Annotated in this window: 94 protein-coding genes and 1 pseudogene (1 of these 95 cut by a window edge); 43 read left to right on the forward strand and 52 right to left on the reverse strand. The window is 73.5% G+C overall.

Annotated features, from left to right (window positions below):
* Positions 1-1,362: mannitol dehydrogenase family protein (locus tag ACTWPW_RS12680; RefSeq protein WP_443168813.1), on the forward strand; the 1,362-nt coding region annotated here is incomplete at its 5' end.
* A 14-nt stretch (positions 1,363-1,376) separates the two neighbouring features.
* Here the strand turns inward: ACTWPW_RS12680 and arsM are convergent.
* Entirely contained in the window at positions 1,377-2,129 is a 753-nt protein-coding gene (gene arsM, locus ACTWPW_RS12685) for an arsenite methyltransferase (protein ID WP_443168814.1), read from the reverse strand.
* 139 nt (positions 2,130-2,268) lie between these two features.
* On the opposite strand from arsM, the gene ACTWPW_RS12690 reads away from it, so the two are divergent.
* The 6 genes from ACTWPW_RS12690 (at position 2,269) to ACTWPW_RS12715 (ending at position 7,475) form a co-directional block, all read left to right on the forward strand.
* The gene (locus tag ACTWPW_RS12690; protein WP_443168815.1) at positions 2,269-3,354 is read left to right on the forward strand and encodes a hypothetical protein; all 1,086 of its coding nucleotides are present in this window, start codon (positions 2,269-2,271) and stop codon (positions 3,352-3,354) included.
* On the forward strand, positions 3,351-4,625 hold the full coding sequence (locus tag ACTWPW_RS12695; protein WP_443168816.1) for a hypothetical protein: 1,275 nt from the start codon (positions 3,351-3,353) through the stop codon (positions 4,623-4,625). The genes ACTWPW_RS12690 and ACTWPW_RS12695 overlap by 4 nt, the downstream gene beginning before the upstream one ends.
* Positions 4,622-5,017 carry a hypothetical protein gene (locus ACTWPW_RS12700; RefSeq protein WP_443168817.1) on the forward strand — a complete coding sequence of 132 codons (396 nt, stop codon included), beginning with the start codon at positions 4,622-4,624 and terminating at the stop codon, positions 5,015-5,017. The genes ACTWPW_RS12695 and ACTWPW_RS12700 overlap by 4 nt, the downstream gene beginning before the upstream one ends.
* A gap of 140 nt (positions 5,018-5,157) precedes the next feature.
* Positions 5,158-6,099, forward strand: coding sequence for a sulfite exporter TauE/SafE family protein (locus tag ACTWPW_RS12705; protein WP_375108710.1), 942 nt, complete (start codon positions 5,158-5,160; stop codon positions 6,097-6,099).
* Between the two features lie 8 nt (positions 6,100-6,107).
* A complete protein-coding gene (locus tag ACTWPW_RS12710; protein WP_375108709.1) occupies positions 6,108-6,521 on the forward strand; it encodes an RrF2 family transcriptional regulator in 414 nt (137 codons plus the stop codon).
* A gap of 414 nt (positions 6,522-6,935) precedes the next feature.
* On the forward strand, positions 6,936-7,475 hold the full coding sequence (locus ACTWPW_RS12715) for a hypothetical protein (RefSeq protein ID WP_375108708.1): 540 nt from the start codon (positions 6,936-6,938) through the stop codon (positions 7,473-7,475).
* 10 nt (positions 7,476-7,485) lie between these two features.
* Here the strand turns inward: ACTWPW_RS12715 and ACTWPW_RS12720 are convergent, their stop codons facing one another.
* The 5 genes from ACTWPW_RS12720 to ACTWPW_RS12740 all read right to left on the reverse strand — a co-directional run bounded on the left by ACTWPW_RS12720 (position 7,486) and on the right by ACTWPW_RS12740 (position 12,042).
* Entirely contained in the window at positions 7,486-8,526 is a 1,041-nt protein-coding gene (locus ACTWPW_RS12720; RefSeq protein WP_375108707.1) for an endo-1,4-beta-xylanase, read from the reverse strand.
* 104 nt (positions 8,527-8,630) lie between these two features.
* Complete coding sequence (locus ACTWPW_RS12725; protein ID WP_443168818.1) at positions 8,631-9,068, reverse strand: hypothetical protein; 438 nt, start codon at positions 9,066-9,068, stop codon at positions 8,631-8,633.
* Positions 9,065-10,192 (reverse strand): molybdopterin-dependent oxidoreductase, encoded by a 1,128-nt coding sequence (locus ACTWPW_RS12730; protein WP_443168819.1) that lies wholly within the window; start codon positions 10,190-10,192, stop codon positions 9,065-9,067. The genes ACTWPW_RS12725 and ACTWPW_RS12730 overlap by 4 nt, the downstream gene beginning before the upstream one ends.
* A 77-nt stretch (positions 10,193-10,269) precedes the next feature.
* On the reverse strand, positions 10,270-10,851 hold the full coding sequence (locus ACTWPW_RS12735) for a hypothetical protein (RefSeq protein ID WP_443168820.1): 582 nt from the start codon (positions 10,849-10,851) through the stop codon (positions 10,270-10,272).
* Between the two features lie 120 nt (positions 10,852-10,971).
* Positions 10,972-12,042 carry a hypothetical protein gene (locus ACTWPW_RS12740; RefSeq protein WP_443168821.1) on the reverse strand — a complete coding sequence of 357 codons (1,071 nt, stop codon included), beginning with the start codon at positions 12,040-12,042 and terminating at the stop codon, positions 10,972-10,974.
* A gap of 109 nt (positions 12,043-12,151) precedes the next feature.
* Here ACTWPW_RS12740 and ACTWPW_RS12745 point away from each other — a divergent pair, with 109 nt between their 5' ends.
* The 4 genes from ACTWPW_RS12745 to ACTWPW_RS12760 all read left to right on the forward strand — a co-directional run bounded on the left by ACTWPW_RS12745 (position 12,152) and on the right by ACTWPW_RS12760 (position 15,651).
* Positions 12,152-12,850: a hypothetical protein gene (locus ACTWPW_RS12745; protein ID WP_443168822.1), complete on the forward strand. Its 699-nt coding sequence runs from the start codon at positions 12,152-12,154 to the stop codon at positions 12,848-12,850.
* Between the two features lie 131 nt (positions 12,851-12,981).
* On the forward strand, positions 12,982-13,803 hold the full coding sequence (locus ACTWPW_RS12750) for an ABC transporter ATP-binding protein (RefSeq protein ID WP_443168823.1): 822 nt from the start codon (positions 12,982-12,984) through the stop codon (positions 13,801-13,803).
* Positions 13,804-14,188: 385 nt separating this feature from the next.
* Entirely contained in the window at positions 14,189-14,791 is a 603-nt protein-coding gene (locus tag ACTWPW_RS12755; protein ID WP_443168824.1) for an ABC transporter substrate-binding protein, read from the forward strand.
* The gene (locus ACTWPW_RS12760; RefSeq protein ID WP_443168825.1) at positions 14,788-15,651 is read left to right on the forward strand and encodes an ABC transporter permease; all 864 of its coding nucleotides are present in this window, start codon (positions 14,788-14,790) and stop codon (positions 15,649-15,651) included. Before ACTWPW_RS12755 ends, ACTWPW_RS12760 begins: the two co-directional genes overlap by 4 nt.
* Before the next feature lie 103 nt (positions 15,652-15,754).
* Here ACTWPW_RS12760 and ACTWPW_RS12765 read toward each other — a convergent pair whose 3' ends face one another.
* From ACTWPW_RS12765 to ACTWPW_RS12780, 4 genes are all read right to left on the reverse strand, one after another.
* Positions 15,755-15,898 (reverse strand): hypothetical protein, encoded by a 144-nt coding sequence (locus tag ACTWPW_RS12765; protein WP_375108698.1) that lies wholly within the window; start codon positions 15,896-15,898, stop codon positions 15,755-15,757.
* Positions 15,895-17,049, reverse strand: a complete 1,155-nt coding sequence (locus ACTWPW_RS12770) for an LLM class flavin-dependent oxidoreductase (protein ID WP_375108697.1) — start codon at positions 17,047-17,049, stop codon at positions 15,895-15,897. Before ACTWPW_RS12770 ends, ACTWPW_RS12765 begins: the two co-directional genes overlap by 4 nt.
* 8 nt (positions 17,050-17,057) lie before the next feature.
* Positions 17,058-18,251 (reverse strand): SfnB family sulfur acquisition oxidoreductase, encoded by a 1,194-nt coding sequence (locus tag ACTWPW_RS12775; protein ID WP_443168826.1) that lies wholly within the window; start codon positions 18,249-18,251, stop codon positions 17,058-17,060.
* Between the two features lie 102 nt (positions 18,252-18,353).
* Positions 18,354-19,469 (reverse strand): DUF418 domain-containing protein, encoded by a 1,116-nt coding sequence (locus tag ACTWPW_RS12780; protein WP_443168827.1) that lies wholly within the window; start codon positions 19,467-19,469, stop codon positions 18,354-18,356.
* A 170-nt stretch (positions 19,470-19,639) separates the two neighbouring features.
* Here ACTWPW_RS12780 and ACTWPW_RS12785 point away from each other — a divergent pair, with 170 nt between their 5' ends.
* Complete coding sequence (locus ACTWPW_RS12785) at positions 19,640-20,107, forward strand: nucleoside 2-deoxyribosyltransferase domain-containing protein (RefSeq protein WP_375108694.1); 468 nt, start codon at positions 19,640-19,642, stop codon at positions 20,105-20,107.
* A gap of 131 nt (positions 20,108-20,238) precedes the next feature.
* Here the strand turns inward: ACTWPW_RS12785 and ACTWPW_RS12790 are convergent, their stop codons facing one another.
* On the reverse strand, positions 20,239-21,213 hold the full coding sequence (locus ACTWPW_RS12790; protein WP_375108693.1) for an aldo/keto reductase: 975 nt from the start codon (positions 21,211-21,213) through the stop codon (positions 20,239-20,241).
* A gap of 34 nt (positions 21,214-21,247) precedes the next feature.
* Entirely contained in the window at positions 21,248-22,426 is a 1,179-nt protein-coding gene (locus tag ACTWPW_RS12795; RefSeq protein WP_443168828.1) for a macrolide family glycosyltransferase, read from the reverse strand.
* 41 nt (positions 22,427-22,467) lie between these two features.
* On the opposite strand from ACTWPW_RS12795, the gene ACTWPW_RS12800 reads away from it, so the two are divergent.
* The 3 genes from ACTWPW_RS12800 to ACTWPW_RS12810 all read left to right on the forward strand — a co-directional run bounded on the left by ACTWPW_RS12800 (position 22,468) and on the right by ACTWPW_RS12810 (position 25,039).
* A complete protein-coding gene (locus ACTWPW_RS12800; protein WP_443168829.1) occupies positions 22,468-23,064 on the forward strand; it encodes a TetR/AcrR family transcriptional regulator in 597 nt (198 codons plus the stop codon).
* A 39-nt stretch (positions 23,065-23,103) separates the two neighbouring features.
* Positions 23,104-23,682: a TetR/AcrR family transcriptional regulator gene (locus tag ACTWPW_RS12805; RefSeq protein ID WP_375108690.1), complete on the forward strand. Its 579-nt coding sequence runs from the start codon at positions 23,104-23,106 to the stop codon at positions 23,680-23,682.
* A 73-nt stretch (positions 23,683-23,755) separates the two neighbouring features.
* Complete coding sequence (locus ACTWPW_RS12810) at positions 23,756-25,039, forward strand: MFS transporter (protein ID WP_443168830.1); 1,284 nt, start codon at positions 23,756-23,758, stop codon at positions 25,037-25,039.
* Between the two features lie 87 nt (positions 25,040-25,126).
* Here the strand turns inward: ACTWPW_RS12810 and ACTWPW_RS12815 are convergent, their stop codons facing one another.
* Entirely contained in the window at positions 25,127-25,501 is a 375-nt protein-coding gene (locus ACTWPW_RS12815) for a VOC family protein (RefSeq protein WP_443168831.1), read from the reverse strand.
* A 166-nt stretch (positions 25,502-25,667) separates the two neighbouring features.
* Between ACTWPW_RS12815 and ACTWPW_RS12820 the strand changes: the two genes are divergently transcribed.
* The 6 genes from ACTWPW_RS12820 (at position 25,668) to ACTWPW_RS12845 (ending at position 32,840) form a co-directional block, all read left to right on the forward strand.
* Positions 25,668-26,408, forward strand: a complete 741-nt coding sequence (locus ACTWPW_RS12820) for a phytanoyl-CoA dioxygenase family protein (RefSeq protein ID WP_443168832.1) — start codon at positions 25,668-25,670, stop codon at positions 26,406-26,408.
* Entirely contained in the window at positions 26,405-27,337 is a 933-nt protein-coding gene (locus tag ACTWPW_RS12825; protein ID WP_443168833.1) for an alpha/beta hydrolase, read from the forward strand. Before ACTWPW_RS12820 ends, ACTWPW_RS12825 begins: the two co-directional genes overlap by 4 nt.
* 219 nt (positions 27,338-27,556) lie before the next feature.
* Positions 27,557-29,152, forward strand: a complete 1,596-nt coding sequence (locus ACTWPW_RS12830) for a S8 family peptidase (RefSeq protein WP_443168834.1) — start codon at positions 27,557-27,559, stop codon at positions 29,150-29,152.
* Positions 29,152-29,757 (forward strand): RNA polymerase sigma factor, encoded by a 606-nt coding sequence (locus ACTWPW_RS12835; RefSeq protein WP_364134530.1) that lies wholly within the window; start codon positions 29,152-29,154, stop codon positions 29,755-29,757. The genes ACTWPW_RS12830 and ACTWPW_RS12835 overlap by 1 nt, the downstream gene beginning before the upstream one ends.
* A complete protein-coding gene (locus ACTWPW_RS12840; RefSeq protein ID WP_375108685.1) occupies positions 29,757-30,254 on the forward strand; it encodes a hypothetical protein in 498 nt (165 codons plus the stop codon). The genes ACTWPW_RS12835 and ACTWPW_RS12840 overlap by 1 nt, the downstream gene beginning before the upstream one ends.
* Positions 30,255-30,269: 15 nt before the next feature.
* Positions 30,270-32,840 (forward strand): CHAT domain-containing protein, encoded by a 2,571-nt coding sequence (locus ACTWPW_RS12845; RefSeq protein ID WP_443168835.1) that lies wholly within the window; start codon positions 30,270-30,272, stop codon positions 32,838-32,840.
* 17 nt (positions 32,841-32,857) lie between these two features.
* Here the strand turns inward: ACTWPW_RS12845 and ACTWPW_RS12850 are convergent, their stop codons facing one another.
* The 6 genes from ACTWPW_RS12850 to ACTWPW_RS12875 form a co-directional block, all read right to left on the reverse strand.
* On the reverse strand, positions 32,858-34,963 hold the full coding sequence (locus ACTWPW_RS12850; protein WP_443168836.1) for a DEAD/DEAH box helicase: 2,106 nt from the start codon (positions 34,961-34,963) through the stop codon (positions 32,858-32,860).
* Positions 34,964-35,058: 95 nt separating this feature from the next.
* Positions 35,059-37,329 (reverse strand): SpoIIE family protein phosphatase, encoded by a 2,271-nt coding sequence (locus tag ACTWPW_RS12855; RefSeq protein WP_443168837.1) that lies wholly within the window; start codon positions 37,327-37,329, stop codon positions 35,059-35,061.
* Positions 37,329-41,300 carry a HAMP domain-containing protein gene (locus ACTWPW_RS12860; RefSeq protein WP_443168838.1) on the reverse strand — a complete coding sequence of 1,324 codons (3,972 nt, stop codon included), beginning with the start codon at positions 41,298-41,300 and terminating at the stop codon, positions 37,329-37,331. Before ACTWPW_RS12860 ends, ACTWPW_RS12855 begins: the two co-directional genes overlap by 1 nt.
* A gap of 156 nt (positions 41,301-41,456) precedes the next feature.
* Entirely contained in the window at positions 41,457-41,819 is a 363-nt protein-coding gene (locus ACTWPW_RS12865) for an STAS domain-containing protein (protein ID WP_375108680.1), read from the reverse strand.
* Between the two features lie 191 nt (positions 41,820-42,010).
* The gene (locus ACTWPW_RS12870; RefSeq protein ID WP_443168839.1) at positions 42,011-43,432 is read right to left on the reverse strand and encodes an MFS transporter; all 1,422 of its coding nucleotides are present in this window, start codon (positions 43,430-43,432) and stop codon (positions 42,011-42,013) included.
* A 226-nt stretch (positions 43,433-43,658) separates the two neighbouring features.
* A complete protein-coding gene (locus ACTWPW_RS12875; RefSeq protein WP_375108678.1) occupies positions 43,659-44,270 on the reverse strand; it encodes a TetR/AcrR family transcriptional regulator in 612 nt (203 codons plus the stop codon).
* A 293-nt stretch (positions 44,271-44,563) separates the two neighbouring features.
* Between ACTWPW_RS12875 and ACTWPW_RS12880 the strand changes: the two genes are divergently transcribed.
* Positions 44,564-45,160 (forward strand): AAA family ATPase, encoded by a 597-nt coding sequence (locus tag ACTWPW_RS12880; protein ID WP_443168840.1) that lies wholly within the window; start codon positions 44,564-44,566, stop codon positions 45,158-45,160.
* An 87-nt stretch (positions 45,161-45,247) separates the two neighbouring features.
* Here the strand turns inward: ACTWPW_RS12880 and ACTWPW_RS12885 are convergent, their stop codons facing one another.
* The 6 genes from ACTWPW_RS12885 to ACTWPW_RS12910 form a co-directional block, all read right to left on the reverse strand.
* Positions 45,248-46,135, reverse strand: coding sequence for a GntR family transcriptional regulator (locus ACTWPW_RS12885; protein ID WP_443168841.1), 888 nt, complete (start codon positions 46,133-46,135; stop codon positions 45,248-45,250).
* 20 nt (positions 46,136-46,155) lie between these two features.
* A complete protein-coding gene (locus ACTWPW_RS12890; protein WP_375108675.1) occupies positions 46,156-47,418 on the reverse strand; it encodes a carotenoid oxygenase family protein in 1,263 nt (420 codons plus the stop codon).
* A gap of 96 nt (positions 47,419-47,514) precedes the next feature.
* Positions 47,515-47,958 (reverse strand): CBS domain-containing protein, encoded by a 444-nt coding sequence (locus ACTWPW_RS12895; RefSeq protein ID WP_375108674.1) that lies wholly within the window; start codon positions 47,956-47,958, stop codon positions 47,515-47,517.
* 69 nt (positions 47,959-48,027) lie between these two features.
* Positions 48,028-48,690 carry a potassium channel family protein gene (locus ACTWPW_RS12900; RefSeq protein ID WP_375108673.1) on the reverse strand — a complete coding sequence of 221 codons (663 nt, stop codon included), beginning with the start codon at positions 48,688-48,690 and terminating at the stop codon, positions 48,028-48,030.
* Positions 48,683-50,026 carry a TrkH family potassium uptake protein gene (locus tag ACTWPW_RS12905; RefSeq protein ID WP_443168842.1) on the reverse strand — a complete coding sequence of 448 codons (1,344 nt, stop codon included), beginning with the start codon at positions 50,024-50,026 and terminating at the stop codon, positions 48,683-48,685. Before ACTWPW_RS12905 ends, ACTWPW_RS12900 begins: the two co-directional genes overlap by 8 nt.
* A gap of 238 nt (positions 50,027-50,264) precedes the next feature.
* Positions 50,265-51,431: an epoxide hydrolase family protein gene (locus ACTWPW_RS12910; protein WP_443168843.1), complete on the reverse strand. Its 1,167-nt coding sequence runs from the start codon at positions 51,429-51,431 to the stop codon at positions 50,265-50,267.
* 63 nt (positions 51,432-51,494) lie between these two features.
* Between ACTWPW_RS12910 and ACTWPW_RS12915 the strand changes: the two genes are divergently transcribed.
* Entirely contained in the window at positions 51,495-52,463 is a 969-nt protein-coding gene (locus ACTWPW_RS12915; RefSeq protein WP_375108670.1) for a helix-turn-helix transcriptional regulator, read from the forward strand.
* Between the two features lie 4 nt (positions 52,464-52,467).
* Positions 52,468-53,031, forward strand: coding sequence for an NADAR family protein (locus ACTWPW_RS12920; RefSeq protein ID WP_443168844.1), 564 nt, complete (start codon positions 52,468-52,470; stop codon positions 53,029-53,031).
* Here the strand turns inward: ACTWPW_RS12920 and ACTWPW_RS12925 are convergent.
* From ACTWPW_RS12925 to ACTWPW_RS12935, 3 genes are all read right to left on the reverse strand, one after another.
* A complete protein-coding gene (locus tag ACTWPW_RS12925; RefSeq protein WP_375108668.1) occupies positions 53,021-54,010 on the reverse strand; it encodes a hypothetical protein in 990 nt (329 codons plus the stop codon). The genes ACTWPW_RS12920 and ACTWPW_RS12925 overlap by 11 nt on opposite strands.
* Positions 54,011-54,032: 22 nt before the next feature.
* The gene (locus ACTWPW_RS12930; RefSeq protein WP_443168845.1) at positions 54,033-57,518 is read right to left on the reverse strand and encodes a protein kinase domain-containing protein; all 3,486 of its coding nucleotides are present in this window, start codon (positions 57,516-57,518) and stop codon (positions 54,033-54,035) included.
* Between the two features lie 134 nt (positions 57,519-57,652).
* Positions 57,653-58,195: an RNA 2'-phosphotransferase gene (locus ACTWPW_RS12935; protein ID WP_443168846.1), complete on the reverse strand. Its 543-nt coding sequence runs from the start codon at positions 58,193-58,195 to the stop codon at positions 57,653-57,655.
* A gap of 253 nt (positions 58,196-58,448) precedes the next feature.
* Between ACTWPW_RS12935 and ACTWPW_RS12940 the strand changes: the two genes are divergently transcribed.
* Positions 58,449-61,373, forward strand: a complete 2,925-nt coding sequence (locus ACTWPW_RS12940; RefSeq protein WP_443168847.1) for an FAD-binding and (Fe-S)-binding domain-containing protein — start codon at positions 58,449-58,451, stop codon at positions 61,371-61,373.
* Between the two features lie 180 nt (positions 61,374-61,553).
* On the opposite strand, the gene recD2 is transcribed toward ACTWPW_RS12940, so the two are convergent.
* The 3 genes from recD2 to ACTWPW_RS12955 are packed head-to-tail and all read right to left on the reverse strand — an operon-like array spanning position 61,554 to position 66,193.
* Positions 61,554-63,698 carry an SF1B family DNA helicase RecD2 gene (recD2, locus tag ACTWPW_RS12945; protein WP_375108664.1) on the reverse strand — a complete coding sequence of 715 codons (2,145 nt, stop codon included), beginning with the start codon at positions 63,696-63,698 and terminating at the stop codon, positions 61,554-61,556.
* A 34-nt stretch (positions 63,699-63,732) separates the two neighbouring features.
* A complete protein-coding gene (locus tag ACTWPW_RS12950; protein ID WP_375108663.1) occupies positions 63,733-64,998 on the reverse strand; it encodes an erythromycin esterase family protein in 1,266 nt (421 codons plus the stop codon).
* 49 nt (positions 64,999-65,047) lie between these two features.
* Positions 65,048-66,193 carry an acetate/propionate family kinase gene (locus ACTWPW_RS12955; RefSeq protein WP_375108662.1) on the reverse strand — a complete coding sequence of 382 codons (1,146 nt, stop codon included), beginning with the start codon at positions 66,191-66,193 and terminating at the stop codon, positions 65,048-65,050.
* Positions 66,194-66,297: 104 nt separating this feature from the next.
* Here ACTWPW_RS12955 and ACTWPW_RS12960 point away from each other — a divergent pair, with 104 nt between their 5' ends.
* The 6 genes and pseudogenes from ACTWPW_RS12960 to ACTWPW_RS12985 all read left to right on the forward strand — a co-directional run bounded on the left by ACTWPW_RS12960 (position 66,298) and on the right by ACTWPW_RS12985 (position 70,323).
* Positions 66,298-66,786 (forward strand): (2Fe-2S)-binding protein, encoded by a 489-nt coding sequence (locus ACTWPW_RS12960; protein WP_375108661.1) that lies wholly within the window; start codon positions 66,298-66,300, stop codon positions 66,784-66,786.
* Positions 66,783-67,754, forward strand: a complete 972-nt coding sequence (locus ACTWPW_RS12965) for an FAD binding domain-containing protein (protein ID WP_375108660.1) — start codon at positions 66,783-66,785, stop codon at positions 67,752-67,754. The genes ACTWPW_RS12960 and ACTWPW_RS12965 overlap by 4 nt, the downstream gene beginning before the upstream one ends.
* Entirely contained in the window at positions 67,751-68,143 is a 393-nt protein-coding gene (locus ACTWPW_RS12970; RefSeq protein ID WP_443168848.1) for a hypothetical protein, read from the forward strand. The genes ACTWPW_RS12965 and ACTWPW_RS12970 overlap by 4 nt, the downstream gene beginning before the upstream one ends.
* Positions 68,144-68,236: 93 nt before the next feature.
* Positions 68,237-69,238, forward strand: a pseudogene (locus ACTWPW_RS12975) (xanthine dehydrogenase family protein molybdopterin-binding subunit); the annotation flags it as partial.
* Complete coding sequence (locus ACTWPW_RS12980) at positions 69,221-69,781, forward strand: xanthine dehydrogenase family protein molybdopterin-binding subunit (protein ID WP_443168938.1); 561 nt, start codon at positions 69,221-69,223, stop codon at positions 69,779-69,781. The pseudogene ACTWPW_RS12975 and the gene ACTWPW_RS12980, both read left to right, overlap by 18 nt.
* Before the next feature lie 50 nt (positions 69,782-69,831).
* A complete protein-coding gene (locus ACTWPW_RS12985; RefSeq protein ID WP_364124896.1) occupies positions 69,832-70,323 on the forward strand; it encodes a DUF6328 family protein in 492 nt (163 codons plus the stop codon).
* On the opposite strand, the gene mnhG is transcribed toward ACTWPW_RS12985, so the two are convergent.
* The 8 genes from mnhG to ACTWPW_RS13025 form a co-directional block, all read right to left on the reverse strand.
* Complete coding sequence (mnhG, locus tag ACTWPW_RS12990; RefSeq protein WP_375108658.1) at positions 70,278-70,598, reverse strand: monovalent cation/H(+) antiporter subunit G; 321 nt, start codon at positions 70,596-70,598, stop codon at positions 70,278-70,280. The genes ACTWPW_RS12985 and mnhG overlap by 46 nt on opposite strands.
* Positions 70,595-70,867, reverse strand: a complete 273-nt coding sequence (locus ACTWPW_RS12995; RefSeq protein ID WP_375108657.1) for a monovalent cation/H+ antiporter complex subunit F — start codon at positions 70,865-70,867, stop codon at positions 70,595-70,597. The genes mnhG and ACTWPW_RS12995 overlap by 4 nt, the downstream gene beginning before the upstream one ends.
* A complete protein-coding gene (locus ACTWPW_RS13000) occupies positions 70,864-71,427 on the reverse strand; it encodes a Na+/H+ antiporter subunit E (protein ID WP_443168849.1) in 564 nt (187 codons plus the stop codon). Before ACTWPW_RS13000 ends, ACTWPW_RS12995 begins: the two co-directional genes overlap by 4 nt.
* Positions 71,424-72,992 carry a Na+/H+ antiporter subunit D gene (locus ACTWPW_RS13005; protein ID WP_443168850.1) on the reverse strand — a complete coding sequence of 523 codons (1,569 nt, stop codon included), beginning with the start codon at positions 72,990-72,992 and terminating at the stop codon, positions 71,424-71,426. The genes ACTWPW_RS13000 and ACTWPW_RS13005 overlap by 4 nt, the downstream gene beginning before the upstream one ends.
* Positions 72,993-72,995: 3 nt before the next feature.
* Positions 72,996-73,805, reverse strand: coding sequence for a Na(+)/H(+) antiporter subunit C (locus tag ACTWPW_RS13010; RefSeq protein WP_443168851.1), 810 nt, complete (start codon positions 73,803-73,805; stop codon positions 72,996-72,998).
* A complete protein-coding gene (locus ACTWPW_RS13015; RefSeq protein ID WP_443168852.1) occupies positions 73,802-76,567 on the reverse strand; it encodes a Na+/H+ antiporter subunit A in 2,766 nt (921 codons plus the stop codon). The genes ACTWPW_RS13010 and ACTWPW_RS13015 overlap by 4 nt, the downstream gene beginning before the upstream one ends.
* 139 nt (positions 76,568-76,706) lie before the next feature.
* A complete protein-coding gene (locus tag ACTWPW_RS13020) occupies positions 76,707-77,897 on the reverse strand; it encodes an alpha/beta hydrolase (RefSeq protein ID WP_375108652.1) in 1,191 nt (396 codons plus the stop codon).
* A 411-nt stretch (positions 77,898-78,308) separates the two neighbouring features.
* Positions 78,309-78,728 (reverse strand): SRPBCC family protein, encoded by a 420-nt coding sequence (locus ACTWPW_RS13025; RefSeq protein WP_375108651.1) that lies wholly within the window; start codon positions 78,726-78,728, stop codon positions 78,309-78,311.
* 126 nt (positions 78,729-78,854) lie between these two features.
* Between ACTWPW_RS13025 and ACTWPW_RS13030 the strand changes: the two genes are divergently transcribed.
* Genes ACTWPW_RS13030 through ACTWPW_RS13045 form a run of 4 tightly spaced genes read left to right on the forward strand, consistent with a single transcriptional unit; the run spans position 78,855 to position 87,125 of the window.
* The gene (locus ACTWPW_RS13030; protein ID WP_443168853.1) at positions 78,855-80,504 is read left to right on the forward strand and encodes a TIGR02677 family protein; all 1,650 of its coding nucleotides are present in this window, start codon (positions 78,855-78,857) and stop codon (positions 80,502-80,504) included.
* Positions 80,501-81,763, forward strand: coding sequence for a TIGR02678 family protein (locus ACTWPW_RS13035; RefSeq protein ID WP_443168854.1), 1,263 nt, complete (start codon positions 80,501-80,503; stop codon positions 81,761-81,763). The genes ACTWPW_RS13030 and ACTWPW_RS13035 overlap by 4 nt, the downstream gene beginning before the upstream one ends.
* The gene (locus ACTWPW_RS13040; protein WP_443168855.1) at positions 81,760-85,950 is read left to right on the forward strand and encodes a TIGR02680 family protein; all 4,191 of its coding nucleotides are present in this window, start codon (positions 81,760-81,762) and stop codon (positions 85,948-85,950) included. Before ACTWPW_RS13035 ends, ACTWPW_RS13040 begins: the two co-directional genes overlap by 4 nt.
* The gene (locus tag ACTWPW_RS13045) at positions 85,947-87,125 is read left to right on the forward strand and encodes a TIGR02679 family protein (RefSeq protein WP_443168856.1); all 1,179 of its coding nucleotides are present in this window, start codon (positions 85,947-85,949) and stop codon (positions 87,123-87,125) included. Before ACTWPW_RS13040 ends, ACTWPW_RS13045 begins: the two co-directional genes overlap by 4 nt.
* 87 nt (positions 87,126-87,212) lie before the next feature.
* On the opposite strand, the gene ACTWPW_RS13050 is transcribed toward ACTWPW_RS13045, so the two are convergent.
* On the reverse strand, positions 87,213-88,157 hold the full coding sequence (locus ACTWPW_RS13050) for a carbohydrate kinase family protein (RefSeq protein ID WP_443168857.1): 945 nt from the start codon (positions 88,155-88,157) through the stop codon (positions 87,213-87,215).
* A 150-nt stretch (positions 88,158-88,307) separates the two neighbouring features.
* On the opposite strand from ACTWPW_RS13050, the gene ACTWPW_RS13055 reads away from it, so the two are divergent.
* From ACTWPW_RS13055 to ACTWPW_RS13070, 4 genes are read left to right on the forward strand one after another with little or no spacing between them, the layout of a single operon-like run.
* Positions 88,308-89,318 (forward strand): sugar ABC transporter substrate-binding protein, encoded by a 1,011-nt coding sequence (locus tag ACTWPW_RS13055; protein ID WP_443168858.1) that lies wholly within the window; start codon positions 88,308-88,310, stop codon positions 89,316-89,318.
* An 11-nt stretch (positions 89,319-89,329) separates the two neighbouring features.
* Entirely contained in the window at positions 89,330-90,292 is a 963-nt protein-coding gene (locus tag ACTWPW_RS13060) for an ABC transporter permease (RefSeq protein ID WP_443168859.1), read from the forward strand.
* The gene (locus tag ACTWPW_RS13065; RefSeq protein ID WP_364124973.1) at positions 90,289-91,101 is read left to right on the forward strand and encodes an ATP-binding cassette domain-containing protein; all 813 of its coding nucleotides are present in this window, start codon (positions 90,289-90,291) and stop codon (positions 91,099-91,101) included. The genes ACTWPW_RS13060 and ACTWPW_RS13065 overlap by 4 nt, the downstream gene beginning before the upstream one ends.
* A 24-nt stretch (positions 91,102-91,125) precedes the next feature.
* Complete coding sequence (locus ACTWPW_RS13070; RefSeq protein WP_443168860.1) at positions 91,126-92,130, forward strand: LacI family DNA-binding transcriptional regulator; 1,005 nt, start codon at positions 91,126-91,128, stop codon at positions 92,128-92,130.
* A 35-nt stretch (positions 92,131-92,165) separates the two neighbouring features.
* Here the strand turns inward: ACTWPW_RS13070 and ACTWPW_RS13075 are convergent, their stop codons facing one another.
* The gene (locus ACTWPW_RS13075; RefSeq protein WP_443168861.1) at positions 92,166-95,504 is read right to left on the reverse strand and encodes a S8 family serine peptidase; all 3,339 of its coding nucleotides are present in this window, start codon (positions 95,502-95,504) and stop codon (positions 92,166-92,168) included.
* 229 nt (positions 95,505-95,733) lie between these two features.
* Between ACTWPW_RS13075 and ACTWPW_RS13080 the strand changes: the two genes are divergently transcribed.
* Positions 95,734-96,696 (forward strand): helix-turn-helix transcriptional regulator, encoded by a 963-nt coding sequence (locus ACTWPW_RS13080; protein ID WP_364124981.1) that lies wholly within the window; start codon positions 95,734-95,736, stop codon positions 96,694-96,696.
* 66 nt (positions 96,697-96,762) lie between these two features.
* On the opposite strand, the gene ACTWPW_RS13085 is transcribed toward ACTWPW_RS13080, so the two are convergent.
* From ACTWPW_RS13085 to ACTWPW_RS13100, 4 genes are all read right to left on the reverse strand, one after another.
* Positions 96,763-98,460, reverse strand: a complete 1,698-nt coding sequence (locus ACTWPW_RS13085; RefSeq protein ID WP_443168862.1) for a PQQ-dependent sugar dehydrogenase — start codon at positions 98,458-98,460, stop codon at positions 96,763-96,765.
* 205 nt (positions 98,461-98,665) lie between these two features.
* Positions 98,666-99,667 carry a glycoside hydrolase family 11 protein gene (locus ACTWPW_RS13090; RefSeq protein WP_375108641.1) on the reverse strand — a complete coding sequence of 334 codons (1,002 nt, stop codon included), beginning with the start codon at positions 99,665-99,667 and terminating at the stop codon, positions 98,666-98,668.
* Between the two features lie 182 nt (positions 99,668-99,849).
* Complete coding sequence (locus tag ACTWPW_RS13095; protein ID WP_364124990.1) at positions 99,850-100,671, reverse strand: PIG-L family deacetylase; 822 nt, start codon at positions 100,669-100,671, stop codon at positions 99,850-99,852.
* An 11-nt stretch (positions 100,672-100,682) separates the two neighbouring features.
* Entirely contained in the window at positions 100,683-102,176 is a 1,494-nt protein-coding gene (locus ACTWPW_RS13100) for a tetratricopeptide repeat protein (RefSeq protein WP_443168863.1), read from the reverse strand.
* A 105-nt stretch (positions 102,177-102,281) separates the two neighbouring features.
* On the opposite strand from ACTWPW_RS13100, the gene ACTWPW_RS13105 reads away from it, so the two are divergent.
* Positions 102,282-103,103 (forward strand): DUF1206 domain-containing protein, encoded by an 822-nt coding sequence (locus ACTWPW_RS13105; RefSeq protein WP_443168864.1) that lies wholly within the window; start codon positions 102,282-102,284, stop codon positions 103,101-103,103.
* Between the two features lie 2 nt (positions 103,104-103,105).
* On the opposite strand, the gene ACTWPW_RS13110 is transcribed toward ACTWPW_RS13105, so the two are convergent.
* The 5 genes from ACTWPW_RS13110 to ACTWPW_RS13130 all read right to left on the reverse strand — a co-directional run bounded on the left by ACTWPW_RS13110 (position 103,106) and on the right by ACTWPW_RS13130 (position 108,616).
* Complete coding sequence (locus ACTWPW_RS13110; RefSeq protein WP_375108638.1) at positions 103,106-104,203, reverse strand: glycerophosphodiester phosphodiesterase; 1,098 nt, start codon at positions 104,201-104,203, stop codon at positions 103,106-103,108.
* Between the two features lie 113 nt (positions 104,204-104,316).
* Positions 104,317-105,294, reverse strand: a complete 978-nt coding sequence (locus ACTWPW_RS13115) for an ABC transporter substrate-binding protein (RefSeq protein WP_443168865.1) — start codon at positions 105,292-105,294, stop codon at positions 104,317-104,319.
* A 108-nt stretch (positions 105,295-105,402) separates the two neighbouring features.
* On the reverse strand, positions 105,403-107,025 hold the full coding sequence (locus ACTWPW_RS13120; protein ID WP_375108636.1) for a GMC oxidoreductase: 1,623 nt from the start codon (positions 107,023-107,025) through the stop codon (positions 105,403-105,405).
* The gene (locus ACTWPW_RS13125) at positions 107,022-107,540 is read right to left on the reverse strand and encodes a carboxymuconolactone decarboxylase family protein (protein WP_364125006.1); all 519 of its coding nucleotides are present in this window, start codon (positions 107,538-107,540) and stop codon (positions 107,022-107,024) included. The genes ACTWPW_RS13120 and ACTWPW_RS13125 overlap by 4 nt, the downstream gene beginning before the upstream one ends.
* Positions 107,537-108,616, reverse strand: coding sequence for an NAD(P)H-dependent amine dehydrogenase family protein (locus ACTWPW_RS13130; RefSeq protein ID WP_375108635.1), 1,080 nt, complete (start codon positions 108,614-108,616; stop codon positions 107,537-107,539). The genes ACTWPW_RS13125 and ACTWPW_RS13130 overlap by 4 nt, the downstream gene beginning before the upstream one ends.
* Before the next feature lie 207 nt (positions 108,617-108,823).
* Between ACTWPW_RS13130 and ACTWPW_RS13135 the strand changes: the two genes are divergently transcribed.
* Complete coding sequence (locus tag ACTWPW_RS13135) at positions 108,824-110,890, forward strand: ATP-binding protein (protein ID WP_443168866.1); 2,067 nt, start codon at positions 108,824-108,826, stop codon at positions 110,888-110,890.
* A 5-nt stretch (positions 110,891-110,895) separates the two neighbouring features.
* Here the strand turns inward: ACTWPW_RS13135 and ACTWPW_RS13140 are convergent, their stop codons facing one another.
* On the reverse strand, positions 110,896-112,254 hold the full coding sequence (locus tag ACTWPW_RS13140; protein WP_443168867.1) for an amidase: 1,359 nt from the start codon (positions 112,252-112,254) through the stop codon (positions 110,896-110,898).
* Between the two features lie 27 nt (positions 112,255-112,281).
* Between ACTWPW_RS13140 and ACTWPW_RS13145 the strand changes: the two genes are divergently transcribed.
* Positions 112,282-112,536: a hypothetical protein gene (locus ACTWPW_RS13145; protein ID WP_443168868.1), complete on the forward strand. Its 255-nt coding sequence runs from the start codon at positions 112,282-112,284 to the stop codon at positions 112,534-112,536.
* Between the two features lie 909 nt (positions 112,537-113,445).
* Here the strand turns inward: ACTWPW_RS13145 and ACTWPW_RS13150 are convergent.
* Positions 113,446-113,674, reverse strand: the end of a protein-coding gene (locus ACTWPW_RS13150; protein ID WP_443168869.1) for an amino acid ABC transporter permease. Its footprint extends 647 nt past the window's final position; only the last 229 of its 876 coding nucleotides appear in the window; its start codon lies off the right edge, out of view — the gene reads right to left on this strand; the stop codon is at positions 113,446-113,448.

Consider the following 113,674-nt stretch of genomic DNA (forward strand, 5'->3'; position numbering starts at 1 on the left):
CCCATGACCCCGCCCATGACCCCGCCCACGACCCCGCCCATGACTCTGCCCATGATCCCGCCCCTGACCCGCGCCGCCGACGGCCGCCCGGCCGCCCCCGTCCGCATGCTGCACCTCGGGCTGGGCGGGTTCTTCCGCGCCCACCAGGCCTGGTACACCGAGCACGCCCCCGACGCCGCCCGCTGGGGCATCGCCGCCTTCACCGGCCGCAGCACGGACCTCGTCGCCCGCCTGGCCGCCCAGGACGGCGTGTACACGCTGGTCACCCGGGGCGGGGACGGCGACGCCTTCGAGGTGATCAGCTCGGTCACGGCGGCGCACCCCGGGAGCGACCACGGGGCCTGGCTGGCGTACTGGCGGCGGCCCGAACTGGCCGTGGTCACCCTGACGGTCACCGAGGCGGCCTACAGCACGGGGGACGACGTGCGCGCCGACCTCCTCGCGCTGCGCGCGGACCCGGAGGCGCCGGTGGGCACCGTGGCGGGGCGGTTGACAGCCGGTCTGGCGGCGCGGCGGCGGGCCGGGGGAGGGCCGGTGGCGATCGTGCCGTGCGACAACCTGCCGGGCAACGGCGAGGTGACCGCGCGGCTGGTCGAGGAACTGGCCGACGCGGCCGGCCTGCGGACCTCCGCCTCCTACGTCACCACCATGGTGGACCGGATCACGCCGTACCCAGCAGGGGAGGACGCCGGCGTGGTGGCCGCCGCCACCGGCCGGGCCGACGCCGCGCCGGTGGTCGCCGAGCCGTTCGCCGAGTGGGTGCTGTGCGGGGACTTCCCGGCGGGCAGGCCACGCTGGGAGGACGCGGGCGTCCGCTTCGTCCCCGACGCGACCCCGTACGAGGAACGCAAGCTGTGGCTGCTGAACGGCGGCCATTCCCTCCTGGCCTACGCCGGGCCCCCGCGCGGGCACGCCACGGTCGCCGAGGCCGTCGCCGATCCGGCCTGCCGGGCCTGGCTGGAGCAGTGGTGGGCCGAGGCCGCCCGCCACCTCGACCTCCCCGGACCCGAGCTGGCCGCCTACCGGGCCGCGCTGCTGGACCGGTTCGCCAACCCGCGCATCCGCCACACTCTCGCCAAGATCGCCGAGGACGGGTCGCGAAAGCTGCCCGTACGCGTCCTGCCCGTCCTGCGCGCCGAGCGGCGGCGCGGGGCGCTGCCCGCCGGGGCCGTCCGCATGATCACGGCCTGGCTGCGCCACCTGCGCGGCGGCGGCGCCCCGGTACGCGACGCCGCCGCCCCGTCCGTCGCCGGGCCCTTGCGGGAGGCCGCCAGGACCGTCCTGGCCTGCCTCGATCCGGCGCTGGCCCACGACGCCGAGCTGATCGACGCCGTCACGGCGCGGGCCGCCGAGCTCGAGTGACGTGTGAGCGCGCCTCAGGCGGCCGGTGGCTTGGTGGCGCGGATGACGGCCGAGTGCAGGCCGTCCGCCACCCGGTGGGTGGGCGTGATGGTGACGCCGGTGAAGCCCGCCGCGGCCAGGCCGTCGCGGTATTCGGCCATGGACAGCGCCCCGGCCACGCACGCGGCGTGGTCGCCGCGCCCGGCCCGGTCCGCCGGGGTGAGGTGATCCTCGGCCACCACGTCCGAGACGCCCAACCGGCCGCCGGGCCTGAGTACCCGGTACGTCTCCGCGAACACCGACGGCTTGTCCACGGACAGGTTGATCACGCAGTTGGAGATCACCACGTCCACCGCCGCGTCGGGCAGCGGGACGGCCTCGATCGTGCCCTTGAGGAAGCTCACGTTCGGCGCCCCGGCCGCCGCCGCGTTCGCCCGGGCCAGGCGGAGCATCTCGTCGGTCATGTCCAGCCCGTACGCCATGCCGCCGGGCCCGACGCGCCGCGCCGACAGCAGCACGTCGATGCCGCCCCCGGAGCCGAGGTCGAGCACGGTCTCCCCCTCGCGCAGCTCGGCGACGGCGACCGGGTTGCCGCAGCCCAGACTGGCGGTCACGGCATCGGCGGGCAGCGCCGCCCGCTCCTCGGCGTCGTACAGGCCCCCGCCGAACACCTGCTCGCCGGCGGGGCCGCCGCAGCAGCCCGAGGCGGGGCCGGCCTCGATGACGGACAGGGCCGCGGCGGCGTACCGGGCTCTGACTTCTTCCCGCAGGTCGCTGGGCCGGCTCATGACGACCTCCTCCTATTGATGAGACTTCCATCTAAATAGACAAGTCTCTAATCAGTCAAGGGCGCCGGCCCGGTCAACTGTCCTTACGTGCATCTCACTCGATCTGGATAGATTCGAGCCGACAGGAAGGAGTCATGGAATGGCCTTGGCTAATGTCGGCATGCGGCGATTACTGGCGGACTCGGGGGAGGCCCGCGAGTGGGTGTCGCCGAGAACGGACCTGGTGACGGCCCTGTTCGGCGTCTGGTTCGGCGTCGGCCTGATGATCGACGCGTGGGCGCACAGCAACCTGGCGGAGCTGGAGACGTTCTTCACGCCCTGGCACGCGGTGTTCTACTCCGGGTTCGCCGTGGTCTCGGGCTGGATCATGTGGCAGGTGTGGCGTAACGTCCGCGCCGGGCGGCAGGGGCTGGCCGCCGTGCCGCCGGGATACCTGGCCGGGCTGGTGGCGGTGCCGGCGTTCGCCGCCTTCGGGTTCGCCGACATGATCTGGCACACCGTCCTCGGCATCGAGACCAGCCTCGACATCCTGTTCAGCCCCTCGCATCTCGGGCTCGTCGTGACGATGCTCCTCATCATCACCACGCCGCTCCGCTCCGCGTGGAACGCCCCCGACGTGGGCGCGAGCCCGTCCCTGGGCCGCCTGCTCCCGGCGCTGATCGGGCTGGCGTTCGCCACCACGCTGGTGTCCCTCTTCCTCTCGTACGGCGACGCGATGCAGTACCGTTCCCTGCGCATCGTCGAGGCGTTCTCCTCGGCGGACGGCCAGGGCGCCAGCCGGCTCGCCCTCGCCATGGTCGTCACCAACGTCATCGTGCTCGCCCCCGTGCTCTTCCTGGCGCGCCGCTGGGCCCTGCCGTTCGGCTCGGTGACCGTCATGTACGCGATCGGCATCCTCATGCCGGGCGCGCAGACGCAGTTCGAGAACCTGCCGATGCTGCTGTCGTTCGTGGCCGCCGGATTCGTGAGCGACCTGCTGATCCGCTGGCTCCGCCCGTCCGGCGCGCGGCGGGGCGCCTACTGGACCTTCGCCGGGCTGTCGGCCTTCGCCACCTGGTCGCTCTACATCGGGGTCGCCTCGGCCACGGGTGGCGGTCTGCCCGGCGTGCCGGAGCTGTGGACCGGCGCCCCGATCATCGCCGGGCTCATCGGGCTGGCGCTCGGGGCGCTGATGCTGCCCAACGCGGTCGACATGCCTGGACCGGGACGAGCAGAGCGGGCATGATCCGAGCCCTGTGCCTCGCCGCCGTCCTGGTGCTGGCGCTGGCCGCTCCCGCCGCGGCGCACAACGTCACGGCGGGGGCGGACCTGCGGATCGCCCAGAGCATCGCCGGCGCGGAGGTCACGGTGGTGATCAAGGGGACGTCCCGGGTGCCGGGGCCGCTGCGGATCGGGGTCATCGCGTACCAGCCGGTCGCCGGGCTGCCCGTCGGCCTGGAGGTCCGCTCCGTCGAGGACGGCCGCACCGTGACGGGCACGGCCGGGGCGGCGGCGCGGGACCCGCAGTACGCGCAGCTCAGAGTGGAGCGGACCGGGCCGCACGAGCTGAAGCTGAGCGCGGGGGACGAGGTCGCCGTCGTCCCGTTCCGCGTCCTCGTCGAACGCGGCTCGGCCGGGGACCTCCTGATCTACGGCGGCCTGTTCGTGGCCGGGCTGCTGCTGGTCGGCGGCCTGCTCACCGGGGGGCTGGCCCGGCGGGCCACGGCGATGCTGCTGTCCGCGGGCGCCGCGGCCGGGGTGACGGTCGCCGCCATGGTCATCGTGTTCGAACCGCAGCTGCCCCCCACTGTGCCCGACGGCGCCGCGCCGGTGGCCGGGACGCCGGCGGGCGGGCGGCCGTACGCGCAGGCCCGGGTGGCCACGGTGCCGGCCCGGCCGGCGGCGGGGCAGGACTTCACGCTGCGGGTCGACCTCGTCGACGGCTCCACCGGGCGGCCCGTGGACGACCTCGCCGTGCACCACGAGGCGCTCGCCCACGTGGTCGTCACGAGCGCGGACGGCCGGTACTTCCGCCACCTCCACCCCCTCCGCACGGCTCCCGGCCGCCTGGAGGTCAGGCTGCGCGCCGACCGGCCCGGCCGGTACCTGGCGCACGCCGAGCTGGAACGCGAGGACTCGGGCGGCCAGCTCGTCACCGCCGGCTTCGAGATCGGCGGCGAAGCGGCCCCGGGCACCTCCGTGCCGGCCGGCGAGGCGGTCTCGCCGCTGCTGCGTCCCGCCGTCCCGGTGGCCGGCCGTCCGGCGACGATCGAGCTGCCCGCCCCCGCCGGCGTGCGGCCCTGGCTGGGCATGACCGGCCACCTGCTCGTACGCAGCCAGGACGGCACCTTCTTCGGCCACGTGCACGAGATGGGCACCCCCGGCTCCCGGCTGCGCTTCACCTTCAGCTTCCCCGAGCCGGGCCGCTACCTCGCCTGGGCCCAGTACGCCACCGCCGACCGCATCGTCACCGCCCCCTTCACCGTCGACGTGACGGCCTCGGGGACCCTGCGATGAACGGCAGGCGCGCGCTGGCCGTCGCCGCCGCCCTCGTCGTGGCCGCCGTGGCGCTGTTCGTCGTGGGCAGGAGTGTGGCGGCCGAGCCGCTCAGCCTGAGCACCACGGGATCCCGCTACGCCGCCACCGTCCTGATCGAGGACCCCGCCCCCGGGCCCGGCACCGTGGAGGTCGTGGTGAACGCCGGCGACGCCGACACCGTGACCCTCTCGGCGGTGATGGCCGACATGGGGCACTCCACGCCCGAGCTCGCCGCCGCCGAGCGGGAGCCGGGCCGCTTCGTGGCCACCGGCGAGCTGTTCTCCATGAGCGGCGTCTGGGAGCTGTCGATCCGGCTCGACGGCCCGGCGGGCGAGGAACAGCTTGCCGTCAAGGCACTGATCACCGACTAGACCGGCCGTCCCGCCCCTGGCCGGAGGGCGGGACGGTCGCGCTCGTGGAAGCTTTCTGCGGTCCAGGGGTTGACAGAACGCCCGGCTCCTTAAATTATTATTCCTACTTGTATAGTAGGAATGGTAGGGAAGGGGAGATCGTGCGAGCGCTCATCCTGCTCGGGCTGGTCGGTCTCGCGGCCCAGCTCGTCGACGGCAGCCTCGGCATGGCCTATGGCGTCACGTCGACGACGCTGCTGCTGGCCATCGGCACCAACGCGGCGGCGGCCTCCGCCACCGTCCACCTCGCTGAGATCGGCACCACGCTGGCCTCCGGCATCTCCCACTGGCGCTTCGGCAACGTGGACTGGAAGGTCGTCGCCAAGATCGGCGTCCCCGGCGCCATCGGCGCGTTCGCCGGTGCGACGTTCCTGTCCAGCCTGTCCACCGAGATCGCCGCCCCGGTCATGTCGCTCATCCTGCTGTCGCTGGGCGTCTACATTCTTATCCGCTTCACCGCCTTCGGCCTGCCGCGCGGCAACCTGGGCAAGCCGCTGCGCAGGCGGTTCCTGGCCCCGCTCGGCCTGCTGGCCGGCTTCGTCGACGCCACCGGCGGTGGCGGCTGGGGCCCGGTCGGCACGCCCGCCATCCTGGCCAGTGGCCGCCTGGCCCCGCGCAAGGTGATCGGCTCCGTCGACGCCAGCGAGTTCCTCGTCGCCATCGCCGCCAGCGTGGGCTTCTTCGTCGGCATCGGCTCGGAGAACATCAACTTCGCGTGGGTGGGGGTGCTGCTGCTCGGCGGCGTCATCGCCGCACCGATCGCGGCCTGGCTGGTCCGTCACATCCCGCCGCGCATCCTGGGCTCCGCCGTGGGCGGCGTCATCGTGCTGACCAACGTACGGACGCTGCTGCGCAGTGACTGGGTCGACGCCTCGGGCGGCGTCCAGGCGGTCGCCTACATCGCCATCGCCGTCATCTGGGCGGCCGCCATCGCCTACTCGGTCCGCGAATACCGCCGCGACAAGGCCAACGAGTCGGTCGAGGCCGTGGAGAGCGAGCTGCGGCAGCGTACGTCGGCCGAGGAGGAGACGGCCCCCGCCTGAGATCGCCCATGAGAATCTCAGCCCGCACCCAGTACGCCCTCGGTGCCATGCTCGCCCTGGCCGGGGCCGACCGCCCGGTGCACGCGGAGTGGATCGCCGACTCGCAGGAGATCCCGCGCCGCTTCTGCGACAACATTCTGCTCCAGCTCCGCCGGGCCGGGCTCATCCGCAGCCAGCGCGGCCCGGACGGGGGCTACTGGCTGGCCCGCCCGGCCGGGGAGATCGCCCTCGCCGACGTCATCCGCGTCACCGAGGGCGTCGAACCGGCCGCCCGGCCCTTCCCGGCGGCGGCCGCGCCGCTGGCCGAGATCTGGGACCGGCTGCGCAGCCACGAGGACGCCCTGCTCAGCGAGATCACCCTCGCCGACGTCGTCGCCTCCAGCACCCACCCGACCGCCCTGGCCCAACAAGAAACCCACTGACCGCCCCGGTCCCAGGACCCTAGCCCAAAGGCCGGCGACCGCCCCGCCCCCGCCCCCTGCCCGGGACCCTCGACCGAAGACCCGGCGACCGCCCCGCCCCCTACGCGGGGCCGTCGGCGCGGAGGCACGGTGACCGCCCGCCTCGTGCCGCCCGCCTCGTGCCGCCCGCCTCGCGTTGGCCGCGCCGCGCCTGCTGGGTCGCGTCCGTCGGGTCGCGCCGCCTGCCTCGCGCAGCCCGCCACGCCGCGCCCGCCACGCCGCGCCGCCCGCCAATGCCGTGTCCGTCATGCCGCGTCCGCCGGTTACCTCGCGTCTGCCGGGTCGCGCTGGCCGCGCCGCGCCCGCCGCTTCGAGCCGATGGGCGGATCCCGGTTGCGGTCGGAGGTGGGGTAGGGGGCTGGCAAGCTGGAGGGCATGGCGTTCGGGGTGCGGGAGTTCGAGCTGGCGCTGATGCACCGCATGCGGGACCTCAACCCCGCCAGGGTGGAGGAGGCGCTGCGTGACATGGGCGCCTCCCGGGCCGAGTTGCGGGAGGCGCACGCCCACTGGACGCGGCTGGCCCACGCCCCGAGGGCGCCGAAGGGGGCGGCCGCGCTGCGGATGGCCCTGGGCCCGGCCCCCTACCGGGGCAGGCGGCCGGCCGGAAGTCTCACCTGCGACGTCCTGCGCTGGCCGCTGCCGTCCTGGCCGGGGCTGGAGTTCGAGGCCCTGGTCGGCCCCGGCGGCGAGGTGTGGAACCAGTGGTTCGTCCGCCCCGCCGGCGCCGCCGCCCTGACCTTCGCCGACCTCACCCCGTGGACGTGCGTGGTGGCCGACCTCGGCGCGAGTTTCCCCGGCGCCGTACAGATCGAGGGCCCGGCACCGCACCACTGGACCGTCGACTTTCCCCACGACGGTGTGACGTACCGGGCCCGTTTCGTCTACGGCCTGCACCAGGTCCTCACGAAGCCGTGAGGAGCCGGCCCTAGCGGGGGCTCTTCACCGCCAGCAACGCCTGGTACGCGGGCTTGGGCGCCAGGTTCTCGTCGAACAGGCACGCCGAGCCCTGTCCCTCGAACCAGCCCGGCACCCACGAGTGCCGGTCGGTGAAGCCCCAGACGGTGAGCTCGCGGCAGGCCCGGACGCTGAGGCAGTCGGTGAGCGCCCGGCTGTAGTACGTGGCCTGCGTGGCCAGCTTCTCCGGGGTCACGGGCAGCTCCATGCGCACGTCCAGCTCGGTGACCGCGATCTCCAGGCCCAGGTCGGCGAAGCGGCGCATGACGTTCGCCCAGTCGCCGGGGTAGTCGTACTGGATCCCGAGGTGGCCCTGGAAGCCGGCGCCGTGGATCGGCACGCCCTGCGCCTGGAGGTCCTTGACCAGGGACAGCGTGGTCTCGATCTTGGGGGCGTTCCATTCCAGGTTGTAGTCGTTGATGAAGAGCTTGGCGTGCGGGTCGGCGCGGTGCGCCCAGCGGAAGGCGTCGGCGATGTAGCCGGGGCCGAGGTGGGTGAGCCAGAGGCTCTGCCGCAGGGTGCCGTCCTCCTCCACGACCTCGTTGACCACGTCCCAGGCCCGGATCTTGCCCTTGTAGCGGCGTACCTGGGCGGTGATGTGGTCGCGCAGGATCGACCTGAGCTCGGCCGCGTCGATCGAGCCGTCCTCGACGCCGGTGGTCAGCCAGGCGGGGAGCTGGTTGTGCCAGACGAGGGTGTGGCCGCGTACCTGCTGGCGGTTGCGGCGGGCGCTCTCGACGAGGGCGTCGGCGTCGGCCCAGGTGAACACCCCCCGCTCCGGCTCCACGGACTCCCACTTCATCGCGTTCTCGGCGGTGACGTGGCTGAACTCGCGGTTGAGCACCTTGCGGTAGTCGGGCTCGGCGCGCAGGGCGGCGATGTCGACGGCGGAGCCGATCTTGATGCCGTGCTGCTGGGCCAGGGCCCGCAGGTCCCGGGGCGGTCGCGGGTGGGCGGACGCGGGCAGGGGGGCGGCGAGGACGAGTGCGAGGGCGATGATCAGTGGCTTCACCGAAAGACCTCCGATGCCGAAGCCGGGGGGTGCCAGAGGCGACACGCTCCCGAAAGTTTCGGGAGCATGACGATAATTTCACCGGTCGCCGGAACCGTATGGGCTCAGCGACGCTTCGTCAACCTCTGGCGTAGGCGGGAGACGGCCGATCTCGGCCGGGCCGCCATCCGGGAGGCCCAGGCCCGGCCCGCGAGCCGGGAGACCAGCGCGGTGAGCCCGATCGCGGCCAGGACGAGCAGCAGGTTGCGGAAGTAGTCGAGCGGCAGGATCGACGGGTTGTCGGCCCGCCGCCCCAGGGCCAGCACCGTCGGCAGGGTCGCCAGCGTCACCGCGCCTGCCACGATCAGGGCCGCCCTCGGCACCGGGCCCAGACGGCCCGCGACCAGCCCGACCAGCAGGATCGCGGGCATCAGCACCGCGTCGTGCGCCACCAGGAGGAGGCCGAACCACAACGCCCAGCCCACCGGATCGGTCTCCATCACCAGCCCGGCCAGGCCGAGCACCACGAGCCCGCCGCCGGCCGCGTGACCGAGCCACCTCATGAGACCCTCACCCTCGCGACCCACTTGGTCTGCATGACACCCGGCCGGTTGGGCGCGATGAGCCGGGCCGGGTAGCCGTGGTCGGGGTCGAGCGGGCGGCCGTTGAGCGTGAGCGCGAGCAGGGTGAGGGGGTCGTTCCAGTGCGGGGGCCGTACCTCGCTGGTGCGGTAGTAGCCGGACCGCTCCAGGGACTCGACCGTCAGGTACGCCTCCGGCGACCCGCCGGCCCGGCCGATCAGGTCGCGCAGGCGTACGCCCGACCACTCGCACTCCACGCTCCAGCCCTCCACGCACGCGATCGGCAACCTGACCGTGTGCTGCGGCAACCGCTGGAGGTCGGCGTAGCTGAGAGACAGCTCGGTGCGTACGGCTCCCGTCACGACCAGCCGGTACGCCGGGTCGCGCAGCACCTCCGTCACCCCCGCCGCGGCGGCCGACCGGTTCACCGGCACACCCTGCGGCCCCACGTCCGGATCGCGCGGCGCCAGCACGGCCAGCCGCTCCAGGGGCGTGAGCGCCTCCCCGGCGGTGACCAGCGCCACCAGGCCCGACGCCGCGGCGACGGTGTACAGGAACCGGCGCCGCCCCGGTTCCTCGACGCGGGTGAACAGGTGCCGCCGGATCTTGGCCCACTCGTTGACGACGTGGATGACGAGCGCGCCGTACACGATGTAGGCGGTCCAGTAGTGCGCCTGGAGGAAGCCGAACGGCCACGGGTACAGGTAGGCGATGTTGAACAGCCCCGTGACCAGCTGGAACAGCGCGCCCGCCACGAGCAGCAGCACGAACAGCCGCTCGACGGCGTGTCCGGCGGAGCGCAGCGGCGGCCACTGCCACAGCTTGGGGTAGACCGTCCAGAGCTTGGCCAGCAGCAGCGGGACCGTGGCGATGCCGCTGATGACGTGCAGGCCCTGGGTGACCCGATAGAGGTTGACCGGCCGGGACGGCCACAGCAGCCAGGCGGGCGGGTGCTGGGTGAAGTGGCTGAACAGACCGGTCGCGAAGGCGACGGTGAAGCTGATCCCCAGCCACGTGCCCAGCCTGGCCGCGACCCGCTCCGAACGCAGCGGGCTGGTGAACCGGCCGGACAGCGACCGGCCCATGCGTGTCAGGTGCCTGCTCATGTCTCGGAGCCTGACATCCCGGTGCCCGGGAAGGGCCGCCGCGGCCCGTACCGTCCGCGTTCCGTAAGAAAGCGGCGTCAGATCAGCACCAGGATGGCCACACCGAGCGTGAGATCGAGGACGGCGCAGAACTCCGCCAGCGACCGCGCCACGACCTTGTTCGCCCGCCAGACGACGATGTCCAGCGTTCCGTGGGCGATCAGGGCGGCGGCGACGAGGTAGCCGCCGACGGCGGGGGAGAGGGACATCGCGATCAGGGCGGCGCCGCCGAAGACCAGCATGGCGGGGAACTGCGCGGCGGTGAGCCGGGGTCGCCGCAGCAGGCCGTCCATCAGCCCGATCACGGCGATCGACACCGCACCGCCCACCAGCGCGGGCCACGGGTCGGCGTCGAGCAGCCGCAGCAGCGTCACCGCCACCACGGACGCGCCGAACAGCGGCCACACCACGCCCGGCCGGCCGACCACGGCGGTGCCGAGGTAGATGAGCGCGGCGAGGAACACGACGAGCGCCTGCCCGCGGCCGTCCCCCAGATCCAGGGCGCTCAAGGCGGCGGCGGCCAGCCCGCACCACGTGGGCCAGCGGCGCGCGACGCCGATCAGCGCACGGCGCGCCGCCCCGGCCGCCGGGACGGTGGACTCGGAAGAGATGTCACTCATACCCGAGACCCTCGCCCGCCGGCCCGCCCACCACCGAGTCCCTCCGGCGGGTAGGTCCAGAATCCTGGGCCACCTGTCCGATCGATCCACCCCCCACGGCCCGCCGCGCTCAGGTGGGGCTCAGGCCGCAGCAGCCCGGAGACCGGCCTTGCGCCAGACCTTGAGCAGGCGCCTCGCCGAGCCGCCCACCGGCCCGACCGCCTCGTAGAGCACCTTCCGCGAGACCGGCTCGGCCGACTCCACGGCGGTGACGGCGTCGTCGGCGGAGGTGATCGTGTGCGTGCAGACGCTCAGCAGGTAACCGGGGATCTGCAGGCGCGGGTCCGTGCACCCCACCAGCGGGACGCCCACCGCGGCGACGACCGGGAAGACGGTCCCGGGGATCCCGATCGCGGCCTCCGCCCGGGCCGACGCCTGGACCGAGGCGACGGTGCTGATCTCGTACCGCTCCCACAGGGAACGGTCCTCGCGCGGGTGCAGCCCGACCAGGATGTGCTTGCCGGCCGCCGCGAGCCGGTCCGCCGCGGCGAGCAGCAGCTCGGTGCCGGGCGCCGAGCCGCCCGTCTCGCTGGAGCGGGTCACGCTGGTCAGCACCAGTACGGTCCCCGCCTCCGGAGCGTGCCTGGGCAGGTCGTCGGTCTGCGGCGTGCCCACGACCTCGATCGGGCGGCGCGTGCCCAGGTAGTCGTCGAACACCTTCGCCTCGGCCGGCGACGACGCGGTGATCGCCCGCAGCCGCCCCCTGAACTCCTTCGCCCGGGGCGCCTCGACCGGCAGCTGGTAGGCCAGCGAGCTCGCGACCATGGGCAGGCGGGGGAACGTCGCGGCGCAGTCCGCCGGCCAGTCCCCGGCGCCCGTCACCACGAGCAGGTCGGCCTCCGTGACCTCGCCGGGGAGCGCGACCGGCACCGGATCGCCGGGCTTGATCCCCGACCGGTCGGGCACGAGCTGGACCAGGTCCCACCCCAGGCGCCGGGCCTCGGGCAGCAGCGGCGCGGAGTGGTAGGTGCCCCACGGCTCGTTCGTGGCGATCAGGACGCGCGGCGCCTTCCCGCCGCCCGGCCGTGCCTGTGCCTGCGCCGGGACACCTGCGCCCAGCACGGTGGCCCCGGCCCCGCCCACCAGGCCGGCGAGCAGGGACCGCCGGGAGAGGCCACGGTCTATCACGGGGGACATGTCGTTAAATGCCATGAAGTTGGAATCTATGGGCTGGTTTGGGCTTGTTTGTGAACATGGATCATCATTCAGGCGAACGGGAAGAGGGATGAACTGTTCACCCGGCCCGGGACGTCGTACGGGCATGGTCCTTCGTTCGCTCGCTCTCCTCGCCCTCGTCGCCTCCTTCCTGGTGGGCACGTCCACCGCCGCGTACGCGTGTTCCTGCGCGGACCTGACGCCCGCCGAGTCGGTCGGGCACGCGGACACCGTGTTCACCGGCACCGTGACGGGGGTCCGGGAGAGCGAGGGCGACCCGCTCGGCCCGCGCCCGCCGATCGTCTACACCTTCCGGGCCGACAACGTCTACAAGGGTGCTCCCGCCGCCGAGCTCACGCTCGCGACCAGCGCCGACTCCGCCTCGTGCGGCTACCCTTTCGAGCGGTGCACGCGTTACCTGGTGTTCGCGACCTCGTGCCCGTCGGGCCTCTTCGACCCGGTCCCGGGCGTCGACCTGACGTCCAACCTGTGCTCGGGCAACGTACCGGTCGACCCGGGCACGGGCCCCCTGCGACCCGGCGACGAACGGACCACGAACCACGAAAGCCTGGCAGGCCCCGTCAACACCGCCCTCCTCGCCGCCCTGGGCACCCCTTCCCCGGTCACCCCTTCCCCGGTGGCCTCGACGCCCGCCACGTCGGGGGCGGCTTCGCCAACAGTGGCAGCCGGCGGCGACCCAGCCCTCGGCCCGGCCCTGACAGCCGGCGGCGTGGCCGCCGCCCTCCTGCTCCTGGCCGGCGCGCTCATCCTGCTCATCCGCCGCCGTCCCACGCGGAAAGGCTAGACAGCTCCTCCTTCCGGCCTTCCGCGCCAAGAACCCGTCGCCGAAAGTATGTGCGCAAGGGGCGGCCGTCCGGCGTTGACATTATTAACCTATTTTTCCTACTGTTTGACTAGGTATACCGGAGGAGGCGCATGACGACCGTCCAGGCCACCGTTCCCGTCCGGGCGGCGGGCGTCGGGCTGCGCGCCGTCGGCCACACGTACGGCAACGGCCACACCGTGCTGCGCGACGTCGAGCTGGACGTCGCCCCCGGCGAGATCGCAGCCATCCTGGGACCGTCGGGGTGCGGCAAGTCCACCCTGCTCAGACTGGTCGCCGGCCTCGACGCGCCGACGGCGGGGACGATCACGGTGGACGGGCGCGCCGTCACCGGGATCGACGAGCGGTGCGCGGTGGTCTTCCAGGAGCCCAGGCTGCTGCCCTGGCGCGACCTGGCCGGGAACGTCGCCCTCGGCCTGCCCAAGGGGACCTCCCGGTCGGGCGGCGCGCGGACCGTACGGCACTGGCTCGACGTCGTCGGCCTCGACGGCTTCCACCGGCACCGGCCCCGGCAGGTCTCCGGCGGCATGGCGCAGCGCGCGGCCCTGGCCAGGGCGCTGGTCAGGGAGCCCGGCGTGCTGCTGCTGGACGAGCCGTTCGCCGCTCTGGACGCCCTCACCCGCCTGCGCATGCAGGACCTGCTGGCCGAGGTGCAACGTGCGGCCGGCACCACCGTCCTGCTCGTCACCCACGACGTGGACGAGGCCCTGCACCTGGCCGACCGGGTGGTCCTGCTCGGCGCCGCACCGGGACACGCGGACGGGCGGGCCGGGGCCACCGTGGCGGTCGTGTACGACGTTCCCTACCCCAGGCCCCGTGACCGCGCCCGTCCCGAGCTCGCCGCGCTCCGAGCCGGCCTGCTGGAGCGACTCGGCGTACCCCGACCCACCCCCGCCGAGGAGCACTCTCCATGATCCACCGCCGTCCCCTGCTGGCCGCCGTCCTGCTCGTCACGCTGGCCACCGCCTGCGTGCCGGGGGAGGGCGCAAGCAGCGGCGCCACCCCCGAGCCGGGGCAGCTCCGGCTCGACTACGCCTACTACAACCCCCTCAGCCTCGTCGTACGGCAGCAGCGCTGGCTGGAGAGCGAGCTCAAGGGCACCGAGGTGACCTGGGTGCTGTCGGCCGGCAGCAACAAGGCCAACGAGAACCTGCGCGGCGAGACCATCGACGTCGGCTCCACGGCCGGGGCCGCCGCGCTGCAGGCCCGGGCGAACGGCACGCCGATCAGGACGATCGGCATCTACACCCAGCCCGAGTGGACGGCGCTCGTCGTCGGCGAGGACTCGACCGTCTCGAAGTGGCCCAGCTCAAGGGCAAGAAGGTCGCCGCCACCAAGGGCACGGACCCGTACTTCTTCCTCCTGCAGTCCCTGGAGGCGGCCGGGCTGGACGGCACGGACGTCGAGGTCGTCAACCTCCAGCACGCCGACGGGAAGACCGCCCTCGAACGCGGCGACGTCGACGCCTGGGCGGGGCTGGACCCGCTGATGGCGCAGAGCCAGGTCGACTCGGGCACGAAGCTGCTCTACCGGAACCCGGCCTTCAACTCCTACGGCTTCCTCAACGCCAGGGAAGGGTTCCTCACGGAGCATCCGGACCTCGCGCAGAAGGTGCTGGACGCCTATGAGAGGGCGCGCGCCTGGATCGGCGCCCATCCGGACGAGGCGGTGCGACTGCTGGCGTCCGAGGCCAAGCTCGCCCCCGAGGTCGCCACCGTGGTGCTGAAGGAGCGGACGAAAATCGAGGTCAGCCCGGTCCCGGGCGACGAGCAGCGCGCTGTGCTGGAGCGCATCCTGCCGACCCTGGTACGTGAGGGGCAGGTGCGCTCGGAACAGGAGGCGAAGGCCGCGCTCGACTCGCTGTTCGCGCCGGATTTCGCGAAGAAGGCCCAGGCCTCGTGACGACCGCCCGGCCACGCTCGAAGGCCGCGCCGTCTCCGGCGCTTTCGCCGCACGGCGGCGCTCCACCGTCGCGGCGGCGGTCGAAGGGCCGTCGGAGGCGTCTTGGGACGCTCGCCGCCGGGCTGGTCGTGCCGCTGATCGCCCTGGCCGCCTGGCAACTGGCCACCGGCGCCGGGCTGTTCACCCCGAGCCAGCTCCCCTCCCCGTCAGCCGTGCTGGCTGCGGTGACCGAGCTGATCCGGCGCGGGGAGCTGTGGCGGCACGTGGCGATCAGCGGGCAGCGCGTGCTGCTGGGATTCGCCGCCGGCGCGTCGGCGGGGCTGGCGCTGGGGGCGGCCGTCGGGTTGTACCGCCCGGTGCGGGCCCTGCTCGCGCCCACCGTCGCCGCCCTGCGCGCGGTGCCCTCGCTGGCGTGGGTGCCGCTGCTGGTGCTCTGGCTCGGCATCGCCGAGGGCCCGAAGATCGTCCTGGTGGCGATCGGGGCCTTCTTCCCCGTCTACACCACCGTGTCGGCCGCGCTGGCCCACGTGGATCCGCACCTCGTCGAGGCCGGCCGCGCGTACGGACTGCGCGGGGTCGGCCTGCTCACCCGCATCCAGCTCCCGTACGCCGCCCCCGCCGTCTTCGCCGGGCTCCGGCTCGGCCTGGCCCAGGGCTGGCTGTTCCTGGTGGCCGCCGAGCTGATCGCCTCCTCGATGGGGCTCGGGTTCCTGCTGATCGACAGCCAGAACACCGGCCGCACCGACATCCTGCTGCTGTCGATCCTGCTGCTCGCCCTGCTGGGCAAGGCCGCCGACGCGCTGCTGGGCCTGGTGGCCAGGGGCCTGACCGGTTCCCTCGCCCTCGACGACCCGAAGTGAGCGCCCCTGCAATGACGCGCGCCCTGACGCCCGCCCGGAGCGAGCGGGCCTCGAAAGGGCGCGCCCGAGGTGGGCGCGCCCATGAAGGAGCCGGATCGGCCGGTCAGGCGACCGCGCGGAACGTGCGGAGTCCTTCGGCGGTCATGGCGCAGGGCTGCGCCCGCGTGAGCTCCCGCTCCGCGGCCCCGGCCGCCAGTTCGGGGCGGAACGCGGCGGCGCATCGCCGCAGCTCCGGGAGGGTGGTCACCGGGCGCCCGCCGAGGCGAACGGGATCGAGGCGGGCTCGTCCTGGGCGGGCCGCGCGGGGTGCCGCCACAGGCCCCGCTCGCGCAGGATGGGCAGGACGCCCTCGCCGAACCAGTACGCCTCCTCCAGGTGCGGATACCCGGACAGGACGAACTCGGTGAGCCCCAGGCGGTGATACTCCTCGATCCGGTCGGCCACCTCGGCGTGGCTGCCGACCAGCGCCGTGCCGGCCCCGCCGCGCACCAGGCCGACGCCCGCCCACAGGTTGGGGTAGATCTCCAGGTCGTCGCGCCGGCCGCCGTGCAGGGCGAGCATGCGCTTCTGCCCCTCCGACTCGCTGCGCCCCAGCCCGGCCTGCACCTTCGCGACGGTGGCCGGGTCGATGCCGTCGAGCAGCCTGGCGGCCTGCGCCCACGCCTGCTCGCTGGTGTCGCGGCTGATGACGTGCAGCCGGATGCCGTGCCTGAGCGTACGCCCCTCGGCCGCGGCCAGCCCGTTCACCCAGGCGATCTTCTCGGCCACGGCGGAGGGCACCTCACCCCAGGTGAGGTACGCGTCCGCGTGCCGCGCCGCCACCCGCCCCGCCGCGGGCGAGGAGCCGCCGAAGTACACGTCGGGCACCGGGTCGGGCAGCCGGTTGAGCCGGGCGCCCTCCACCTGGAGGTGCTCGCCGGCGAAGGTCACCGTCTCGCCCCGCCACAGCGAGCGCACGATGTGCAGGAACTCGCCGGTACGCGCGTAGCGGGCGTCCTTGTCCAGGAAGTCGCCGTACGCGCGCTGCTCGTGGCTCTCCCCGCCGGTCACCACGTTCAGCAGCAGCCGCTCGCGCGAGTGCCACTGGAACGTGGCCGCCATCTGCGCGGCCAGCGTGGGGGAGACCAGGCCGGGGCGGAAGGCCACCAGGAACTTCAGCCGCTCGGTCGTGTCGGCGAGCAGGGCGGTGGTCAGCCAGGCGTCCTCGCACCACGCGCCGGTGGGCGTCAGGGCGGCGACGAAGCCGACCTGCTCGGCCGCCTGCACGATCTGCCGCAGGTAGGACAGCGTGGCCGGGCGGGCACCGCCGGCCGACCCGGCGGGCAGTCCGTGGCCGCCGCCCACCACGTCGCGGCTGTCTCCGTACGTGGGCAGGAACCAGTGGAACGTGAGGGTCATCGTCTCTCCTAGAGCAGGCCGTGCCGGGGCGGGAACCGGCCGTCGAGTACGTACCGGCCGATGTGCTGGATCTTCCAGCGGGCCGGGTCGTGCAGGGTGTGCGTGCGCGCGTTGCGCCAGTGGCGGTGCAGGTTGAGCCCGTCGAGGCTGGACCGGGTGCCGCCGAGCTCGAAGATCGCGTTGCCCAGCTCCACCGCCACCGGGTCGGCGAACGCCTTGGCGGTGGCCACCGCGATCGAGACGGCGGCGGCCGACGCGTCGGTCAGGTCCCCCCGGGCGGGGTCCCCAGCGGCGTCCAGCGCCTCGCCGGCCGCGACGAGCAGCGCCTCGGCGGCGCGTACCTTGACGGCCAGCTCGCCGGCCCGCTGGATGACGAGCGGGTCGTCGGCCGCCCGCTCCTGCCCGCTCTCGAACCACGGCCTGGCCGTGGTCCGCATGAACGCCACGGCCTCCGCGAGCGCGCCCCCGGCGATGCCCACGTCGATCGCGGCGTGCAGGAGCTGCGCGAACGCGCCGTGCAGCTGCGGCCCGGTGAAGGTCAGGTGATGGGGGACCACCCGGTCCTCGGGGACGGCCACGTCCTCCAGGCGCACGGTGCCGCTCGCGGTGGTGCGCTGGCCCATGCCGTCCCAGTCGTCGACGACGGTCAGGCCGGGAGCGTCGCGCGGCACGTACGCCACGTGCAGCGTCCGGTCCTCGCGCCGGGCCAGGACGGGGATCCAGTGCGCGAACAGCGCGCCCGTGCTGTAGTGCTTGGTGCCGTTCAGCAGGAAGCCGCCGCCGGGCGCGGCCACCAGCGCGGTCCGGTGGTCCTGGACGTGCTTGGTGCCCGCCTCCGACTGGGCGTTGCCGAACCGCCTGCCGTCCAGGACCTCGCCGAAGAAGAACTTGCGCTGCACGTCCGTGCCCTGCTGCCTCAGCACGTTGACGTAGACGAAGTGGCTCTGCGGGATCTGTGCGATGTTGGGATCGGCGGCGGCCAGCAGCCGGAACACCTCGGTGATCGTGCGCGCGCTCACGTCGGCGCCGCCGTACGCGCGCGGCACGGTGATCGCGAGCAGGCCGGAGGCCGACAGCCGGTCCAGTTCGGGGCCGGGCAGCCGCCGCTCGGCGTCGCGGGCCCCGGCCTCCGCCGCGAACTCCCCGGCGAGTCCGCGGGCCGTCGCCAGCGCCTCGGCGTCGTCGGCGATCACGTGGGTCATGTTGTTTCGTCCGTTCTGCGTATGACGTTAGGGCTCACCGTAATTCCTGCAATGCAGGTAGGCAATACCTGTTAACGACATCACGTGCTTCCCGGGTGCCGCCTACCGGCGCGCCTGATCGCGCGCCCGCCACGGCGCCTGGTAGGCCCACTGCCAGGCCAGCTCGAGGGGCCCGCGCTCGAACCGGCGCAGCCACAACGACGACAGCACCATGAACGACCCGCAGATCGCCGCCCACGCCACCGGCACCCACCAGGGCCGCAGCCCGTCGAAGCGGGCGGCCGGCCCCAGGCCCCAGCCGTAGCAGAGCCCGCTCGCCGCCAGGTTCTGGAAGACGTAGCAGGACAGCGCCGTCCGGCCGACGCTCGTGAGCCCCCGGCGCAGCACGCCGGGGGAGCCCCGCATGCCGAGCACGATCGAGGTGATGAGCGCGAGCAGCCCCAGGGCGACCAGCGGCGCCAGGAGGTAGCGGTCCACCATGAACCAGGCCGGCCCGGCGAAGGAGGTGGCCAGGTTCAGCGGCACGCCGAGGCCCAGCCCGACGGCCATCAGCCGGCCGCGCAGGCGCGCGCCGCGCTCCTCGAACACCCCGGCGCGCAGCAGGCGGGCGCCGAGCAGGAACAGGACGATGCCCAGGGGCACGATGAAGACCAGCTCGGCGCGGAAGAGCACGGCGTTCTGCAGGCGGAGGTGCACCTGGTCGAGCCAGCCCGCGGGGTGCGCGGGCAGCGGGCCGCCCGCCGGGGCCGCCATCAGCGCCATGGTGACCAGGCCCACCACGGCCAGGTGCAGCGTCCCGGCCGCGACCATCCAGGCCGTGACCACGCGGTCGCTCCGGCCGATCAGGTACGCGACGATCATGGAGGTGAGCGCGTAACCCATCAGCACGTCGAACTCGAAGACCAGGACGTAGTGCAGGGCCCCCTCGACGAGGAGCAGCGCCGCCCGCCACAGGTAGCGCCCCGGCCAGGACATGCCCCGGCGCACCGCGCCGCGGTACTGCAGTTCGAGCCCGACCCCGAACAGCAGCGTCAGCAGCCCGAGGAACTTGCCGTTGGACAGGAACCGCAGGAACGTCTCCACCGCCCCGGCGTCCCCGCCGGAACTCAGGAACGCCGTGGGTCCGGCGGGATCGGTGAAGATCCAGATGTTGGTGCCCAGCGTGCCGATGATGGCCACGCCGCGCAGCACGTCGAGTGCGCCGATGCGTCTGTCCACACCGTCAACTCTGCTGGCGCGCGAGCCCGCCCCGATCATCCCGTGGAGCGAAATATCCGGTACATCGATCGATGTACGGCCTCAATACTTTGGTTGCGCGGGTGAAGGCCGCGGGGCGCTCTCACCGGCATCAGACCAGGCCGAACCGTAACGAGAGAAGAGGAGCCGCCGTGAGCGCGTACTTCGAGGCGCCCGACCCCTACGAGCCCGCGCCCGGCGACCCGCCCGCGGTCTTCCTGGCGGGTGGCATCACCGGGGTGGCGGACTGGCAGAGCGGGGCGGCCCGGGAGCTCGGCCGGCTCGGCGTGATCGTGCTCAACCCGCGCCGCCGCGACTTCCCCATGGGGGATCCGCGGCAGACGCCGGTCCAGATCGCCTGGGAGCACCGTCACCTGCACCTGCCGGGGGTGCTGACGATGTTCTGGTTCCCGCCGGGGGACAGCACGCAGCCGATCGCGCTGCTGGAGCTGGGGGCGGCGCTGGACAACCCGGCCCGGCGGATGGTGGTCGGGGCCGATCCGGGCTATCCGAGAGCGGCGGACGTGCGCTGGCAGACGCGGCTGGCCCGGCCCGGCGAGGTCGTGCACGCCACGCTCGGCGACACCCTGGCCGCCGTACGGGCCCGGCTCGCCGGGTGACCGGACGGGCGCCCCCCGACCCCCGCGAGGACGCCCGCCCGGGAGGACGCCCGCGAGGACGCCCGCCCGGGAGGACGCCCGCGAGGACGCCAGCCCGGGAGGACGCCCGGGAGGGGCGTTCTCCCGCTACGTCATGCCGGGACGCCGGCCTCCTTGGCGGCCCGCTCGATGGCCGACAGCTCGTCCTCGGTGAAGTCCAGGCGGTCCACCGCCGCCACGTTCGCCTCGAGCTGCTCCGGGCTGGAGGCGCCCACGAGCACCGAGGTGATCCGGGAGTCGCGCAGCGCCCAGGCCAGCGCGAGCTGGGCCACCGTCTGGCCGCGCGCGCCGGCCAGCTCCGCCAGCGCCCGTACGAACGCCAGCACCTGCGGCGTCACCCGGTCCGGCGTCAGGAAGCGCCCCTCGGCCGCCCGCGAGTCGGCCGGGATGCCGTTCAGGTACCGGTCGGTCAGCAGGCCCTGGGCCAGCGGCGAGTACACGACGCAGCCCACGCCCTCCTCCTCCAGCACGCCCAGCAGGGACGCCTCGATGCCGCGGTTGAGGAGGGAGTAGGACGGCTGGTGCACCAGGAGCGGGGTGCCGAGGCCGCGCAGGAGGCGGGCGGCCTCGGCGGTGCGCTCGGGGGAGAAGTTGGACACGCCGACGTAGAGGACGCGGCCGGTGCGGACCATGTGGTCGAGCGTGGCGACCTGCTCCTCCAGCGGCGTCTCGTCGTCGTCGCGGTGCAGGTAGAAGATGTCCACGTAGTCGAGGCCGAGCCGGGCCAGCGAGCGGTCGAGGGTGGCCAGCAGGTGCTTGCGCGAGTTGCCCTTGCCGTACGGGCCGTCCCACATGGGGTTGCTGCCCTTGGTGGTGACCACGGCCTCGTCGCGCAGCGACCGCGGGAAGATCCGCCCGAACGCGGACTCGGCGGCCCCGATCGGCGGGCCGTAGCGGTCGGCGATATCGAAATGGGTGATGCCGAGGTCGAGCGCCTTGTGCAGGATCGCGCGCTGGCTGTCGAGCGGCTTGCCCTCGCCGAAGTTGTGCCACAGGCCCAGCGAGACGGCGGGCAGGAGGAGTCCGCTGCGGCCGCACCTTCTGTACGGCTGGCGTTCGTAGTCCAAGGGGGACCTTCCGCAGAGATCGTAATGAAACGTTTTACGAACCCCAGTTAAGCACCTTCTCCACCTCGTCCGCCGCCGCCCTGGCCCCGCCGGCCGCCGCCAGCTCGCCGCGCATCCAGCCGAGCCGCTCGCGTACGCCCTCGTCGGCCGCCACCTGCTCCACCGCCTCCCACAGCGCGGCGCCGGTGAGCCCGTCGGGCGGCAGCGTACGGCCCAGGCCCAGCTCGGCGATGCGGTCGGCGTTGGCCCGCTGCTCGGCCATCTGCGGCACCGCCACCATCGGCACGCCGAAGTGCAGGCTCTCCATCGTGCTGCCCATCCCGGCGTGGGTGACGAACACCCGCGCGTGGCGCAGCACGGCGAGCTGTGGCGCGTGCCGGTGCACCGCCACGTTGGGCGGGATGGGGCCGAGCGCGCCGGGGTCCACGCCGCCGACCGCCAGCACGACGTGCCACGGCCGGCCCTCCGCGGCGCGCAGCACCGTACGGTAGAAGTCGGGCCGGTTGTTGTAGCCGGTGCCCAGCGAGACCAGCACCACCGGGAGGCCGTCGCCGGGTGGCTCCCACCCGCCCTGGAAGGCGCGCTCGGTCAGGGCCGGCCCGACGAACGCGTAGCCGTCGCCGAACGTCTCGCCCGCGTACTGGAAGGCGCGCGGCAGCAGCACCAGCCTGACCGCGGCCCGGTCGCCCCGCATGAACCCCTGCATGTCGCCCAGCCCCTCCGCGCGCAGGAGGCGGCGGAGCCGCAGCGCCATGCGCAGGAAGCCGAGGCTCAGCGGATTGAACGTCGTGTACTTCCGGTGCATCGACCAGTGGTCGTTGCCGACCAGGTTCGGCCAGGTCTCGACCGAGGGGACCCGCCAGCGCTCGGCCAGGATCCGACCCCACCAGCACAGCGGGCCGTCGTGCACCACCAGGTCGGGAGGCTCTCCGTCGCCGAGCTGGGCCAGCGCCGCCCTGGTCTCCTCCAGCAGCAGCCCCATCGCCCTGATCAGCTCCTTGCCGTGCATCTGCGGCACGTCGTCCACGTCCAGCGCGTCCCAGGTCGAGATCCAGGGGACGATCTCGGCGCCGGTCTCGGCCACGCGCTCCGCGTTGGCCTCGGTGGTGGCGTACGTGACCCGGTGACCGCGCCGGACGAGCTCCGCGGCCAGACCGAGGGTGGGGTTGACGTGTCCGGCCCCGATGGGGGCGAAGAACGCGATGGTTGCCATACCGCTGTATTATAATACGCCGGTATGAAAAAAGGAGGCCCATGCCGAAGAAGGTCGACCACGACGAGCGGCGCCGCCACATCGCCGAGGCCGTGCTGCGCATCGCCGGTCGCGACGGGCTCGACCAGGCCAGGCTGCGTGACGTCGCGGCCGAGGCGGGCATGTCGCTCGGCTCCGTGCAGCACTACTTCGCAGGCAAGGACGAGATGCTCCGCTACGTGGTCGGCTACCTGGGCGAGCGCGTCACCGAGCGGATCGTGGCAGGGATGTGCTCGGTCTCCGAGGCGTCCCCGGTGCGGGCGTTCCTGCTGTCGATGGCGGCCGAGATGCTGCCGCTGGACGATCGCCGCCGGGCCGAGCGCCGCGCGGGGCAGGCGTTCGCCGCCCGGGCCGTCGGCCTGCCCGAGCTGATCGGGGACCTGCGGGAGGGCAACCGCTGGCTGCACGACCGGGTCGCCGAGCTGATCGCCCAGGGGCAGCGGGACGGTGAGCTGCGGCCCGGGCTGGACGCCGGGCTCGAGTCCGTGGCGCTGCTCGCCATGATCGAGGGGCTGGCCGGCGACCTGCTGCTCGGCGTACGCGACCCCGGGCGGGCCCTCGAAGCCGTCCGCTATCACCTGGACCGGCTGGCCTCCTGACTTCTTTACTGTTCTGTACAGAATGCGGTAGCGTCCCCCATGGGCAGGCCACGAGAGTTCAGCGACCAGGCGGTCCTCGACGCCGCGATGGAGGTGTTCTGGGAGAAGGGCTACGAGGCCACCACCACCCAGGACCTGTGCGCCCGCACCGGGCTCGGCCGGGGCAGCCTCTACAACGCCTTCGGCAGCAAGCACCACCTGTACGAGGAGGCGATCCGCCGCTACGCCGCCACCAAGGCCGAGGCCCAGCTCGAACAGCTGGCCGGGTCCGGGTCCGTCAGGGACCGGCTGCGTGACCTGATGCTGGGCGTCATCGACGCCGACATGAACGACCCCGGCCGCCGGGGCTGCCTGGCCCTGAACGCCGCCACCGAGGCCGGCGGGCGCACCGGCGCCGTCGCGGGGCTGGTGCGGCGGCAGTTCGACGACCTGGAGCAGGCGATCCACCGGATGGTGCGGGTCGGCCAGGCCACGGGCGAGCTGTCGTCCGACCGGCCGGCGCTCCAGGTGGCGCGGGCGTTCCAGAGCGCCTACTACGGGCTGCGCGTGCTCGCCAAGGTCACCGACGACCGCGCTGTGCTGCTCGACGTCGTCGAGGGAGCCGTCGCCGCCCTCTGACCGGGTCCCCGCCGGGGCCCGGTTCTACTTCGCCCGCATTCTGTACCAACCTGTAAAGAAGGAATAGACGCTCATGAGACCGCTTGCCAAGGCCGGCGTGCCGTCGCTGATGGTGTGCGTGTTCGGCATCACGACGGGCGAGTTCGTCATCGCCGGGATCCTGCCGGACGTCGCCCACGACCTGGCCGTCTCCGTCCCGGCCGCCGGGTTGCTGGTGACGGCGTACGCCATCGGCATGATCGTCGGCGGGCCCGTGCTGACGGCGCTCACCGCCCGCTTCCCGCGCAAGCCGCTCATCATGATCCTGCTCGGGATCACGATCGCCGGGAACCTGGCCTCCGCGCTCGCCCCCTCCTACCCCGTGCTCTTCGCGGCCCGGGTCGTCACCGCCCTGGTCACCTCCACGTTCTTCGCCAACGCGATCGTCATCGCCGTCTCCACCGCCGCGCCGGGCAAGCAGGCGTCCACCGTCTCCAAGCTCGTCTTCGGCATGAACCTGGCGATGATCCTCGGAGCGCCGATCGGCACGTTCATCGGCAACGGGCACGGCTGGCGGGCCACGTTCCTGGCCGTCGCCGCGTGCTGCGCGGCCGGGTTCCTGCTCGTGCTGCGGCTGGTGCCGGACGTACGCGACGCCACGCCCGCCACCTCCGCCGTCGCCGAGCTGCGTGTCTTCCGCCGCCGCGACGTGCAGCTCGCCATCGCGGTCACCGCCGTGGCCAACGCGGGGCTGCTCATGGTGTTCACGTTCTTCGCGCCCCTGGTCACCGACGTCACCGGGTTCGCCGGCGGGGCGGTCGCCGTCCTGCTGCTGGTGTACGGGGTGGGCGCGGCGGTGGGCAACTTCCTGGGTGGCTGGCTGTCGGACCGCTCGCCGATGCGCTCGCAACTCGGGCTGCTGGCCGTGCTCGCCGTGGCGCTCGTGGGCATGTGGGCGGGCAGCGGGAGCATGGCGGTCACGGCGGTGATGGTGTTCGTGGTCGGGGCGCTCGGGTTCTCGGTCATCCCCGGCATGCAGGCCCGCGTGCTGGCCACGGCCGCGCAGGCACCCACCCTGGCCATGGCGGTGAACGCCTCCGCCTACCAGCTCGCCGCCGCCTTCGCCGCCTGGCTGGGCGGTGTCGTCATCGACGGGGGGCTCGGGCTGCGCGCTGTCTACCTGGCGGGGGCGGCGGTCACGGTCGCCGGCATCGCCGTGAGCACCTACGCCTGGCTCCACCCCCACACCACCACCGGTCCCGCCTCCGGCACGGGGTCCGCCGATGGGCCGGACACCACCGACGGTCCCGTCCCGGGCACGGGGCCCGCCGACGAGACCGGCGCCGGCAGCCAGGCGGAGCCGGCCCGACAGGGCTGACCCCGCCCCCGGGACGGGAGCCGCCACCGCGCAACCGCCCGGCGACGGTCCCAGGCCCCGACCCGGGGGACGGAGCCGGGGGTCGGGTCAGGCGGGGCCGGCGACGCCGATCAGGTTGCCCTCGGGGTCGGTGAACTGCCCGACCACGAGGTCCCCGCCCGGCGCCCGTTCCGGGCCCAGCAGGCGCGTGCCGCCGAGCCGCTCCGCCTCCCGCAGCGCGGCCTCCACGTCGGGGACGCCCACGTAGAACAGCACCCGCCGCTCGTACCCGGCCCCGCCCCCGACCCCGCCGTTGAGCCCGGTGGACGCCGCGCCCACGAACCCGTACGCGCCCGGCGCGGAGACCTTCTCGGTGGCCGCGTCCCCCGTCGCGAACTCCCACCCGAACAGCTCGCCGTAGTAGCCGCGCAGCCGCTCCGGCTCCTGGCCGATGATCTCGAAGTGCACCACTGGCAGTCCCATGATCCATCCTTTCCGGGAGCGCCCGCGGGTGGCCGCCCCCGGAACAGAGGTCGGAGCGGTCGCCCGGGCTTCGACATCCCAGGCACCCGTCCCCGATGCCCGCCACTCTTCCGCCACCCGCTTCGCGGGCACACAGAGATGGACGGCACCGGCGCGGGAGGATGGGATGGCCGACTCATCGATGGCCCGGTTCTACCAGGACCATGGATATCTGCTGGTCAAAGGGCTGATCGGCAAGGACGAGGCGAAGGCGTACCGCGAGGAGTGCCACGCGGTCCTGTCACGGTTGCGCCCGGCCGACCCGACGTGGGGGAGCGCCAGGCAGCTCGCCGGGCGCGCCACCGAGCTGCGGCACTGCCACGACGCGCAGTTCCACTCGGCGGCCTTCGCCCGGCTCATGGTCGATCCGCGCTTCACCGACGTGGCGGCGGCCGTGATGGGGTCGGAGAACGTCCAGCTCCACCACACCAAGATCTTCGTCAAGCCGGCCGAGAAGGGCTCGCCGTTCCCGCTGCACCAGGACGCCGCGCACTTCCCGCACACCCGCCACACGGTCGGCGCGGCCATCTTCCACTTCGACGACGCGCCCGAGGAGAAGGGCTGCGTACGCGTCGTGCCGGGCAGCCACAAGAGCGGGCCGCTGCCGCACGTGGAGGAGGGCGGCTGGCACCTGCCGCCGTCGGACTGGCCGCTGGAGGCGGCCGTGCCGGTCGAGGCCGAGGCGGGGGACGTGCTGTTCCTCGGCTACCTGACCGTCCACGGCTCCGGGGTGAACACTGCGGACGAGGCCAGGACGACGCTGCTCATCCAGTTCCGCGACCCCCTGGACCGGCCCGCCGACGACGTGCACCGCTCGCGGGGGCAGGGGATGATGCTGCGCGGCTTCGACCCGCTGGCCGGGCGATGAAGGGCTGGGCCGCGCTGGCCGCCGCCGTCGCGGTGCTGCTCGGCGGGTGCGGCCTGGCCCCGGCGGAGACGGGCCCCGGGGTGGCCGGGGCGCGGGTCGTGGCGCGGGAGAAGGCGGGGGAGCGGGGACAGGACCTCACCGTCCGGTCGCCGGCGCTCGGCCGCAACACCCCCGTACGCGTGCTGCTGCCGTCCGGCTGGACCCACGGCTCCGGGCCCTGGCCCGTGCTCTACCTGCTGCACGGCTGCTGCGGCGCCGGCCATCTCGGCTGGGTGGACGAGGGTGGTGCGGAGCGGCTCACGGCCGCGATGCCCGCCATCGTGGTGGTTCCCGAGGGCGGCCGGGTGGGGTTCTACTCCGACTGGTTACGCGGGCCGCGCTGGGAGACCTTCCACATCAAGGAGCTGATCCCGCTGATCGAGGCGGAGTTCGGCGCCGGCGCCGAGCGGGCGGTGGCCGGGCTGTCGATGGGCGGGCTCGGCGCGATGGGGTACGCCGCCCGCCACCCCGGCCTGTTCCGGGCCGCCGCGTCCTTCTCCGGCGTCCTCGACACCACCGGCGACCAGGCCGGGGTGCGCCGCCTGGTCCGCGAGAACGGCGACGACCCGGCGGCCCTCTGGGGCGACCCCGAGCGGGACCGGAAGGTGTGGGAGGCGCACAACCCCGCCCAGCTCGCCGGGCGGCTGGGCGGGATGCCGATCTACGTGTCGTGCGGCGACGGGCGGCCGGGCCCGCTGGATCCGCCGGGCGCGGCGGGCGACTACGAAGGGGCGCTGCTGGGCCAGGCCACGGTCTTCGCCGAGCGGGCGCGGGCGGCCGGGGCCCGGGTCACGACCGACTTCTACGGGGCGGGGACGCACACGTGGCCGTACTGGGAGCGGGCGCTGGAGCGGGCCCTGCCGATGCTGCGCGCGGCCATCGGCGCGTGACCGGCCCGCCCACCTCCAGGTGGCGTTGCTCGTCGCCGAGCTGCCGACCTCGCTGGTCAGGCTGTCGCCGGCGGGCTGATGGACGTCCCACCACACGGCGCCGCCCCTGGTGAGGGAGTCAGGGCGCCGAGGATCGTCATCATTCCGTTATCTTTCGGCTCGTATCGCCGCCCGCGATCCGCTCTCGTTAGGCCACAGAGGGAAGAACGGAGACGGCGAATGACCATCGACTACATCCCCGAACCGGCCAGAGCCGGCGAAGCCGAGAAGTTCGGGCCGCCCTGGCAAGGTGTCACCCTTCCCCGCGAGCTCCTGGACCGGCACGGGGCCAAGGTCCTCGACCCCTGGGCCGTCGGGCTGGACCCGGGCGAGCCCCGGCCCGACTCCACGGTCTACCGCGCGGACGTGCTCCTGATCCCGGGGCAGGTGCTGACCTCCCTGGCGGCGACGGACTGGATCGACTCGGCGCTGTCCGGCGTCGGGCTGAGGCTGTCGCCCGAGAGCGTCGAGCGGGCCCGTAACAGGCAGTACCCCGAGGAGACCGTCTGGGTGCCCGCGGTCCTGGAGATCGACGGCGAGAGCCGGGACGTCAGAGCCGACGCCTGGCCGGCCCTGCGGGCCGTGCGCAGGGCGCTGCGCGAGACGTCCGACGACCTGTCTTTCGCGCCGGGGCTCGCCGACATCTCGCTGGACCACCTGTTCGTGGGGTCGGCCACGAGCGGGATCGGCTCGCTCAACCTCGGTGGCGAGCCCGCCACCAGCGGGCACGCCGTGATCGACGAGCCGGGCGGGAGCACCCGTCACGGGTACGGCCGCGTCCCCCTGACGGTCGTGGCCGGGCCGCCGCGCCGCCGGTCGCTCGGAGAGCTCGGCGGGCCCCGGATCACCGTGGTCACGCTGGACACCGGCGTGGCCGCGCACCCCTGGTTCAAGCCGGTGACCGACCCGGACGCGTTCCTGACCGTCGACCCCGCCGGCCAGCAGCTCATCGAGGACACCCACCCCGCCTACGCCGGTCGCGACATCGCCAGGCTGGTCGGCTACGAGGACCTCGGCCACCTGCCCAACCCGCTGGTCGGCACGCTCAACTCGCACACCGGCCACGGCCTCATGCTGGCCGGCCTCATCGCGCAGATCGCGCCCGACGCCCGCGTCATGATGTACAAGGTCATGCACAGCGACGGCATCGTCCCCGGCGAGGCCGTGCACGCGGCGCTCGACCGCCTGCTGGAGCTGATGGACGCCGGCCAGGACGTGCACGTGCTGTGCTGCTCCTTCGGCGGCTTCGCGGAGACCGGCGACGCGGCCATGGCGGCGTTGTTCGCCAAGGTCAACCAGCTGCGGGCGCGCGGCGTGGTCGTGGTCAACGCCGCCGGCAACTACGCTACGACCAGGCCGTTCTACCTCGCCGCCCTCTCCGAGACGGCCGTCCCCGGGCCGCCGCTGGCACCCATGCTCGGCGTCGCCGCCAAGAACCCCGACGGCACGATCGCGATCTTCAGCAACGAGCACCCCGCCGTACGGTGGCGCGCCCCCGGCGCCATGGTCGTCAGCACCTTCCCGCCCCATTTCCGCGGCGCCCAGAACGCCATGCTCTCCACCGGCGATCGGGCCTCGCTGGACTGCGACGCCATGGGCCCGTTCTGCGGCTGGAGCGGCACGTCGTTCGCGGCCCCGATCGTCGCGGGAGCCGTCGCCGCCGAGCTCACCAAGACCATCGGGCAGGTGGCCGTCGATCCCGTCGAACGGGCCAGGACGGTCATCGACACGATGATCAACGACAAGGTCGCCCGGCCGGAAATCGTCCCGATCTGATGACTCGGGAACCCGCGACCGAGCGTCCGCCGAACCCGCGCGCCCAGCGCCGCGACCGGCTGGCCGCGCTGCTGATCGAGGCGCGGCAGGGCCACAGCGGCGCGCTCGACGCCATCGTCGCGGAGCTCACGCCCGTGCTCTGGCACACCGCCAGGAACCAGGGGCTGAGCCCGCAGGCCGCCGAGGACGTGATCCAGACGACGTGGCTGACCCTACTGCGTCATCTGCACGCCATCTCGGTGCCCGGCGCGCTGATCGAGTGGCTCGTCACCACGACCCGCCGCGAGGCGTGGCGGGTCAGTGCCGCCTCCCGCAAGGACGACCTGCCGGGAGACGACACGTTCGACGAGCTGCCCGACGGCGTGCTCACCCCCGACGAGCTCCTCGTGGACGACGAACGGCGGCGCGCCCTCTGGCACGCCGTCGAGAGCCTGCCCAAACGGTGCGCCGAGCTGCTCAGGATCATCGCCTTCGTGCCGCGCCCGCACTACGACGCGGTGGCCGCGGCGCTGGACATGCCGCTCGGCAGCATCGGGCCCACGCGCGGCCGGTGCTTCGCGAAACTGCGCCACGTGCTCGCGAAGGACCCGGATTGGAGTTCGTGATGAACACGGCAGAGGGGAGCAACTCTCCCCACGTCACCCCCGAGGACCAGGCCCTCGCCGAGGAGATCGCCGACGTCTACCGCATCGTCGATCCCGTCCCGGCGACGCTGGTCGAACGCCTGCAGTTCGCGCTGGCCCTGGAGTCGCCGGACTTCGCGGTCCTGCGGCCGTACGAGGACACCGTGCTCCCGGCCGGCGTCCGCGGCGGCGAGGACAGCCGGACGATCACCTTCGACAGCGAGATCGTCACCATCATGATCAGCGTGAGCGCCCGCGACGATCACGCCGTACGCGTGGACGGCTGGCTGGCGCCGCCCGCCGACCACCTGGTGGAGCTGCGCACCGGGGCGGGGGCGCACGTCGTCAGGGCCGACGATCAGGGCAGGTTCGTCCTCGACGTGGTGCCGAGAGGGCTGTCGCAACTCGTGGTGCGCCAGGGACTTGATGATCCGGCGCAGGCGACGATACTGGCGGTGACGCCCTCACTCATCCTCTGACCACCGCGAGGCGGGATGCGCGACAGCGAGCGTGCGGCGACGCTGCGCGAGCAGGTGGAGCGCCTGCACAGGCTCAGTGTCCAGGCGACCGACAACGGCCGCCCGGCGCTGGCCGCCCGCAGGCTCCGGCAGGGCCTCGAACTGCTCGGCAGGGGCCCGGCGGCCGGGAGCGGCGAGCCCGCCGGCGGCTACGACGACCTGCTCGCCCGCCTGCTGACCAGCCTCGCGCACGCCGAGGCCGAGCAGGGCAACTCCGGCCTCGGGATGGAGCTGCTCGACGAGGCCGCCCGCCGCGCGCCCCGCGCCGAGCTGGCCCTCGTGCACGCCCAGCGCGGCCTGCTGCACCTGCGCCTGGGCGCCGGCGCCGAGGCCCTGCGGGAGCTGGACATCGCCGCTCCCATGCTCCTCGAGACCGACCGCGTCGAGCTGGCCAGGGTGCTGCTCAACCGGTCGGTCCTGCACGCCACGACCGGCCGCGTCCGGCTGGCCAGGGACGACGCCCGCAGGAGCGCGCAGCTCGCGCAGGCCCACGGCCACCACGTGCTCGCGGCCAAGGCCCTGCACAACGACGGCTACTGCGACCTGCTGCTCGGGGACGTGCCGGCGGCGCTGCGCGTGTTCGCCCGGGTGGAGCGGCTCTACCAGGAGGTCAACCCCGGCTTCCTGCCCGTGCTCGCGCTCGACCGGGCGCGGGCGCTGCTCGCCGTGGGGCTGACCGACGAGGCCGGCCGCACGCTCGACCAGGCCATCGACGGGTTCCGCAGGCAGCGCCTGATGCAGGACTACGCCGAGGGCGAGCTGGCCAGGGCGCAGTGCGCGCTGGACGCGGGGCGGCACGCCGAGGCGCGGGACTGGGCCAGACGCGCGGAGACCCACTTCCGCCGCAGGGGAAGCACGGCGTGGGCGCTGCGCGCGACGCTCATGCGCCTGCGCTCGCAGCTGGCGCACGGCTCGGCGCCGGGATCCGTGGCCCGGCGCGCGGGCGAGCTGGCGGCGCGCCTGGCCGAGCTGGACATGCGCGACGACGCGGAGATGGCCCGGCTGGTCTCGGTCCGCGCGCTGATCGCCGCCGGCCGGGTCACCGAGGCCACCACCACCGCGGCGTCCGGCCAGGCATCCGGCGCCACGTCCCGGGGCGCGCCGCTCGACGTGCGTCTCATGCGGCACCTGACCGGGGCGGAGCTGGCCGGCGCGCACGGGCAGCGCGGCCTCGCCCTGCGCAAGGTACGCTCCGGGCTGGCCCTCATCCATTCCCATCGCGGCCGGCTGGGCAGCCTCGACCTGCTCACCGGCGTCGCCGCCCTGGGGGCCGACCTGGCCGCCCACGGCCTGCGGGCCGCGCTCGACGGCGGTTCGACGCGGCAGGTGTTCGCCTGGTCCGAGCGGTGCCGGGCGCAGGCGTTCCGGTTCCGGCCACCGCAGGCGCCCGAGGACGACCGGACCGCGGAGGCGCTGGCCGAGCTGCGCCAGCTCGCCCAGCAGATGCACGCCGACGAGGCCGCCGGCCACCGCCGGCCCGCCCTGCGCCGGCGGTGCCTGGAGCTGGAGCAGGTGATCAGGGAGCGCGGCTGGCAGCTTCCCGGGGTCGGCGAGCGGCTGGCCCCCGCCTCGGCGGCGGCCGTCGAGGCGGCGTTGGCCGCGGACGACCTCGCGCTGGTCAGCCTGCTCAACGTGGACGGCGGGCTGCTGGCGCTGGTGCTCGTCCGCGGGCGGTGCCACCTGCACCGGCTGAGCGCGTACGAACCGGTGGCGGAGGCCGCGCGGCGGCTGGCCGGGGACCTCAACGCGCAGGCGGGACGCAACCTGCGGCCCGCGCTGAAGGCGGTGATCGAGGCGTCCGTCCGGCGGCAGCTCGGCGTCATCACCGACGCGCTGAAGGCCCCGCTGCGGCAGGCGCTGTCCGCCGCCCGGGGGATCGTGCTCATCCCGACCATGGGCCTGTCCGCGGTGCCCTGGGGGCTGCTGCCCGACCTGCGCGGCCGGCCGCTGGTGGTGGCCCCGTCCGCGCTGGTCTGGCTGGCGGCCAGGCACGCCGGCGAGCCGTACGTGAGCGACGGCAGCTCCTCCGTCCTGGTCGCCGGGCCCGACCTGGAGCACGCCGAGCGGGAGGTCGAGCAGCTCGGCACCGTGCACCCGAAGGCACGCCGGCTCAGGGGCGAGCGGGCCACGGTGTCGGCCACCCTGGAGGCGCTCGACGGCGCGTCCTTCGCCCACTTCGCCGCCCACGGGCACCACGAGCGCGAGAACGTGCTCTTCTCCCGCCTCGACCTGGCCGACGGCCCGCTCATGGCCTACGACCTGCAGCTCCTCGACAAGGCGCCGGGGCACGTCGTGCTGTCGGCCTGCGACGTGGGGCAGGCGGTGGTCAGGGCGGGCGACGAGCAGCTGGGCTTCACCGCCGCGCTGCTCTACCTGGGCACGCCCACCGTGATCTCCAGCCTCACCCGCGTGCCCGACCACGTGGCCGAGCGGGTCATGATGGCCTACCACCGGCGCGTGGCCGACGGGGCGAGCCCGGCCGACGCGCTGGCGATGGCCTCGTTGGACGAGCCGGCCTCGACGTTCGTGTGCTTCGGCGCCGGCTGAAGGTGCCTGTCAGCCGTTCAGGACGACAGCAGGCGCCGCTGCTCCTCCTCGATCACCTGCCGGGCCAGCGACTGCTCCGAGACGTCCATCGCGTCGCCCGAGGACTCGGCCAGGTCGCTGCGCCTGGCGTAGGCGTCGAACAGCTCCGACTTGTGCCGCAGGATGTCCAGCATGCGCTGGTCCACCGAGTCCACGGAGAGCAGCCGGTGCACCTGCACCCTGCGTACCTGCCCCATCCGGTGCGCCCGCCCCACGGCCTGCGTCTCCATGCTCGGCTTGACCTGCGGCTCGCACAGGATCACCACCGACGCCGCCTGCAGGTTGAGCCCCACCCCGCCGGCCTGGATCTGGCTGAGCAGCACCGCGTGCCCCGCCGCGGCGGAGAACTCGTCCACCAGCCCCTGCCGCCGCGCCGCGCCGACGTCCCCGGACAGCGGCCCGTGCGCCCGCCCGTCCAGCGCGGCCCCGACGGCGGCGAGCACCGCCCGGAAGTACGAGAACACCACCACCTTCAGCCCGTTCGCCTCGGCGTCCTCGACCAGCTCCAGCAGGCGCTTGAGCTTGGCCGAGGTGGCCGGCTCGGCGTACGCGGCCCGCCGCATGGCCATGAAGTTGCCCTCGGCCACGGCCTGCTTGTACGCCTCGAAGTCGGCGCCGCTGAACTCCACCCACTCGTCGGCCTCCACCCGATCGGGCAGCTCGGCGAGCACGTCCTGCTGGTTGCGCCGCAGGTAGACGGGCGCCACCGCCTTGCGGAACGCCTGCGCCACCGCCACCACGTCGCTGTTGCGCAGCCCGGCGGCCAGGTCGGGCCGCAGGTACGAGATCAGCGTCCGGAACTCCTCCACCCGGTTCTCCATCGGCGTGCCGGTCAGGAACAGCACCCGCCGCGCCCGCCCGCACCAGGCCGCCACCGCCCGGGAGCGCTTGGTCTCCGGATTCTTGACGTAGTGGGCCTCGTCCACGACGAGCAGCGCCACCTCCGGCAGCCCGCCGCCCAGCCGGTGCAGACCGTCCAGCGTGGCCACGGCCACACCGCCCCGGCGGGCCCACTCCTCCCGCGCCGCCAGCCGGTCGGGGCCGTGCAGCCGGTAGGCGTGCAGCGTGCTGCGCGACTCGATCTCCCGCACCCAGTTGATCAGCACGCTCGCCGGGCAGGCCACCAGGAAGTGCGTCGCCCCGTCCGCCCGGAGGTGCGCCAGCGCCGCGATGGCCTCGATCGACTTGCCCAGCCCCATCTCGTCACCGATGATCACGCGTTCCTGCACGAGCGCGAAGCGGGCCCCGAACGCCTGGTAGCCGCGCAGGGACACCCGCCGGTGGGTGTCGTCGAGCGGCTGCGCGGCGACCTTGGCCGCCAGGTCGTCGGGCAGCAGCCCCTGCCCGCTGCCGACCGGCTCCCCGGCCAGCTCCGCCAGCAGGCCGAAGTATTCGGGCGAGCGGGACTCGAAGTCCGCCCACGCCTCGAAGTCCCGGGCCGGCGGCCGCAGCAGGTCGGTGGTGACCTGGGCGAGCAGCAGCCGCGTCTCCCCGGTGCCGGCCAGCAGCCCGTCGATCGCGGCCACCGCCTCGCGCGCCCGCCGGCGCCGCGCGGGCAGCGTGAACATCATCCGCAGCCGGCTGCGCGCCGGCCGCGCCTGCGCCAGCAGCGGCCCCAGCCGCCCGTCCAGGTCGCGGGCGGCGTCGAGGGCGCGGGGCAGGTCGGGGCCCACGTTCACCAGGCGGTGCAGGGCGATCACCAGCTCCGTGGTGTGGTGGTCGGGCCGGTCGACGTCCAGGCGCAGGCTCGCGGCGTCCACGGCGGCCTGCTCGATCTGCCGGGCCGCCGCGTGGACCTGCCCCGCCGTGCGCGCGCCGATGCCCGGCAGCAGCTGCAGCGCGTACGGCGTGGCCTCCAGCACCGACCGGACCGTGGTGTACCCGGCCTTCTCCAGCGTGCCGATGCGCAGCCGCCCGTCGGTCACGTCCTTCAGCCGCGAGACGGGCACGCCCTCCAGCCCGGCCCTGGCCACGTCGCGGCGCAGCGCGTCGAGGGTGCGGGCGGCCTGCGCGCGCACGGCGGCGTGCTCGTCGAGCAGGGCGCGTGCGTCGGCCAGGAGCCGGTCCGCGTCACGGAATTCCACCGGACCAAGGATGCCGTAGCCCGAGGGCCCGCGTACATCGGTGCGGACCAGCCCGGATGCCGGCCCGGATGCCGGCCCGGATGCCGGCCCGGATGTCAGCTCAGGTGCACGCCGATGAGGCAGGTGTCGTCGTCGGTGTCCGAGTTGCAGTGCGTGAGCAGGTCGTCGAGGCGGTGGTCGAGCGTGCTCGCCGCGCGCCTGGCGATGGCCAGCAGCCGGTCCTGGGCGTGGCGCAGGTTGTGGTCGCGCCGCTCGATCAGGCCGTCGGTGTACATCAGCAGCGTGTCCTCGGCCCGCAGCTGGAGCCGCCCCTCCTCGTAGCGGGCGTCGGTGAACGCGCCCAGCAGCGGCCCCTTGACCATGGGCAGCTCCGCGCCGTCCCCCTCGCGCAGCAGGATGGGCGGCAGGTGACCGGCCCTGGCCCAGCGCAGCATGCGGGTGGGCGGGTCGTACAGGGCGCAGACGGCGGTCGCGGTCATGCGGTCGGTGAGGTGGTGGGCGACCATGTTGAGCCAGGCCATGAGCTGGGCCGGGCCCGCGCCGGTGGTGGCCAGGCCGCGCAGCGCGTTGCGCAGGATCACCATGCCGGTGGCGGCCTCCACGCCGTGCCCGGCCACGTCGCCCACCGACAGCAGCACCCGCCGGGACGGGAGCGCGACGGCGTCGTACCAGTCGCCGCCCACCAGGTGCTCCTTCTGCGCGGGCCGGTAGCGGACGGCGATGTGCAGGCCGAAGGACTCCATCGTGCCGTGCGAGGGCGGCATGATGGCCTGCTGCAGCTGCAGCGCCAGGCGGCTGCGCGCGGCGGACTCCTGCTCGGTGTGGGCGAGCTGGTCACGGGTGACGGCGAGCGCGACCTCCGTCCAGTGCTGGGAGGAGATGTCCTGGTACGCCCCCCGGACCGCCATCAGCCGCCCGTCTGGACCGAAGACCGGCTCGGCCACCACGCGCATGTGGCGGGCGACCCCGTCGCGACGCGTGAGCCGGAACGCCGTGGCGGCGAAGCGCCGGTGGTGCAGCACCGTGCGCAGGAAGCGGCCGATCGCGATCTCGTCGTCGGGGTGGGCGTGGTCGCGCAGCCGCTCCAGCGGGACCGGCTGGTCGCCGGGGGACAGGCCGTACAGGGAGTAGAGCTGGGCGTTCCAGGTGATCTGGCCGGTCACCGTGTTCTCCTCGAAGCCGCCGATGCGGCCCAGCCGCTGGGCGTGCTCCAGGAGCCCGGCCAGCCGCCCGTCCTCGTCGTGCTCGCGCCACACGAGCAGCAGGCTGTCGCCGTGCCGGGTGATGCTGACGTCGGCCACGCCCGTCGTGCTCAGGCCGAGCGCCATCCGCTCGGCGCGGAACGACTCGCCGGTGGCGTGGACCTGCTCCAGCTGCGCGAACATGCCGCCCGCCGCGCGGGGATAGGCCTCCAGCAGCAGCGCCCCGGACACCAGCGGGTACGCCTCCAGCAGCAGCCCGTCACCGGCGGTGATGCGCTCGTTGACGTGCCGGACGCGGAAGTCGGCGAGCTCGCCGCGGGCGTCGAGGTGCGCCCGCAGCACCAGGGCCGGGTCGGGCAGCGCGTCGGCCAGGTCCACCAGCTCCGACAGGGCCGCGGCGGCGGGCGCCAGCGGCGCGAACGGCGAGTCCAGCGTGTGCGCGCACAGCTCGGCCAGGGCCTCGACCTGCCGCTCGATCCTGGGCGGGTGCGGCGGCAGCGTGTGCGGCCAGCAGATCTCCAGCACGCCCTGCACCCGCCCGCCCGAGAGCATCGGCACGGTGACGCGGCCGCCGGCGACGTGCCGGCCGATGGCGGGCAGGCCCGCGTCGGCGTGCCAGATCGTGCGCCGCTCCGTCAGCGCGCGCCCGGCCGGCGTGACCACGCCCGGCGGCATGTGCCGCCACCGCCGGGCCTCCTCGGTGGCGAACCCGGCGTAGCCGGCCAGGGCGAGGGCGCCGCCCGGCTCGGCCGCCCACACCGCCACCGCCGTGGCGCCCAGCGGGGCCAGCGCGTGCTCCAGGAGCGCGGCGGCCACGGCCTGGGTGTCACGGGCGCCGAGCACGGCGCTCTCGGCGACGCGCAGGCGTACGGACACCTCGGGAGCGGCCTCGCCCGCCTCGCCGACGCGGTCGCGGGCGACCTCGTTGACGACGTCGGCGGCCACCTCCAGCCGCGTCACGCCGGCCTTGGCGGCGAGCGTGGCGAGCTGCTCGGCCGCCTGTGCGGGGCCGCAGCGCAGCCGCTCGACCAGGATGCCCTTGGCCAGCTCGAGCAGGGCGCGGTCGTCGGCCGCGCGGCGGCTCCGCTCGGCCTCCCGCCGCAGCCGCTCGACGGTCGCGGCCAGCCGGTCGAGATCCTGCCCGCCGTTCGGCTCGCCGCCCATCAGGACAGGTCCATCCAGTGCTGGATGCGTTCGATGAGATGGTCGGCGTCCACCGGTTTGGTCACGTAGTCGCTCGCCCCCGCCGCCAGGCTCTTCTCCTGGTCGCCCGGCATCGCCTTGGCGGTGACCGCGATGATCGGCAGGTCGGCGTACTGCGGCATGGCCCTGATCGTCTCGGTCGCGGTGTAGCCGTCCATCTCCGGCATCATGACGTCCATCAGGATCAGGTCGGTCTCGGCGTGCGCGGTCAGCGTGTCGATGCCCTTGCGGCCGTTCTCGGCGTGCAGCACGTGGATGCCGTGGATCTCCAGCATGCTCGTGAGGGCGTACAGGTTGCGGGCGTCGTCGTCCACGACCAGGACCGTGCGGCCGGCGAGGGCGTTGTCGATCTCCCGTCCCGCCGCGGTGCCCACGGTCTCGGCCCTGACCAGGGGCAGCACGTCGCCGGGCTGGTCGGCGGTCAGGTGCAGCGCGATGCGCTCGCGCAGCTCGTCGAGGCTGGTCAGCATCTCCAGCGGCTGGTGGGCCAGCCGCACCTCCTGCTGGGTGCGTGAGCGCCAGTTTTTGTACGCCAGCACGGGCACCCCGTGCAGCCGCGGGTCGCCGTTCATGACCTCCAGCAGCCGGTATGCCGACATATCGGGCATGTCGAGGTCCAGCACGATGCAGTGGCAGGGCTGCCCGGCCAGCAGCCCGGCCGCCTCCTCCGCGCCCGCCGCCGTGACGACCTCCATGACCCCGCCGAGGTCGCGCGCCCCGGCCAGGTCGCCCACGACGCTCTCGGAGACCAGCGACAGCAGCCCGTGCCGCCGCTCCTCGATCACCAGCAGCCGCCGCGCGGCCACCGGCTCCCGCTCCGCCGCCTGCGCCGGCTCGCCGCCCTCGGCCGGCGTGAGACCGGCCTTGGGGTCGGGGTCGAACCCGGGCCGGGCCACCGGCAGGTAGAGCGTGAACATGCTGCCCTGCCCCGGCGTGCTCTGCACGGTGATGGCGCCGCCCAGCAGGTAGGCGATCTCGCGGCAGATCGACAGCCCCAGCCCGGTGCCGCCGTATTTGCGGCTCGTGGTGCCGTCGGCCTGCTGGAACGCACCGAAGATCACCTCCAGCTGCTGCTCGGGGATGCCCACGCCGGTGTCCACGACCCGCAGCGCGATGGCCGGGCCGTGCGCGCGTACGGAGGCGGGCAGCTCGGCCGGCGCGGCCGGTTCGATGCGCAGCTCCACGCCGCCCGTCTCGGTGAACTTGACCGCGTTCGACAGCAGGTTGCGCAGCACCTGGCGCAGCCGGGAGTCGTCGGTGAGCAGCTCGGCGGGCACCCCGGGCGCGGTCGTGATGCGGAAGTCGAGGCTCTTCTGGCCTGTCAGCGGCCGGAACGTGGCCTCCACGTAGTCCAGCAGCCCGCGCAGCCGCACCCACTCGGGGTTGATGTCCATCTTGCCCGCCTCGACCTTGGACAGGTCGAGGATGTCGTTGATGAGCTGCAGCAGGTCCGAGCCGGCCGAGTGGATGATCCCGGCGTACTCCACCTGCTTGGGCGTCAGGTTGCGCGTGTGGTTCTGGGCCAGCAGCTGGGCCAGGATGAGCAGCGAGTTGAGCGGGGTGCGCAGCTCGTGGCTCATGTTGGCGAGGAACTCGCTCTTGTACGTGGAGGCCAGCGAGAGCTGGTGCGCCCGGTCCTCCAGCTCCTGCCTGGCCTGCTCGATCTCCAGGTTCTTGGTCTCGATGTCCTGGTTCTGGCTGGCCAGCAGCGTCGCCTTCTCCTCCAGCTCGGCGTTGGAGCGCTGCAGCTCCTCCTGCTGCTGCTGGAGCTCCTCCGAGCGCGCCTGCAGCTCCACCGCCAGCCGCTGCGACTCGTTGAGCAGCTCGTCGGTACGCGCGTTCGCCACGATCGTGTTGAGGTTGACGCCGATCGTCTCCATGAGCTGGTCGAGGAAGGCCCGGTGCACCGGCGTGAACGCCTGCACCGAGGCCAGCTCGATCACGCCGAGCACCTGCTCCTCGACCACGATCGGCAGCACGATCACCGAGGTCGGGTCGGTCCTGCCGAGCCCGGAGGAGATCGTGATGTAGCCGGGCGGCAGGTCGGTCATGGCGATGGTCCTGCGGCTGCGCGCCGCCTGGCCGACCAGCGCCTCGCCGAGCCGGAACCGGGCCGGCCGCTCCGGGTCCACCGGGTAGCCGTAGGCGCTGATGAGCTTCAGCTCGCTCTCCTCGGCCAGGAAGAACGCGCCGTACTGCGCCGAGACGAGCGGCGCCAGCTCGTTCATCACCAGCTCGGCCACGGTGGCCAGGTCGCGGTGCCCCTGCATGAGGCCCGACATGCGGGCCAGGTTGGACTTCAGCCAGTCCTGCTGCTCGTTGGCGCTGGTCGTCTCGCGCAGCGACTTCACCATCGAGTTGATGTTGTCCTTCAGGTCGGCCAGCTCGCCCTCGGCATCCACGGTGATGGACCTGGTCAGGTCGCCGGAGGTGACGGCGCTGGTCACCTCGGCGATGGCGCGGACCTGGCGGGTGAGGTTGCCGGCCAGCTCGTTGACGTTCTCCGTCAGCCGTTTCCACGTGCCGGACACGCCCTCGACCTCGGCCTGGCCGCCGAGCCGGCCCTCGCTGCCGACCTCCCGGGCCACCCGGGTCACCTCGGCGGCGAAGGAGGAGAGCTGGTCGACCATCGTGTTGATCGTGGTTTTCAGCTCCAGGATCTCGCCCCGGGCGTCCACGTCGATCTTGCGGGTCAGGTCGCCCCTGGCCACGGCCGTGGTGACCTGGGCGATGCTGCGCACCTGGTTGGTCAGGTTGTCGGCCATGGAGTTGACGTTGTCGGTGAGGTTCTTCCAGGTGCCGGCCACGTTGGGGACCCGGGCCTGGCCGCCGAGCTGGCCCTCGGTGCCGACCTCGCGGGCCACCCGGGTGACCTCGTCGGCGAACGCGCCCAGCGTGTCGACCATGGTGTTGATCGTCTGCGCCAGCGCCGCGACCTCGCCCTTGGCCTCGACGGTGATCTTCTGCGAGAGGTCACCTCTGGCCACGGCGGTGGCGACCTGGGCGATGCTGCGCACCTGGTTGGTCAGGTTGGAGGCCATGACGTTGACGTTCTCCGTCAGGTCCTTCCAGGTGCCGGACACGCCCCGGACGGTGGCCTGGCCACCCAGGTTGCCCTCGGTGCCGACCTCGCGGGCGACCCGGGTGACCTCGTCGGCGAACGAGGAGAGCTGGTCGACCATCGTGTTCAGGGTGTTCTTCAGCTCCAGGATCTCGCCGCGGGCCGAGACCGTGATCCGCTGCGACAGGTCGCCGCGGGCCACGGCGGTGGCGACCTGGGAGATGTTGCGCACCTGGTCGGTGAGGTTGCCGGCCATGAAGTTCACCGAGTCGGTCAGCGCGCGCCAGGTGCCGGCCACGCCCTTGACGTCCGCCTGGCCGCCGAGCTGGCCCTCGGTGCCGACCTCGCGGGCGACCCGGGTGACCTCGTCGGCGAAGGAGGAGAGCTGGTCGACCATCGTGTTGACGGTGTTCTTCAGCTCCAGGATCTCGCCGCGCGCGTGCACGGTGATCTTCTGCGACAGGTCGCCGCGGGCCACGGCGGTGGTGACCTGGGCGATGCTGCGTACCTGGTCGGTGAGGTTGCCCGCCATCGCGTTGACGGACTCGGTGAGGTCCTTCCAGGTGCCGGAGACCGCAGGCACGTCGGCCTGGCCGCCCAGCCGGCCGTCCGTGCCGACCTCCCGCGCCACGCGCGTCACCTCGGAGGTGAACAGGGAGAGCTGGTCGACCATGCCGTTGAACACCGACGCGATCTCCCCGAGCAGCCCGTCGGCGTCGTCGGGAAGTCTGGTGCGGAAGTCGCCGTCCCTCACCGCTGTCAGCCCCGCCAGCAGCCGGCGCAGCTCCGGCTCCTCGCCGCCCTCGCCGGCGCCTCTGGCGCGCTTGCCGCGCGCGGGCGGACGGGACGTGCCGACGGTGGGATCGCTCATGACCGGTCCTCCGTTGTCGCCCGGGTTTCCTCAGGTAGCGGAGAGAGTAACCGGCCGCGCCCGCAGTGCGCGCTAGCCGCAAGTTGTCATCTGTCTATCACACGACGTACACGCAAGGTGAGGGGGAAATTTCGCAGGCGCCTACCAGCCCTGCGATCAAATGGAGCGTTCCGAGGTGAGGGCGGCGGTGATCGCGTCCTCCACCGTGTCGTGCACCGGAATGTGCGCCACCACGCCCGTGATCTCGAAGAGGCGGGCGGGCAGGGGCCGGACGCCGGCCAGGTGGACGGCGCCGCCGTTCCTGAGGCAGTCGGTGGCGCACGTCAGCAGGACATGCAGGCCCGAGCTGTCCATGAACGGCACCTGCGACAGGTCGAACACCAGCCCTTCCGAGGGATCCGTCCGCGCCTTGCGGAGGTACGTCTCGAGCTGGGCCCGATTGGTGGCGTCCATCTCGCCGGTCACAGCGATCACGATCACTCCGGGCAGGTGCTGGTGCGCCAGCGTTAATGGCGGCATCTACGGGTTCACCGCTTTCGCCGGCGGAACATGACCATCAATGAAGGATAGTCTGCCGGAGTCGTCGGCGATATCCCGGTTTTCGGGCCGTGGCGGTGAATCCCCGCCGATGGGCGCGGGTGCGGACGACCTCCCGCACGCCCCCGCGCCCGCCGGAGTGGCGCCCTTCTCACCCCGCGCCAAAGCCTGGATCAGTGGCCGTGACCGTGCCCCACGAAGGCGGTGGCCGGCTTGCCCGGCGGCACCAGCCCGAGCGCGACCACCGCCGCGACTCCCGCCACCACGGCGCACAGCGTGAGCCCGGACACGAACCCCTCGATGCCGGCCCCCGAGCCGGGCACGAGGCTGGCCGCGGCCACCGTGGAGACCACGGCCACCCCGATGGAGCCGCCGAGCTCGTGGAAGGTGTTGATCACCCCGGAGGCGACCCCGTTCTCCCCCGGCGGGATGTTGGCCATGGTCGTCGTGGTGGCCGTCACGAACGCGGGCCCGATGCCCAGCGAGGCCAGCACGAAGCCGGGCAGCAGCGTGGTGTACGCGCTCGCGTCCGGCGAGATGCGCGTCATCAGCCCCGCCCCCGCCGCCGTCACCACGAACGCCGCCACCGCCACCGGCCGCCCGCCGAGTCGGCCGATGAGGTGCCCGCCGAGCTGCGCGCCGACGGTGATGGCGACGGCCGCGGGCAGGAAGATCAGCCCGGTCTCCAGGGCGCTGAACCCGAGCACGTGCTGGAGGTAGAGCGAGCTGAGGAAGAACAGGCCCAGCATCAGCCCGGTGGCCACCAGCATGACGAACGTCCCCGAGATCACCGGCCGCCGGGCGAGCGTCTCGGCACGCATGAGCGGCGACCGTACGGACCGCTGGATGACCACGAACAGCACGTACAGCAGCACCGCCCCGACGAGCGGCAGCACCGTGCCCGCCGCAGCCCATCCGGCGTCGCCCGCGGTCACCAGGCCGTAGATGAGCAGCGCCGTCGCCAGCGTGACGACCAGCGCGCCGGGCACGTCGACCGGCTCCCGGCGCCCGGCCGCGGGCGGCACGACGGCGGGTACGGCGGCCAGCAGCGCCAGCCCGATCGGCACGTTGACGAAGAACACCCAGGCCCACCCGGGCCCCGCGGTCAGCAGGCCCCCGAGGAGCACGCCGAGGGCCGCCCCCGTGCCGCCGATGGCGGCCCACACGCCGAGCGCGCGCCCGCGCCGCTCGTCGTGGAAGGTGGTGGTGATCACGGCCAGGGCGGCGGGTGACAGCAGCGCCGCGCCGATCCCCTGCAGCGCCCGCCCCGCGACCAGCATGCCGCCGCTCCCGGCCAGCCCGCACACCAGCGAGGCCGCCGTGAACAGCCCGAGCCCGGCCAGCAGCGTCCGCCGCGCGCCGAGCGCGTCGGCGAGCCGCCCGCCGAGCACCATGAGGCCGCCGAAGCACAGCGTGTACGTGGTCACCACCCAGGTCAGCGCCTCCCGGTCGAGCGCGAGATCGGTGCCGATGGTGGGCAGGGCGACCTGTACGACCGTGATGTCGACGATCAGCATGAACTGCGCCAGGCACAGCAGCACCAGCACGGCCCAGCCGCCGGTGCGGGTCTGGGCTCGAGTCGGGTCGAGACTCATCCGGAACTCCTTAACTTGAACATCGGTGTTCAAGTTAACACACGCAAACGATACGTGGGTAGGGTGTCTTGGAGCGCAGAGACCGGTGCCTTGGGGGAGGCCGGCTCGGAAAGAAGCGGCCCCGCTGCAGCGCGAGGGCGTGCGGGAAGGGCGCGCCGCTCTGGGGGGAGGCATTCGCGCTGTGCGGGCGCCGTGCCGTGCCGTGCTGTCGGGCGCCGTGCCGCGGTCAGGCGGGGGAGGCGCCGCCCGTGGACGTCAGGAGGGACAGCATCGTCTTGATCAGCACGTGCTCGACCTCCTCCGGCTCCAGCCGCCCCAGCTCCCGCTCCTGCGCCGCGCTGTGGATGATCGAGAAGAACGCGGTCACCAGCCACTGCAGCGGCAGGTCCGTACGGAAGGCGCCGTCGCGCTGCCCCCGCGCGATGAGCCGCTCCACCCGCCGCAGCGGACGCTCGTGGTGCTCCCTGATCCGCTCCGTGGCCAGGACCCGGTCGGCGGCCAGGAAGAGGCGGCGATGCCGGTCGAGGACCTCCCAGGACGACCGCAGCAGCCCGGCCATCGCCTCCGGCGCGGGGGCCTTGTCGACCGACTCGTTCTCCAGGACGGCGTCCGCCATGTCCACCGCGTGGTCGAGCACGGCGTCCACCAGCGCCTCCCGCGAGGGGAAGTGCCCGTACAGCGTGACCCGGCCCACCCCGGCGGCCTTGGCGATGTCGGCCACGCTGGCCGTGGGATCGGAGCTGAGCAGCCGGGTGCCGGCCTCGAGGATCGCGGCGATGTTGCGCTCGGCGTCCGCCCGCCGTGCGGGTACGGGCTGTCGTGCCGCGGTCTTGACCATATGACCACCCTACGGCGTCGGCCGGCGTTTCCCCGTCAGGGGGCGCCGACACGCCTCGGCCGGTGCGGCCAGGTCAGGGTGGTGGAGCGGCTCGCCCGCCAGGTGTATCTTCGTGGTCAACCCGTTCCAGGGCCGGCCGAGCCATCTGCCGGCGGCCCTGTGCCGATTCCACCGGGTTTCTCCTCTTGGCCGGCTCCGTCCGTGCGTCCTCCCGGCCGGAAGTTCAGCGATCATCAGCCGATCCCGCGACCGCGATCACTCCTGCGCCCGATCAGAAAGGCGGCCAGACCACCATGAAGCGCTACATCCTCACCGGCACCCCCGGCTCCGGCAAGACCACGATCCTGCGCGGCCTGGCGGCCCTCGGGTACGCGACGGTCGAGGAGGCGGCCACGGCGGTGATCGCCGACGAGCAGGCGCGCGGTGTCGCCGAGCCCTGGACCCGGCCGTCCTTCATCGACACGATCGTGACCCTGCAACGGCGGCGGCAGCTGCGGCCGGCCGTCACCACCACCACACCGGCCGTGCAGTTCTTCGACCGCTCGCCCATCTGCACCTACGCCCTCAGCACCCACATCGGCCACCCGATCTCCCCCGCCCTTTCCGCCGAGATCGACCGGATCACCCGGGAACAGGTCTACGACCGGCACGTGTTCTTCGTCCGCAACCTCGGCTTCTGCGAACCGACCGAGGCCCGCCGGATCAGTTTCGAGGACTCGCTGACGTTCGAACGCCTCCACGAGCAGACCTACCGGTCCTTCGGCTACCGGCTCGTCGAGATCCCCGCGAGCCCGCTGCCCGAACGGATGGCCATGATCCATACGCACGTCTCCCGGCTCCAGGAACGTCGTCAGCCTCGGCATCGGCCGGGGACTGCCTCCGCCACGTGACGGCCCCGGCCGTGTCGCCCCGTACACAGCCGTCCCGATCGGACCGCTCGCCCAGGTGCGACGTCCAGCGGGGAAGGCCGGATGCCTTCACGCCCGGGGTCTCCTGGGGGTGATCACGGTGGACAGGCCGTCCAGCAGGCGTTCGAGGCCGAACGCGAACAGCGACTCCAGGTCCAGGTCAGCGCCCGGCTCCAGGGCCTGCCCCGGAACCGGTACCGGCGCGCCGGCCGGGAACCGGGACCGGACCCACTGCTTGCTCGTCATCCCGGTGTCGCGCTCCGCGCCGTACTCGCTCTCGATGCTGAACGCCGTGCCCCGCACGTAGTTGACCATCGTGCCGTAGACGTGCAGCCGGGTGCCCGGGTCGAGGTCCAGCCCGTCGAGCGCGCGCAGCGACCACTGCCCGTACGCCACCAGCCCCGGCAGCGGAGCCGGCCGCACGACCGAGATCACCCGCGGCAGCCAGGGGTGACGGTGATAGAGCGCCCACTGGAGCTGGGCGGCCACCCGCAGGTGGGAGCGCCATCCCGGGGGCGGCTCCGGGTAGTCGATCCCGGCGAACGCGGCGTCGGCCATCAGCTGGGAGAGCTCGGCCTTGGCGTCGAGATGCCGGTAGAGGGCCATGGTGGCCACGCCGAGCCGGGTCGCGACCGTCCGCATGGACAGCCCCGCCAGCCCGGCCTCGTCGGCGACCTCGATGGCCGCCCGGACGATCCGCTCCAGCTCCAGCCCGCCGCCGGAGCGCGCGGGCAGCGGCCGGGCGGCGACCACGGCGCCGGACCGGGGCGTGCCCTCGATCGTCCCCGCCTGTTTCAGCGTGGTCAGCGCCTTGGTCGCGGTCGCCATCGCCACGCCCCACTCCCGCATGATCGCCCGGGTGGTGGGGACGGGGTCGCCCGGCCGTAGCTCGCCGCCGGCGATGCGGCGCTCGATGTCGGCGACGATCCTGAGGTACGGAGGCCGCGTATCGGTCACGACGCCCACTCTGCCACGGCTCAGCGGTCGGGCAGCCAGTTGCCGTGCAGGCCGAGCGGCACCCGTACCGGGAGGTGGACCCGGGCCACCGGCTCGCCGGTGAAGTCCTGGGCGGACAGGATCACCAGGTCGGCGGCGCCGCGGGTGGCGTCATGCACGTAGGCGAGCAGGTAGCCGTCGTCCTCGCCCGCCCCCGTGGCCGCGAACACCGCCTCGCCGACCGCCGCCTCCCTGCCGAACCCGTGCACCTCGCTGGTGCCCCGCTCCAGGTCGTGCTTGACCAGGGCGTTGGTGAAGGCGTCGTCCGGCGGCGGGCCCTCGGGCGCGAACGGGATCCCGTACAGAGCGGCGGCGGCGGAGTAGCCGTAGCGGTGGGGGAGCGAGGCGCGGGCGTCGTTGACGCGCGGGAAGTCCTGCGGCCGGTCGTCGATCCGCCGCTGGTGGATCTTGCCGTCGTCGATCGTCCAGCGGTCCAGCATCGGGCGGATCGCCCCCGGATCGGCGGGATCGAACGGCCCCTCGGCCGTGACCACGTCCACCACGATGACGCCGTGGTCGTCCTCGTAGGCGTTGAGGGTGTGGCTCACGTGCACGGGATCGATGTCCAGCCAGCGCACCTCGCCGCCGTCGCGCGGCATGACCCCCACCCGCGTCGGATGCCCGGGCAGCCACCGGCACGCGAACCCGTCGAACCCCAACGGCGTGTCCCACAGCACGACGTGGTTCTCGGTGAGCGCGAAGTCGTGCATGAACGGCGTACGGGTCAGGGGGATGCCGGTCGAGCGCACCACGTTCCCGTCGGCGGCGGTCACGATGTGCTGGACGTGTTCGCGGCCCACCATGTACGAGAGCGAGTGCAGCTCACCGGTGCGCGGGTCGTGCTTGGAGTGCGCCCCGGCCGTGAACCCCTCGGGGGTCAGGCCCAGCTCGCACACGCCCACGGTGTTCAGCTCCTCGTCCAGCTCGGCGGGCGGCGCACCGCCCTCCACCAGCGCGAAGGTACGCCGTGCGTGCTCGATCACATGCACCATGGGCGCCACGCCCGGGGTGCGGACGAAGCGGTTGCGGTACCACTCGGCCCGGCCGTCGCGCAGGCGGACGCCGTGGACCATGCCCTGGCCCATGCCCCAGATGTGCACGAGGGGGTCCTCCACGCCCAGGGCGTTGGGGCCGTTGCGCAGGTAGCGGCCGTTGAGCTCGGCGGGAATGCGGCCGGTGACGGGGAGGTCGTAGGCGGTGATCTCTTCGGTGACGGGCGCGAACGCGCCTTCCAGGTACTTCATGGGGACAACGTACGCAGGACACGCTGTTAGGCCGGTCCCACCTGGCGGAATGCCGGGATCTGCACTAGTGCAGGAGGGCCCTCGTGCTCGGCGGGGTCAGAGCTGGAGGGCGTGGTCGAGCAGGGACTGGAGGGTGACGGCACCGATCAGCCGGCGCTCGTCCACCACCGCGACCAGCGGGCTGCGCGTACGGGCCATCAGCGCCGCCAGCTCCAGCACCGTCGCCTTCGTGTCGGCCACCGGCAGCTCGCGCGGCTGCTCCGGCAGGCACTCGCGGACGGTCCTGCCCCCGAGCCGGTGCAGGAACCGGTCGGCGTGGGCCTCGTCCACCACCCGGGCCAGCGCCGGATCGTCCTGGCAGTAGGCCGGCACCGCCAGCCGCAGCACCTGCGTGCCGGGCAGGATGCTGAGCGGCCGCCCGCTCTCATCGACCAGGATGAGCCCCGGCAGGTCCCGCTCGGCCAGCAGCTTGGCCGCCTCCAGGGCCGGTGTGTCCAGCGTGACCGTCGGGAACTCGACGGCGAGATCGCGTGCGCGCATCAGTGGCCTCCGCGCCCCAGCCTAGCCAACCTCGTCCGGAGGCACGGGTGATGACGGCGGCCCGGCCGGCTACGGCAGCTCGGCGAAGCGTTCGACCTGTTCCGTCCGGCCCGAGACCAGGATGACGTCGCCGTACGACAGCTCCGTCTCCGCCGTCGCGTAGGTGAACTCCTCGCCCGGCGGCTTGACCGCCACGATGGTGACGCCGTACTTGCGGCGCAGGTTGGAGCGGCCGAGGGGGATGCCCACGTACTCCTTGGGCGGGCTGGTCTTGGCCAGCGCGAAGTTCTCGTCCACCTGCATGTAGTCGAGCATGCGCCCGCTCACCAGATGGGCCACCCGCTCGCCCATGTCGTGCTCGGGGAAGACGACGTGGTGGGCGCCGATGCGGCTCAGGATGCGGCCGTGCTGGGTGCTGATCGCCTTGGCCCAGATGTCGTTGATCTCCAGCTCGACCAGCAGCGACGTGACCAGGATGCTGGCCTCGATGTCGCCGCCGATGGCCACCACCGCCTGGTAGAAGTCGGGCACGCCGAGCTGGCGCAGCGCCTGCATGTCGGTGGCGTCGGCGGTCGCGATCTGGGTGATCTGGCCCGACAGGCTCTGGGTGATCTTGGGCCGGTTGTCGATGGCCAGGACCTCGGTGCCGCGCCTGGTGAGCTCCAGCGCCAGCGACGTGCCGAACCGGCCCAGGCCGATGACGACCACCGGGTCGCCTTTGTACTCAGCCAACGATGACTCGCTCCTCGGGTAGTTCGTAGTGCCGGGCGCGCCTGTTGAGGGCCAGCGCGGAGCCCAGGGTGAGGGGGCCGATGCGGCCCACGAACATCAGCACGATCAGCAGCAGGTGGCCGGCCGTGCCGACGCTCGCGGTGATGCCGGTGGACAGGCCCGCCGTGCCGAAGGCGGAGATCACCTCGAACAGCACCTCGTCGAGGCCGTGCGGGGTGAGGGCCAGCAGAGCGTACGTGGCGACGCCCACGAGCGCCACCCCCAGCGCCGTGATCGTGACCGCCTGGCGCTGCGTGGTGTCGGGGAGGCTGCGGTGGCCGATGTTCACCCGGCCCTCGCCGCGCATCTCGGCCCACACGACGAAGGCCAGGAGCCCGATCGTGGTCACCTTGATGCCCCCGGCCGTGCCCGCGCTGCCGCCGCCGATGAACATCAGCAGGTCGGTGGTCAGCCAGCTCGACGGGTACATCTGGGAGATGTCGAGGGCGTTGAACCCGGCCGAGCGCGGCATGGTCGCGGTGAAGAACGCCGCCAGCACCTTGGCGGGATCGTCGAGCGCCCCGAGCGTCCTGGGGTTGCGCCACTCGGTCACCAGGAAGACCAGGGTGCCGAGCGCCAGCAGGGCCAGCGTCACGCCCACCGTGATCCGGGTCAGCACCGTCCACCTGCGCGGGTGCCGCCACGACCGGGCCAGCTCGAACACCACGGGGAAGCCCAGCCCGCCCAGGATGCAGGCGAACGCGATGGTCAGGCAGATCCACGGGTCGGCCACGAACCGCATGAGGTTGTCCGGCCAGAGCGCGAACCCGGCGTTGTTGAACGAGGTGACGGCGTGGAAGACGCCCAGGTAGACGGAGCGGCCGAATGACTCGCCGTAGCCGATCAGGAAGCGCCCGGTGAGCACGGCGGCGGCGACGGCCTCGCACAGCAGGCTGAACAGCACCACCTTGAGAACGACCTTGCGCACGTCGCTCATGCTCAGCGTCTTCGTCTCGGCCTGGGCGACGATCCTGGCCCGCAGACCTAACCGGCCCGAGACGAGCAGCGTGAACAGGGTGGCCAGCGTCATGATCCCCAGGCCGCCCACCTGCACCAGCCCGGCGATCACCAGCTCGCCGAACACCGTCCAGTGCGACTCGGTGTCGACCACCGCCAGCCCGGTCACGCACACGGCCGAGGTCGCGGTGAACAGCGCGGCCACCCAGTCCGCGGGCTCGCCGGACGTGGTGGCGACCGGCAGCATGAGCAGGGCCGTGCCGATGGCGATGGCCACCCCGAATCCGGCCACCACGACCTGGGCGGGATGCCGGAAGCGGGCCGAAAGGGGGGACAGCACGCCCATTACCGAACTCCGATGCAACGGTCACGCATCGTGAACGCCTCCCCCGAAGATCTGACCGCCAGTTCCTGCCGACCAGACTTCCCGGCGCACCGCGCACTACCGTAACAGGCCATATGAGCGCCAGCGCACCTACGCCTCCTTGACGCGAAAAGCATGCCTTCTTGACGCGCCCCCGCGCGGGCGGCCATGGGATTCCCAGCCGTGGCGACCGGCCTGCCGACGGCCGGGGAAATCAGGTGAGGGAGCGGAAGAACTCGCGCAGCTCCGTGACCAGCACGTCCGGCGTCTCCAGGGCCGCGAAGTGCCCGCCGTGGCCGAACTCCGACCAGCGCACCACGTTGTGCACCTGCTCGGCCAGCGGCCGCACCGAGTAGTCCGCCGGGAACACCGCCACCGCCGTGGGCACGGTCCCGCGCTCCACCGGCCCCCACGCCGCGAAGTCGTCGAACCGCTCGAAGTACGTGTGCGCCGACGACCCCGCCGTCTGCGTGAACCAGTAGACGCTCACGTCGGCGAGGATCCGGTCCCGGTCCACCGCGTCCTCGGGCAGCTTGGCGGCCGGGTCCGTCCAGTCCTTGAACTTCTCCACGATCCAGGCCAGCTGCCCGGCGGGGGAGTCGTGCAGCGAGGCGGCTATGGTCTGCGGGCGGGTGCCCTGCAGGCGCATGTACGCGCCGAGCCTCTCCTGCCACTCCTCCATCCCGGCCAGCCGGCCGCGCTCGGCCTCCGTCAGCGCGCCCATGACCGCGGGGTCGCCGGTCGGGAACGTGAGCAGCGCGTTGACGTGCACGCCGATGACGCTGTCGGGCGCGGCCCGGCCCATCAGCGGCGCGATGAAGGCGGAGACGTCGCCGCCCTGGACGCCGTACCGCTCGTATCCGAGCCTGGCCATCAACCGCACCATCGCGGCGGCCGTGCGGCCGTCCGTCCAGCCCGTGTCGCGCAGCGGGCCGGAGAAGCCGTAGCCGGGCAGCGACGGGATGACCAGGTGGAAGGCGTCGGCCGGGTCGCCGCCGTACGCCGCCGGGTCGGTGAGCGGGCCGATGAGGTCGAGGAACTCGATCACCCCGCCCGGCCAGCCGTGCAGGAGCAGCAGCGGGGTGGCGTGCGGTGCGGCGGAGCGGACGTGCAGGAAGTGCACGTCCGCGCCGTCGACGGTGGTGGTGAACTGCGCGTACGCGTTCAGCGCCGCCTCCTGGGCGCGCCAGTCGAACCCGTCGGCCCAGTACGCGGCCAGGTCGCGCAGGTAGCTCGTGGGGACGCCGCGCTCCCAGCCGGTGCCGGGGAGGTCGGGGGCCCAGCGCGTACGACGGAGCCGGTCGCGCAGGTCGTCGAGCTGCTCCTGCGGGATGTCGATGCGATACGGGCGGACCTGGGGGGTGCTGTCGCTGTTCGTCATGTCTCCGACGTTAGAAGGAATTGGTGTCAGCTTCCGGCACCGATGAACGGCAAGATGAGCCCCATGCTGGAAACCTCGGCGCGGCTGCTCCGCCTGCTGTCCCTGCTCCAGTCGCGGCCTGATTGGACCGGCGCCGAGCTGGCCGAACGCCTCGACGTGGGCCTGCGCACGGTGCGGCGCGACATCGACCGGCTGCGCGAGCTCGGCTATCCCGTGGACGCCACGCCCGGCGTGGCCGGCGGTTACCGGCTGGGCGTGGGCGCCGCGCTGCCGCCGCTGCTGCTCGACGACGAGGAGGCGGTCGCGGTGGCGATCAGCCTGCGCACCGCCGCGACCGGCAGCGTCGCCGGGCTGGAGGAGGGCTCGCTGCGCGCGCTGGCCAAGCTGCAGCAGGTCCTGCCGTCGCGGCTGCGGCACCGGGTGAGCGCGTTCCAGGCCGCCACGGTCCCGCTGGCCGGGGCGGCCGCCCCGCCGGTCAACGCCGACCTGCTGACCGCCCTCGCCGCCGCCTGCCGCGACCGGCGGCGGCTGCGGCTGCGCTACCGGGGGCGCGACGGGGGCTCGGAGCGGGAGGTGGAGCCGCACCGGCTGGTGCACACGCCGCGCCGGTGGTATCTGCTGGCGTGGGACGTGGGCAAGGACGACTGGCGGACGTTCCGGGTGGACCGGATCGAGGGGCCGCCCGGGCTGCCGGGCGCCCGCTTCGCGCCCCGGCCGCTGCCGCAGGAGGACGTGGCCGCGTACGTGTCGCGCTCCATCACCTCGGCCCCCTACCGCTACCAGGCCCGCGTCCTGTTCCACGCGCCGCTGGAGGCGGTCGCGCCCCGCACCTCGCCGGGCGCCGGGCGGCTGGCGGCGGTGGACGCGCGCACCTGCCTGTTCCTGGCCGGCTCCGACCACCTGGACGAGCTGGCGGTGTACGTCGCGGCCAAGGGCTTCGACTTCGAGGTCCTGGAGCCGCCGGAGCTGGTGCCGGTGCTGCGCGAACTCTCCGACCGGCTCAGGAGGGCGGCGGGCGATATGGGACGGTAGGGGGATGTCTGACGAGCTCCCCCTCACCGTCGAGGAACTGGTCGCCGCCGAGCGGGCCGGGAAACGCCTCAAGTACGTGTTCTTCTGGGGCCACCAGCCCGCCCGCGACGGCAGTGCCGGCCCGGGCTGCCTGAGCCAGTGGTGGCCGGTCACCTTCACCGAGGACGGGCACACGTACGCCTCCGCCGAGCACTACATGATGGCGCACAAGGCGTGGCTGTTCGGCGACGAGGAGAGCGCGGCCGCGATCCTCGCGACCGGGCACCCGGGCGAGGCCAAGGCGCTCGGCCGCACCGTACGGGGCTTCGACGAGGCGACGTGGCAGCAGCACCGCTTCGACATCGTGGTACGCGGGAGCGTGGCCAAGTTCGGCCGGAACCCGCCGCTCGCCGACTACCTCCTGGGCACCGGGAACCGGATCCTGGTGGAGGCCAGCCCGCAGGACCGGGTGTGGGGCATCGGCCTGACCGCCGACGACCAGCGCGCCGCCTCGCCGGCCGGCTGGCGGGGGCTCAACCTGCTCGGCTTCGCGCTCATGGCCGCCCGCGCCCGCCTGGCTACGGGATGACCCCGGTCCACTTGCTGTAATCGGACGGCGAGTTGACGTAGCGGGCCTGCCACCTGCGGTTCGCGTAGTGGCCGGTGGTGACGGTGAACCAGCCGTTGCCCTGGGGGTAGCCCTTCGTCGGCGGGTACCCGTGCCGGTACGTCTTGCCGTGATCGTCGGGGTCGTTGAAATCGGTGCTCGCCACGCTGTAGCTGATGGTGACGTATCCCGACGTCGCCGGGCTGTTCCCGACCTCCACGTAGACCTTGTGCTTCAGCTTGTTGCCCACCGGAATGACCTTCGGCTTGTGGCACACGGCGGTGCCCGCGGCGTCGGAGACCGTGACGTGCACTTCCGGGCTGCCCTGCAGGGTCACGAGCGTATGGTCGGGGCCGGGGCCGGCGCTGACGGTCACCTCGGCGTGCAGGAAACCGCTCTCGGGCGGGGAGGTCTCCGTGGCGAAGCTGCCCGCCCGGTCCGTGATGGCCGAGCCGAGCTCGTACGCCTTCTGGCCGGCGTCGGCGCGGAAGCGGATGCTGACGAGCTGGCGGCCGAACGGCACCCACCGCCCGCTGGGCAGCTGCCGCTCCACGATCCCGCTCGCCTTGACCGGATCGCCCTCGTTGATCTCGCGCGGCTGGACGTCGAAGGAGATCCGGATGGGATGGCGCGGGGTGGCCCACTGGACCTCGAAGTCCTGCTCGGCCTGCACATCGCCCGCCCTCACCTGGAGCAGCCAGAGCCCGGTGCCGTCCTGGGGGTCGTAGGTGTGCTCGGCGAACCATTCGGGGCCGCCGGGGGTGCCGTTGAACTTCAGCTCGTAGACCTTGCCGGCGGGGTCGACCAGCCGGCCCTCCACGGTGGCCGGGCCGTCGACGGTGACGTGGAAGATCACGTCGACCGGCCGGTCGCCGAGCACGACGGTCTCGGGGAGGATCTCGATCGCGTGGACGTCGGGGATCTCGGCGGGCTCGGCGGTGTCGTTCGGTGATTCGGACATGACGGGTCGTTTCCCTTCGGATTCAGCAGACTTTCCGGTAATCCGCGTCAGGGACCAGCGCGCTCCATTCGCGCTCGGTCGGTGGCGCGGGCACGCGCGCGCAGACGGCGTCGGCGGCGCGGCGCGGATCGACGGGGAGGGTGCGCAGGGCACCGTCGGCGCCCACGCTGTGGAGCGTGCCGCCGTCGGGGGTGAAGGCGAGACCGAGCACGCCGCCCCCGTGCTGCGGGAGAGGCGGGCCGAGGCGGCGGCCGTCGGCCACGCTCCACAGCCAGATCCGGCCGCTCGTCCCGCCCGCGGCCAGGACGCTGCCGTCAGGGGAGAAGGCCGCGGCGGGCAGCTGGTCGGACTCCTGCTCGGGCAGGCTCAGGTGCCGCAGCCGGCGCAGCCCGGCGGCGTCCCACAGGTCGATCCCCGAGGTCGCGCCGCCCGCGGCCATGACCTTGCCGTCACGGCTGAAGGCGACGGCCCGCCCGCTGTCCCCCTGCTCGCCGAAGATCCCGGGGCGGTATTCCGGCCGCCCGGCGAGCTTGACCACACCGTTGCGGTCGGGGCCGTTCACCGCGAGCAGGCGGCCGTCGGGGCTGAAGGCGAGCTGCCAGCTGCCCGGCTGGTCCAGCTGCCGGACGAGCACCCCGCGCCGCGCGTCCCACAGCTGCACCTTCTCCCAGACGTCGTCGTAGGGAGCCAGCGCCAGCGTGCCGCCGTCGGCCGAGAAGGCCAGGCCGCCGACCTGCCCGGCGGTGCGCACCGTCAGCGTGCGCAGCCGGCGGCGGGTCGCGACGTCCCAGAGGACGACCCGGTCCGTGCCGGGCACGGTCACCGCGAGAGTGCCGCCGCCGGGGCTGAACGCCATGCGCACGTCGGGGCCCCGGGCGGCGCGCAGGGACCGGGCGGGCCCGCCGATCCGGGCCAGCATCGTGGTGGCGCCGCCGTGCAGCACCGCCGACTGCGCCCGATCGTCGATGGCGCCGGCCTGGGCGGGGCGGCGCAGGACGGCGCCGCCGGTCAGCGGCTTGAGATCGAGCCGCGCGACCTCGCCGCCGGTGAGGAGATAGCCGAGCGTGCTGCCGGCGGCGTCGAAGCGCGGCACGCCGGAGAGGTTCCTGACCGGCTGGGCCAGCAGCCGCGCGCCACTCCTCCGGAACACCGAGACGGTCTCGCCGTCGTAGGAGACCAGCAGGCCGCCGTCCGCGCTGAACGCGAGGGCCCTGCCCGCCGCACCCCGCAGGGTGCGCGTCCAGCGGCCGGCGGGCACGTCCCACAGCTTCACGGCGCTGCCGACGGTGACGGCCAGCGTCCCGCCGTCCGGCGCGAACGCCGCCGCGCCGCCACCCGCCGGCGCCGACCCGCGCATCGCGAGCCGCCGGCCGCGCCGGTCGAGCAGCCGGTAGGGGGCCTGGGTGGAGACCAGGGCCATCAGGCGCCCGTCGCCGGACACCTCGATGGCCTCCAGGCCGGGATCGGTGTTCGTCAGCACGGGCCGGCGCAGATCGGACAGGTCCCATACCTGCCCGCCCTCCGGCCGCTTGATGACGGTCAGCATGGTGCCGGTGGCGTTGAAGGCGAGCCGCTCGGCGGAGCGCAGGCCGAACCCGTCGCTCGCGGGCCGACCCGTCGCGCGGTCCCACAGCCGCACCCCGTCCGGCGCGGCCACGGCCAGCAGGGTGCGGCCCAGGGCCGTCGCGGTCACGTTCCCGGCCACGCCGGACAGGGCGGTGGGGACGGGTCGGCCGGTGGCCACGTCCCACAGGCTCACCGTCCCGTCACGTACCACAGCCAGGGCCGAGCCGTCGGGGCTGAGGTCGAAGCGCCCGCCGCCGTCCGCCGCCGCCGGGCGCGGGGTGCGGGTCTCGCGCTGGGCGAGCGCGCCGTACAGGGCGCTCCTGGTCACCGGCTCGCGGGGGGCCAGGTGCCAGGCGGCCAGGCTGAGCAGCGCCGCCCTGGCCGGATCGGACGCGCGCAGCCGGTCGGCCGTCTCGGCGGCCTTCCTGGCCGCGATCAGATTCCGCTGCTCGGCCCCCGACGTGCCGCCCACGACGGCGATCCCCGCCGCGGCCAGCGTCACCGCGACCAGACCGGCCACCGCGGCCCTGACCTGGCGGCGGCGCAGGTTCCGCCGGCGCTCGTGGGCCCGCGACGCCTCCAGGAAGGTCCGCTCCAGGCTGGTGACGGCCAGCAGGCCGGTCCCGTCGGCGAGCCCGCGCAGCGCGGCGCGCAGTGCCGTGCCGCGGTACAGGTCGTCGTCGCTGCGCCCGCCCGCCTCCCACAGCCGGGCCGCCTCACCGAGCAGGCTGTGCAGGAGCAGGCCCTGGCGATCCGCGTCGATCCACGCGCGTAATCGCGGCCAGGCGCGCAGCAGCGCCGGGCTGGCCAGGGTCACGGTCTCGCCCTCGTGCTGCAGCAGCCGCGCCCCCGAGAAGCCGCCGAGCACGCGTCCCACCCGCACCGTGTCGAGCGTGCCGTCCATGAGGTCGTCCACGTGCGCCCGCCGGAGCACGCCGTCCGCGCCGTCGCCGGGCAGGACCATGCGCAGCAGCACGCCGGGCACGACGGCCTGGTCGTCCGGGCCGAGACTCGCGAAGATCTCCTCGGCGACGTCACCCAGCGGCCGTCCGGCCGCCTCGGTCGTCAGCTCGTACGGTCGGCGCACGGTCTCGGCCACCCGGCTGCCCTCGGCGAGCAGCAGCCGGGTCTCGCCCTTGCCGTCGAGCAGGTTCTCCAGCAGGAACTTCGCGTCGGGCCGGTCGCCCGGGTCGTAGGACATGGCATCGCTCACCAGCCGGCGCAACGTCCCCCGCAGGGCGCCCAGGTCCGGCCGCCTGACCAGCACGAGGTTGTACATGGCCGCCGCCGTGTCCGCCAGGAACGGCGGCCGCCCCGTCGCGGCGAACAGCACCACGGCGCCCCACGCCCACACGTCGGCCGCCTGCGTGGCCGGCTCGCCGCGCACCCGCTCCGGGGACATGTAGCCCGGGGTCCCCAGCGGGTACGGGCCGTCGTCGGTGAGCGTGGCGCCCTCGACCCGGGCGATACCGAAGTCGATCACTCGGGGGCCGTCGGGGCCGAGCATGACGTTGTCGGGTTTGAGATCGCGGTGCACGACCCCCGCCAGATGGATGGCGGTCAGCGCGGTGGCCACCCCGGTGGCCAGGCGGTGCAGCTCCGCCCCTTCGTAGGGACCGCGCTCGTCCACCGCCCGGCGCAGGCTGGGCCCGTCGACGTACTCGCCGACGATGTACGGCTGCGCCCCGTCCAGCTCGGCGTCGATCACCCGGGCCGTGCAGAACGGCGCCACCCGGCGCGTCGCGGCGACTTCCTTGACGAACCGGACCCGCGCCTGCTCGCTCTCCGCGCGGTCGAATCGCAGCAGCTTGATGGCCACCCGCGTACCGGCCGGATCGTAGGCTTCGTAGACGACGCCCTGGCCGCCGGAGCCGAGCTGCCTTCCCAGCCAATAGTCCCCGAACTGCCGCGCGTCTCCCTGGGCGAATGGTGCCTGAGCCATGGAGACCTCCACCGCCGGACGGTTTCCGGCGCACGGTCGCCCCGAACGGGGTCGGCAGTCACGCTAATCGCCCGCCTCCTGGGCCCGCCTCCGGGAACGCCCTAGGGATAACCCCAGCCGAGCTCCCGCCCGCGTCAGGACGGAAAGCGCAAATAGCCAGGTGGGACGTGGTCGGCCAGCCACACCCCGTTGGCGCTGCGCCGGAAGACGTGCCCGTCGGCGTGCATCATCCCGGCGGCCACCACCAGCACCACCGGAGCGCCCCGCCGCGCCCCCACCCGGGTGGCCGTCTCCCGGTCGGGCGACAGGTGCACGTGGTGCCGGCTCATCGGCCGCAGGCCCTCCCGCCTGATCGCGGTCACGAAGCGCCCGACGGTGCCGTGGTAGAGCACCTCGGGCGGCTCCAGCGCGGGCAGGTCGAGCTCCACGGGCACCGAATGCCCCTGGCTGGCCCGGATCCGGCCGTCCTCGATCGCGTAGCGGCGCTTGTCGTTGGCCGCCACGACCTCCTTCAGCTCCTCCGGCGTGATCGTGAACCCGTGCTCGGCCGCCGCCCGGAGCAGCTCCGCCACCTCCACCCAGCCGCCGGCGTCAAGGGTGAGGCCGATGCGCTGCGGGTCGTGCCGCAGGTGCCTGGCGAGGTATTTCGAGACGCGTACCATTCTCCGTTCATCCATCAGGTGCCATGCTGCCGCGCCCGGCCCCCCGCCGCCAACCCGATGACCAATGCGTCTCGACGTTCCCCCGGGCCCCACGGACCTGAGACCTTCTCCCGGTGACCGCACGAGAGTCGGCTGACATTTCCTCTCATTGTGGCACGTGGTGATCGCCACGAGAGGCCGTACGGAAACCGGGGCGCGGCTTGGCGTGTCGTTGGGGCCCGGCTGGGCCGGCCGGGGTACGGGCCCGGGCATGGACAGCCTGGTCAGTATGCCCGTCACCCACACGCCCCCGCCACGCGAGATCGACGTCGAGGCGCTGCGCCGGCGTCTGGAGGAGGCCGTGGACGGCGAGGTGCGCTTCGACACCGGCACCCGCGCCGCCTACGCCACCGACGCCTCCAACTACCGGCAGCCGCCGATCGGCGTGGTGGTGCCCCGCGACCTCGACGCCGGGGTGGCGGCGGTGGCGGTGTGCCGGGCCAGGGACGTCCCGGTGCTGTCGCGCGGCGGCGGCACCAGCCTGGCCGGGCAGTGCTGCAACGCGGCCGTGGTGATCGACTGGTCCAAGCACTGCGGGCACGTCGAGGCCGTGGACGTGGCGCGGCGGCGGGTCACGGTGCAGGCCGGGGCGGTGCTGGACGCGGTCAACCACGTGCTCGCGCCGGACGGGCTGATGGTCGGCCCCAAGCCGTCCAGCCATCCGACCTGCACGATCGGCGGCATGATCGGCAACGACTCGTGCGGTGCGTCCGCGCAGGCGTACGGGAAGATGGCGGACTCCGTGCTGCGGCTGGAGATCCTCACCTACGACGGCGTGCGCGCGTGGGTGGGGCCGACCGGTGAAGAGGAGTACGCCCGGATCCAGGCCGAGGGCGGGCGCCTGGCCGAGATCTACCGACAGCTGCGCGACCTGCGCGACGACACCATGGAGCTGATCCGCACCCGCTTCCCCCGGCTGGAGCGGCGCGTGTCCGGCTACAACCTCGACCAGCTCCTGCCCGAGAACGGCTTCAACCTCGCCCGCGCCCTCGTCGGCAGCGAGGGCACGCTCGTCACCGTGCTGCGCGCGGAGCTGGCCGTGGTGCCCGTCCCGGCCGCCCGGTCCCTGGCCGTGCTCGGGTTCGAGGACATCTTCGCCGCCGCCGACGCGGTGCCCGCCGTGGCCGCGCACCGGCCGCTGGCGCTGGAGGCCATGGACGAGACGATGTACCGGCTGGCCCGCGCCGAGCACCCGCACGACCCGGCGCTGCGCGACCTGCCCCCGGGGGCGGGGTGGCTGCTGGTGCAGTTCGGCGGCGACACACCCGATGAGGCACGCCAGCGGGCCGAGGAGATGATGCGCGAGCTGTCCGGCCGGTCCGCCCGGAACGACGGGACACCGCCGCCCACGCACGCGTTCCTGGGCGACCCCGCCAGGGAGGACCGGCTGTGGCGGCTGCGGGAGTCGGGGCTGGGCGTGGAGGCGTACCCGCCGACGGGGCGGCAGACGTACGAGGGATGGTCGGACGCGGCCGTCCCGCCCGCGCGGCTGGGCGCCTACCTGCGCGACTACGACCGGCTGCGGCGCCGCCACGGCTACCGCGAATCGGCCCTGTACGGCCACTTCGGGCAGGGCTGCGTGCACGGCAGGCTCCCGCTCGACCTGCACACCGACGACGGGATCGCCAACTACCGCAGGTTCGCCGAGGAGGCCGCCGACCTGGTCGCCGCCTACGGCGGGTCGCTGTCGGGCGAGCACGGCGACGGGCAGGCGCTGGCCGAGCTGCTGCCGCGCATGTTCGGCGAGGCCGTGGTCGGGGCCTTCGGCCGGCTCAAGGCCATCTTCGACCCCCGCGACCGCATGAACCCCGGCAAGGTCGTCCACCCGCACCGCCTCGACCAGGACCTCGCCCAGCGGCACTTCTACCCCCTGGAGCCCCGGCACACGTTCTTCGACTATCCGGACGACCACGGCCGTTTCGGGCACGCCGCCACCCGCTGCGTCGGGATCGGGAAGTGCCGCAAGCACACGTTCGAGGGCGGCGTGATGTGCCCCAGCTACCGGGTGACCCGCGAGGAGGAGCACTCCACGCGCGGGCGGGCCCGGCTGCTGGAGGAGATGGTACGCGGCGACCTGATCACCGACGGCTGGCGGTCCGAGGCCGTGCGCGACGCCCTCGACCTGTGCCTGGCGTGCAAGGGCTGCCGGGCCGAGTGCCCGGTGAACGTGGACATGGCCACGTACAAGGCCGAGTTCCTCGCCCACCACTACCGGCACAGGCTCCGGCCGGTCGCGCACTACTCGATGGGCTGGCTGCCGCTGTGGGCGGCGCTCGCCGCGGCGGCGCCCGGGGCGGTGAACGCCGTCACCCACCTGCCGGTGCTGTCGCGGCTGATCAAGGCCGCCGCCGGGGTCGCGGCGCGGCGGGAGCTGCCGAGGTTCGCCGAGGAGCGGTTCACCGACTGGTTCCGCCGGCGCGGCGCCTCGCCATCGGGCACGCGGGGGCGGGTGGTGCTGTGGGCGGACACGTTCACCGACAACTTCGACCCGCGCGTCGGCCGGGCGGCGGTGAAGGTGCTGGAGGCGGCCGGGTTCGAGGTGCTGGTGCCGCCGGTGGCGCTGTGCTGCGGGCTGACGTGGATCTCGACGGGGCAGCTCGGGATCGCCCGCCGGGTGCTGTCGCGCAGCGTCCGGGCGCTGACGCCGTGGGCCGAGGCGGGGGTGCCGGTGGTGGGGCTGGAGCCGAGCTGCACCGCCGTGTTCCGCTCCGACGGGCCCGAACTGCTCAACACGCCGCAGACGCGGCTGCTGTCCGAACGCACGCTCACGCTGGCCGAGCTGCTGCAGGACCGCGCCCCCGACTGGCAGCCGGCCTCCGCCGGCGGGTCGGCGGTGGCGCAGGTGCACTGCCACCAGAGCGCCGTCATGGGGTACGACGCGGACCGGGCGGTGCTGGACCGGTTCGGGATCCGTACGCGGGTGCTCGACTCGGGGTGCTGCGGGCAGGCCGGGAACTTCGGGTTCGAGCGGGAGCACTATGACGTGTCCGTGGCGTGCGCGGAGGAGGGGCTGTGGCCGGCGGTGCGCTCGGCGGGGGAGGAGGCGCTGCTGGCGGACGGCTTCTCCTGCCGCACCCAGATCGCCGCCGCCGGCACCGGCCGCCAGGGCCGCCACCTCGCCGAACTCCTCTCCACCGCCCTCTCCCGCCCATAGCCCCGCGTACGGCTTGCGCGGGCCGCGCGTGTGCCTACCCGCTTGACGCGCTCGTCGCCGGGCGGGCCGTAGGCGGTGGGTGGTGTGCGTCGGCTCAGGGGCGTCGTCCGTGGCGACGGCCAGGCGGGCGGGGGCCGGGTTACCCCGGCGGGCGCCTCAGGTGAGCGATGGGGCGGCCGGTCAGGGGTCGAGGGTCAGGGCGAGGCGGCGGGACAGGCCGGTGTTGCGGCGGTGGCCGAGCCGGTGGACCGCGAGCTCCAGCGCCTCCCGCTGCCCCACCAGCACCACCCACGCCTTGGCCCGTGTCACCAGCGTGTACAGCAGCTTGCGCCGCAGCATGATCCCCCCGGACTCGGCCACGATCGGCGCCACCACGAACGGGTATTCGCTGCCCTGCGACCGATGCACGCTGATCGCGTACGCATGCGTCAGGTCGTCGAGCTCGTCGAACCCGTAACGCACGCTCTCCCCGTCGTCCGTCCGGATCTCGACCACCCGCTCCTCCCGCACCACCGCCGTCACCGTCCCCGTCTCCCCGTTGAAGACCCCCTTGTCGTAGTTGTTGCGGATCGGCATCACCCGGTCGCCCACCCGGAACACCGTGGCCCCCGACCAGTGCTCGGCCTTGTCGTCGGCGGCCGGGTTGAGCTGGTCCTGGATCAGCCGCCCGAGCGTCGTGGCGCCCGTCTCGCCCTTGCGCATCGGGCACAGCACCTGGACCTGGTCCGGCTCGACGTTCTGCTTGCGCGGGATGCCCACCATCGCCAGGTGCGCCACCCGCCGCGCCACCTGCTCGGGATCGTCGAGCTCCTCGAACCAGAACCCGCCCCCGCCCGGCGTCGCCGGCAGCCGGCCGGCGCGGATGCGGTGGGCGGCGTCGATGATGCCGCTGCCGCTCGCCTGCCGGAAGACGTGGGTGAGCTGGACCCGGGGGATCGCCGTGACGCGCAGCAGGTCGGCCAGGACGTCGCCGGGGCCGATGCTGGGGAGCTGGTCGCCGTCGCCGATGAGGAGCAGGTGGCTGCCGGGCCGCACGGCGGCGGTGAGGCGGGTGGCCAGGTGGAGGTCGAGCATGGACGCCTCGTCCACCACGATCAGGTCGGCCTGCGAGGGCCGCTCGTCGAACAGCGTCTCCGGGTCGGGGTCGGGCTGCTGGGCCAGCATGCGGTGCACGGTCATCGCGGGCAGCCCGGTCAGCTCCGACAGCCGCTTGGCGGCCTTGCCGGTGGGCGCCGTGAGCGTGACCGTGCCGCCGGCCGCGCGCACGGTGGTCGCGATGGCCTTGACCGTGTGGCTCTTGCCGCACCCGGGGCCGCCCGTGATGATCGAGACGGTGCTGGTCAGGGCCATGGTGACGGCGGCCCGCTGGTCGTCGTGCAGCCCGGGGTCCTCCCGGAACGAGCGCAGCGGCAGCGTCGAGCGGGCCTCCATGAGCGCGGTGAGCTGCGCGGTGAGCGCCACCTCCCGGCTGTGCACGTGCTTGGCGTACGCGACCGTCTGCCCCGGCACCTGCCCCGGCTGGTCGGGCGCCGCCTCCACGACCACCCGCCGGTCGGCCACCAGCGCGTCGACCATCGGCCGCACCAGGTCCTGGTCCTGCTCGATCAGCTCGGCCGTCTCCCTGACCAGCGTGGCGACCGGCACGAAGCAGTGCCCGTCGCGGCTGCCGGCCGCCTCCAGCCGGTCGAGCAGCGCCGCCTTGACCCGCTGCGGGCTGCGCTCGGGCACCCCGGACTGCAGGGCGATCCGGTCGGCGATGCGGAACGCGATGCCCCTGACCCGCCCGATGAGCCGGTAGGGGTCGGTGGCCAGGACCTCGTCGGCGTCCTGCCCGAACACCTGGTAGATCTTGGCGGCCAGCAGCGGGCTGACGCCGAGCCCCTGCAGGGTCACCATCAGCGCCGCGATGGACTTCTGCTCCCGCCACGCCTCGACGATCTGCGCCTGCCGCAGCGGCCCGATGTTGACGACCTCGGTGAGCCGCTCGGGCTCGCCGTCGATGACCTTGAGCGTGGCCTCGCCGAAGTGGTCGACGATCGCGTACGCCAGCCGCGGCCCGATCCCCCTGATCAGCCCCGACCCCAGGTAGATGCGGATCGCCCGGACCGACGACGGCGTCACCCGCTCGCACCCGGTCACGGCGAAGCGGCGGCCGTGACGGGCGTGCCGGCTCCAGTCGCCGAACAGCCGCAGCGTCTCGCCCGGCTGCACCCCGGCCAGCGCCCGCCCGGTCGCCACGAAGTCGGGCACGCCGTCGGCGCTCATGCGCGCGACGGTGTATTCGTCCTCCCGGACGTAGACGAGCTGCTCGACGGACGCCTCCACAGGGGAGATCCAACCATCCGTCACCGACAATCGGTCACATGGCGGTCGGGAACGTCCGGGGCTCGGCCTCGCCCCAGGGCTCGCCGTGCAGCGGGTGCACCGCCCGGCTCTCGTCCATCCAGAGGAAGGCGTCGTAGCGGCGGCCCACGATCGTGGGCACGTAGTTGCCCCAGCGCTCGCGGTCCGGGTGGTACACGACGCCGATCGCCCGGTGCCCCATCGGCTCGTCGTACCAGTCGGCCCGCAGGCCGGAGGGCGGCACCAGGAACAGCGCGTCCTGACCCGGGAGGGCCTCGTGCAGGAACGCCTCCAGGGAGGCCGGGCGCGCCGGCGGGACCGGCATGACGTGGTGCTGCGCGCCCCACCGGTCACCGGCCACCACCGTGCCCCGGTGGCTGCCGAAGCCCACGAGCACGACGTCCTCGTGGTGCCGCTCGCGGGCGAGCTGCCCGAGATTGGTCATCCCGGCGGCGGCCATGTCCGTGGCCCGCGCGTCGCCGATGTGCGTGTTGTGCGCCCACACCACGCCCTTGGCCCGATGGTGCTCGGCCAGCCGGTCGAGGGTGTCGGCCATGTGGACGTCCCTGATGTTCCAGGAGTCGGGGCCGCCGCGCACCATGGCCCGGTAGTAGCGCTCGGCCCCGGCCACGACCTCGGCGTTCTGCCGTACGCCGAAGCCGCCCGCGCCGCCCGGGGCGGTGCCGGCCACCGCGGCCAGCAGGTTCACCACCTCGTCCTCGCAGGTCTCGGGGATCAGGCGGCTGACCAGGCCGTACTGCTGGGGGTCGTGGCCGTAGGACTCGAAGCAGTACAGGGCCTCCATCACGGTCTCCACCTGGTCCGGCAGGTGGGCGGCGGCGTAGCGGCGCAGGGCGCGCAGGGAGTCCCAGAGGCTGTAGACGTCCAGGCCGTGGAAGCCGCAGCGCTCGCCGGGCGGGCGCTCGGCGTTCCACCGGCTCAGCCAGCGGCAGAAGTCCGCGACCTCCTCGTTGGCCCACATGAAGGTGGGCCAGCGCTCGAAGCCGTACAGCGCGTCGAAGGGGTCGGCGCCGGTGGTGACGGCCTGGTTGACCCGCTCGCAGTCGGGCCAGTCGCCCTCGACGGCGACGAAACCGAAGCCCTTCTCGGCGATCAGGCGCCGGGTCAGCGCGGCCCGCCAGGCGTAGAAGTCGTGCGTGCCGTGGCTGGCCTCGCCGATCAGCACGAACCTGGCCTCGCCGACGCGTTCGAGCAGCGGGCCGAGGTCGCCGGGGCCGGTGAGCGGCAGCGCCGCGCGGCGCACCTCGTCCTGGTTCGTCATGGGTCCTCCTCCGAGACAGGCGCGCGAGCCGACGGGGCCGTGCGGGAGGTCATGGGTCCTCCTCCGCGAGCATCCGCAGGCATTCGCGGGCGAGCTGGAGCTCCTCGCGCACCTGGACCACCAGCACCGGTACGGCGGCGTCGTACGCGCTGACCGGCCCGTCGTCGGGCCGGTTGCCCCGGACCGGGGGCCGCACCCCGAGCAGGCCGAGGCGGCGGCAGACGGCCTCGCGCACCTCCGGCTGGTCCCAGCCGATCTCCCCGGTGAACACCAGCGCGTCGATCCGCCGCAGCGAGGTGGCCGCGGCGGCGATCTCCCGGCTGACCCGGTGGGCGAACACCCGCAGCGCCAGCCCGGCCGCCTCGTCCCCGTCCCGCTCGGCCGCCACCAGCTCCCGCGTGTCCCCGGAGCGTCCGCCCGACAGGCCCAGCAGCCCGGAGCGGCGTTCGAGCCCCTCGCCCAGCTCGTCGACCGACAGGTGGCCCTGCGACAGCAGCCACACCAGCATCCCGGGGTCCACGCCGCCCGAGCGCTTGCTCATGGGCAGCCCGTCCAGCGGCGTGAACCCCATCGAGGTGTCCAGGCTGCGCCCGCCCGACAGCGCGCACACCGAGCAGCCGCCGCCCAGGTGCGTCAGCACGAGGTCGAGCTCGGCGGCCGGGCGGCCGAGCAGCTCGGCCACCCGGTCGGCGGCCCAGGAGTAGGACAGGCCGTGGAAGCCGTAGCGGCGCAGGCCGTACCGCTCGCGCCACTCGTGCGGCAGGGCGTAGACGGCGGCGGCGTCCGGCAGGTCGGCGTGGAAGGCGGTGTCGGGGCAGAGGACGTGCGGCACGGCCGGGAGCTGCTCGCGGGCCGCCTCCAGCAGGGCCAGCGCCGGCGGCAGGTGCAGCGGCGCCAGGCTCGTCAGGCGCGCCAGCGCCGCGGCCGTCTCGTCGTCGGCCACCGCGGGCGCGCGCAGCAGGTCGCCGCCGTGCACGATCCGGTGCGCCACCGCCCGGACGTCGCGGTCGAAGTGGCCGCCGAGGAACGCCGACAGCTCCTCCCTGGCCGATCCGGGGTCGACGGCCCGCTCGGCGTGCGCGCTGTCCAGCACGCTGCCGCCCTGGACGAGGTCGAGACGCAGGCTCGACGAACCGGCGTTGACGGTGAGTATCGCCGCCGACTCCGCCACCTGCTCGTCCATTGCCCGGCCCATGCCGCCCGGCTACCCCCGACCGTCTTCACAAAACGGACGAACGGCCGCCCCGGCTTTACCCCGCTCAGGGGTTGCCTCTCCTGGAGCTCGGGTAGTCGTGCGCCATGGAAATCACCCTGCAGGTGAACGGCGTGTCCCGCACGGTGGACGTGGATCCGCGAATGTCGCTGCTCGACCTGCTCCGCGAACGGCTGGGGCTCATCGGCGCCAAGAAGGGGTGCGACCACGGCCAGTGCGGCGCCTGCACGGTCCTGATCGACGGGCGGCGGGCCAACTCCTGCCTGGCGCTGGCGGTGGCGGTGGCGGGCTCGGAGGTCACCACCGTCGAAGGGCTGGCCAGGGGCGAGGACCTGCATCCCCTGCAGGCCGCGTTCATCGAGCACGACGCCTTCCAGTGCGGCTACTGCACGCCGGGCCAGCTCTGCTCGGCGGCCGGGATGCTGGGGGAGCCGGGCCCGAGCGCCGTCACCGAGGACATCCTCGTCGATCCGGACCTGACCCCCGAGGAGATCAGAGAGCGGATGAGCGGCAACCTGTGCCGGTGCGGCGCGTACGTCAACATCGTCGGCGCGATCGGCGAGGTGGCCCGGTGAAACCCTTCGAGTACGCCCGCGCCGTCAGCCCGGCGGAGGCCGTGCGCGACTTCGCCCCCGGCACCATGTACCTGGGCGGCGGCACCAACCTGGTCGACCTCATGCGGCTGGGCGTGGCCGAGCCCGAGCGCCTCCTCGACGTCAGCCGCCTGCCGCTCGACATCATCGAGCCCGTGGGCGACCGCGTCCGCGTCGGCGCCACCGTGCGCAACACCGACCTGGCGGCCGACCCCCTCGTCCGCAGCCGCTATCCCATGCTGGCCAGGGCCGTGCTGACCGGCGCCTCCGGCCAGGTGCGCAACGTCGCGACGGTCGGCGGCAACCTGCTGCAGCGCACCCGCTGCGCGTACTTCCAGGACGTGACCAGACCCTGCAACAAGCGCCGCCCCGGCTCCGGCTGCCCCGCGATCGCCGGCGACCACGGCAACCTGGCCGTCCTCGGCACCTCCGGCTCCTGCGTGGCCACCCACCCCTCGGACATGGCCGTCGCCCTGGCCGCGCTGGAGGCCGAGGTGCACGTCACCGGCCCGGGCGGCGACCGCATCATCCCCATACCCGGCCTGCACCGCCTGCCCGGTGAGGAGCCGGAGCGCGACACCGTGCTGGAGCCCGGCGACCTGATCACCGCGGTGGAGCTGCCGCCGCCGCCCCCGGGGGCCTCGGTCTACCGGAAGGTGCGCGAGCGGGCGTCGTTCGCGTTCGCGCTGGTGTCCATCGCCGCCGTGCTCGACGTGGGCTCCGACGGCGTCGTCACCGGCTGCCGCATCGCGCTCGGCGGGGTGGCGCACGCCCCCTGGCGGGCCGAGCGGGCCGAGCGGGCGATCATCGGCGGGCCGGCGACCGGCGAGGCGTTCCTCCAGGCCGCCGAGGCCGAGCTGGAGCAGGCCCACCCGCTGCCGCGCAACGCCTTCAAGGTGCCGCTGGCCCGCAACCTGATCGTCTCCACGCTGGAGGAGCTGGCACCGTGAACCGCATCGAGGGCCGCGTCAAGGTCACGGGGTTGGCCACGTACGCCGCCGAATACCCGGCCGAGGGCGTCACCTACGCCTACCCCGTGCAGTCGCACATCGCCAAGGGCCGCGTCAAGCGCGTGGACAGCGGCCCGGCGCTGGAGATGCCCGGCGTGCTGGCCGTGCTGTCCTGCGAGGACCCGCCCGACCTGGCCGAGGACGCCGACCCGGAGCTGGCCCTGTTCCAGCGCCGCGAGGTCGCCTACCGGGGCCAGCTCGTCGCCGCCGTCGTCGCCGACACCTACGAGAACGCCCGCGCCGCCGCCGCGGCCCTCCGCGTCGACTACGACCCCGACGACCACGACGTGCGCCGGCACCCCGAGCACCCCTGCCTCTACCGGCCCTAGGTCGTCAACCCGAACTTCCCCGCCGACACCGGGCACTGCGACGTCGAGGAGGGGCTCGCCGCCGCCGCGACCACGGTCGACGTCACCTACGAGACGCCCGTCCTGCACAACAACCCGATGGAGCCGCACGCGGCCCTGGCCCTCTGGGACGCGGAGGGCAGGCTGCTGGTGTACGACACCGCGCAGGGCTCCTCGACCAGCCGCGACATGATCGCCAAGACCCTGGACCTGCCGCCGGACCGGGTGCGCGTGGTGGCCAGGCACGTGGGCGGCGGGTTCGGCTCCAAGGGCACCACGCGGCCGCAGGCCGTGCTGGCCGCGATCGCCGCCAGGGAGGTCGGCCGCCCGGTCAAGATCGTGCTGACCCGGCAGCAGATGTTCGACGTCACCGGCTACCGCACGCCGACGATCCAGCGGGTGCGGCTCGGCGCCGACGCCGAGGGGCGGCTCACGGCGCTGGAGCACGTGGCGTACGAGCAGAGCTCCACCCTGGTCGAGTTCGCCGAGCAGACCGCCACCCCGTCGCGCGTCATGTACGGCACGCCCGCGCTGCGCACCGCGCACCGGCTCGTCCGGCTGGACGTGGCCACCCCGTCGTGGATGCGCGCCCCGGGGGAGTGCCCCGGCATGTACGCGCTGGAGTCCGCCATGGACGAGCTGGCCTACGCCGCCGGCCTGGACCCGGTCGAGCTGCGCGTCATCAACGACCCGGAGACCGAGCCGGACAGTGGCCTGCCGTTCAGCTCCCGCAACCTGGTCGGCTGCCTGCGCGAGGGCGCCCACCGGTTCGGCTGGGAGCACCGCGACCCGGAGCCGGGGATCAGGCGCGAGGGGGAGTGGCTGGTCGGCACCGGCGTGGCCGCCTCGACCTACCCGGCCAGGCGGTTGCCGTGCAAGGCCGTGGCCACCGTGCGGGACGGCGACTTCCTCGTCCAGGTGGCCGCCGCGGACATCGGCACCGGCGCGCGTACGGCGCTGACCAGGATCGCGGCCGGCGCGCTCGGCGTCGCCCCCGAGCGGGTGCACGTCGAGCTCGGCGACAGCGACCTGCCGGACGCGCCCGTCGCCGGCGGCTCCATGGGCACGGCCTCGTGGGGCTCGGCGGTCGTGCGGGCCTGCGAGGAGCTGCGGCGCGACGGCAAGGAGGGCCGCGCCGACACCAGGGAGGAGATCAAGGGCGACGCCCGGCTGGCCCGGCACGCCTTCGGCGCCCAGTTCGCCGAGGTGCGGGTCAGCTCCGTGACCGGCGAGGTGCGCGTCCCGCGGCTGCTGGGCGTGTTCGCCGCCGGGCACATCGTGGACGCCAAGCTGGCCAGGTCGCAGTTCATCGGCGGCATGACGATGGGCCTGGGCATGGCGCTGATGGAGGAGACGCTCACCGACGAGGAGTTCGGCGGTTTCCTGCACCGCGACCTGGCGCAGTACCACGTGCCCGCGTGCGCCGACGTACCGGACGTGGAGGCGGTCTGGCTGGACGAGCAGGACGGCGAGCTCAACCCGATGGGCAGCAAGGGCATCGGCGAGATCGGCATCGTCGGGACGGCGGCCGCGATCGGCAACGCCGTCCACCATGCCACCGGCCGCCGCATCCGCGAGTTGCCCATTACGCCGGCGAAGATCCTCCTACCGAGGTTTTAGCCGTTCTTGGCAAGGAAGAGGAAGTCTCTCGTTGACTGGCGGGAGGCGGCGTGAAGAACGAGTCGGACCAGGAGCGCGCGGATCGCAATTTCGTCGAGCTGCTCCAGGGCGCGCGTGTGGCGGTCACCGGCGTGCAGGTGCTGTTCGCGTTCCTGCTCACCGTGCCCTTCTCCTCCGGGTTCGCCCGGCTGGACCAGGTCGACCGCTGGCTGTACTACGCGGCGCTGGTCAGCGCAGCGATCGCGTCGATCTGCTACATCGCGCCGACCGCCCAGCACCGCGTGCTGTTCCGGCAGGGCCGCAAGGAGACGCTGGTACGCCGCTCCAACCTCTACGGCATCCTCGGCGCGCTCGCCCTGGCCGTGTCGATGACCACGTCCACGATGTTCGTGATCGACTACCTCTTCGACGCGACGCTGGCCTGGATCACCGCGGGCGCCCTGGCCGTGCTGGCGCTGTGGACCTGGTTCGGCCAGCCGGCGCTCAACCGGTCGGATCAGTCCTCGTCGGACGGGAGCCCGGTGTCGTCGTCCGACGACTGACGCCCGTACGCGGCCCGGGCGATCATGTAGGCCGCGACCGACACCGTGACCACCTGGGAGATCGCCACCAGCAGCAGCGGCCCGGCGTTCGACCAGGTGGGCCGATGCAGCCACATGGCCAGCAGCACCAGCAGCACGCCGAGCACCTGCGGCTTCGTGCCGGCGTGCATGCGGTCCAGCGTGGTGCGGAAACGCACCAGCCCCGCCCCGGCCGACAGCGCCAGCGCAGCCCCCAGGAGCAGGCAGACCCCCTCCGCCACCTCCAGCGCGCTCATCGCGGCCCCCTTCCGGTCCGGTCCGCGAAGAACCGGGCCAGCGACACCGACCCGACGAACCCCAGCAGCGACAGCACCAGCAGGATCGGCAGGTCCGAATAGTCGTCCCTGGCCACGGCGAACGCCCCCACCCCGCACATCGACAACGACGTGAACACGTCCAGCGCCACCGCCCGGTCCAGCATCGACGGCCCGCGCCCCGCCCGCCACAGCGAGGCGGCCGCCCCGCACCCGAGCAGGACGAGCGTCGCCAGGTACACCGCCGTCACGGCAGCTCCTCCCGATCCCGGCGGGTGCCGAACGCCGCCACGATGCGCGACTCCAGCCCCGCGATGTCCGCCCGCACGGCCTCGGCGACGTCGCCGGGCCGGCCCAGCACGTGCACCAGCAGCTCCCCGGGGTACCTCTCCAGCACCAGGCTCCCGGGCACGGTGGACAGCGCGACGATGATCATCACGGTCAGGGCCTCGGACGACGTGCGCAGCGGCACCCGGACGATCTGCGTCGGCGGCTGCCCCGGATGCGCCACCCAGAACACCACCCGCACGGTCGAGATCACCATGTCCCAGCCGAACCACAGCAGGAACCTGACGAGCGCCACCGGACGCACCCGGATGCCGGGATCGAGGATGGGCAGCGGTAGCAGCCACGTCACCACCAGCCCGGTCACCAGCCCGCCCAGCACGTTGCCCGCCGACAGGTCGCCCCACAACATCACCCACACCAGCGCCAGCCAGGCCACCAGCGGCAGCGGTACCCGCCGGCCGAGCACCCGCGGCGCCAGGACCTCCCGCCGCACGGGCTCGCCGCCAGGGACGTCCCGCCTCATGGCCGCCCCTCCAGCACCGCCGAGATGTACGGCTCGCGGGCCAGCAGCTCGCCCGCCGTCCGCTGCGCCAGCGCCGACAGCGGCCCCGCCAGCACCGTGAACGACAACCCGAGCGCGACCAGCGCCACCACCGACAGCGGCAGCGCCGCCGGCAGCGTGGCCGTCGTCACGGTGGGCTCCTCACCGGTGTACTCCTCGCTCTCCAGCACCCGGCCCACCCGGTCCGAGCGCGGGCCGCGCCAGAACGCCTTGCCCCACGTCTTGGCCACCGCGTACAGCGTGAGCAGGCTCGTCGCCAGGCCCCCGGCCACCAGCGTGACCGGCAGCCACCCCCCGGCCGCCAGCCCGGCCTGCACCAGCATCAGCTTGCCCAGGAACCCCGACATCGGCGGGATGCCCGACAGGTTCATGGCCGGCACGAAGAACAGCACGGCGATCAGCGGCGTCGCCCTCATCAGCCCGCCCAGCCGGGTCACCGACGTGGTGCCGGTCCGCCGCTCGACCATCCCCGTCACCAGGAACAGGCTCGTCTGCACGGTGATGTGGTGCACCACGTAGAAGATGGCCCCCGCCATGCCGGCCGGCGTGGACAGGGCCACGCCGAAGACCATGTACCCGATGTGGCTGACCAGCGTGAAGGAGAGCATCCGTTTCATGTCCGTCTGCGCCACCGCGCCCAGCACCCCCGCGAGCATGGTGGCCAGCGCGACCCACATGAGCAGCGTCGAGACCGGCCCGCCGGGGAACAGCAGCGCCTCCAGGCGGATGATCGAGTACACGCCGACCTTGGTGAGCAGCCCGGCGAACACGGCCGTGGCCGGGGCGGGCGCGGTCGGGTAGGAGTCGGGCAGCCACGCCGACATGGGGAAGATCGCCGCCTTGATCGCGAACGCCAGCAGCAGCGTCAGCTCCACCAGCAGCTTCACCTGCTCGGGCAGCGTGGCGAAGCGCTGGGCGAGCTGCGCCATCGACAGCGTCCCGGTGGCGGCGTAGGTGACGGCCAGCGCGATCAGGAACAACATCGACGAGGCCAGGGCCATCAGCGTGTACGTGGCGCCCGCCCGGATCCTGGAGTCCGTGCCGCCGAACGTCAGCAGCACGTACGAGCCGCTCAGCAGCAGCTCGAACGCCACGAACAGGTTGAACAGGTCCCCCGACAGGAACGCGTCGGCCACCCCCGCCACCATCACCAGGAACGCCGGATGGAAGATCGCCATCGGGGCGTCGTGCTCCTGCTCGTCGTAGGCGTTGGCCACCGAGTACGCCATCACGCACAGCGTCACCGCCGAGGACACCACGAGCACCAGCGTGGAGAGCCGGTCGGCCACCAGGCAGATGCCGATCGGCGACGGCCAGCCGCCCAGCTCGGTCACCAGCGGGCCGTGCGCGTCGGCCGCGACCATCAGCACCACCGCCACCGCCAGCGAGATGCCCAGCGTGACGAGGCTGATGAGCGACTGCAGCCGGCGCAGCCGCCCGCCGATCGCCAGCTTCACCCCGGCGGCCAGCAGCGGCAGCATCACCGGCACGCAGACGAGGCTCTCCAGCGTGATCGGGCTCTCCATGGGTCAGTCCTCGCCCTCCAGCTCGGGGTCCTGCGCGAGGGCCTGCCGCTCGCGCTCCTCCCGGATGGCCGCGCGCATCTGCCTGCGCGCGTCCCGCTGGCGGGCCTTGAGCTTGCGGCGCAGCCGCTTCTCCCTGGCCGCCTGCTCCTCCCGCCCCCGCTCGTGCTGCTCGCGCAGCTGCTCGATGCGCTCGGCGTTGTCCATGGCGTCCCAGCCCGCGCGCAGCCCCACCTCCTCGAAACGGCGCTGCAGCTCCTCCTCCGACACCCCCTCCTGCCTGAGCCCGCGCATCCACCGGTCGAGCTCGTCGTGCACCCGGGAGATGCGCCGCTCCAGGTCGGCCTCCTCCAGCCGCTCCAGCTCGGCCTGCTCGGCCTCCAGGTGGGCCAGCTCGGCCCGCTGCTCGGTGACCAGCCGCCGGTAGGCGTCCCGCCGGGCGCGTACGGCGTCGCCCAGCTCGCCGCGCCGCGCGCGCAGCCGCACCCGCCGGTCCTCGGTGTCGTCCTGGACCTCGTCGCTGCCGGTGAGCTGCCACGAGCGGTGCACCAGGGCCAGCAGGAACGCCGTCACGCCCAGGGTGATCACGATGGCGGTGAGCACCATGGCCTGCGGCAGCGGGTCGGCGAACCCCGGTGCGTCGGTGAAGGGCGGGCCGCCCGCGCTGCCGCCGGAGGTGACGATCAGCAGGTTCACCCCGTTGCCCAGCACGATGACGCCGGCCAGCACCCGTACCAGGCTGCGTTCCAGCAGCAGCGTCACCCCGACGGTGATCATCACGCAGCAGGCCGCGAACGGCACCAGGGACAGGCTCACGAGCCCTCCTCGGCGTCGATCTGCCGGTCCAGCTCGGCGCCCAGGCCGCGCAGCACGTCCTGGACCATGCCGACCACGGACACGTACACGCCGAGGTCGAACAGCAGCCCCGTGGACACGTGCACGTGCCCGAGCACCGGCACGGCCACGTCCGTGGCCAGCATCTCCAGCGCCGCCGAGCCGAACAGCAGCCCGATCAGCGCCGTCCCCGCCGACAGGGTCAGCCCGGCCCCCATGAGCACGCCCGCGTGCACCGGCACGGCCGCGGCTAGCTCGTTCCGGCCGCCCGCCAGGTAGCGCACGGTGATCGCCAGCCCGGCCACGATGCCGCCCGCGAACCCGCCGCCGACCCCGCTGTGCCCGATGAACAGCAGGAACACCGACAACGCCAGCACCGTGTGGAACGTCAGCCGCGCCGCCACCTCGAACGCCAGCGCCCGCTGCCCGCGCGGCAGCGTGGCCGCCAGCCAGTGCGTGCGCTCCGCGGGACGGTGCCCGGCCTCGCTCCGCTCGATGCTGTACGACCTGCGCCGCAGGAACACCAGGCTCGTCACGCCCAGCGTGAGCACGATGAGCACCGCGCTCTCGCCCAGCGTGTCCCACGCGCGGATGTCGAGGATGATCGCGCTGACGATGTTGCGCGCCCCGGCCTGCTCGGCCGCCCGGCCCATCAGCGCGCCGACCGGCTGCTCGCCGCGCGCGGCCATCGCCAGCATGCCCGCGCCCGTGACGACCACCCCGAACGCCAGCCCCACCCCGAGCCGGAACGGGATCGGCAGCCGCCCCCGGTCCGGCTCGATCGGCAGCCGCCGCAGCACCAGCGCGAACACCACCAGGCTCAGCGTCTCGGCGAGGAACTGCGTCAGCGCCAGGTCGGGCGAGCCGTGCGCGAGGAACAGCAGCGCGGTGCCGTAGCCGGTCAGGCCGATGATCAGGGCCAGCAGGATGTACGCGCGGGAGAACAGCGCCAGCACGGCCGCGGCCGCCAGCAGCACGGCCACCACAGGCTGCTCCGGCCGCTGCCAGGCGACGACCGGCACGTCCAGGCGGGGCGCGCCGCCGTGCAGGAGGGAGAACAGCCCCACCCCGACCGTCACCAGCAGCGTCAGCAGCAGGTAGTCGGGCACGGAGCCGCGCTGGATGAAGCCGGTGAGCTGGATGGCGAACCGGTCCAGCCGCCGCACGGCCGACCAGAAGACCTGGCTGGAGTCGAGCACGTGCAGCGCCGCCCCCGCCCGCGCCACCGGCTCCCGGGCCAGGAACAGCACCACCCCGCCCGCCAGGGCCGCCGCCGACAGCAGCAGCGGCGGCGTGAAACCGCTCCACGGCGCCAGGTGGGAGGGGTGCCCCGGGTCGGCGAACGTGCCGGTGTAGCCGGACATCGCGCCCTCGTACCAGGAGGCCAGGGGGGCGAACGCGAGCCCCGGCACCGACAGCAGCGCGGCCGGGGCGAACATGGCCGCCGGCACCGGGTGCACCTGCCGCGCCGGCTTGCCCGGTTTGTCGACGAAGGCGCCCCACAGGAAGCGCAGCGTGTACGCCGCCGTCAGGGCCGAGCCCGTCACCACGCCCGCCAGCGTGAGCGGCGCGCCCAGCAGCGCCTCCAGCGCCGCCTCCTTCCCGGCGAACCCCACCAGCGGCGGCAGCCCCGCCATCGAGGCCCCCGCCAGCACGGCGACCGCGCACACCCACGGCATCGCCCGGCCCACGCCGCTCAGCTCGCCCAGGTCCCGGGTGCCCGCCGCGTGATCGACGATGCCCACCACCAGGAACAGCGCCGCCTTGAACAGCGCGTGCGCCAGCAACATGCCCACGCCCGCCAGCGCGGCGCCCTCGTTCCCCGAGCCGAACAGCACCACGAGGAACCCCAGCTGGCTGACCGTGCCGTAGGCCAGCAGCCGCTTCAGATCGTTCTCCCGCAGCGCCCGCCACCCGCCCAGCAGCATCGTCACCAGGCCGAGCGGCACCGCCACCGCCCGCCACAGCGCCAGGTCGCCGAACGCGGGGCCCAGCCTGGCCAGCAGGTAGACGCCGGCCTTCACCATGGCGGCCGCGTGCAGGTATGCCGACACGGGCGTGGGCGCGGCCATCGCGGCGGGCAGCCACGTGCTGAACGGGAAGATCGCCGACTTCGCCAGCGCCCCCGCCAGCACCAGCACGACGGCGACCGGCGCCAGGTCCGGCGGACGGGCGACGATCTCCGACACCTGGTAGGAGCCCGCCGCCTGGCCGACCAGCACGAACCCGGCGAGCATGGCCAGGCCGCCGAACGTGGTGACCGTCAGCGCCTTCATCGCGGCCTGCCGGCTCATCCGGCTCATGGGGTCGTAGCCGATCAGCAGGTAGGAGAAGACGGTGGTCAGCTCCCAGAACACGTACAGGAGGAGCAGGTCGTCGGCGGTGACCAGCCCCAGCATCGACCCCGCGAACGCCACCATCGCGCCGCCGTAGCGGCCGAGCGCTTCGTCGCCCGCCGCGAAGTACCGGGCGCTGTAGCACAGCACCAGCACCCCGACCCCGGTGACCAGCGACATCATCAGCACGGTCAGCGGGTCCGCGCGGAAGGACAGCTCCATGCCCAGCGTCGGCGCCCACGTCGTGCTCTCCCGGGCGGGCAGGCCGCGCAGCGCCAGCCAGCCGGCGTAGCAGAACGCGGCGGCCGGCGGGACGGCCAGCAGGGCGAACGAGGCTCGCCCCAGCCGAGTGGCCAGCCAGGGAGCGCAGGCAGCCACGGCCGCGTGCAGGATCAGCAGCGACTCCATGGGCTCCTCGGACGGGAATTTCCGGCTACGCCCGCCCAATCTCCCCCACCGCGCCACCACCGCCACACAGGCGCGACCGGGATTGACCCGAACGACACCAGTCCCACACCGAGGTGTGGGACTGGCCGTTTCGCGTGCTTCAGGTCCGGTCGTTACAGGTCCCCGCGAGCGGGGCCCTGGTCGTGATCAGGTACTGGTCGACCTTGCGGTCCAGGCAGGCCGAGCCCTTGCGGTAGCCGGTGTGGCCGTCGGCGTCGTGGGTGAGCAGCACGCCGTTCGACAGCTGCGCGGCCAGCGCCTTGGCCAGCTTGTACGGCGTCGCCGGGTCACGCGTCGTGCCCACGACCACGATCGGCGGCGAGCCCTTGGCGTGCACCTTCTTCGGGTAGCGGGTGCCCTTGACCGGCCAGTACGGGCAGGGGTTCTCCGGGTGGTCGACGCAGTTGATGGCCACGAGGGCCTCGAAGCTGTTGTCGTAACGGCCGCCGATCGTCCGCCCGTTGCCCGCGTCGGCCAGCAGCAGCAGCTTGCTGCCGTCGCCCTTGTACGCGTCCGTCAGGGCCTGCCGCAGGCTGGGCCAGCTGGCGGTCTGGTACATGGAGAACTGCACGGCGCCGCGCACCACGGCCTCGGTGACCTGCCTGCCGTCGTACACGTTGCGCAGCGGCGCCGTGTCGGCCCGCCGGTAGAGCTTGTCGAGCTGCTTCAGCGCCGCCTTGACGTCGTGCTTGCGGAACGGGCAGTTCCTGGCCTTGAAGCAGTCCCGCAGGAACGACGTCGTCGCCACCTGGAACCCGCGGGCCTGGTCCTGGACGAACTCGGCGGCGTGCTGGGACGGGTCCTCGGCGCCGTCCAGCACCATCGCCCTGATCCGCTTCGGGAACATGTCCGCGTAGATCGAGCCGAGATAGGTGCCGTAGGAGAAGCCCAGGTACGTCAGGCGCGCGTCACCCAGCGTGGCCCGCATCACGTCCATGTCCCGCGCCGTGTTCACCGTGCCGACCTTGGACAGCAGCTGCTTGCCGGAGTTCGCCACGCAGTACTTGGCGAAGATCTTGGCCCACTGTCGCGAGTGCCTGACCTCGGCGCGGGTGTCCGGGGTCGGGTCGAGCGCGTGGTAGGCGTCGAGGTCGAGCGTCCCCAGGCAGCGCACCGGCGAGGACGCGCCGACGCCGCGCGGATCGAAGCTGACGACGTCGAACCGCTCCCTGACGGCGGCGGAAACGATTTCCTTGCCGGCTTTCAGGGCGGTCACGCCGGACCCGCCGGGACCGCCGAAATTGAGCACGACCGAGCCGATCTTCTTGCCGGTGGCGGGGAGCCGGACCATGCTGATCTTAATCCGTTTGCCGTTCGGCTTCGAATAGTCGAGTGGCACTGACAATTTCGCGCACTCGTACCCGTTACCGCAGCCTGACCAGGCAAGACGCTGGCCGTAATAAGTGTCGAGCCCGTCGGTGGCAGTGGCCTGCGCCATGGCGGGCAAACCCGTCAGGGCGATCAGGCCCGCGATGACAGGCGTAAAGATTGTGATTAGGCGTCGCATGCTCGAACGGTGCGCGGTGAACCTTGCGGCGCCCTTTATAGTCGCTGGAATAGATCCATTGCAAGAAATGTAACTCGCCGGGAACGGCCCGGCTGACCTGCGCGTCCATCCGTGGAGCCGGACTGCGCGGACCTCGCACGGGGGCGCTGCGCGCCCTGAGTGGCCCGGTCGTGCGGCGAGGGCTCTGCCGGGAGGTCAGCTGGCGTCGGAGACGCGTCGGTGGACCTCCTCGGCGAGCCGGTCCAGCGACCGGTCCAGCAGCCCGCGCACCTCATCGGCCCGGGCACCCGAGTCGGGCTCGTCCAGGAGGCTGATGTGCACGGTCACCTCGCTGGTCCCGGCGGCCGAGTCGGAGACCTGCAGCCATCCCGAATAGTCGGGATGGTCGCGCCCGCCCCACTCCACCCGGAGCTGGTCCTCCTCGGCGCGGAACAGGCCCTCGTGCTTGCCGGTGCCGGGCACCAGCGAGCCGTCCGCCTCGATCGTGCCGGGGCCGCTGTCATGCACCGACAGCCCCTGGGGCAGCCAGCGGTCCATGATCTCCACGTCGGACGCGACGCCGAACACCACCATGCTCTCCGCGGGCATCCCGCGCGTCGCCTCGAACTCCGCCATACCGTCCCCCCGAGTTCCAATGCCAGCGCCGTACCCCTGTGATCTGGTCGCAAACAGCGGTCGCCCCGTCGGTGTCTGCCGCTACGGTTGCGTGGGTGGTAATCGTGTGGCGAGGGGAGCGGGGCGATGGCGGAGCCGCCACGGGTGCCGCCGGAGATGTTCCGGTTCACCACCACCGAGCGGGCAGATCTGCACACCGCGGTGCTCTATGCCTTCGGCGAGGCCAACGAGCGGCTCGAGACGGCGCTGACGGTGGACGAGGTGCGCGAGCGGCTGCGCGCGGTGGGGTGGTACGCGCCGGTCGGCGAGCAGGATCTGGCCGGCACGCTCAAGCAGCTGGCCGGCTGGGGGCTGCTCGACGTGATCTTCAATCACGCGGGGAGCTTCGCGACCGCCGAGGAGTACGAGCGCAAGAACCTGCAATATTCGCTGACCAGGCGGGGCGAGGCGGCGTTCGCCGGGGTGCAGCACGCCATGGCCATGCTGGCCTCGGCGGGGGCGCTGCAGACCGCCGTGCTCGACGCGATCGCCGACCGGCTGGGGGAGCTGGACAGCCTGCTGCGCGACCCCGACCCCGGGCGCAACCGGCGCATCTTCAGCAGCCTGCAGGAGCTGGAGGGGCATCTCGACGGGCTGCGTAACAACACCAAGCAGTTCAACGGGGAGTTGCAGCGGCTGCTGCGCGTCGAGGGGTCGGATTTGGCCACGTTCCACGAGGTCAAGGCCGCCACCGTGGCCTACCTTCAGGAGTTCGTGACCAATCTGGAGCAGCGGGGCGACACCATCGCGGCCGCGCTGCGCGCCGTGGCCCGGCACGGGGTCAGCGTGCTGCACGCCCGCGCGCTGGACGGCGCCGACCTGCCGAAGGTGCCCGGGGCCGATCATGCCACCCCCTGGCTGGCGGCCCGGGCGGCGAAGTGGGACGGGCTGCGGCTGTGGTTCGCCCCAGAGGTGGAAGGCGCTGAGGAGGAAGGCGCTGAGGAGGAAGGCACCGAGGGGGCCGTCAGCGGAGGCAGTGGGGGAGGGGTCGCGGGAGGCGCCGGGCGGGGTGCCGCGGGCGGTGGGGTGCCGCGGGTGCGGCAGTTGCATGATGTGGCGCGGCGGGCGATCGTGTCGCTGTTGCAGGTGCTCGACCGCATCACCGACTCCCGCCGGCGCTCCTCCAGCGCCGCCGCCGACTTCCGTACGCTGGCCCGCTGGTTCGCCACCGCGCCCGGCGAGGACGACGCGCACCGGCTGTGGGACGCGGCGTTCGGGCTCGGCTCGGCCAGGCACCCGCACCTCGGGCACGCCGACGCCGAGCTGATCCCCGCCGGGGTGCCCTGGGCGGAGGCCGAGCCGGTCGAGGTGTCGGCGCTGCTGCGCTCGCGCGGGCGTACGGAGCGGATGGGCCGCACGGGCAAGGTGCGCGACGTGGCGGCGCTGCGGGCCGAGCGCAGGGCGCGGGCCGAGAAGGAGCGGGCCGAGCTGGAGGCCGCCTGGTCGGCGCTGGCCACGACCGGCGCGATGCGGCTGTCGCAGCTGGGGGAGCTCGACCATGACACGTTCGGGCGGCTGCTCGACCTGCTGGGGCGGGCCCTGGCCGAGCGGCCCGACTCGCTCGGGTTCCGGCGGGCCGTCACCTCGGACGGGCGGGTGGAGATCGTGCTGCGGGCGCCGGACGACGGGGCGGTGGCGGTGCTGCGCACGTCCGAGGGGTGGTTCCGGGGCCCCGACTACCTCATCGACGTACGGGCTCCGGGGGCCGGCAGCCGCGGGAAGGTGGTGGGCGCGTGAGCAGCCTGGCCAACCAGCTCGTCAGGGCCGAGAAGGAGGAGATCGCCCGCGCGATCAGGACCCTGCTCGGCCGGCCCCTCGTGTCCCTGCACGACGACCCCGCCGCCTTCGACCTGATCAGGAAGCGGCGGCAGCCGCTGATCCAGTGGTTCGACTACTTCTGCGGCTGGCGGCTGGTCGTGGAGTCGCGCCAGGGGTACGCCCGCCTGGTCAAGATCGGGTCCGAGCCGGGCGCCACCCGGCCCGCGCGGCGCCGCCGCACCACCAGGGCGCCGTTCGACCGCCGCCGCTACACGCTGCTGTGCCTGTGCGCGGCCGAGCTGCTCACCTCGCCGGTCACCACGATCGGCATGCTGGCCCAGCGGGTGGTCCAGGCGGCCGCGGTGGAGGCCGACGTGCCCGCGTTCGACCCGGTCAGGAACGACGAGCGGGCGGCCTTCGTGGACGCGCTCAAGCTGCTGGAGCACTACGGGGCGATCACCTCCATGGACGGCGCCACCGACTCCTACCTGGATGACGAGGACGCCAAGGTGCTCTACCGGGTGGACACGACACGGGTGATCCGGCTGCTGGCCGCGCCGGTGCCGCCGTCCAGGGTGGCGGCCGCGATGGAGACCGCCCTGGAGGCCGTCCCGGATGCCACGCTGGAGGAACGCGACCCGGGAGGCGGCCCGGCGAGCGACCCGGTGCGGGCGCTGACGGTCGAGGCTCGTTACGGCGGCGACGAGCCGACCGAGACCCAGCGCAACCTGTGGGCGCGCCACTCGCTCATCCGCCGCCTGCTCGACGACCCCGTCGTCTACCGCGACGAGCTCACCCCCGCGCAGTCCGCCTACGCCGCCTCCCTGACCGGCCGCCAGATCCTGCGCCGCGCCGCCGAGGAGGCCGGGTTCGTGCTGGAGGAGCGGGCCGAGGGCTTCCTGCTCATCGACACCGACGCGATCGCCACCGACACCAAGTTCCCCGACGACGGCAGCCACGCCAAGGTGGCCGCCCTGCTCATGCTCGACCTGCTGGTCACCTCCGGCCCCGTCACCGCCGCCAGGCTCGACCGCGAGGCGGCAGGGCTGCTGCGGCGGTTCCCGCAGTGGGCCAAGGCCTACCAGTCCGAGGGCGGCGGGCCGCGGCTGGCCGCCGACGCGCTGCAGGTGCTCACGCAGTTCGGGCTGGCCCGCGTCACGGGTGACCAGGTCGCCGCCCTGCCCGCCGCGGCCCGCTACCGGGTCGATCACGGCGCGGCCGTCCAGGAGGATTCATGACAGTCACCGAGCTCGCCCCGCCGCGCGCCGCGCAGGGAGTGGACGCCCGCTGGACCCCCGTACGCGCCGGGATCCTCAACGTGTGGCGCTACTACGACGAGGTGTTCGAGTTCCACCGGGGCAGGCTGCTGCTGCGCGGCCCCAACGGCAGCGGCAAGTCCAAGGTGCTCGAACTGCTGCTCCCGTACGTGCTGGACGCGAGCCTCAAGCCCAGCAGGCTGTCCACGTTCGGCGGCACCGAGCGCACCATGCACTGGAACCTGATGGGCGACGGCGCCGGCGGCACCACCCGGGTCGGCTACGTGTGGCTGGAGTTCCGGCACGCCGACGGCCGCTGGTTCACCTGCGGCGCCCGGCTGCAGGCCACCATCCACACCAAGAACGTCACCGCCACCTACTTCACGACCGAGGCCCGCGTCGACGCCCCCGACGGCGTCCGGCTCACCGGCGACGCCGGCCAGCCGCTGACCAAGGCCCAGCTCGTGGAGGAGCTCGGCGCGTCCGGCAAGGTCCACGAGTCGGCCGAGTCCTACCGTACGGTCGTCCGCCAGACGCTCTACCGCGCGCTCAACGAGCAGCGCTACGACTCGCTGCTGACCGCGCTGCGCCAGCTCCGCACCCCCAAGCTGTCCGAACGCCTCGACCCCGGCCTGCTGTCGGAGCTGCTGTCGAGCGCCCTGCCGCCGCTCGGCGAGGGCGAGATCCACGAGATCGCCGAGGGGTTCGAGCGGCTCGACCGCCAGCGCGAGGAGCTGCGCCTGCTCGACCGCGACGTGGAGGAGGCCGACCGGCTCGCCACCCGGCAGCGCAACTACGCCCAGCGCGTCCTGCGCGCCGCCGCCGCGGCCGTGACCTCCGCCGGATACTCCCTGGAGTCGCTGGCGGCCGAGGTCAAGGCCAAGCGGGAGGCGCTGAAGGAGGCCGAGCGGGAGCTGGACGCGGCGACCGTGCGGCTGGGCGAGGAGGAGGCGCAGGAGCTGGCCCTGGCCGCGCAGATCGACGGGCTGAAGGAGAGCGAGGCGTACAAGGCCGGCGGCGACCTGCACCGGCTCCGCACCGAGGCCCAGGCGGCGCACGAGGCGGCGGGCCGCCTGCGCGACCAGGCGGGGCAGGCGGCCCGCGCCGTGTCGGGCAAGCAGGAGCTGTCGGCCCGGGCCGCCGACACGGCCCGCAAGGCGGCGGCGCTGGCCGACCGCGCCCGGACGGAGGCCCGCCACGCGGCCGAACGCGCCGGGCTGCTCGCCGTCCACGAGGAGACGGAACGGGCTGGATCGGCCCAGGAGCCGCCCGGACCCGCCCATGGGCGGCGCCACGAGCCAGGGGCAGGCGGGGCCCCGCGCGGTGAGGCCGCGCCGGACAGGGGCGAGGGACCGCGGGGCGCGCCGGACCCGGGTGAGGGAGCGCGCGGTGTGGCGTCCTCGGGTGAGGGAGCGCGGAGTGCGGCGGACGGTGAGGAGGCCGTGCGCAGGGCGCGGGAGCTGCTGCGGGCCGCCGTGTCCAGCCGTGCCGCCCAGATCAGGGAAGTACGCGCCGGAGCCGTCGGGCACGAGGAGGCGATCAAGCGCCGCACCACCGCCGAGCACGACCGCGACCAGGCCCGCGACGACCTGGCCGCCGCCCAGGAGGCGCACGGGCGGGCCGAGCGGCTGCGCGACGACCGCGCCCGCGACCTGGCCGCCGCCCTGGCCGACTGGGCGGGCGGCTGCACCCAGCTGCAGCTGGAGCCGGGCACGCTGGCCGGCCTGGCCGACGACTTCGAGGGCGCCGACGACCTGGTCGGCACCGCCCGGACGATGGCCGCCGTCGAGCTGGCCGCCCGCGAGCAGCACCTGAGGCGGCTGCGCGAGGGCCTGGCCGCGGAGCGCGCCGAGCTGGCCCAGGAGCGCGAGAGCCTCAACGACCAGACCGTGCTCGAACCGCCCGCCCCGCACACCCGCACCACGGCCGCCCGGCTCGGACGGCCCGGGACGCCGCTGTGGCGGGCGGTGGCGTTCAGGTCGGGGCTCGACCCCGTCGCGCAGGCCGGGGTGGAGGCCGCGCTCGAGGCCTCGGGCCTGCTCGACCTGTGGCTGCGGCCCGACGGCGGGTTCGACCCGGGCGAGCACGACGCCTTCGCTGTGGCCGCGCTGTCCAAGCCCGCCCCCGGTTACAGCCTGGCCCACGTGCTGTTCACCGAGGCCGACTCCCCGGTGCCGGCCGACACGGTGCTGGGCGGCATCGCGTTCGCGCCCACCGCGATCGGCGTCGACCACCCGGCCGTCATCGGCGCCGACGGCACCTGGCGGCTGGGCCCGGCGGCGGGCCGGTGGGTCAAGCCCGAGCCCGCCTACATCGGCGCCACCGCCCGCGAGCGCGCCAGGCGGCGCCGCATCGCCGAGCTGGACGACCGGCTGGGCGAGCTGGCCGGGCGGATCGCCGAGTGCGACCATCTGCTCGCGGTGGTCGACGGCGACCGCGAGACGCTGGCCGCCGAGCTGCGGCGCAGGCCCGACCGCAGGCCGTACGCCGACGCGGTGCAGGACCTCGACGGCGCGGTGAAGAAGGTGGCGCTGCGGGAGGACCAGCTCCGGGCGTACGAGCAGCGCCTGCAGGAGCGCGAGCAGGACGTCGGCAGGTCGCTGCGCCGGCTCACCGAGCTGGCGGACCGGCACGCCCTGCCCACCGCGCTGCCCGCGCTCGACAACCTCGAGGAGGCCCTGCGCACCGCCGAGACCACCGGCGCCGTCTGGCACGACCGCCGCGCCGACGCCCGCGCCGCCAGGGAGCGGGCCGAGCTGGCCGCCGAGACCGCCGGCGAGTACGAACGGCTCGCCGTCGAGGCCGTCGAACGCGCCGAGGAGGCCGCGGCCGCCGCCGTCGTGCTGGCGGAGCGGCTGGCCGCGATCGAGTCCACGGTCGGCGTCGAGCACGTGCGCGTCCTCGAACAACTCCAGGACACCCAGGCCGCCTACCAGGCGTGCCGCCGCCTGATCAAGTCGGTCAACGACGGGATGGCCCGCCTCAACGCCCGGCTCGGCCAGCTCAGGGGCGAGCTCGGCACCGCCGAGGACAAGCACGCCGAGGCGGGGCGCGTGCGCGACGAGGTGTCCGACCGGTTCCGCCGCCTGGCGGCCGGGCACCTGCCGGCGGACGCGCGGGCGCCGGTGGAGCTGGCCCCCGAGGCCGGGGTGCGGGCCGTCCTGGAGGCGGCCAGGGCCGTGGCCGAGCAGCTGGCCACGGTCCCGTACGAGCACAAGAACGTCAGGGAGGCCGAGGCGCGGCTGCAGGACGCCTTCCACCACGCCAGGGAGATCCTCGCCGACCGGGCCGACCTGGAGCTGGCGCCCGACGAGGACGTACAGGTGCTCACCGCCACCGTCGGCGGCGTCCGGGCGGGGGCCGCGGCGCTCAGCAAGGCGCTGCGCAAGGAGCGCGACGAGCGGCGCTCGGACATCACCGACGCCGAGCGGGACCTGTTCGACCGGACGCTGGCCGGTGACACGCGGCGGCACCTGGCCGACCGGATCAGGCAGGCCACGGCCCTGGTGGAGGGCATGAACCAGCGCCTCGAACGCGTCCGCACCGCCTCCCGGGTGGCGGTGCGGCTGGTGTGGCAGGTCGATCCCACCCAGTCGGCCGGCACCCGGGCCGCCCGCGACCTGCTGCTGCGCGATCCGGCCGGGCTGTCGGAGGCCGACAAGGAGGCTCTCTACGTCTTCTTCCGGGATCGCGTGGAGGAGGCGCGGGCCGACAACTCCTCGGCGAGCTGGGAGGACCAGCTCATGAAGGTGCTCGACTACACGGCCTGGCACCGGTTCGTGGTCAAGCTCGACCGCGGCGACGGGCAGGGCTGGCAGGACCTGACGCGGAAACTGCACGGGGCGCTGTCGGGCGGGGAGAAGGCGATCGCGCTGCACCTGCCGCTGTTCGCCGCGGTGGCCGCGCACTACCAGACCGATTCGGGGTGCCCGCGGTTCATCCTGCTCGACGAGGTGTTCGTGGGGGTGGACAAGACGAACCGGGGGCAGGTGTTCGACCTGCTGGTGGACCTGGGGCTGGACCTGGTGCTCACGTCCGACCACGAGTGGTGCGAATACCGGGAGCTGGACGGGATCGCGATCCACCAGCTCATCACGGGCGACGGGGACGACGCGGTGACCACGGCCCGGTTCGTCTGGAACGGCTACCGAACGGTGCCGGCGGAATGACCCCCGGCCAGGCGGGCGGGGAGGTGCCCGAGCGGCTGCGGGCGGTGGAGCTGCGGCCCGTGTGGCAGGCCCTGCACGAGCGGCTCTCCTCCGGTCACCGGGTCAGCCGGGTCCGGGTGACGGGGCTGGAGGCGGCGCAGCAGGCCGCCGTGGCCGATCTTCTCGGCCTCGACCGCTACCCGGGGCCCGCGATCACCATCGACGTGGCCAGGCTCGAAGGGGCGCTGGGGCTCGACGCCCGTACCGTCACCGAGGCCGTGATCGGGCCCCTCGACGACCGCAGGCGCAGGCACGCGGAGCGGCGGCTCGAACGGGAGGCGCTGCTCGGCTGGTTCGCCGCCCATCCGGTGGTCGTGGCCGAGCCGGCGCTGCTCGCCCTGTCCGCCGTACGCGCCGGGCGTGACCTGCTCGGACAGGCCCTGGACGTGCTCGCCGCCCTGCCCGCCGCGGGCCGCCCGCTGGCGGCGGTGGCCGCCGACGTGACCGGCGACCCGCACGCCCTGGACGAGGGCACCCGGCTGTCGGCGCTGGTGCTGAAGGCCCTGTCCATCCTGTACGACGTGCCCGCCCCCGAGGGCGCCGAGGCGCGCCGGGCGCTGTGGGAGCGGGCGGGCGTGGCCTGCGACGCCCTCTCCACCACGGTGCTGGTCGCCGGTTTACGCCCCTCCGGCGACGAGCCCCTGGCCCGGGTGCTGCGGATCTGGGACGGGCGGCCGAGCGTGATCACGCTCGCGCAGCTCCAGGACGTACGCGAGCTGCGGCCGGCCGAGCCGGACGCCTGGGTGGTGGAGAACCCGACCGTGCTGGCGCTGGCCCATCAGCGGTTCGGCACCTCCTGCCCGCCGATGATCTGCACCTCGGGCTGGCCCAACAGCGCCGTCATCCGCCTGCTGCGCTCCCTCCCGGGGGTCCGGCTGCACTACCACGGCGACTTCGATGGGGCGGGCCTGCGCATCGCCGCCTACACCATGGCCAAGACCGGCGCGGTGCCGTGGCGCATGTCGGCCGGCGACTACCTGCGGGCCCTGGCCGACGGCCCGGCCTCCGGCCCCGCGCCCGGCCAGGTCACCGACGCGCCCTGGGATCCAGGGCTGGCCCCGGCGATGCGCTCGCGCGGGCTGGCCGTCCCGGAGGAACGGGTCGCGGAGCGGCTGCTCGACGACCTGGCGAGGTGATCCGGGGCCGGTGCGCGGGCGAGGCGGAAGCGGCGCCGGATGTCATGAGGGTGTTTCCGGTCGCGCGCGACCGGTCGTCCGCGGTCCTCAATCCGTACGGAGCCGGTGCGCCCAGGGCGGGTCGGCGCCCGCGACCGAGCACGTCAACGCCGACACCCGCGCCGCGAACGTCGCCGCCGCCACGGCCGTCTCCAGGTCGAGGTCGTCGAGCCGGCCGCCGAGCAGCCCTCTCGCGCCGAGGTCGTGCAGCAGGCCCGCCGTGAACGAGTCGCCGGCGCCGACCGTGTCCACGACGTCCACCTGGGGCGCGGGCACCGCGGCCCGCGCCCCGTCGAGGGAGACCAGCGCCCCGTCGGCCCCCCGGGTGATCACGATCAGGCGGGCGCCCGCCGCGTGCCAGGTGTCGCAGGCGTGCTCCATCGGGGTGCCGGGCAGCAGGAAGTCCAGGTCGTCCGCGCTGAGCTTGAGGATGTCGGTCCACTCGCACCAGCGGGCCACCTGGTAGTCGTCCTTGGCGGCGAGGCTGGGGCGGACGTTCGGGTCGATCGAGATCGTGGCCCGCCGCGACGCCGCGCGGGCGAACTCCGCCACCGCCTCCCGGCCCGGCTCCCTGACCAGGGCGAGCGAGCCGGTGTGCAGGCAGGCGACCGGTCCGAGGCGGCCCGGGTCCAGCTCGTACGGGGTCCACTGCCAGTCGGCGGTGCCGTCGGCGTAGAAGGTGTACTCGGCCCGCCCGTCGGCGTCGAGCGCGGCGACCGCGAGCGTGCTGGGCTCCCCGGCGGCGACCGACGCCGACAGGTCCACGCCGGAGGAGGTCAGGTGCTCCCGGAACAGGCCGCCGAAGACGTCGCCGGAGATCCGCCCGAGGAACCGGGCGGGCGTGCCGAGCCGCGCGAGCGCCACCGCCGTGTTGGCCGGCCCGCCCCCGGGCAGCACCCGTAACGCCAGCCCGCCCGCCGCTCCGCCGCCCGCCGCGGCCGCCGCACGGTCGGTGAAGGCGTCGGCGACGCACTCGCCCAGGACAGCGATCATCGGGCCTGCCTCTCGTAGGCGCGTTGCCGATTCGTTACGGCACGGGGGCATTGACGTTTCTCGGAGCGGAGTTCATCATCGCAGCACAGGCGATGTCAACGTTGACATATGTCAACGATGACATTGAATACCCCCTGATAGGAACCGCCCATGAATGCGAAGCTTCCGGTTGGAATCCTGGTCACCGCCCTTCTCGTCGCCGGCTGCGGCGGCGGTGGGGGTGGCGGCGGCGGTGGCGGCGAAGGCGGGCAGAGCGCCTCCGCCACCCCCAAGGTCGGCCTGATCACCAAGACCGAGACGAACCCGTTCTTCGTCAAGATGAAGGAGGGCGCCCAGAAGTCCGCCCAGGCCAACGGCCTGGAGCTGATGACCGCTGCGGGCAAGTTCGACGGCGACAACGCGACCCAGATCACCGCCATCGAGAACATGGTCGCGGCCGGCGTGAAGGGCATCCTCATCACCCCGAGCGACACCAAGGCCATCGTCCCCGCGATCAAGAAGGCGCGGGACGCGGGCGTGCTCGTGATCGCCCTCGACACCCCCACCGAGCCCCAGGACGCCACCGACGCGCTGTTCGCCACCGACAACTTCAAGGCCGGCGAGCTGATCGGCCAGTACGCCAAGGCCGCCATGGCCGGCAAGCCCGCCAAGATCGCCACTCTGGACCTGGCCCCCGGCATCACCGTCGGGCAGCTCAGGCACGACGGCTTCCTGAAGGGGTTCGGCGTCCAGGCGGGCGACCCGTCCATCGTCTGCTCCCAGGACACCCGCGGCGACCAGGCCAAGGGCCAGACCGCCATGGAGAACTGCCTGCAGAAGGCCCCCGACATCAACCTCGTCTACACCATCAACGAGCCCGCCGCGCTGGGCGCGCACACCGCGCTGAAGGCCAAGGGCCGCGACAAGGACGTGCTGATCGTCTCCGTGGACGGCGGCTGCACCGGCACCAAGGCCGTGCAGTCCGGCCAGATCGCCGCCACCAGCCAGCAGTACCAGCTCAAGATGGCCGAGGACGGCGTCAAGGCCGTGGCCACGTTCGCCAAGGGCGGCCAGAAGGCCAGCGGCTACACCGACACCGGCGTCACGCTCATCACCGACAAGGCCGTCTCCGGGGTCGAGGCCAAGGACACCACCTTCGGCCTGGCCAACTGCTGGGGCTGACCATGGCCGTGATGGAAGCACCGCTGCCGCGCCGCCTGGTCGCCACGCCCGTCGCCGGGCCGCTGGCCGCGCTCGTGCTGGCCTGCCTGTTCTTCGGGGTCAACACCGACCAGTTCTTCACCGGCTCCAACTTCTCCCTGATCATCCAGCAGGTCATGGTGGTCGGCACGCTGGCCATCGGGCAGACCCTGATCATCCTGACCGCGGGCATCGACCTTGCGTGCGGCGCGATCATGGCGTTCGGCGGGATCGTGATGACCAAGCTGGCCGTGGACAGCGGCCTGCCGCCGCTGCTCGCCCTGGCCGCCGGGCTCACCGTCTGCGCGGGGTTCGGGCTGGTCAACGGGCTGCTGGTGACGCGGATCTCGCTGCCGCCGTTCATCGTGACGCTGGGCATGCTGAACGTGGTGTTCGCCCTGACGCACATCTACTCCAACGAGCAGACGGTGACCGAGCTGCCCGCGCTGCTGACGTTCCTGGGGCAGACGTTCCAGCTCGGCCAGACGAACGTCACCTATGGGTCGCTGCTGACGATCCTGCTGTTCCTGCTGTTCGCGTACCTGCTCGGCTCGACCGCGTGGGGCCGCCACGTGTACGCCCTGGGCAACAGCCCCGAGGTGGCCCGCCTGACCGGCATCAGGACCGGCCGGCTGACCGTCGGGGTCTACACGCTGGCCGGCCTCGTGTACGGCATCGCGGCCCTGCTCCTGGTCTCCCGCACCGGCGTCGGCGACCCGCAGGCCGGCCAGACCGACAACCTGGACAGCATCACCGCGGTCGTGCTGGGCGGCACCAGCCTGTTCGGCGGCCGGGGCCTGGTGCTGGGGACGCTCGTCGGGGCGCTCATCGTGGGGGTGTTCCGCAACGGCCTGCAGCTCATGGGCGTACCGTCGATCTATCAGACGCTCATCACCGGCATCCTGGTGATCCTCGCGGTCACCGTCGACCAGCTCTCCCGCAGGAGGACCCGATGAGCACACCGGTGCTCCAGGCCCGCGGCCTCGTCAAGAAGTACGGCCACGTCGTCGCGCTCGACGGCGCCGACTTCGACCTCATGCCCGGCGAGGTGCTCGCCGTCATCGGCGACAACGGCGCGGGCAAGACGAGTCTGATCAAGGCGCTGACCGGCGCGCTGCAGCCCGACGCGGGCGAGATCCGGCTCGACGGCGAGCCGGTGCGCTTCCGCGACCCCCTCGACGCGCGCCGGCACGGCATCGAGACCGTCTACCAGGACCTCGCGGTCGCGGCCTCGCTCGACATCGCGACGAACATGTTCCTGGGCCGGGAGATCCGCAAGCCGGGCCTGCTCGGCACGGTCTTCCGGATGCTGGACAAGAAGCGCATGCGCGAGGAGTCGGCCCGGCACATGGCCGAGCTCAAGATCGGGCTGCGCTCGCTCACCCAGCCGGTCGAGTCGCTGTCGGGCGGGCAGCGGCAGGGCGTGGCCGTGGCCAGGGCGGTGGCGTGGGCGACGCACGTCGTGGTCATGGACGAGCCCACGGCGGCGCTCGGCGTCAAGGAGTCCGGCCAGGTGCTCGACCTGATCAGGCAGGTCCGCGACCGGGGCACGCCGGTGGTGCTGATCAGCCACAACATGCCGCACGTGTTCGAGCTCGCCGACCGCATCCACGTCCAGCGCCTGGGCCGCAGGGTCGCCGAGATCAGCCCGCGCGACCACAGCATGGCCGAGGTGGTGGCCATCATGACCGGCGCGCTCCAGATGTCGGAGGGCAAGTCGGTCGTCGCGGACAAGGACGCGGCGGAGGCGATCGGGCTGTCCTGATGACGGGCCACTAGCATGAGCGGAATGCGGCGTCCGACGATGACAGATGTGGCCCGTGAGGTCGGAGTCACCGCGAAGACCGTCTCCCGGGTGCTCAACGACGAGGGCCCGGTCGCCGTGGAGACGCGCGAGCGGGTCATGGCCGCGGTCCGCAAGCTGGGCTACCAGCCCAACCTCATGGCCCGCAACATGCGGGTCGGCGCGCGGGACGCCGCGATCGGCCTGGTCATCCCCGAGATGGGCAACCCGTTCTTCGGCACGCTCGCGGGCGGCGTCGAGAGCGCCGTGCGCGCCCGGGGGCTCACGCTCATCGTCGGCTCCTCCGACGAGACGGCCGACCTGGAACAGTCGCTCATCGCCACGTTCCTGGCCCGCCGGGTGAGCGCCCTCATGGTCGTCCCGGCCGCCGCCAGCGACCACCGGCACCTGCGCTCGGAGCGGGTGGCCGGGCTGCCGATCGTCTTCCTCGACCGCCCGTCCGTCGGCCTGACCGCCGACTGCGTGGTCAGCGCCAACCGGGAGGGCTCGCGGGCCGGCGTCGCCCACCTGATCGCCCACGGCCACCGCAGGATCGGCTTCGTCGGCGACCTGCCCGCCGCCCTCTACACCCGCCGCGAGCGCTTCCAGGGCTACCGCGACGCGCTCGACGGCGCCGGCCTGCCGTTCGACCGCGCGCTGGTGGAGACCGGGCACGACCTGGAGGCCGCGGCCGGCGCCACGCTGCGCCTGTTAGCCCTGCCCGATCCGCCGACGGCGCTGTTCACCGGCAACAACTTCGCCTCCATGGGGGCGGTGGTGGCGCTGTCGCGGGCGGGGCGCAGGGACGTGGCGCTGGTCGGGTTCGACGACCTGCCGCTGGCCGAGGTGCTCGATCCGCCGCTGACGGTGGTGGCCCAGGACCCGGCGGCGGTCGGGGCCGCGGCGGCGGAGCTGGTGCTGTCGCGGCTGGACGGCGACCGGTCGAAGGCCCGCCGGGCCACCGTGCCGACCCGGCTGATCGTGCGCGGCTCCGGCGAGCTGCCCCCGTGAAGGTGGGGCCGCCCGCTCCGGACGGCCCCCGATGGTCAGCGCTTGACCGTGAACTGCCCGGTCAGCGGCCCGAGCACGACGGTGTAGATGCCCGCCTCGCTCCGCCGCAGGCCGAACGAGACCCGCGTGCTCCGGCCGGGCGCCAGCGTCAGGCTGCGCCGCTGGTCCTCCTCGCCGTTCACGCGCAGCACGGCCTCGTACGAGCCCGCGAGCTCGCCCACGTTCTTCACCACGGCCCGGACCTCCACGCGCCCCGACCGGGACACGGCCGGCGAGACCTCCAGGCCGCCCACCGCGAACAGCGCCTCCGGCCCGGCCACCAGGTCGTGCACGAACACGTCGGACCGCTTGTTGGTGTCGCCCTCGACCAGGTTGGCCGAGGTGCTCTCGAAGGCCACGTACCGCCCGTCGTCGCTGATCGACGGCAGGTCGGCCCGGCCGTCGCCCTCCTCGCCCCGGGGACCGGCGGAGATCCGCGTGGTGGTGCCGGCCGCCACGTCGCGCAGGAAGATGTCGCTGCGGTTGTTGGCGTCGCCGCTGACCAGCTCGCCCGAGTCGCTGTAGAAGACGACCTTGCCGCCGTCGGCGGAGAGCGAGGGGGCGAAGGTCAGCGCGTTGGAGGGCTTGCCGTCCAGGGTCGCCGACACCATCCGGGACCTGCCGGTGGTCAGGTCGTGCACGTAGATCTCGCCGAGCCCCACGCCGTTGGCGAAGGCCAGCGCGGTCCCGCCGGCGCTGATCACCGGCGCGGAGGTGTCGGTGTCCGGGTACGGCCCCGTCACCCGCTTCAGCGTCCCGCTCTGCCGGTCGAGCACGAAGGAGTCGATCACCCCGTTGTCGTCGCCGGGCACCAGGTCCGCGGCGTCGCTCTGGAAGGCCACGTACCGGCCGTCGGCGCTGATCGTCGCCTCGCGCGCGTTCCCGTTCACCTGCGAGCCGTCCTGGGCGACGGAGATCCGCTCCGTCCTGCCGGTCTGGCGGTCGCGCAGGAACACGTCGTTGCGCTCGTTCGTGTCGCCCGGCACCAGGTTGGCCGCGCCGCTGTCGAAGACCGCGAAGCGGCCGTCCGCGCTGAGCCTGGGCGCGCCCGAGATCCCGTCCCCGGGCGTGCCCTCGGACGACACCGAGACCATCTCGGTCGTCCCCGTCCGCCGGTCGCGCACGAAGGAGTCGGTCATGCCGTTGCCGTCACCCGGTACGAGGTTGGCCGCCCCGCTGTTGAAGCCGACGAACCGCCCGTCCCTGCTGACCGTGGGAGACAGGGAGAACGCGTCGGCCAGCCCGCCGCCGGTCGGCACCGAGACCCGCTCGGTCACCCGGGTACGCAGGTCGGTGGCGAAGATGTCCAGCTCGCCGTTGGTGTCCTGGTCGTCGGCGAGGTTGGAGGCGAAACTGGCGAACACCACCACGCTCCCGTCGCCGCTCAGCTCCGGCCACCACGCGTCGTGGTTGCCCTGCCGCCCGTCCGAGCCGAGGGACACCCGGTCGGTCCGCGGTCGCCGCGGCAGCGTGACGTCGGCGGTCGCGGGGCGGCGGCCCACGGTGACGGTCACCGGGTCCGACCTCGACACGCCGGGGGCGTGCGCGGAGATCTGGTATTCGCCGGCGGGCACGTCCTTGATCGTGTACCGTCCGCTCGCGTCGGTCGTGCCCGCCAGCTCGTCGGGCACGCCGAGCACCGTGACCGTGGCGCCGGGCACGGTGGAGCCGGTCGGCTCGTAGGCCACCCGGCCCGAGATCGTGCTCCAGCGGGTCCGCTCCAGCTCCAGGCGCACGTCGGAGAGCCGGTCCGCCTTGACGCGGAAGGTCTCGGACCCCGTCTCGTACCCGAACCTGGACAGCGTCAGCTCGTGCTCGCCCGGCGCGAGCCGCAGCTCGAAGCGCCCGTCGGCGCCGCTCTCGGTGCCGCGCCCGTCCGCCCTGACGACCCGCACGCCGGCCAGCGGCCGGCGGCTGCGCCCGTCGATGACGGTGCCGCGTACGCCGCTCTTGAGCGCCGCCTCGGCGACGGCGGCGTAGGCGTCGATGCGGCCCTGGCCGACGCGGGCGTTCGGGCGCGGGCCGTAGCGGTCGTCGGAGACCGACGTGCCGGCCAGGATCTCCTCGGCCGCGTCCACGGTCAGGTCCGGGCGGGCCTCCAGCATGAGCGCGACCGTGCCGGACACGTGCGGAGTGGCCATCGAGGTGCCGTTCAGCGCGGCGTACTGGCCGCCGGGCATGGCCGACACCACGTCCACGCCGGGGGCGGAGACGTCCGGCACGACGTACGAGTCCGGCCACTCCGGCGGTGCGGCGAACCAGTCGGTGTGCTTGACCACGCCGCCGCAGGAGAAGTCCGGCACCTCGTCGTTGACGTCGGTCGCGCCCACGGCCACGGCCTCGTACACGTTGCCCGGGCTGCCCGACTGGCCCTCGGCGCAGTCGTTGCCGATGGCGAAGGAGGGGAACGCGCCGGCGCGGTGGATGTTCCTGGCCGGCTCGATCAGCTCGTCGGCGTAGCCCTCCGCGCCCAGCGACATGCTGACCACGTCGGCGGGCTTGCCCGCCGGCCTGCCGTCGGCCGCGTAGGGCGCCAGCGCCCACTGCATGCCCGCGATCACCTGCGCGAGCGTGCCGGAGCCGCCCGGGATGACCAGCCCGGCCATCAGCTCGGCGCCGGGCGCGACCCCGATCTGCGTGCCGGACGCGTCGCCGCCGGCGATCGTGCCCGCCACGTGCGTGCCGTGGTAGCTGCTGTCGTGCGGCTCGGTCGGCACCGGCTTGCCGTCGGGGCCGAACTCGATCCAGCCGCCCGGGTGCTTCGGGTCCGCGGCGTCGGCGGTGACCAGCTTGCCCTTGAGGTCGGGGTGGGTGGCGTCGATGCCCGTGTCGAGCACGGCCACGCGCACCCCCTTGCCGGTCAGGCCGCGCTCGCCGCGCACCCGGTCGGCGCCGATCTTGGCGATGCCCCAGGTGGCGGCCGTCGCGGCGGTGGCCCTGGGGGTGGCGCCCCTGCCGGGCTCGGGGGCGGTCAGGGTGAAGTTGGGGATGATCCGGTCGACCAGGTCGAGCTCGGCCAGGGCGGCCAGGGTGGCGGGCGTGGCGCGTACCAGGACCATGTTCTTCAGCCAGAACGTGTTGACCACCTGGTCGCCGCGCGACTGGACGAACTGGACGATCGGCTCCTGCACGGGCGCGGCGCTCGCCTTCAGGGCGGCGCGCGCCTCAGCGGCTGATTCCGGCGCGGGCGGGTCCTGCACGGTGCGCAGCACGACGGCCGCCTCCAGGCGGCCGCGGGCGCTCTTCATCTGTTCGGCGAGCTTGGCGTCGATCTTCGGCTGGGGCGCGGGCTCGGCGGTGACGGGTTCCGCCGCCGTGGCCGGGCTCGCGAGCATCCCGAAAGCCCCGAACGTCCCGGAAGTCAGTAATACGGCTGGTAAGACGGCCGCGAGCAGGCGTCGCCCAGGGGAACGGCGGGGGGACAGCGGCATGACGCTCCTTCGTTCACGTGGCCACAGGGGCCGATGGTGCTCAAGAACGCTGACATCATCCGCTGTTTCCTGACAAGATCCGTTAGTGACGAGTTTCTGTCATGTGACGTGAATCCGACACCCGGAGGTGGGCTTGTTCGAGGCGATCGGGCTCGGCCGTCAGGACGAGGAGGTCTACCACGCGCTCGTCCGGCGCACCCAGGCGACGGTCGCGGAGATCGTCGCCGACTGCCACCTCCCGGCCCCGGCCGCGCGGCGCACCCTGCAGTCCCTGGTCGACCTGGGGCTGGCCACCCGCTCGACCGGCCGCCCCACCCGCTACGTCGCCGTCTCGCCGGACAGCAGCCTGGAGGCCATCCTGCGCGAGCGCGAGCGGGAGCTGGACGGCGTCCGCGCGCACATCCGCGCGCTCATGGACGTCTACCGGGCCAACACCCGCTTCGCCCACCCCGGGGAGCTGATCGAGGTGGTCTCGGGCCGCGACGAGGTGAACCACCGGTGGGTGCAGATGCAGCACGACACGCGGGCCCAGATCCGCGGCTTCGACCGGCCGCCGTACGCCGCGCCGCAGGAGCACACGGAGTCGAACCCGATCGAGCTCAACCTGCTCCGGCGCGGGGTGAGATACCGCGTCATCTACGACACCAGCGTGCTGGAGCTGCCCGGCTGGCTGGAGGACGTCACGGCCGGGATGCAGCACGGGGAGCAGGCCAGGATCGCCGCCGTGCCGATGAAGCTGGCGATCTCGGACGACCGGCTGGCGATCATCCCGCTGCTGCGGGCCGGCGACGACGTGGTCGCGGCCTCGTACCTGATCCACCCGTCGCCGCTGCTGGACGCGCTGGTGGCGCTGTTCGAGGCGCTGTGGGAGCGCAGCGTGCCGGTGCGGCTGACGGCGCCCGGCGGTGAGCTGTCGCAGGACGAGGAGCGGCTGCTGACGCTGCTGGCGTCGGGGGCGACGGACAAGGCGGCCAGCCGCGCGCTGGGCTGGAGCGAGCGGACGGTGCAACGGCACATCACGAAGCTCATGCGGCGGCTGGGCGCGCAGACCCGCTTCCAGGTCGCCATGGAGGCGACCCGGCGCGGCTGGATCTGATCGGCCGGGGCGAGCCGGCCCGGCCGCAGCTGATCGGCTGGGGCGAGCCGGCGCGGGCGGACCCGATCAGGCGCACTGGTAGCCGGAGGGCAGCTGGGTGTTGCCGTTCGGGCGGCCGGCCTGGAAGCCGAACGTGGTGCTCTGGCCGGGGGCGAGCGTGCCGTTGTGGCCGGCGCTCCTGGCCGTGACGGTCTGGCCCGCGGTGGTCAGCGTGGCGTTCCAGGAGCCGGTGACGGTGTGGCCGGCGGGCAGCGTGAACGTCACCGTCCAGCCGGTCACCTGGGAGGTGCCGGTGTTGGCGACGGTGACCGGCTGGATCACGTACCCGTTGCCCCACTGCGTCTGGGTGGCCGCCGTCGCCGTGCAGCCGCCCGTCGTGCCGCCGCCGCCGGTGGTGGTGACCGTGACCGTGCTGGACACGGGGGAGAGGTTGCCCGCCGCGTCGCGGGCGCGGGCCTGGTAGCGGTAGGCGGTGCCCGCGCTCAGGCCCGTGTCTGTGTACGAGGTGGTCGCGGACGTGCCCACCTGGGCGAAGGCGCCGCCGGACGTGCCGGGTGCGCGCAGCACGTCGTAGCCCGTCACGCCCACGTCGTCGGTCGAGGCGGTCCAGGTCAGGGTGGTGGAGGTGGCGGTCGTCCCCGAGGCGGCCAGGCCGGCGGGGGCGGTCGGCGGGGAGGTGTCGCCGCCGGTCGTGGCCGGCGGGACGCGGACGATCCGGTCGTCCTGGGCCACCGGGGTGCCGCGGCCGTCCCGGTTGCTGGTGCCCACCCAGAGCCAGCCGTCCGGCCCGAGCGCCACCGAGCGCAGCCGGCCGTAGGTGGACTGGAGCTCGGCCACCGGCGTGCCCGGCGTGCCGGTGGCGCTCAGCGGCACGGCCCAGAGCCGCTGGCCGCGCAGCGCCGCCGCGAAGAGCGTGTTGTTGGCGTACGCCAGCCCGCTCGGCGACGCCTGGGCCGTGGTCCAGGTGACGATCGGGTCGCGGAAGGAGGCGTTGCCGCAGGTGCCCTCGCAGGTGGGCCAGCCGTAGTTGCCGCCGGCGACGATCTGGTTGACCTCGTCCCAGGTGTTCTGGCCGAACTCGGTGGCGTACATCCGGCCCTGCCCGTCCCAGGCCAGGCCCTGGACGTTGCGGTGGCCGTAGCTCCAGACACGGGAGTTCGGGAACGGGTTGCCGGTCGGCACGCCGCCCGTGGGCGTCATGCGGAGGATCTTGCCGGCCGGGCTGTTGAGGTTCTGGGCGTTGGCGGTGGTGCCGGCGTCGCCGGTGGCCACGTACAGCAGGCCGTCCGGGCCGAAGGCGATGCGGCCGCCGTCGTGGATCGTCGCGCTCGGGACGCCGGAGAAGATCACCGTCTGTGTCTGTGGTGCGCTCAACTGCAGCCTGACCAGGCGGTTGTCGCCACTCGTGCTGGTGAAGTAGGCGTACACCCAGCCGTCCTGCGCGTACGTCGGCGACACGGCGATGCCCAGCAGGCCGCTCTCACCCGAGGCGCTCACCCCGCTGATCGTGGCCACCTGGACCGGCGCCTGGCCGGGGCGAACCTGGACGATGCGCCCCGAGTTCCGCTCGGAGACCAGCGCGCTGCCGTCCGGCAGGAACGCCATCGCCCACGGAACCTGCAGTCCCGTGACCGACACTTCCGCCCGGGAGAAGTCGAAACCTCCCACCACCTGGGCTCGGGCCTGCGGGACGTTGATCCCCAGGGCCAGCAGGGTCAGGACTAGTGCCTGGATGACCCGGGCACGGATGACACGGGCGCGCATGACGGACTCCTTGACTGGATCACCGGATGCGGATGTCAGCACCGTAGGCCTCGTGACGTTCGATCACAACCAGCGTGACCGGCGTGATTCGGCTATCTGCGGCTATGGCCACCCGGCGGTGAAACTTTCCACGAAACAGCGAGCTGACCAAGGCGCGGCGGTCGCGGGCCGCCGCGCCGTGGGCGGTGGTGCGGGGGCCGGGCGGTCAGCCCGCGCTGCAGGAGACCGAAGGCCAGGTGTAGTTGCCGTTGTGCTGGATCGTCACACCCCAGTTGTTGCCGCTGCCGTTGGGTCTGGCGGTCAGCACCTGGGCGCTGGGATAGCTGGCGCTGATGTTCCAGGTGGACAGGACCTTCGCCGGGGACGGCACGTTCATCGTCACGGTCCAGTTGCTCGAACCGCTGACCGCGACGTTGAGGTTGTACCGGTCGCTCCACTGCTGGCCCGCGGACAGCGTGGCGGTGCAACCGCCGCCGCCCCCGCCGCCTCCGCCCCCGCCACCGCCGCCGGAGGAGCCGCCCACCGTGATGTTGGAGTTGCCGCTGCTCTGGTAACCCTCGGTGGCGAGGATCATGTAGTCGTGGGTGCCCAGGCTCATGCCATTACGGGCCCACGCGTCGAAGTGGTTGCCGGACGTGATGGTCCCGCCGGTCTTCTTCGACTGCCGGACGCTCCAGTACTGGTTGAACGTCCTGGTGCCCTCGATGGAGGGGGCGTTGTAGCGCGTCGTCTGGTAGATGTCGTACGTGCCGCCGTCACTGGTGACCGTGCCCTTGTACGTTCCCGTGGGCCGGTAGGTGCCCCAGTTGTCGACGATGTAGTACTCCACGAGCGGGTTCCTCGTCCACCCGTAGAGCGTCAGGTAGGCGTTGCCGGACGGGTTGAAGCTGCCCGAATAGCTCACGGTCCGGCGCCCGCCGGGGTTCCAGCCCTTGCCGGCGACGAAGTTCCCGGTGTTGCGCCAGGTGGTGCTGTAGTTGCCGCCGGCCGCCAGGTTCATGGAGACCGTGCCGGAGCTGTCGGTCCAGAACGAATAGAAGTAGCCGTTGTCGGTGCCGGTCTGGTTCGTGGTCACGGTCGTGTCGGCGTTGGCGGTGCCGTGCAGCATCGTCGCGGACAGGACCAGCGCCAGGGCGCAGGCGCCGCCGAAGATCCGTCTGATGCGGCCGCGTCTGCGGCGCCTCGGGTGGGCGGGGGCGTCGTTCATGAGCGGGCTCCCTTCGCCGAAAGTATCGGTATGTTGGCGAAAGTATCGGGCCGCCTCACGGTGCTGTCAACGATCAGTGAAACCGGTGCGAGCATGGAAAAGGCATCGGCCCTGCTCGCTGGGGCGAACGGGCCGATGAAAGTTTCGTATGTGTCCCGAAAAACCCCGGATCGGGGTGGGGTTCAGCGCAGGCCCGCGAACAGGTCCTCCTCGTGGCCGTGCACGGCCACCTTGCTCAGCACCCGCTCGAACGCCTCGTGCGAGAACGCCTGCTGCTGCGCCTCCTCCGGCATGCGCAGCAGGAAGATGTTCTCCCCCTGGCTCTCGTGGGCCTGCAGGGCCTTGAGCTTGCGCTCGACGTAGGGGGTGACGTCGACGATGCTGGTCACCCGCTCGTCGGGGGTGCCGAAGTCGTCGGAGGGCTCGAAGTCGCCGAGCTCGACGCCGTGCTCGCGCATCAGCTCGAACATGCGCTTGATGGCGGCCCTGGGGATGGCCGTGTAGTAGAGCTTGTCGGGAATGCCGCTCCGCTCGGTGGCGGCCACGGTGATGCGGTGGGTCTGCACGTGGTCGGGGTGGCCGTAGCCGCCGCCGCCCGTCTCGTCGTAGGTCACCACGACCTGCGGGCGGTAGTGCTCCATGAGCGCGGCGAGCCGGGCGGCGGCCGTCTCGACCGGGATGTTGGTGAACGCGTCGGCGTGGGCGTTGGCGTCCCAGCCCTCCATGCCGGAGTCGCGGTAGCCGAGCAGCTCCAGATGGTCGATGCCCAGGTGGGCCACCGACTCGCGCAGCTCCGCCAGCCGCCGCCGGGCCACGGCCGCGTCGTCGTGACCGGGCTCGCCCGGCTTGACACCGCCCTCGTCGTCGCCCTGCTCGCCGTTGGTGCAGGTGACCAGGACCGTGCGGATGCCCTCCTCGGTGTAGCGGGCGAGGATGCCGCCGGTGCTCAGGCATTCGTCGTCGGGGTGGGCGTGCACGACCATCAGGGTGAGTTGCCGATCCATGGGTGGCAACACTACTCGCCGGCTCCGACAGTCCCGGAGACGTCCTGCCCGGACCGGCGGTCCCGCTCGTATCCGCCGGACCCGCCGGACCCGCCGGACCCATCTGACCCGTCCGGCTCGCCGCGGGCGAGCTCGTCCGCCCGCCGCCGCGCGAGCGCCGCCGCCGCGCCGTCGCCCAGCGCGTCGGCCAGGGACGCCTGCTTGAGCCAGTTGTACGGGCTGCACGGCCGCACGCTGATCCGCTCGCTCACCAGCGTCCTGGCCAGCTCCCGCCGCCCCGCCCGCAGGGCCGCCTCCAGCAGCGTGCGCTGCACGGCGTCGCGCTGCGCGTGGCTGCCGCCGAACTCGTTGACCCGGTGCCTGATGGGATGGAGCAGGTCCACCACGCACCCGTAGTCGCCGCGCCCGAAGGCCACGATCGCCCGGCACACCGGCAGCCCCACCCGGAGCGTCATGTCGTGGTTGGTCACCCCGGGCCGCGGCGCCGCCACGTACGCCTCCCGCCCCGCGATCAGCTTCTCCGCCTCCCCGATCCGCCCGGCCCCCACGTACGACATCACCGCGTGCATGTCGTTGAACGCGTAGAACGGCTCCGCCACGCGCGGCGGCCACGCCTCGGCCAGCGCCCGCCAGCGTCCGGACTGGTCGGAGCCCTCCAGATGGAGCCGCCACAGCAGCGCCGCGGCGTCGAGCAGCTCCATGCTCGACTGCCCGTCCGCCAGCACCGCGTCGTAGATCGCCAGCACCCGCCCCACGTCGCCGCTCTCCAGCGCGTACAGGCAGTAGTGCCACCAGCTGTGGACGTTGAAGAACGTCCCGGTGGACCAGTCGGGCACCCGCGCGTCGAGGTAGCGCAGCCCCTGGCCGAAGCGCCCCTGCATCTCGTACGTGTGCACCACCGCGTGGATGCCCCACACGTCGCGCGGGTTCAGCTCCACCGCCCGCAGCCCGACCTCCTCGGACCGGTCGTAGTGCCCGGCCTCCTCCAGGCCGAAGGCGAACATGCCGAGCATGTGCCCGAAGTGCGGGTCGTCCTCCCGCCAGGAGGTCAGCGCGCCGCCGATCCGGTCGCGCAGCATGCGCGCGTCGCCGGTGAAGAAGTCGATCTGGTGCCCGGCGGCCAGCGCCAGGGCGTCGCGCGGATGCTCCACCGCGATCTCGCCGAGCAGCGCCCCGCAGGTCAGGAAGTCGCCGTCGAGCAGGGCGCCCACGGCGGCCAGGTGCGCGCGCTCGCGGGGGAGCAGCGCGGTCTCGTCGATCCTGCGCCGGAAGGCCCCGAACCGCGCCCGCGCCGTGCGCGCGTCCTCGACCTCGGTGGTCAGCAGCCCCAGGTAGGCCGCCAGCACGTTGCCCATCGCGAAGTCGGGCGACTCGGCCAGCGCGGCGTTGGCCTCGGCGTCCACCTCGGCCCGGAAGTGCAGCAACTCGTCGATGGCCCGGTCGTAGTGCCGGACGGCCCCGGCGCTCGCCCCCGTCATCGCCAGGCCGTGCTGATCGTGGCTCACCGGTCCAATGTAACCAGCGAACCGGGCCCCGGCACCTGGCCGCCGAGGCGTAGAGCGCCGATTCCAGGGCACTCGGGATTCTTCCGGCAACCTCTTGGAGGAACGGTGAACACTGCGGAACAGGCGGGCCACGAGGCGAAGGACGCGACGCGGCGGGCGGCCGCCAGCCGGCCGATGACCGTGCTGACCCGGGTGGGCCTGGCCTGCCGCGGGGTGCTGTACGCGCTGATCGGCGTGGTGGCCCTGCAGATCGCCGCCGGCGACGGGTCGAAGGAGGCCGACAAGGCGGGTGCCATCTCCACGCTCGCCGCGCTGCCCTTCGGTGCCGTGCTGTTATGGATCATGACGGCCGGGTTCGCCGCGCTGGCGTTGTGGCAGGCGTCGGAGGCCGTGTTCGGCCACGACAAGGCCCTCGAAAGGGGCGAGTCGGTCGCGCGGGTGGTGGTCTACGTCCTGGTCTTCTTCACCCTGATCAGCGTGCTGACCACGAGCAAGGCCACCTCGGACGACCAGAAGTCGCAGGACCTGACGGCCAAGCTGCTCGCCCTGCCGGCCGGGCCGTTCATCGTCGGCGCGATCGGGCTCGGCTTCGTCGTGCTCGGCGCGTACTGGGTGCGCAGGGGCGTCACGAAGGGCTTCAGGGAGGAGCTCGACCGCGGGCGCATGTCCCCCCGGGCCCGCTCCGTGATGGACCGGCTCGGGCTCGGCGGGTACGTCGCCCGGGGAGCGATCGCCGCGCTGGCCGGGATTTTCGTCGTCCAGGCGGCGATCACCTACGATGCGGACAAGGCGGGCGGCATCGACGCGACGCTCAGGCAGTTCGCCGACACGCCCGCCGGGGCCTGGCTGCTGGTGGTGGTGGCGCTGGGGGTGCTGCTGTTCGCCGGTTACTGCTTCGGCGAGTCCCGCTGGCGCCGGACCTCGTAGCGTCAGGCCGAGCGCTTGGCCACCACGGCCCGGCCCATGGCCGGGTCGTCGCAGAACGCGCCGTCGACGCCCAGCTCGACCAGCCTGGACAGCCAGCCCATCACGTTCCCGGTCGCCCGCTGGTAGACGGGGCTGGCCGGGTTGCCCAGCCGGTAGTCGGCGGGGAGCTGGGAGTTCTCGTTGCGTACCGTCCAGACGTGCACGTCGAGCCGCCTGCGGTGGGCGTCCGCGACGAGCGTGGTGGGCTCCAGCGTCCGGCCCGTGGCGGCGTCCACCGGCACGACGCGCCGGGTGTCCACGCCGATCCCGCTCGCGTAGGAGGCGACCTCGCGCAGCCCGTCCGGCTTCACCATGTCGTCGTACGTGCGCGTGCTGCCGGCGGCGACCCAGTCGTAGGGGGCGCCGCCGAACGTGATGAGCTGGATCAGCGGCAGCCGCGTCCTGCCGCGCAGGTCACGCAGGTTCGCCGTCTCGAAGGACTGGATGTACGCCTTGCGCACGTGGTAGCGGTTCAGCACGTCGAGCAGCGGCTCCTCCAGCGACAGGCCGGCGGAGTCGAAGTAGGTGGGGTGCTTGGTCTCGGGGTAGACGCCGACGCCGTGCTTGAGCGCGAGCTGCACGACCTCCTCGAACGTCGGGATCTCCGCCAGCCCGTCGAACGCGCTGTTGTCCGGCCGCAGATCGGGGACGCGCTCCTTGGCGCGCAGCGTCTTCAGCTCGGCCAGCGTGAAGTCCTCGGTGAACCAGCCGGTGACCGGCCGGCCGTCCACGGTCTTGGTGGTGCGCCGGTCGGCGAACTCCGGGTGCGCGGCCACGTCGGTGGTGCCGGAGATCTCGTTCTCGTGCCTGGCCACCAGCACGTGGTCCTTGGTGGAGACGAGGTCGGGCTCGATGTAGTCGGCGCCCATCGCGATGGCGGCCTCGTACGACAGGAGGGTGTGCTCCGGCCGGTGGGCGCTGGCGCCCCGGTGGGCGATCACGATCGGGGCCTGGCCACGGCGCTCGGCCGTGGCGGGAGGGGTCTGGGTCAGCACGACGGCGACCGTACCGCCGGCAAGGGCGGCGGACAGCACGCTCGCGAGTAACCTGCGCATCGTCATGCGCGCACGGTAGACCTCGGAGGTGGACCGCGAGTTACGGGTGGGCACACAGTGGTGGACGTGCGCGTACGTCCCTTTCCGGCGTCCTTGTCCGGCGTCCTGTTCCGGCGCCTTCACCTGGCCGGTCCCGCGATCATCGGGGCGACGTCCACCTTGGTCTTCAGGAACCCCAGGCGCAGCATGAGGTCGGGCACGCGCTGCAGGCGGGTGGCGTCCATGGAGGTCGGGTACGTCCCGAGCGAGATCTCCGCCGCCGTCCTGGCATCGATCCTCGTGTACATCGGGATGACCTTCCGCACCTCCTCCCGGTCGGCCGCCGCCTCGGCCTGCGCCCTGCCGAGCGCCCGCTGGAAGGCGGCCACCGCGTTCGGGCTGTCCTGGGTGAAGGCCCGGGTGGTGGTCCACCCGGCCACCGGGAAGTCCTTCATGTCGCCGGCCATCGTGTCGAGGACCGTCCTGGCGCCGTCCTGCCGCTGGGCGTAGGTGAGGTACGGCTCGGTCATCCAGGCGGCATCGGCCCGCCCGGCCGCGATCGCCGCGGCCATCTCGGGGAACGGGATCTCCACCAACTCGACCGCCTCCCGCGGCAGGCCGTGGTCGGTCAGGGTGTGGACGAGTGCGAGGCCGCCGATGTCGTCGACGGCGTTGACCGCCACGGTCGTGCCCTTGAGGTCGGCGGGCGTGTCCATCGGAGAATCGCCTTTGACCACGATGTTGAAACCGTTCGCACCGGCCTGGTAGCAGTCGGCGATGAACGCGTAGTCGCCGGCGCCCTTCTCGGCGGCGGTGAAGACGGTCATGTAGTTGCCCAGGATGACGTCGAGCCCGCCGCCGGCCAGCTCGGTCAGCCCGCCCGCCGTGCCGTGCGCCATGACCTCCGGGGTGACGGTCAGGCCCTCGGCCTTGAAGTAGCCCTTCTCTATGGCGATGTACAGGGGTGCGACGTCGTGGACCGGCAGCACGCCGACGCGCAGCTGGGCCTGCTCCGGCGCGCCCGCCCGGCGCCCCTCCGAGCCCCCGCCGCCGCAGCCCGTCAGGGTCAGGGCGGCGGCGGCGGTGACGATGCCGATGATCCGGCCGGCGTGCCTCACGGCAACTCCTCGGGTCGTCCATGAACGGTGGCCGGGGCAAGGCTAGCGGTGGAGATCGGCGGTGCGGAACGCAAGAGCCGGTGCGCGATCCAGAAGACGGTGCGGGGGTCAGAAGTCGGTGGCGATGATGTGCTCGATGTTGCGCTCGGCGAGGGCCGTGATGGTGACGAACGGGTTGACCGTCGTGTTGCCGGGGATCAGCGCGCCGTCGATGACGTACAGGCCCGGGTAGGCGGCCAGGCGGCCGTAGTTGTCGGTGGCCCGGTTCAGCACGGCGCCGCCCAGCGGGTGGTATGTCAGGTGGTCGCCCCAGATCTTGTAGATGCCGAAGAGGTCCGTCCGGTAGATCGTCCCCTCCTTCGCGTTGATCTTGTCGAAGATCGTTTTGGCCATGTCGATCGAGGGCTGCTTCCAGGCGGTCTGCCAGTTCAGCTCCACCCGGCCCGCGGCCGCGTTCCAGGAGAACTGCGCGCGGTGCGGGTTGTTCGTGATGGACAGGTAGAACGAGGCGAAGGTCTCGATGCCGGTGGGCAGCGGCGCGACCTCGGCGAACGCGCCACCGGCGGCCCAGTTGTCGATGCCGCAGCACGGGATGGCCGACTGCAGGCTGCCGGTCGGGTCCCACAGGTGGTTGGCGCGGCCGCACATGACGTTGCCGTTGTCGCCCCAGCCCTTGCCGACCTCGCCGTTCAGGGCGGGCAGCGCGCCGGTGGCCTTCAGCTTGACCAGGAGCTTGCTGGTGCCGACGCTGCCCGCGGCGAAGAACACCCGGTCGGCGGTGACGGTCTTGGTCGCGGTGACGTCGCCGTTGGTGGCGAGCTGCTCGATGGTCACCGTGTAGCCGCCGCCCGACGCGGGGGTGACCGAGGTGACCCGGTGCAGGGGCGAGACCGTGACCCGGCCGGTGGCCTTCGCCTGCGCCAGGTACGTCTTCTGCAGCGACTTCTTGCCGTGGTTGTTGCCGTAGAGGATCTCGCCGGCCAGCGCCGACTTGGTGACGGTGCCGGCCGCCTCGGCCTTCATGTAGTCCCAGTCGTACACGTCGGGGACGAACACGAACGGGAAGCCGGAGCGCTGGGCGTGCTTGCGGCCGACCCGGGCGTACTGGTAGCAGGCCGTCGTGTCGAACCAGGCCGGGTCGATCGTGCCGACCCCGAGCGCGGCGTTGGCGCGCGGGTAGTAGACGGAGTACATCTCGTCGGCGTTCACCGAGGGCAGGACGGCGGCGAAGTTCTCGCGCTTCGGGGTGACCGCCATGCCGCCGTTGACCAGCGAGCCGCCGCCGACGCCGCGGCCCTGGTAGACGGTGATCCCGCCGAACTCCTCCGCGTCCAGGACGCCGGTGTGGCGGGGGATGTCCCGGTCGATCGGGAAGCCGAGGAAGTAGTTGAGCGGTGCCTTGGTCCTCGTACGCAGCCAGTAGGAGCGGTAGTCGGGCTCGCGCGTGTTGCAGAAGATCTTGCCGTCCGAGCCGGGGGTGTCCCAGGCCATGCCCATCTCCACCAGGTGGACGTTCACGCCCGCCTGGGCCAGGCGCAGGGCGGCGACCGAGCCGCCGTACCCGGTGCCGATCACCAGGACGGGGACGTGCGCCCCGGAGGGGATCGCGCGGGCCGCCGGGGCGTGCACGCCCAGAGCGGCGGTCCCGAGGAGGGTGCCGGTTCCGGCGATGAAGCCGCGGCGGGTGAGGCTGCTCATGGGGCGGGCGGCTGAGCGGGGGAGGTCGTTCATCGGGCGGGCCTCGCTTCCGGCTTGCGGGCGGGGGAGGAGCCACTGGGCAGCCGGCACACGGTGTCCAGGCCCAGGACGTGATTGAGCCGGCCGAAGGCCAGCCACGAGCCGATGCACATGCTCAGCTCCACGATCTCGAGCTGGCTGTAGCGGGCGGTCATCCGGCCCCAGAACTCCTCGTCGAGGCCGTGGTGGTCCAGGGCGTACCGCTCGGCGTACTCGGCGGCCAGCCGGGTGCGCTCGTCAAAGGCATCGGTCGTACGCCACTGGGACACCGACTCGGCGAAGTCGTCCTCGACCTTCTGCCCGTCCCGTTCCGTCCGCCAGTCCAGGCAGAAGGCGCAGCCGTTGATCTGCGCGGTCCGCAGCCGGGCGGCCTCGAACTCGCGCAGCCCGAGCGTCGTGTGGGCGTACACCGACAGGGAGAAGTGGGCGGCGGCGGGGCCGATGCCGGGGACCATCTCGCCCCACACGTACTCGATCGCGTCCTTGCCCTCCGGGATGTCGATCCTCAAGGCCGTCTCCTTCCGAGCCTGCCGGCGATGGGGCGCAGCGGTACGTCGAGCGCGTCGTAGAGTCCCGGTTCGGCGGCCACGAGCCAGTCGATGGCGCCCACCAGGCGGCCCACGGCGGTCGCGTTGCCGCCGGCGGACCGGTTGCCGTCCTCGTCGGCGGCCTCGACCGTGACCTCGATCCGTGGCCGGCCCTCGATGATGACCCGGTGGGCCCCCACGCCGTCCGGGGCGAGCGGCCAGTCGGGGGCGCAGGACGGGTGGATGCGGGTGACGTGCTCGATCACGATGCGCGGCTCGCCCCCGACGATGCCCTGCACCTCGAACCGCACCGCGCCCTGCGTGCCGGCCAGGAACTCGCCCATCGACGCGGTGGTGACCGTGGCGTCGAGCGGGCGCCGCTCCACGGCCTCGCGGACCTCGTCGAGCTCGGCGCCGAGGGCCCGGGCCATCAGGCGCACCTGGCCGCCCCACACCATGGACGGCACCGTCGGCGCGATCATCGGCGGCTCGTAGTCCATCGGCTGGCCCATGCCGACCAGGTAGCGGACCGAGTCGGGCTGGTCGTAGGTGGAGTAGTCGAAGATCTCCTGGCAGCGTACGGCGTCCACGGTGGTGGCCAGCCCGCTGACCAGCAGGGGCAGCACGTCGTTGGCCCAGCCGGGATCGACGCCGGAGACGAACAGCGAGCCGCGGCCCTCCGCGATCGCGGCCAGCACCGGCTGACGCAGCTCGGGCGGGGCGCCGCGCTGGTCGTAGAGGGCGTACAGGGAGGGCGTGACGACCACGGCGCCCGCCCGCACGGCCCGGACGATGTCGGCCAGGGCCTCGTCGGGGCGGATGTCGCCGGAGGCCGCGTACACGACGGCGCCGGGGGCGGTGGCCAGGACCGCCTCGACGTCCGCGCTCGCCGCGACCCCGAGGCGGTGGCCGAGCCCGCCGAGCTCTCCCGCGTCGCGGCCGACCTTGGCGGGGTCGTGGACGAGCACGGCGGTCAGTTTCAGTGCCGGATGGGCTTCGACGGCGCGGATGGCGGCGCGGCCGATGTTGCCGGTACCCCAGACGATCGTGGACACCATGGGCGGAGCGTAGCAAGCGCTTGGTTTGGTGTATAGGCCCGCATTTCGGACCCCCCGACCAGGTCGGTCGCGTAGTCACTTTCTCACTTTTCGTGGCGGATCCTGGCCACGTCCGGCAAGCTGCTGTCACCGAATGCGGCGGAGCGAGCCGGACGGGTGGGGATCATGACGATGGGTGGGCGGCATGCCGGAAATCTGCCGCCGGAGATGACCAGTCTGGTAGGCCGCCGCGGCGAACTGGCCCGAATCCGGCGGTTGTGCCGCGAGTTCCGGATGGTGACGCTGACCGGGGTGGGCGGCGTCGGCAAGACCCGGCTCGCGTTGCGGGCCGCGGCTCTCATGCGGCCCGGATTCACCGACGGCACCTGGCTCGTGACGCTCTCGGCGCTGGACCAGGGGGCGCTGGTGCCGTACAGCATCGCCGAGGCGCTGCCGCTGGCCGACCGCACGACCAGGCCCATGATGGAGGTGCTGACCGAATACCTCGCCGACCGGCACCTGCTGCTCGTCCTCGACACCTGCGAGCACCTCGTCGAGGAGTGCGCCCGCACGGCCCGCGAGCTGCTGGTCGCCGCGCCACGGCTGTCGATCCTGGCCACCAGCCGCCGCCCGCTGGGCGTGCCGGACGAGCAGGTGCTGATCATCGACCCGCTGCCGGTCCCCGACGCCCGCGGCGAGGGCCGGCAGGAGGCGGTGACGCTGCTCGCCGACCGCACCGCCGCCGCCGTCCCCGGCTTCGCCGTCAACGACGACAACCGGGCCGAGCTGGTACGCCTGTGCCGCCGCCTGGAGGGCCTGCCGCTGGCGATCGAGCTGGCCGCGGCCCGGCTGCGCGAGCTGCCCGCCGCCGAGCTGTGCGAGCGGCTGGACGACCGCTTCGCGATGCTCGGCGACACCGAGAACGAGGCCCCCGGCGCCGACCCGCCCTGGCACCGGGCCCTGCGCACCGCGATCGGCTGGAGCCACGAGCTGTGCACGCCCGGCGAGCGGCTGCTGTGGGCGCGGGCCTCGGTGTTCGCCGGCAGCTTCGACGACCAGGCCGTCGCCGAGGTCTGCGCCGACGCGCTGCTGCCCGCCGCCACCATCCCCGGGCTCCTGGCCGAGCTGGTCGACAAGTCCATCCTGACCTGGACGCCGACCGGCGGTGGCGAGCGCTACCGGATGCTCGACACCATCCGCGAGTACGGCGCCGTCTGGCTGCGCGCCCTGGGCGAGCAGCAGACGCTGCGGCGCCGGCACCGCGACTTCTACCTGGCGCTGGCCCGCCGCGGCGACGCCGCCTGGCTGGGCCCCGACCAGGTCTCCTGGAACGACCGCACCACCGCCGAGCACGACAACCTGCGCAACGCCCTCGACTTCAGCCTGACCGCCCCCGGCGACCACACCGCGCTGGAGCTGGCCGCCGCGCTGTGGTTCTTCTGGTATCCGTGCGGGTTCCTCAGGGAGGGCCAGCACTACCTGGAGCGGGCCCTCTACCTCGACACCGAGCCGAGCACGGTGCGCAACCGCGCCCTGTGGGTGTGCAGCCTGACCCTCATGGTGCAGGGCGACGCGACCGCCGGCATGGCCTGGGCCGCCGAGTGCGCCGGGGTCGCCGACCAGCTCGGCGACACCTCGGCGGCGCTCGCCGCGCAGGCCATGGTCATGGCGGCGGCCACCATCAGGGGCGACCTGGCGCTGGCCCTGGCGCTGGCCGACAGCCTGCTGGCCGTGCACCGGCCGGAGCACGGACTCACCCTGCCGACCCTCCTCGCCCGGCTGGGGCAGAGCCACGTGCACACCGCCGAAGGGCGCGTCGAGGACGCGGTCAAGGCGCTGGAGGAGATGTGCGCCGAGTGCGACAAGCACGGCGAGCGCTGGATGCGCGCGTACGCCGACCTCTTCCGCGCCCAGGCGGAGTTGGTGCTGGGCCGCTTCGAGGCGGCGCAGGCCTACGCCAGGGCGGCGCTGGAGATCAAGCACCGGCTGCACGACAGCATCGGGATCGCGCTGGCCCTCGACGTGCTGGCCTGCGCCGCGTCCGCGTCGGGGCAGGGCGAGCCCGCCGCCCGCCGGCTCGGGCTGGCCCAGCAGGTCTGGGACACCATCGGCCGGGCCCAGATCGGCATCCGCGAGTGGGTCGAGGCCAGGGAGAGGTGCGAGCGGCAGGCCCGCCGGGCGATCGGCGACCGCGCCTTCCAGGCCGCCTTCCAGGCCGGCTACGACACCGGCCTGGACACCGGGATTCTGCACGCGCTCGACCCGCCCGGCCCCGGCCCCGCCCAGGACCGCTGAGACCGTCAGCCCCCGTCGGCCCCCGTCATCCGGGCGGCGGCCTCGAACAGCAGCGGCTCGTGGCCGGGGCGGCAGACGAGCTGCAGGCCGACCGGCAGGCCGTCCACCGTGCCGACCGGCACCGTCAGGGCCGGCAGGCCCAGCACGTTCCACGGGCTGGTCAGCGCGAGCAGCGCCGGCCGCACGGCCACCGTCCGGCCCTCCACCTCGGTCTCCCGCGAGTCGATCGGCGGCGCGGTGATCGGCACGGTCGGCAGCGCGAGCACGTCGTGTCCCGCGAACAGCGCGCCGGCCGCGCCGGCCAGCCGGGCCCGGGCCTCCACGGCGCGGACGTAGCGCCAGCCGGGCACGTCCGAGGCGACGCGCAGGCGTTCGAGCACCTCGGGGTCGAACAGCTCGGGCGCGCCCGCCAGCCGCTCGGCGTGCACGGCGGCCGTCTCGCAGCTCTGGATGGCCGCGTACGTCTCCCGCAGCTCCTCGGCGGCACCCTCCGGCAGCCGCACCTCCTCCGCCGCGCCCGCCACCGCCCGCACGGCGGCCGTCACCCGGGAGTCCCCGTCGCACAGCTCGGCCGGGTCGAGCCACGCCACCCGCACGCCCCCGGCGCCGTCTCGCGGGTGCCCGGCGTCCCCGGACAGGCGGCGGTGGGCGATCAGGCAGCTCTCATGGTCGCCGGCCAGCACGCCCACGTGGTCGAGGCTCCGGGACAGGGGGAACACGCCGTCGGTCGGGATCGCGCCGTACGCGGGCTTGAACCCGGCCACCCCGCACAGGGCGGCCGGGATGCGGACGGAGCCGCCCGTGTCCGTGCCGACGGCGAGCGGGACGATGCCCGCCGCCACGGCGGCCGCACTGCCGCCGCTGGAGCCTCCGGACATGCGCGCCGGGTCCCAGGGGTTGCGCGACGGGCCGGTGGCCGAGCGGTCGCCGGTGGGCCCGTAGGCGAACTCGTGCGTCGTGGTCTTGCCGACGATGATCGCGCCGGCCGCGCGCAGCCGGGCCACGCACTCGGCGTCGGCGTCCGGGACGTAGCCGGCGAAGTGCCGTGACCCCATGGTCGCGGGCAGCCCGGCCACCATGATCAGGTCCTTCACCGCGACCGGCACCCCGTGCAGCGGCCCGCGGTCGGTGCCCCCGGCCAGCTCCGCGTCCGCCCGGCGGGCCGCCTGGAGCGCCCCGGCGGCGTCCACGGTGACGAACGCGTTGAGCGCCGGGTCGAGCGCGGCGACGGCGCCGAGCGCCCGCTCGACCAGGTCGACGGAGGTGGCGCGCCCGTCGCGCAGGTCCCGGGCGAGCTCGGTGACGGTGCGGCCGGTGAACGGGCCGGGGAAAGGGCCGGCGAAGGGGCCAGGGGGGATCGACATGGACCCCTTTCTACTAGCATCAGCGAGATGTCCGAGGCGCCGTCCCCCGCCCGCCGCGTCCTGCGCTGGTCGCGCGGGCTCGCCGCCGTCGCCATCAGCCTCTGCGCGCTCGCGGGCGCGGTCCGCCTGATCGTCCCCGCCACCGCCGGGCCGGACGGCGAGCCGCCCGGGGTGCGCCGCCAGCTCGCGTTCCTGCGCTCGGCCCTGGACGCCGGGGAGGGGAGCGGGCGCAGGCGCTGTTCCCCGAGGGCTACTTCTTCCTGCACGTCCTCTACGGCCTGAGCTGGGTGGACCTCGGCCTGCGCGAACCCGGGGACACCCGGGCGCGGGCGCTGCGGGAGGCGCGGTGGGCGCTGGACCGGCTGGACTCGCCGGCCGGCCGCGCCCCGTTCAGCCCGGACCTCGTCCCGCCCCACGGCGTCTTCTACCAGGGCTGGACCAACTGGCTGCGCGGCGGGGCGCTGAGCCTGCAGCCGGGCGCGGCGCGCGATCCCGCCGAGCTGCGCCGCTTCACCGCCGACTCGGCGGCGCTCGGGCGGGCGTTCGACGGCTCGGACTCGCCGTACCTGGAGGCGTACCCGGGCCAGGCGTGGCCGGTCGACTCGACCGTGGCGGTGGCCTCGCTGCGCCTGCACGACGCGCTGCTGAGCCCGGCCCGGTACGCCGGCACGGTCGGACGCTGGCTCGACCGGACGCGCCGGCGGCTGGACCCGCGCACCGGGCTGCTCCCGCACCGCGCCGAGCCCGGCACCGGCGACCCGGCGGAGGTGGCCAGGGGCAGCTCGCAGAGCCTGATCCAGCGCTTCCTCGTCGACATCGACCCGGCCTTCGCCGCCGGGCAGTACGCCCGCTTCCGCGACCGCTACGTCGTCACCCCGCTCGGCCTCGGCCCGGCCGTGCGGGAATACCCCGAGGGGATGGACGGCCCCGGCGACGTCGACTCCGGCCCGCTCCCGCTGGGGGTGAGCCTGTCGGCCACCGCGGTCACCCTGGGCGCCGCCCAGGTCCACGGCGACGCCCCGCTCGCCGGGGCGCTGGCCAACTACGGTGAGCTGGCCGGCCTGCCCCTGGGCACCCCGTGGACCAAGCGGTACGCCTTCGGCCTGCTCCCGGTCGGCGACGCGTTCCTGGCCTGGTCGAAGACCGCCCGCCCCTGGGTGAGCGCCGGGCCCGCCCCGCCGCCCGCGACCGTCACGGGGTGGTGGCGGGCACCCCTGCTGGCCGCGCTGGCCGTGCTCGGCGTCGCGCCGTGGCTGCCGGCCCTCCGCCGCCGCTCGCGGCGCCGAGGCGGTGGGCCAGCCGGTCCAGCGCCGTGTTGATCACGATGAAGATGGCCGCGATGAGGATCGCCGCGGGGATGACGTTGGAGAAGTTGGCCGCGATCCCGTTCAGCCCGCGGTCCACCAGCTCGTCGTAGCCC

It is taken from the genome of Nonomuraea sp. KM90 (assembly GCF_052246675.1).
Taxonomy (GTDB): Bacteria; Actinomycetota; Actinomycetes; order Streptosporangiales; family Streptosporangiaceae; genus Nonomuraea.

Bases quoted from the DNA above. Each gene is read 5' to 3' on its own strand.
- arsM (WP_443168814.1), bottom strand. From the start codon at position 2,129: ATGAGCCGGCCCAGCGACCTGCGGGAAGAAGTCAGAGCCCGGTACGCC.
- ACTWPW_RS12690 (WP_443168815.1), top strand. From the start codon at position 2,269: ATGGCCTTGGCTAATGTCGGCATGCGGCGATTACTGGCGGACTCGGGG.
- ACTWPW_RS12695 (WP_443168816.1), top strand. From the start codon at position 3,351: ATGATCCGAGCCCTGTGCCTCGCCGCCGTCCTGGTGCTGGCGCTGGCC.
- ACTWPW_RS12700 (WP_443168817.1), top strand. From the start codon at position 4,622: ATGAACGGCAGGCGCGCGCTGGCCGTCGCCGCCGCCCTCGTCGTGGCC.
- ACTWPW_RS12710 (WP_375108709.1), top strand. From the start codon at position 6,108: ATGAGAATCTCAGCCCGCACCCAGTACGCCCTCGGTGCCATGCTCGCC.
- ACTWPW_RS12715 (WP_375108708.1), top strand. From the start codon at position 6,936: ATGGCGTTCGGGGTGCGGGAGTTCGAGCTGGCGCTGATGCACCGCATG.
- ACTWPW_RS12725 (WP_443168818.1), bottom strand. From the start codon at position 9,068: ATGAGGTGGCTCGGTCACGCGGCCGGCGGCGGGCTCGTGGTGCTCGGC.
- ACTWPW_RS12730 (WP_443168819.1), bottom strand. From the start codon at position 10,192: ATGAGCAGGCACCTGACACGCATGGGCCGGTCGCTGTCCGGCCGGTTC.
- ACTWPW_RS12735 (WP_443168820.1), bottom strand. From the start codon at position 10,851: ATGAGTGACATCTCTTCCGAGTCCACCGTCCCGGCGGCCGGGGCGGCG.
- ACTWPW_RS12740 (WP_443168821.1), bottom strand. From the start codon at position 12,042: ATGGCATTTAACGACATGTCCCCCGTGATAGACCGTGGCCTCTCCCGG.
- ACTWPW_RS12745 (WP_443168822.1), top strand. From the start codon at position 12,152: ATGGTCCTTCGTTCGCTCGCTCTCCTCGCCCTCGTCGCCTCCTTCCTG.
- ACTWPW_RS12750 (WP_443168823.1), top strand. From the start codon at position 12,982: ATGACGACCGTCCAGGCCACCGTTCCCGTCCGGGCGGCGGGCGTCGGG.
- ACTWPW_RS12770 (WP_375108697.1), bottom strand. From the start codon at position 17,049: ATGACCCTCACGTTCCACTGGTTCCTGCCCACGTACGGAGACAGCCGC.
- ACTWPW_RS12775 (WP_443168826.1), bottom strand. From the start codon at position 18,251: ATGACCCACGTGATCGCCGACGACGCCGAGGCGCTGGCGACGGCCCGC.
- ACTWPW_RS12795 (WP_443168828.1), bottom strand. From the start codon at position 22,426: ATGGCAACCATCGCGTTCTTCGCCCCCATCGGGGCCGGACACGTCAAC.
- ACTWPW_RS12800 (WP_443168829.1), top strand. From the start codon at position 22,468: ATGCCGAAGAAGGTCGACCACGACGAGCGGCGCCGCCACATCGCCGAG.
- ACTWPW_RS12805 (WP_375108690.1), top strand. From the start codon at position 23,104: ATGGGCAGGCCACGAGAGTTCAGCGACCAGGCGGTCCTCGACGCCGCG.
- ACTWPW_RS12810 (WP_443168830.1), top strand. From the start codon at position 23,756: ATGAGACCGCTTGCCAAGGCCGGCGTGCCGTCGCTGATGGTGTGCGTG.
- ACTWPW_RS12815 (WP_443168831.1), bottom strand. From the start codon at position 25,501: ATGGGACTGCCAGTGGTGCACTTCGAGATCATCGGCCAGGAGCCGGAG.
- ACTWPW_RS12820 (WP_443168832.1), top strand. From the start codon at position 25,668: ATGGCCGACTCATCGATGGCCCGGTTCTACCAGGACCATGGATATCTG.
- ACTWPW_RS12825 (WP_443168833.1), top strand. From the start codon at position 26,405: ATGAAGGGCTGGGCCGCGCTGGCCGCCGCCGTCGCGGTGCTGCTCGGC.
- ACTWPW_RS12830 (WP_443168834.1), top strand. From the start codon at position 27,557: ATGACCATCGACTACATCCCCGAACCGGCCAGAGCCGGCGAAGCCGAG.
- ACTWPW_RS12835 (WP_364134530.1), top strand. From the start codon at position 29,152: ATGACTCGGGAACCCGCGACCGAGCGTCCGCCGAACCCGCGCGCCCAG.
- ACTWPW_RS12840 (WP_375108685.1), top strand. From the start codon at position 29,757: ATGAACACGGCAGAGGGGAGCAACTCTCCCCACGTCACCCCCGAGGAC.
- ACTWPW_RS12845 (WP_443168835.1), top strand. From the start codon at position 30,270: ATGCGCGACAGCGAGCGTGCGGCGACGCTGCGCGAGCAGGTGGAGCGC.
- ACTWPW_RS12855 (WP_443168837.1), bottom strand. From the start codon at position 37,329: ATGGGCGGCGAGCCGAACGGCGGGCAGGATCTCGACCGGCTGGCCGCG.
- ACTWPW_RS12860 (WP_443168838.1), bottom strand. From the start codon at position 41,300: ATGAGCGATCCCACCGTCGGCACGTCCCGTCCGCCCGCGCGCGGCAAG.
- ACTWPW_RS12865 (WP_375108680.1), bottom strand. From the start codon at position 41,819: ATGCCGCCATTAACGCTGGCGCACCAGCACCTGCCCGGAGTGATCGTG.
- ACTWPW_RS12870 (WP_443168839.1), bottom strand. From the start codon at position 43,432: ATGAGTCTCGACCCGACTCGAGCCCAGACCCGCACCGGCGGCTGGGCC.
- ACTWPW_RS12875 (WP_375108678.1), bottom strand. From the start codon at position 44,270: ATGGTCAAGACCGCGGCACGACAGCCCGTACCCGCACGGCGGGCGGAC.
- ACTWPW_RS12880 (WP_443168840.1), top strand. From the start codon at position 44,564: ATGAAGCGCTACATCCTCACCGGCACCCCCGGCTCCGGCAAGACCACG.
- ACTWPW_RS12890 (WP_375108675.1), bottom strand. From the start codon at position 47,418: ATGAAGTACCTGGAAGGCGCGTTCGCGCCCGTCACCGAAGAGATCACC.
- ACTWPW_RS12895 (WP_375108674.1), bottom strand. From the start codon at position 47,958: ATGCGCGCACGCGATCTCGCCGTCGAGTTCCCGACGGTCACGCTGGAC.
- ACTWPW_RS12910 (WP_443168843.1), bottom strand. From the start codon at position 51,431: ATGACGAACAGCGACAGCACCCCCCAGGTCCGCCCGTATCGCATCGAC.
- ACTWPW_RS12915 (WP_375108670.1), top strand. From the start codon at position 51,495: ATGCTGGAAACCTCGGCGCGGCTGCTCCGCCTGCTGTCCCTGCTCCAG.
- ACTWPW_RS12920 (WP_443168844.1), top strand. From the start codon at position 52,468: ATGTCTGACGAGCTCCCCCTCACCGTCGAGGAACTGGTCGCCGCCGAG.
- ACTWPW_RS12925 (WP_375108668.1), bottom strand. From the start codon at position 54,010: ATGTCCGAATCACCGAACGACACCGCCGAGCCCGCCGAGATCCCCGAC.
- ACTWPW_RS12930 (WP_443168845.1), bottom strand. From the start codon at position 57,518: ATGGCTCAGGCACCATTCGCCCAGGGAGACGCGCGGCAGTTCGGGGAC.
- ACTWPW_RS12935 (WP_443168846.1), bottom strand. From the start codon at position 58,195: ATGGATGAACGGAGAATGGTACGCGTCTCGAAATACCTCGCCAGGCAC.
- ACTWPW_RS12940 (WP_443168847.1), top strand. From the start codon at position 58,449: ATGCCCGTCACCCACACGCCCCCGCCACGCGAGATCGACGTCGAGGCG.
- ACTWPW_RS12950 (WP_375108663.1), bottom strand. From the start codon at position 64,998: ATGACGAACCAGGACGAGGTGCGCCGCGCGGCGCTGCCGCTCACCGGC.
- ACTWPW_RS12955 (WP_375108662.1), bottom strand. From the start codon at position 66,193: ATGGGCCGGGCAATGGACGAGCAGGTGGCGGAGTCGGCGGCGATACTC.
- ACTWPW_RS12960 (WP_375108661.1), top strand. From the start codon at position 66,298: ATGGAAATCACCCTGCAGGTGAACGGCGTGTCCCGCACGGTGGACGTG.
- ACTWPW_RS12980 (WP_443168938.1), top strand. From the start codon at position 69,221: ATGGGCACGGCCTCGTGGGGCTCGGCGGTCGTGCGGGCCTGCGAGGAG.
- mnhG (WP_375108658.1), bottom strand. From the start codon at position 70,598: ATGAGCGCGCTGGAGGTGGCGGAGGGGGTCTGCCTGCTCCTGGGGGCT.
- ACTWPW_RS13000 (WP_443168849.1), bottom strand. From the start codon at position 71,427: ATGAGGCGGGACGTCCCTGGCGGCGAGCCCGTGCGGCGGGAGGTCCTG.
- ACTWPW_RS13005 (WP_443168850.1), bottom strand. From the start codon at position 72,992: ATGGAGAGCCCGATCACGCTGGAGAGCCTCGTCTGCGTGCCGGTGATG.
- ACTWPW_RS13015 (WP_443168852.1), bottom strand. From the start codon at position 76,567: ATGGAGTCGCTGCTGATCCTGCACGCGGCCGTGGCTGCCTGCGCTCCC.
- ACTWPW_RS13020 (WP_375108652.1), bottom strand. From the start codon at position 77,897: ATGGTCCGGCTCCCCGCCACCGGCAAGAAGATCGGCTCGGTCGTGCTC.
- ACTWPW_RS13025 (WP_375108651.1), bottom strand. From the start codon at position 78,728: ATGGCGGAGTTCGAGGCGACGCGCGGGATGCCCGCGGAGAGCATGGTG.
- ACTWPW_RS13030 (WP_443168853.1), top strand. From the start codon at position 78,855: ATGGCGGAGCCGCCACGGGTGCCGCCGGAGATGTTCCGGTTCACCACC.
- ACTWPW_RS13040 (WP_443168855.1), top strand. From the start codon at position 81,760: ATGACAGTCACCGAGCTCGCCCCGCCGCGCGCCGCGCAGGGAGTGGAC.
- ACTWPW_RS13045 (WP_443168856.1), top strand. From the start codon at position 85,947: ATGACCCCCGGCCAGGCGGGCGGGGAGGTGCCCGAGCGGCTGCGGGCG.
- ACTWPW_RS13050 (WP_443168857.1), bottom strand. From the start codon at position 88,157: ATGATCGCTGTCCTGGGCGAGTGCGTCGCCGACGCCTTCACCGACCGT.
- ACTWPW_RS13055 (WP_443168858.1), top strand. From the start codon at position 88,308: ATGAATGCGAAGCTTCCGGTTGGAATCCTGGTCACCGCCCTTCTCGTC.
- ACTWPW_RS13060 (WP_443168859.1), top strand. From the start codon at position 89,330: ATGGAAGCACCGCTGCCGCGCCGCCTGGTCGCCACGCCCGTCGCCGGG.
- ACTWPW_RS13065 (WP_364124973.1), top strand. From the start codon at position 90,289: ATGAGCACACCGGTGCTCCAGGCCCGCGGCCTCGTCAAGAAGTACGGC.
- ACTWPW_RS13070 (WP_443168860.1), top strand. From the start codon at position 91,126: ATGCGGCGTCCGACGATGACAGATGTGGCCCGTGAGGTCGGAGTCACC.
- ACTWPW_RS13075 (WP_443168861.1), bottom strand. From the start codon at position 95,504: ATGCTCGCGAGCCCGGCCACGGCGGCGGAACCCGTCACCGCCGAGCCC.
- ACTWPW_RS13085 (WP_443168862.1), bottom strand. From the start codon at position 98,460: ATGCGCGCCCGTGTCATCCGTGCCCGGGTCATCCAGGCACTAGTCCTG.
- ACTWPW_RS13090 (WP_375108641.1), bottom strand. From the start codon at position 99,667: ATGAACGACGCCCCCGCCCACCCGAGGCGCCGCAGACGCGGCCGCATC.
- ACTWPW_RS13095 (WP_364124990.1), bottom strand. From the start codon at position 100,671: ATGGATCGGCAACTCACCCTGATGGTCGTGCACGCCCACCCCGACGAC.
- ACTWPW_RS13110 (WP_375108638.1), bottom strand. From the start codon at position 104,203: ATGACGATGCGCAGGTTACTCGCGAGCGTGCTGTCCGCCGCCCTTGCC.
- ACTWPW_RS13120 (WP_375108636.1), bottom strand. From the start codon at position 107,025: ATGAACGACCTCCCCCGCTCAGCCGCCCGCCCCATGAGCAGCCTCACC.
- ACTWPW_RS13130 (WP_375108635.1), bottom strand. From the start codon at position 108,616: ATGGTGTCCACGATCGTCTGGGGTACCGGCAACATCGGCCGCGCCGCC.
- ACTWPW_RS13135 (WP_443168866.1), top strand. From the start codon at position 108,824: ATGACCAGTCTGGTAGGCCGCCGCGGCGAACTGGCCCGAATCCGGCGG.
- ACTWPW_RS13140 (WP_443168867.1), bottom strand. From the start codon at position 112,254: ATGTCGATCCCCCCTGGCCCCTTCGCCGGCCCTTTCCCCGGCCCGTTC.
- ACTWPW_RS13145 (WP_443168868.1), top strand. From the start codon at position 112,282: ATGTCCGAGGCGCCGTCCCCCGCCCGCCGCGTCCTGCGCTGGTCGCGC.